Raw genomic sequence first — 110,064 nt, forward strand, 5'->3', positions numbered from 1 at the left:
GATATAGCGCGCGGGGAAGCCCATCACGCGCGCCACGGCGGTGAAGATGTGGCTGTGATCCTGGCAGACACCGGCCTTGAGCGTTAGCGCTTCTTCCGCCGGCGTCACGGCGCTGGTCGTCCCGGGCTTATAGGCGACGCGCTCCCGGATCGCGCCCATCAGCTTGTGCAGCCTGTCGATATCCGTCCCCTCCCCGACCGAAGCGGCCAGGTCGCGAATGCCGTCGCCGACGGTCGTAAGCGGCGTTTGCTGGCTGAAAAGCCAGAGCGGCGCGAAACCATGATGCACACCGGACACACCGGCAGTGTCGCGCGTCGTCACCTCGCCCGCCGCCTCGACTATGATGGTGTGCTGGCCGCCCTCGGCGCTCACCAGCCGCGTGTCATTGCCGAAATGGTCCGTGAAGCGAACCTCCTCTCGCGCGCCGTCGATCTTGATCACCCAGGACGCAACCGTCTGAGTCGATCCGCTGACCGGCATCAGGCGCAGTCGCTGCAACAGGTACTGCACCGGTGCATCGTAGCGGTACTCGGTCCGGTGTGTGATCTTGAGCCGCATGGCGCCTGTCTCTCCAGCGCTCAGTAGAACCGGTAGTCCAGGGCGATCTCATCCCCCAGCCTAGTGTTGTCACGAATGAATTCCGCCAGGAACTCATGCAGGCCGTGGTCGAAAATATCCTTGATCGACCCCTTCTTCAGCATCGTCTGAATTTTCTCGGCGGTGGCGTGGCAGGCATGGCGCTCGCCATAGTCGTCGGCGAGGAATCTCAAATGCTCGCCGAGGAAGCGATAGCAGAAGGTCAGCGAGCGCGGCATACGGACATTGAGGATCAGATAGTCGGCGATGTTGGTCGGCTTGTAGTCCGCGTCATACACCCACCGGTAGGAGCGGTGCGCCGACACCGAGCGCAAGATCGATTCCCATTGATAATTGTCGAGTGTCGAGCCCACCCAGGAGATCGACGGCAAGAGCACATAGTATTTCACGTCGAGGATGCGGGCCGTGTTGTCGGCGCGCTCCACATAGGTGCCGAGCTGCGAGAAGTCGAAGATCTCGTTGCGCAGCATCGTGCCGTAGAACGAGCCGCGGATCAGCGCCGTCTCGCGCTTGATCGCATCGAGCACCGTCGGCAGATCGCGCTCGTCGATCGGCCGTGCCAGCATCCGCTTCAGCGACATCCAGGCCTCGTTGATGCTCTCCCAGGTCTCGCGCGTCAGCGCCGTGCGCACCATGCGCGCATTGTTGCGCGCCGTCTCGATCGAGGCCATCGTGCTCGACGGGTTCGAAGTGTCGCGCAGCAGGAAATCCGAGACGTTGGCGACAGTGTAGTCCTGGTATTTCTGCGAGAAGGCCAGGTCGGAGCCGGCGCTGAGCAGCACGGAGTTCCATTCCTCCGACGCGTTCTGCGTCCGCGTCAGCGCCATGCGCAGGCCGGCATCGACCAAGCGCGCCATGTTTTCGGCCCGCTCTATATAGCGGTTCATCCAGTAGAGACCGTTGGCGGTGCGGCCGAGAAGCATGTCAGCTTGCTCCGGTGTCGAGCGAATAGCGAATAGTGAGTAGCGAGTAGCGAAAAAAAGATTTCATGATCTCTGTTGAAGGCTCCTGATCATCGATCGCAGCATTTTTCCGATTTCGTCAGCTTGGCCACCTTCCAAACAATTAGGTCCCTGTAAGAATTGATTGCGTCGGATCCCCCTCTTTCCCTATTCGCTATTCGCTATTCGCTATTCGCTCTTTAATCATCCAACACCCACGTATCCTTCGTCCCACCGCCTTGCGAGGAGTTGACCACAAGCGACCCCTCCTTGAGCGCGACGCGAGTCAGGCCGCCCGGGACGATCTGGATACGATCCGAAACCAGCACATAAGGCCTGAGATCGACATGGCGCGGCGAGAGCCCCTTCTCGGTCAGGATCGGGCATGTCGACAGCGCGAGCGTCGGCTGGGCGATGTAGTTGCCGGGTTTGGCCTGCAGCTTCTTGGCGAACGCCTCGCATTCCTTCTTGGTCGCCGCGGGGCCGACCAGCATGCCGTAGCCGCCGGAGCCGTGCACTTCCTTGATGACAAGCTCGCCGATGTGCTCCAGCACATATTTCAGGCTGTCGGGTTCCGAGCAGCGCCAGGTCGGGATGTTGCCGAGGATCGCCTTGCGGCCTGTGTAGAACTCGACGATCTCGGGCATGTAGGAATAGATCGCCTTGTCGTCGGCGATGCCGGTGCCCGGCGCGTTAGCGATGGTGATGTTGCCGGCCCGATAGACATCCATGATGCCCGGCACGCCGAGCGCGGAATCCGGCCGGAAGGTCAGCGGATCGAGGAAGGCGTCGTCCACGCGCCGGTAAAGCACGTCGATCTGCTTGTAGCCCTCGGTGGTGCGCATCGTGACATGGCCGTCGACCACGCGCAGATCCTGTCCTTCGACCAGTTGCACGCCCATCTGGTCGGCGAGGAAGGCGTGCTCGAAATAGGCGGAGTTGTAGCTGCCCGGCGTCAGCACCGCGATGGTCGGCGCGCCCTTTGCGCTCTGCGGCCGCACCGCCGCCAGCGACTGGCGCAGCAGTTGCGGATAGTTCTCCACCGGCCGCACCTTGATCTGCTGGAACAGCTCCGGGAAGAGCTGCATCATCGTCTCGCGGTTCTCCAGCATGTAGGAGACGCCCGACGGCGTGCGGGCATTGTCCTCGAGCACGTAGAATTCATTCTCGCTGATGCGCACGATGTCGACGCCGATGATGTGGGTGTAGACGCCGGCCGGCGGTCTCACACCGATCATCTCCGGCAGGAACGCTTCATTCTTCGCCACCAGCTCCTTGGGAACGCGCCCGGCGCGCAGGATTTCCTGGCGGTGGTAGATATCGTCGAGAAAGGCGTTGAGCGCCTGCACGCGCTGCTCGATGCCCTGCGTCAGCCGGCGCCATTCCTGGCCGGAAATGATGCGCGGGACGATGTCGAAGGGGATCAGCCGTTCGGAAGCTTCCTGCTCGCCATAGACGGCGAAGGTGATGCCGGTCTTGCGGAAGACGCGTTCGGCGTCCTCCATTTTCTGGGTGAGCCTGGCCGGGTCCTGTTCCTTCAGCCAGCGATCATAAGCCTGGTATGGTCTTCTCAATCCGGAGACTTCCGGAAGCATTTCGTCGAACGCTGCCAATCGCGTACTCCCCTCTGAAGCCATTTCACTGGCCCGGCTGGAGAAAATCAAGCGCAATCGATGATTTGGGCGGCGCTGGCGGCCGTCCTATGCAAATTGCCTACGATTAGGGCAGCGGGAGCGACGCCGGGTCAGTTCATGCCCGGTGAGCGGCCATCAAACGGCAAATCAGAACGCCCGGAAAGTGACGATGGTGAAGGTGTCCTTGATTCCAGGCAGGATCTGCACCCGTTCATTGATGAAGTGGCCGATGTCTTCCTCGTCGTCGACATAGAATTTTGCGAGCAGGTCGTAATTGCCGGCGGTCGAATAGATTTCGGAGGCGATCTCGGCATCGGCGAGCGCGCTGGCGACCTCATAGGCTTTGCCCAGATCGCACTTTATCTGCACGAAAAATGCCTTCATTTCCCGGTCCTGCCAGTCTTCGCGAATGAGCGGCCCTTGTGGCAGACTGGCGACGGGCTTTCAAGCATCAGGCTGCACGCGCCTTGGCGGCCGCTTGCCGCAACTCCGCGATCGGCATGCCACACCGGCCCGGGGACGCCACCAAGGACAGTTCGGGAACACCTCAGGTCAGGTCCTAGCGGAGGCATCCATGCAGGCAAGAAATCTGCGAAACGGTGAAACCACGGCACGCCGGCCAGCGTATGATAGTTGTTCCACGCGAATTCTGGAGACAGGCCATGCGCCGCGTATTGTTCGCACTCGCTCTCGTTCCGATGGTTCTTGCATCCATGGCCTTCGCCGGTGACGCCGAGATCAAAGCGGCGCAAACAGTCATCGACAGCCAGCTCAAGGCCTTTCTCGCCGATGACGGCGCCACCGCCTACAGCTTCGCCGCGCCAAATGTGAAGCGGATCTTCCCGACCGTCGACACCTTCATGAACATGGTGACCAACGGCTATGCGCCGGTGCGCAGGCCGCAGAACTATTCCTTCGGCAAGGTGGAGCAGACCGGGCCGGCCTCGATCGTCCAGCAGGTGCTGATCGTCGGGCCCGATGGCAAGGACTATGAGGCGGTGTACACGCTCGAACAGCAGCCCGACGGCAGCTTTAAGATCACCGGCTGCAGCCTGCGCGCCGCGACTTCGGTGAGCACATAAAAGCGCTCATGGCGCCGGCAGATCGCCCCTCGCCCAGTATTCCGAAATCGCGGCAGCGCGCGTCTCGAAGGCTTTTGCCTCGATCGCGGCGCGGATGTCCTGCATCAGCTTCTGGTAGTAGGACAGGTTGTTCCAGGTGAGCAGCATTGCGCCGAGCGACTCCTGCGAGCGCACGAGATGATGGAGATAGGCGCGCGAATAGTCGCGCGCGGCCGGGCAGTCGCTTTCCTCGTCCAGCGGACGCGGATCGTCGGCATGGCGGGCGTTGCGCAGGTTGATCTTGCCGCGGCGCGTATAGGCCAGACCATGGCGGCCGGCGCGCGTCGGCATCACGCAGTCGAACATGTCGATGCCGCGTGCCACGGATTTCAAGATGTCGTCCGGGGTGCCGACGCCCATCAGGTAGCGCGGCCTGTCGGCCGGCAGTTCCGGGCAGGTTATGTCCAGCATCTCCAGCATCACCGCCTGCGGCTCGCCGACCGCCAGCCCACCGACGGCATAGCCTTTGAGGTCCATAGCCGCCAGCGCCTGCGCCGAACGCACGCGCATCACAGCACTGTCGCCGCCCTGCACGATGCCGAACATCGCCTTGCCCGGCTGATCGCCGAACGCCGTCTTGCAGCGTTCGGCCCAGCGCAGCGACAGTTCCATGGCGCGCTCGATTTCCTTCGGCTTGGCGGGAAGCGCCGTACACTCGTCGAGCTGCATCTGGATATCGGAATCGAGCAGCCCCTGGATTTCGATCGACCGCTCCGGCGACATCTCGTAGCGCGCACCGTCGATATGCGAGCGGAAGGTGACGCCCGTTTCGCTAAGCTTCCTCAGCTTCGACAGCGACATTACCTGGAAGCCGCCGCTATCGGTCAGGATCGGGTGCGGCCAGCGCGCGAATTCATGCAGGCCGCCGAGCTTCGCCACACGCTCGGCGCCTGGCCTGAGCATCAAATGATAGGTATTGCCGAGGATGATGTCGGCGCCGACACCGCGCACCTGATCCATATACATGGCCTTGACGGTGCCGCCGGTGCCGACCGGCATGAAGGCCGGCGTGCGGATCTCGCCGCGCGGCATGCTGATGAGGCCTCGCCGCGCCTTGCCGTCGGTGGCGAGCAGCTTGAAAGAGAAAGTCTCAGCCATCGAATTCCTTGTCATGCACCGGGGCGCCGGGTGCCTGCTCGTCGAGCGACTGCCGGTAGCGGATGCAGCCGCGCATGAATTTCGGCCACGGCGGCACGGCGATCGCCGGCTCGGTCTTCTCCGGCAGCAGGTCCCAGAGGTCGGGATGATGCCAGCAGAGATCATGGCCGGTCGCATCGCGATGCGCGCGGATACCGGCGCGCAGCTTTGTCACTTCCGCGATGAGCGCCTCGCGGTCCATTCTCTCTAGATCATCGTCCATCGCTCGTCTCCGCTCGGTAAAGCAGGCTGGAGTCCCCGTAGGAGTAGAACCTGTAGCGGCTCTCGATGGCATGCGCATAGGCCGAACGCATCGCGTCCAGTCCGCTGAAGGCCGAGACCAGCATGAACAGCGTCGAGCGCGGCAGATGGAAATTGGTCATCAGCATGTCAGCTGTCTTGAAGCGGTAGCCGGGGGTGATGAAGATATCGGTCGGCCCGGACCAGGCCTCGATCCTGCCATCCTCAAGCGCAGCACTTTCCAGAAGGCGCAGCGAGGTCGTGCCGACGGCGACAAGCCGCCCTCCCCGCGCTCTTGCAGCGTTGAGCGCGTCTGCCGTTTCTTGGCTCACCAAGCCCGTTTCCGCGTGCATCTTATGGTCGGCGGTGTCGTCGGCCTTAACCGGCAAAAAAGTGCCGGCGCCGACATGCAGCGTGACGAAGCGCCGCTCGATGCCCTTGGCTTCCAGCGCTGCAAACAGCTCCGGCGTGAAATGCAGGCCGGCGGTGGGGGCCGCGACCGCGCCCTCTTCCCTGGCATAGATGGTCTGGTAGTCGCTGCGGTCGCGCTCGTCGTCATCTCGCCTCGAGGCGATGTATGGCGGCAATGGGATGTGGCCTACGGCGTGCATTGCCTCGTCGAGAAAGACGCCCGAGAGGTCGAAGCCGAGCAACACCTCGCCCGCCTCGCCTTTCTCGATCACCGTCGCGTCGAGCTGGCCGAGAAAGCAGGAATTCTGGTCGTGGCCGAAATGAATGCGGTCGCCGACGGCGATGCGCTTGCCGGGCCGCATGAAGGCCCGCCAGCGGTCCGGCGCGAGCCGCATATGCAGCGTGGCCTCGACCTGCGCCATCGCTTCGCCGCGCTTGCGGATGCCTTTCAGCTGGGCCGGAATGACCTTGGTATCGTTGAATACCAGCACGTCGCCTTCTCTCAGCAGCGACGGCAGATCGCTGACGGTGCGGTCGCGCAGCGTTTCGCCCGGTTTGACCACCAATAGCTTGGCGCTGTCACGCGGCTCCGCCGGGCGCAGCGCAATGCGCTCCTCCGGCAGGTCGAAGTCGAAAAGATCGACGCGCATCAGTAGAGCCGGATGAGCAGCGCTCCAACGAGCAGCAGCACGGCGCCGGCCACGCGGCCAAGCGAGACCTCGCGCACGGCAACACCAAGGAAGCCGGCCCGGTCGACCAGCATGCCGGCGATCAGTTGGCCGGCGACCAGGAAGGCCATCAGCGCCGCCGCGCCGATGCGCGGCGTAAGAATGGTGGAGAGCGTGACGTAGAATCCGCCGAGCATGCCGCCGGCGACGAACAGCCAGGGTGCCGGCGCCTTCCAGTCGAGCGAGAGGCCCTGCAGCTTCACCACGGCGATCGCGATGATACCGAGAACGACGGCGCCCGACAGGAACGAGAAAGCGGCGGCCGCGACCGGAAGGCCGAGGCCGCGCGCCAATTGCGAGTTGATCGGCGCCTGGATGGCGATGAAGGCGCCGGACAGGATGCCGAGCAGGGACCAGACTGCGCCCATCATCGTACTATGCCTTACTTGACGTCGGCCGCGACCTTCAGCGACACGATCTTGTCGGGATCCTGCACCGGCTCGCCGCGCTTGATCTTGTCGACATTCTCCATGCCTTCGATGACCTGGCCCCAGACCGTGTACTGGCGATTGAGGAAGGAGGCATCGTCAAAGCAGATGAAGAACTGCGAGTTCGCCGAGTTCGGGTTCTGCGCCCGCGCCATCGAGCAGGTGCCGCGGCCGTGATTGGCGTTGGAGAATTCGGCCTTGAGGTCCGGCTTGTCGGAGCCGCCCATGCCAGCGCGCGACGGGGCGAAGGTCGGCTTCGAGGAGTTGCCGAACTTGACGTCGCCGGTCTGCGCCATGAAGCCGTCGATGACACGGTGGAACACCACGCCGTCATAGGCGCCCTCGCGCGCCAATTCCTTGATGCGCGCGACGTGACCGGGCGCAAGGTCCGGATACATTTCGATGACGACCTCGCCCTTGGTCGTTTCCATGATGAGCGCGTTCTCGCGGTCCTTGATCTCAGCCATGTCAGAAAATCCTTTTGAAAATCGAGCAGTTACTTGCTGTCGGCAGCGATGCGGACTTTGATCATGCGGTCCGGGTCCTTGACCGTGCCGTTGTCCGCCTCATCGCCCTTCTTGATCTTGTCCACCAGATCCATGCCGCTCTCCACCTTGCCGACAATGGTGTACTGCCCGTCGAGGTTCGGCGCGGGCGCGAACATGATGAAGAACTGGGAATTGGCCGAGTTCGGGTCCTGTGAGCGGGCCATGCCGACCACGCCACGGGTGAATTGCTCGGTCTGCGAGAACTCGGCAGGCAGATCGGGAAGGTCGGATCCGCCCGTGCCGACAGCCTCGGGATTAAAACCCTTCTTCATGTTGCCGAACTTGACGTCGCCGGTCTGGGCCATGAAGCCGTCGATGACGCGATGGAAGGCGACATTGTCATAGGCGCCCTCGCGCACCAGCTTCTTGATCTGCGCCACATGCTTCGGCGCCAGATCGGGACGCAGCGCGACGGTCACGTCACCGTCCTTCAGCGTGATGATCATGGTGTTTTCCTTGTCGGCTGCCGAGGCCGGCAAGGACGCCGCCAAAACGCCGGCAAGCACGACAAGCAACGAAGCAAGCTTTTTCAGCTGCATGAGGTTCTCCGAAAGCCTTTGTTTGGGTGCATGTCGTTGCCCCAAAACCGGGATCCACCTTTGGGCGACATGCACTATTTCGCGAATTTGGCAGTGAGGGCGCCTGCGACCGCCGCCGGCACGAACGGGCGGATGTCGCCGCCCATCGACGCAATCTGGCGGACAAGTGTGGCGGTAATGGTGCGCACAGACGGGCTGGCCGGCAGGAAAACCGTCTGCAGCTCCGGCGCCATGGTCTCGTTCATGCCCGCCATCTGCATCTCATAGTCGAGATCGGTGCCGTCGCGCAGGCCGCGGATGATGATCGAGGCGCCATGCTTCCTGGCGGCGTCGATGACCAGCCCATCGAACGAGACGACCTTGATGCGGTCGCTGTCGCGGCCGAATTCCGCCTTGGTCGCGGCCTCGATCAGCTTCACGCGTTCCTCGAAGGAAAACAGCGGCGTCTTGCCGGGATGAATGCCGATTGCAGCGTAGACGGTGTCGGCCACGGCAAGCGAAGCCTTCAACACGTCGAGGTGACCATTGGTCAGCGGGTCGAAGGAGCCGGCGTAAAGGGCGGTGCGTTCGGTCATGGCAGGCTTCTAGCGAGCCTCTCCGACAAAGGCAAATCCCATTGCTGCGCCCGATCGTGAACCTTTTCACGGACGTCAACGACAGACGAATGCGACAATCACGAACGCTTCACACAGCATTCACCAGCTTGCCGCTTCAGGAGATGAAACCAAAGCACCATCTTTATCGTTGTGATCGCAGGAGAACACGCAAATGCTGATCTACATGCTTGCCACTGCAATGACCATCGTGATGCTGATCGCCACCGCATTCGGGTTGCACCAGGAAGCGGCGCGGGTGCGCATCAAGACCAACACCAAGCGGCTCGATGGCTTCGTAGGCCGCAACCTGTACCACCGCCGCTGACTTCCAGCCATGATCGCACCGGCCAAGGGCCGGTGGCGCGCAGTAAGGCTATTCGGGATTTCCCTCGCCCGAATCTTCTGCGGTGTCGGCTTCACCCGAAGGCGCTTGCTCGGCTTCCTCGTCCGACTGCGGCTCCGAAATCCGCTCGACCGACACCACCTTCTCACCTTCGGCGGTGTTGAAGATGGTCACCCCCTTGGTGGCACGGCTGGCGAAGCGGATGCCATCGACGGGCACGCGGATGACGGTCCCGCCATCCGATACCAGCATGATCTGATCGTCGTTGCCGACCGGGAAGGTCGCGACCAGCCGGCCGATCTCGGCCACTTTCGAGACATCCGTGGCGCGGATGCCCTTGCCGCCGCGACCCGTCAGGCGGAAATCATAGGACGAGGAACGCTTGCCGTAGCCGTATTCGGTCACCGTCAGCACAAGCTGCTCGTGCATCTTGAGGAATTCGTAGCGCTCGTCGGAAAGCTCGGCTTCCTCGCCGATCTCCTCATTGGTCAGCGCGATCTCTTCCTCCTCGGCTGCACCGCCGGCGGCAAGCCGACGCTCGGATGCCGCACGCTTGAGATAGGCCGCGCGCTCAGCCGGTGAAGCATCTACATGTTCGATCACCGACATCGAGATCACGCGGTCGGTTTCGGCCATGGCGATGCCGCGCACGCCGACGGAATTGCGGCTCTGGAAGACGCGCACATCGGAGACCGAGAAGCGGATGCACTGGCCGGAATTCGCCGTCAGCAGCACGTCGTCATTGTCCGTGCAGGTCTCGACGCCGAGGATTTCGTCGCCTTCTTCCTCCAGCTTCATGGCGATCTTGCCGTTGCGGTTGACCTGGACGAAGTCGGACAGCTTGTTGCGTCGCACGGTGCCGCGCGTGGTCGCGAACATCACGTCGAGCTCGCCCCAGCTCGTCTCGTCCTCCGGCAGCGGCATGATGGTGGTGATGCGCTCGCCCTGCTCGAGCGGCAGCATGTTGATCAGCGCCTTGCCGCGCGACTGCGGGTTGCCGACCGGCAGGCGCCAGACCTTTTCCTTGTAGACGATGCCGCGCGAGGAGAAGAACAGCACCGGCGTATGCGTGTTGGCGACGAATAGCCGGGTGACGAAATCCTCTTCCTTGGTCGACATGCCGGAGCGGCCCTTGCCGCCGCGGCGCTGCGCCCGGTAGAGCGACAGCGGCACGCGCTTGATGTAGCCGGAATGGCTGACCGTGACGACCATGTCCTCGCGCTGGATCAGGTCTTCGTCTTCCATGTCCGCCCCGCCCTCGGCGAGTTCCGTGCGGCGCGGCGTGCCGAACTCGTCGCGGACGGCGATCAGCTCGTCCTTGACGATCTGCTGGATGCGCGCGCGAGAAGACAGGATGTCAAGGTAATCAAGGATTTCAGCGCCGATCTTGTTTAACTCGTCGGCGATCTCGTCGCGGCCGAGCGCGGTCAGGCGCTGCAGGCGCAGGTCGAGGATGGCGCGGGCCTGCTCCTCGGATAGATTGTAGGTGCCGTCCTCGTTGATGCGGTGGCGCGGATCATCGATCAGCTGGATCAGCGGAGCGACGTCGTGCGATGGCCAGCGCCGTTCCATCAACTGCTCGCGCGCCGTCTGCGGATCTGGCGCGGTGCGGATCAGCTTGATCACCTCATCGATGTTGGCGACGGCGATAGCGAGACCGACCAGCACATGGGCGCGCTCGCGCGCCTTGCGCAGAAGATATTTCGTGCGCCGGCTGATAACCTCGTCGCGGAAGCCGACAAAGGCCTTCAGCATGTCGATCAGCGTCAGCACTTCCGGCTTGCCGCCGTTCAGCGCGACCATATTGGCGCCGAACGAGGTCTGCAGCGGCGTGAAGCGGTAAAGCTGGTTCAAAATGACGTCGGCGACCGCCTCGCGCTTGAGCTCGACGACGACACGGTAGCCCTGGCGGTCGCTCTCGTCGCGGATGTCGGAGATGCCCTCGATGCGCTTCTCGCGCACGAGTTCGGCCATCTTCTCGATCATCGCCGCCTTGTTCACCTGATAGGGAATCTCGGTGATGATGATCGATTCACGGTCGTTGCCGCGCGCCTCGATGTTGACGCGGCCGCGCATGACGATCGAGCCGCGGCCAGTCGAATAGGCATTGTAGATGCCGGAGCGGCCAAGCACGATGCCGCCGGTCGGGAAATCCGGACCGGGCACGATCTCCATCAGCGCAGGCAGGTCGATCGCCGGATTGTCGATGATGGCGATGGCGCCGTTGCAGACTTCGGCCAGATTGTGCGGCGGGATGTTGGTGGCCATGCCGACGGCGATGCCGCCCGAGCCGTTGACGAGCAGGTTCGGGAAGCGGGCCGGCAGCACCTTGGGCTCGGTGGCGGAGGCGTCGTAGGTGTCCTGGAAATCGACGGTTTCCTTGTCGATGTCCTCCAGCAGCTCATGCGCAACCTTGGTCAGCCGGGACTCGGTGTAGCGCATCGCCGCCGGCGGGTCGCCGTCGATCGAGCCGAAATTGCCCTGACCGTCGATCAGGGGCACGCGCAGCGACCAATCCTGGGCCATGCGCACCAGCGCGTCATAGATCGAGGCGTCGCCATGCGGATGGTATTTACCCATCACGTCGGCGACCGGGCGCGCCGACTTCACATATTTGCGGTTCCAGTGATAGCCGCTCTCATGCGAGGCATAGAGGATGCGGCGGTGCACCGGCTTCAGGCCGTCGCGCACGTCGGGCAGCGCCCGACTGACGATCACACTCATGGCGTAATCGAGATAGGAGCGCTGCATCTCCTCGATGATCGAAATCGGCTCGATGCCGGTGGGGCCGCCCTCCGGCCCGCGCGGTGTCTTCTGGTCGGTCAAATCAGGTCACAATCCAGTCGGGAATCATTCGCCGCTTATATAGGAAGCCGGGCTGAAACTCCAATGGCTACGACACTTTTCCAAAGACAATTTCGGCGGCAATTTCAAATGGATACCGCTGATTGCGACGATATGGCCAAAGCCACACTTTGAGCTCGCAGGCCAAGTCGATCCCGAACGGCCTTGGCTAATGCCCGCGTCCGCCCGCCCGTTTGCGGCGGTAGGCGCCGGGCGCTTCTCCCATCTCGCGCCGGAACCTCCGGTTGAAGGTCGAAAGGTCGTTGAAGCCGGCATCGAAAGCAATTGTCGAGATCGCTTCGTTCGACGCGCACAGCCGCACCGCGGCCCGATGCAGCCTGGTCCTCAGCAGGAACTGATAGGGCGTCATGCCGGCGACATGACGGAACGTGCGCAGGAAATGATACGGGCTGGTCGCCGTGCCGTCGGCGAGTTCGGTCAGCGAAAGCGGGCGATCGGCGTTGAGCTCGATCAAACGCACCGCCTCGGCTACGCGTTTCTGGTCGCGGGCGCTGGGTGTCCAGGCAACCTCAGACGAATTGGCCGCAGCCCCGACCACCGCGCAGGCAATGCGCAGACCGAGTTCCTCGAACGCCTCGCCGTCGCCCGTTTGCTGCGCCGCCTCCGCTTGCGCCAGCAACGGCGCCAGCACCGGCAAGGGCGGCAGGCGTGGGTCGGCAAAGCCGAGCCGGCTTGCGCCCGGCACATCGGCGACGACGCGCTCCATATAGGCCGGCGAAAAATGGAAGGAGAGGCAGCGGTCGCCGGCGCCGTGCTCGTGGCCGCACTCGTAGCAGGCGCCCGGATTGCCGAGCAGGATGGCGCCTGGAGCAAGCATTGCGGTGCCTTGGCGCGTCCGGTAGCGGAACGTGCCTCTGGTCACGGCGGCGAGGCAGAAACCGCGATGCTGTTCCTCAAACGGGCGGTCGCCGGCGCGAGCCGTGCAGATCACGTCGGATACCTGCCAGCCATGCCCTGAGGCCAGGTTTTTCTCAGTCGTCGCCATCGCGAAAAAATAGCAATTTTTCCCAAGCCCAGAACCCCGCCATGCCCCTATTGCTCGCCTCTCCTGACAAACGAGGCAGCAACCATGACCGATCCCTTTGCCGAAGCCCTGCACAGCGACGCTCCCAATCCGGATCTCGCCGAGAAGCTCAAACTCTACGGCCGCTTCATCGGCGCCTGGACCTTCGACGCCACGCGCACGCTGGAGGACGGCACCAGGCTCACTGGGCGCGGCGAGGTGCATTTCGGCTGGGTTCTGGAGGGCAAGGCGGTCCAGGACGTCTGGATCCTGCCGGCGCGGAATGCCGGGGTGCAAGCCTCTCTCGGGCCATGGACCTTCTGCGGCTCGACGCTGCGCGTCTACGACCCCGGCGCGGACGCCTGGCATGTCTTCTGGAGCGATCCGCGCAACCAGTATTACAGCCGCCAGCTCGGCCGCGCCGAAGGCGACACGATCGTTCAGATCGGCGCCGACGGCACCGGCTCCTCGGTGCGCTGGAGCTTTTCGCACATCACCGAGAACGCCTTCCGCTGGCTTGGCGAGCGTTCGCATGACGGCGGCAAAACCTGGCGCACCGAGGTCGAGTTCCTGGCGCGGCGCTCGACTCCAGCCCGGCCGATCAACCACCTTAATCATGGAGAAAACGATGCTTGACCATATCTCGATCGGCGTCCGCGACAGCGGCGCCTCGAAGCGCTTCTACGACGCCGCTTTGGAGCCCCTCGGCTACTCGTGCCTCAGCCAGTCACCCGGCTCGCTCGGCTACGGCGCCAGGACCGTAGAACTCTGGGTCAATGAGGCCGGCCGGTCGGTCCCGGCCGACGCGGACTCCGGCCTGCACTTCTGCTTTGCCGCACCGACACGCGCCGGCGTCGACGCTTTCCATGCGGCGGCCTTGCTTGCGGGTGGCAAGGACAATGGCCGGCCCGGCCCGCGCGCCGCCTATAGCGACAACTACTACGCCGCCTTCGTAATCGACCCTGACGGCTACCGGCTCGAGGCTTATTGCAGCAAAGCTGAATAGCCGGCTGAAATCCTCCGTCCTGTTCCCACCGCTCCCCCTTTGCTCTACGAATGCAGGGCTTGGGCTTCGCCAGGCGGGAGGGGACCAGCGATGCCGAGCTTCGACACCCTGTTCAACGCCTTCGTCACCATCCTGGTGACCATCGATCCGCCCGGGCTGGCACCGCTCTTCCTCGCCGTCACGCGTGGCATGAACCGGGACGAGCGCCAGCAGGTCTCGGTGCGAGCTTCGTTGATCGGCTTTCTGGTGATGGCGTTGTTCGCCGTCGCCGGCGCGTCGATCCTGTCGGTGTTCGGCATCACGCTGCCGGCCTTCCGCGTCGCCCGCGGCTTCCTGCTTTTCTTCATCGCCTTCGAAATGGTGTTCGAGCGCCGTCAGGACCGCAAGGAGAAGATCGGCGACGTTGCCATCACCAAGGACATGATCCACAACATCGCCGCCTTTCCGCTGGCGATCCCGCTGATCGCCGGTCCCGGCGCGATATCGGCGACAGTGCTGCTGTCAGGACACTTCGAGGGCCTTGCCGCGCAAGCGGCGCTGGTCGGCATCATCGCGATCTGTCTTGTGCTCACCTTTCTGGTGTTCGTGCTGGCAGAGCGCATCGACCGCATCCTCGGCCAGACCGGCCGCTCGATCCTGACGAGGCTGCTCGGCGTTATCCTGGCGGCGCTTGCGGTGCAGTTCGTCGCCGACGGCGTCAGGGCGCTGATGGCTGCCTGAGCAGCATCCCTACTGCCTTATTTCACTGCTGTATCGACCACCTCGAAATCATGCGTGACGGCCGCCGTCTTGGCCATCATCGCGGTGGCCGAGCAGTATTTCTCGATCGACAGGTCGATCGCCCTTTTCACCTTGTCGTGCGACATCGCGCGACCCTTGACGATGAAATGCATGTGGATGCGGGTGAAGACGCGCGGTTCCGTCTCGGCACGATCCGCGTCCAGCTCGACCACGCAGTCCTCGACCGCCTCGCGACCTTTTTCGAGGATATGGACCACGTCATAGGCCGAGCAGCCGCCGGTGCCGATCAGCACCAGCTCCATTGGGCTCGGCCCTGGCGTCCGGCCTTCCGGCCCACGCGCCGTGCCCAGCACGACTTTGTGACCGCTGCCGGACTCGCCGACAAAGGTGCGTTCCTCAACCCATTTGACGCGTGCTTTCACGATGATCTTCCTCAGACGCTGCTTTGCAAGCGGACTATCGCCGCAACTATCAACTATAGGCAATTCCGGACGGAAACCGCGACGCACTTTCGCTCGAAATTGTTTATTGGCCGAATACGACCGTGTGCATGATGCGGCCGGGCACCAACGTGAAGATGCCGGCGCCGATCAGCGCAAATAGGTAGAGCTTGATCATGGCGCTGCGATGCGCGGCCACTTTATGGGTGTGCGCATACCAGACCGCCAGCGGGGCGGTGACAATCACCAGGATCGACAGGATGTGGATCGGGCTGAACGGCCCGATCAGGCGTATCTGCTGGATCCAGAAGCTCGAGACGGCGACGCCCAGCATCAGCGCGGCCCAGGCATAGCCCAAGACGCGGTGGCGTGTCGTGCCTTTCGGCAATGCCAGTTGCGCCCCGCCTATCGCCAGCGCGGCGAAGGCGGCGAACGCGTGCCATGGAATGGGAGGAGGCGCTGTCAGCAACGGTCCGAGCGACATCGCGCCTTCCCCTCAAACGACGATTGCGAGACCTTCAGAACGGAATCTCGTCATCCAGCTCGCGCGACGAACCACCGCCACCGCCCCTGGAACCGCCACCGCCGCCACGGCTGAAGCCTTCGTTCGGGCCCGACTGGCCGAAATCGGAACCCCGGCTGTTGCCGCCGCCGGCATAACTGCCGACCTGGCCGCCGCCTTCGCCGCGCGCGTCGAGCATCTGCAGCTCGCCACGGAATTTCTGCAGTACGACCTCGGTCGTGTAGCGATCGTTGCCGGTCTGGTCCTGCCATTTGCGCGTCTGCAGCTGGCCCTCGACATAGACCTTCATGCCCTTCTTCAAATACTGCTCCGCCACCTTGGCGAGCTGGTCGTTGAAGATGACGACATTGTGCCACTCCGTCTTTTCCTTGCGCTCCCCGGAATTCTTGTCGCGCCAGCTTTCCGACGTGGCGATGCGGATGTTGACGACCGGGTCGCCCGAATTCAGGCGGCGGATTTCAGGGTCCGCCCCGAGATTGCCGACCAGAATGACCTTGTTGACGCTACCCGCCATCATACTTCTCCGCGCTCATCCGAAACAAATTTTAAGTCGCTCACCTTACAGCCTGCGGTTCGCCCATGCCCGCGAAGGCTGGCTTTTCCCACAAGGTTTTTGTTCTCTGTTCGTTCTAGTCTTGACCGCTGTTTCTGTCAAGGAATGTCAGCAACAGGTAGTATTCCTGGGCAGGAAACAAGGGGGATATCGGAATGAACGTTGTTTCGCATGAGGATCAGCCGCGCGAAACGTGGCGCGCCGGGGTCGAAACCCGCATGCATGTTGCCGCCGCCAATGGCGCGGCGGGCCTTTGCATATTCGAGCAGTGGGTCGGACCGGGTAGCGGCGCACCAACGCATGCGCATATGGTCGAGGAAGTACTGACGGTGATTGCCGGCGAAGCCGAAATGTGGGTCGACGACCGACGGGCCGTGCTTGCCGCCGGGCAGTCCCTGATCATTCCCGCGCACCGCAAACATGGCTTTCGAAACGTGGCTTCCGGCACGCTTCACATCCATGCCGTGCTCGCATCGCCAATCTTCGAGGCAAGCTTCGACGGAGCGGCGGAGCCGGTGAGACGCTGGACGGCCTAAAACGGCGCTTGCCAAACCAATAAGTATCGACTTATGCTTTGCGCATGATCGAAGCAGAGATTTTCCGGGCCCTGGCCGATCCGACACGCCGCGCCGTCTACGAGCGGCTCGCGGCCGGCGAATTGACGGTGTCCGAGCTGCGCGCCGGCGTCAGCGTGTCGCAGCCGGCCGTCTCGCAGCATCTTGCCGTGCTGCGCGGCGCCGGACTGGTGATCGAGCGGCGCGCCGGCCGCAACGCCTATTACCGCGCCGACCCTCAAGGGCTCGATCCCTTGCTCGGCTGGATCGAACGCTACCGCGCCTTCTGGCCGGAGCGCATCGAGCGTTTGAAGAGGGTTCTGAAGGAAATGGACCAATGACGATTACCAAACACCCAGCAGCGGCCAACGCGCCGCTCAGCTTCGAATGCGAGCTTGCCGATCCGCCGGAAAAAGTCTGGCGGGCGCTCACCGAGCCGGAATTGCTCGCCGCTTGGCCGATGCCCAACGACATCAAGCCAGCGATCGGTGAGCGCTTTGCCTTTGCCGGACCAAACGCGCCGATCGAGTGCGAAGTGCTCGAGGCCGAGCCCGGCAAGCTGCTGCGCTATTCCTGGCGCGAGCGACCGGGCGTGGACACTGCCGACCGGCTACCGGCATTCGACCGTGCCATCTTCGAAAGCATTGTCACCTTCACGCTCGCGCGCACGGTTTCCGGCGGCACGCATCTCAGAATCGTCCATGATGGTTTCGCGACGGTCGCGCAACCTGTCGTCGCCGTTTCCGGCGCCGGCTGCGGGATTTCGCTCCACGCGCGCAAGAGCCCAGCTGCCGCCAACGCGCCAAGCATGATGCTGCGCGCGGCTTGACCAAAGAACCGAGGAGATCTGCGATGAGCGCCTTTGCCAATCTCGTGCCGATGGTGATCGAGCAGTCGAGCCGCGGCGAGCGCGCCTTCGACATTTTCTCGCGGCTGCTGCGCGAACGCATCGTCTTCATCAACGGCGAGATCAATGACGGCGTGTCGGCGCTGGTCTGCGCGCAGCTCCTGTCGCTGGAATCGGACCATCCCGACAAGGAGATATCGATCTACATCAACTCGCCGGGCGGCGTGGTGACCAGCGGCTTCGCCATCTACGACACCATGCAGTACATCTCCTGCCCGGTGTCGACGGTGTGCATGGGCTTTGCCGCCTCGATGGGCTCATTCCTGTTGATGGCAGGCTCGCCCGGTCGGCGCATCGCGCTGCCCAACACCAGGATCGTGCTGCATCAGCCGCTGGGCGGCTTCCAGGGCCAGGCCTCCGACATCCAGCGCCACGCCGAGGACATCCTGCGCACCAAGCGCCACATGACGGAGCTGTACGCCAAGCATTGCGGCCGGACCTATGACGAGGTCGAGCGCACGCTCGACCGCGACTATTTCATGACCGCCGAGGAAGCGAAGGCCTGGGGCCTCGTCGACCATGTCTACGACACGCGCAAGAAGGCGGCCTGACCGCGCGGCAAATTGATTGCGGCGCATCTGGCCTCGCCTTCGGCGCGCCTCTATAGTTCGCGCATGATCCGAGCGCGTTCCTTGACGAATCTGGGTTTTGCCGTTGTCGCAGTCGCCGGCGTGCTTGCGGTCGGCACCGCCGCTTTTGCCGACGACAATTCGACACAAAAACTGCCCGGCGTGAGCAGCGACTACCGTATCGCCAAGCCCGCGCCGCAGCCCGAGCCTGACGACTCACTGCCAGCCGGCAGCAACGGCACGTTCAAGATCGGCGACACCGATGTCAGGATTTCGGGTAGCATAACCATCGACATGGCAACGGGCGCCATCAGGCCTCCCAACCACTGAAGCTTACCCCGCATTGCGGACGCCGGCGACGGACCTTCGACTCGCAAAATGCAAGCCCCGCCACTGCTTCCGCAGGTGGACGGGGCTTTCATGGATCTGAAACCCAATTTTAGCCGGGAGTGGACTGCCGGCGTTCTGTTTCGGATGCAACGCGGCTTTCAGCCGACGATCCGACTATGGTCTCTGATTGTAGGAATCGGCAGGTCACGTTTTTCGGGTGGCGCTCACGCCTACCCTGGCACTATGCCCGCCGCGGCTCCATCGCTTCGTGGAGCCTCAAGGGACTGTCCGGTGGCGTCATGCTCCGCTCCTGGTCCGTTGTGGCAATGTCGTCCGAAGCGCAAATCGCTGAAGCCTGCGGCGTCTCGCAGGCCACCTCTGGGTGACGAGGCCATCGACAGACGGCCGGCTTCGTTGACGCCTTTGAGACTGCCCCCATGGGTCCGAGACGTCAACCGTTGAAGAGCCGGTTACAGAAAAATGTGATCGATCGGAGGTTACGTCCAGGTAAGTCGAATGCCTTCGACTGATCGGTCGCGACGGTTTTTGCAGCCGCTGTTTCCACAGCGCTTTGTCAGGAGGGTGTTCGGCCTTTGTTCTTTCCGCTTGCCCGCTCGCGCGAAAGGCGGTTAAACGCTTTGGTCGAGATTGTGGCGTCTCTCGACGCGGCGACGAGATTACCTACATAGGGGATGGCCGGGACAAACCCGCCAATCCAGCAAATTCCAGACCTGAGGCGGCGACCGGCGATGGCCGACCAAAAATATCTTTCCATTCGCGGCGCGCGCGAACACAATCTCAAGAACGTCGATCTCGACCTGCCGCGCGACAGCCTGATCGTCATGACCGGCCTGTCGGGATCCGGCAAGTCGTCGCTTGCCTTCGACACCATCTATGCCGAGGGTCAGCGTCGCTATGTCGAAAGCCTTTCGGCCTATGCCCGCCAGTTCCTGGAAATGATGCAGAAGCCGGACGTCGACCAGATCGACGGCTTGTCTCCCGCCATCTCGATCGAGCAGAAGACGACGTCGCGCAACCCGCGCTCGACAGTCGGCACCGTCACCGAAATCTACGACTATATGCGCCTGCTCTTCGCCCGCGTCGGCATTCCCTATTCGCCGGCCACCGGCCTGCCGATCGAAAGCCAGACGGTCAGCCAGATGGTTGACCGCGTGCTGGCGCTGGACGAGGGCACGCGTCTCTACCTGCTGGCGCCGATCGTGCGCGGCCGCAAGGGCGAATACCGCAAGGAACTTCTGGAGCTGCAGAAGAAGGGGTTCCAGCGCGTCAAGGTCGACGGCGTCTTCTACGAGATCGCCGACGTGCCGGCGCTGGACAAGAAATACAAGCACGACATCGACGTGGTCGTCGACCGCATCGTAGTTCGCGGCGATCTGGCGACGCGGCTTGCGGATTCGATGGAGACGGCGCTGAAGCTCGCCGACGGGCTTGCGGTGGCCGAGTTCGCCGACAAGCCGCTCGACGCCAGCCGGACGGGCGAGGACTCGGTCAACAAGTCGAAGAACGAGACGCATGAGCGCATCATGTTCTCGGAAAAATTCGCCTGCCCGGTGTCCGGCTTCACCATTCCCGAGATCGAGCCCAGGCTGTTCTCCTTCAACAATCCGTTCGGCGCCTGCCCGACCTGCGACGGCCTCGGCAGCCAGCGCGCCATCGACGCCAACCTCATTGTGCCGGACGAGAATGTCTCGCTGCGCGACGGCGCCATCAGCCCGTGGGCGAAATCGACCTCGCCCTATTACGCGCAGACGCTTGAGGCCTTGGGCAAGGCCTATGGCTTCAAGCTCGGCGACAAGTTCAAGGATCTGAGCGCCGAGGCGCAGCAGGCCGTGCTGCACGGCACGGGCGAGCGCGAGATCACCTTCCAGTATGACGACGGCCTGCGCTCCTACAAAACGACCAAGACCTTCGAGGGCGTCATCCCCAACCTCGACCGGCGCTGGAAAGAAACGGAATCGGCCTGGATGCGCGAGGAGATCGAGCGCTTCATGTCGGCCACCCCCTGCCCCGCCTGCAACGGCTACCGGCTGAAGCCGGAAGCGCTCTCAGTCAAGATCGCCGGCAGGCACATCGGCGAGGTCACGGAGCTGTCGATCCGCAAGGCCGACCGGTGGTTCACCGATCTGCCGGCGCAGCTCAACGAGAAGCAGAATGAGATCGCCGTCCGGGTGCTGAAGGAAATCCGCGAGCGCCTGCGTTTCTTGAACGATGTCGGCCTCGACTATCTGACGTTGTCGCGCAATTCCGGCACGCTGTCGGGCGGCGAGAGCCAGCGCATTCGTTTGGCTTCGCAGATCGGCTCCGGCTTGACGGGCGTGCTCTACGTGCTGGACGAGCCGTCTATCGGTCTGCACCAGCGCGACAACGCGCGCCTGCTCGATACGTTGAAGCACCTGCGCGACATCGGCAACACGGTGATCGTCGTCGAGCATGACGAGGACGCCATCCTGCATGCCGATTATGTCGTCGATATCGGCCCGGCCGCCGGCATCCATGGCGGTGAGATCATCGCGCAAGGCACGCCGCAGCAGATCATGGCGACGCCCGCCTCGATCACCGGGAAATATTTGTCGGGCGAGCTCGAGGTCGCGACGCCGGCGGTGCGCCGCGAGGCGAAAAAGAACCGGCGTATCAAGGTTATCGGCGCGCGCGGCAACAATTTGAAGAACGTCACGGCGGAGATCCCGCTCGGCACTTTCACCTGCGTCACCGGCGTCTCCGGCGGCGGCAAGTCGACCTTCCTGATCGAGACGCTGTTCAAGGCGGCCTCACGCCGCATCATGGGCTCGCGCGAGCATCCGGCCGAGCATGATCGCATCGAGGGCCTGGAGTTCCTCGACAAGGTCATCGATATCGACCAGTCGCCGATTGGCCGCACGCCCCGCTCCAACCCCGCCACTTATACCGGCGCCTTCACGCCGATCCGCGATTGGTTCGCCGGTCTGCCGGAGGCCAAGGCCCGCGGCTATCAGCCGGGCCGTTTCTCCTTCAACGTCAAGGGCGGCCGCTGCGAGGCGTGCCAGGGCGACGGCGTCATCAAGATCGAGATGCACTTCCTGCCCGACGTCTACGTCACCTGCGACGTCTGCCATGGCAAGCGCTACAACCGCGAGACGCTGGACGTGCTTTTCAAGGGCAAGTCGATCGCCGACGTGCTCGACATGACGGTCGAGGAAGGCGTCGAGTTCTTCTCGGCGGTGCCCGGCGTGCGCGACAAGCTCGAGACGCTGAAGCAGGTCGGGCTCGGCTACATCCATATCGGCCAGCAGGCGACGACGCTCTCCGGCGGCGAGGCGCAACGCATCAAGCTGGCCAAGGAACTGTCGCGCAAGGCGACCGGCAAGACGCTCTACATCCTGGATGAGCCGACCACCGGCCTGCATTTCCACGACGTCGCCAAGCTGCTCGAAGTGCTGCATGAGCTGGTCGACCAGGGCAACACGGTGGTGGTGATCGAGCACAATCTCGAAGTCATCAAGACCGCCGACTGGGTGCTCGACCTCGGCCCCGAGGGCGGCGACGGTGGCGGCGAGCTGGTCGCCTCCGGCACCCCGGAAGCGATCGTGCGCGAAAAGCGCAGCTACACCGGCCAGTTCCTGAAGGAGCTTCTGGAGCGGCGCCCCGGGGGCAAGCGCGAAGCGGCCGAGTGAGCGAGTGGGTCGGCAAGCGTTTGGAACAGTCTCGAATGAAGATCAGGCAAGCGCTTGCAGGTGATCTCCAAGCTGTCGTCGCGATAACCACGGACGCCTACGCCCCCTACACCGCCCTGTTCGGCGCGCCACCGATCCCGGTGACCGAGGACTATGCGCCCCGCATTGCGCGCGGCGAGGTCTGGCTGCTGGAGGATGGTTCCGATCTGGCCGGGCTGCTTGTCCTCGAGCGGCACGACGATCATGCCATGATCTTCAGCGTTGCCGTTTCGCCGGCCTTCCAGGGCAGGAAACTCGGCATCGCGCTGCTCGACTTCGCCGACGAGCAGGCGCGGTCATGGGGCGTGCCGGAGGTGCGGCTCTACACCAATTCGCGCATGGAGCGGAACATCGCGCTCTATTCGGCTTACGGCTATCGGGAAACGGGTCGCCGCGCCAACCCTTACCGGCCAGGATGGATATTGGTCGACATGGCCAAGCCGGTCGACAAAGCAGCCTGAGCCGCATTCAAAACTCGGAGGAGGAAGACTATGAGCCAAGGAAAGATCCGCTCCGGCATGGGCGGCTGGACCTTCGAGCCCTGGGACACCTCCTTCTATCCGGAGAAGCTCGCCAAGGCCAAGCAGTTGCACTATGCCAGCCGCCAGGTGCCGAGCATCGAGGTCAACGGCACCTACTATTCCAGCTTCAAGGAGCCGACCTTCGTCAAGTGGGCGAACGATACGCCGGACGGCTTCGTCTTTTCGCTCAAGGGCAACCGTTTCGTCACCAACCGCCGCGTGCTCGGCGAGGCCGGGGAATCGATAATGCGCTTCCTCGGCTCGGGTATTGTCGCGCTCGGCGACAAACTGGGACCGATCCTGTGGCAGTTCGCGCCGACGAAGAAGTTCGATGCGGACGATCTCGAGGCCTTCCTGAAGCTGCTGCCCGACAAGCAGGACGGCGTGCCGCTGCGCCATGCGCTCGAAGTGCGGCATGACAGCTTCATTGTCCCGGAATTTCCGGCTCTGGCGCGCAAATACAATGCCGCCATCGTCTATGCCGACCACGCCAAATATCCGGCGATCGCCGACGTCACCGGCGATTTCGTCTATGCCCGCCTGCAAACCGGCAGCGACGACAATCCCGATTGCTACACGCCGAAAGGGCTCGACGAATGGGCGGGCCGCATCAAGACCTGGGCGGAAGGCAGGCAGCCGGCCGACCTGCCGCGCGCCGATCCCAAGACCGACGCGCCGGTCAAGCCGCGCGACGTGTTCGCCTATTTCATAAGCGAGGGCAAGGTGCGTGCGCCCTTCGGTGCCATGGCGCTGATGAAGCGGGTGGCGGCCTAAACTGGCGCGGCTCTTTGTTGGAACGCCGGAAGTTTGCCCGGCGCGGCACGCCGTCGGCAGTTGGCTTGTCGGAACCTGCCGGCCATGTTGACCGTTCTGTCCCAGCCGATCGCGAGGTCGGCGGAGGGTTATCTCGCCGAAAGATCGGTACGGCGACCTCGCGAAACGCTCGACACATCCCGCAGCGTCGGAAAGGAGCGAGGGAAGATGACCGTCATCCTCGGTGCGTTGCTTACCATCGCAGGCGTCGTCTACATGGCAGGCGCCACTTTGAGGCGCGGACGCCTGAGTGACCCGGCATCTACAGCGCCGGACCGTCCGGCGCCGAACCTGGCAACACCAGGCCCCACACTGGAGCCGCGGCGACGCGGACTCCGTTTCCTCGGCCTGTCTCAGAATTGGCCAGGTCTGGTGATGATGGCAGTCGGCATCATACTGCTGTTGTCGGTGTTCGTCCTCTGACCTTACGGAATGTCGGAGTCTTCGCTCGCAGCCGGGTGCTCGACATCCACCGCTGCGCTTGAAGCTCAGAGCAATTCCGGAACGGTTGAAGTCTTGCGGCTCAAGCCGTCAGTGGTGCCCGATTACTTCGTTATAGGCGTCGAGGTCGACGTAAAAAACCTTGGTTATTTCGCCGAGCAGATCATCCTCGTCGTAGCCCTGCGACATCAGGATGTTGATCGCCGTCATGATATCGACGCGCTCGGTCAGTCGCCGCTTCTGATAGTCCTCGACAAAACGTTCCATCGCCTTCCCCTGGCAAGCTTTTGTTGGACGCATCGACCGACCATCACTGCGGGGAAAGCTAGTCGAGCTTGCTTGCGCGGACCTTGCGGGCGGAGCCCGCGCCATCCCCCTTCATCTCGACTGATACGGAAAGAGCCCGACTCACCAAGGCCATGCAAAGACTAGCATGCGCTATTGGCCACACCAGAGCCGTCGAACACTTCGTCATCCTTCCGCGTAACGACGCGAACCGGAGCGAAGACCCAAGGATCCATTCCGTTACTTGGAAGCGTCATTAATGGTGCATAATCCGCAATGATCTAGGCGTCCGCACGAGGAATCTATTCTGCATCGCGAGACCGGCGACGGCGTGCGCAGCTTCGGCCGCATCACCAGCGCCCGCCCGAGTGGCGAGTTGCCGCTGGTCACCGCACAGGTCGCCGCCGCGCCGCGAAGGCATCTGCCTCAGCACCGCAAACACCTCGAAGACATGCGAAGGAATGTTGCGGTCGCCGCGCTGAAGCGGCGCGAAGCCGGACTTCAGATTTTCGAGGACCGTGAGCAGCGGAGAGATCTCCCTGCCCTGCGGCACCATGCGATGCCCGACCGGGCGCGGTCATACGCCGCGCTCCGGTCGAGCGCCTTCCCCTCGAAGGCAACCCTTCCGCTCGTCAACCGGTGATGGTTGACGATCCGATCTCATCAAACTTGGTTGCAAGCGACGTGCCAAACGCGGACGCAGGCGGGGATCAGGAGAAATAGTCATAAATACAAACGTTTAGCGCTTGAGAAGCGAATAAAACGACTCCGATCAAGCACCCTGGGTTTGAGAAAACGTTGCGCAGCTCTGCCTAGATTTTGCCCAAATCATAAAATGCCCAATGCTTAATCTCGTCTCCGTGCCGGCACTCGCCGGCCAGTTGCGGGGCAGCGGCAAAATGGGGCAAGGTCGCCGCCGAAATGAGCGACCGCATGGCCTTCCCGATTCGCATTCTTCTGAGCTTGCTGCTTCTTGCGTCGGCCGTGGGCAAGGCCGGCGCGGACTTCGCCGAAGGCAAGCTTCCGGACGGCGTCTATCATTGCGAGGTCTATCTGCTCGGCCTCTTCATCAATCTCGGCGACATCACCATCAAGGGCAATGTCTATAGCGGCCCAGTGACCTTCGGCACGTCGGGAACCTACAACTACCAGATGGACGCCAATGGCGAGATCAGCTGGCTCGGCCCGCTCGGCGGCTATACGAGCGGCGGCAACTCGATCTCGCTGACACAGGCGACGCTCGACGATCCAGGCGCTCCCTCCTTCGACATCATCATGAAGCAGCAGGACGGCGCCTTTACCGCCTCCACCTGCACGAAACATTGATCGAACAAGGAACTTCGCTTCGATGCTGCGCACAACCTACCGCTTTATCTGCGGGTCGCCGGCCGACAGCCGAGGGGCAGTTGAAGCGGAAACCGCCTAAGCAGTGACCGCGACTTCCAGCGCCAGGCGGGTCATGTCGGTGAACAGCGCCTGGCGTTCGGAATACTCGGTCTGCTCGTCGGCGGCGACGTGGTCGACCACGGTCAGCAGCGATAGGGCGCGCGCGCCGAACTGCGCCGAGATGCGGTAGAGCGCGCTGGTTTCCATGTCGACCGCCAGCGCGCCGAGCGCCCTGGGCTCGTCGAAGCGGGCGCGGCCATCGGGATGATGGAAGATGTCGCTGCAGACGGTCAGGCCGGCGCTGCAGGCAATGCCGAGATCGGCGGCCCGCTGCAGCGCCAGCGCATGGAGCGCCTCATCGGGGCCCGCCGGCTGGTAAAGTCCGAACACCTGCCCGCTGATCGGGCCCTCGGCGCGCACGGCGCTTGAAACGACCAAGCCCCGCAGCGGAACGTCGTCCGACAATGCGCCGCATGTTCCTGTGCGGATCAGCGTCTTCACGCCATGATAGTCCAGCAACTCATGGGCATAGATCAGGAAAGAAGAGACGCCGATGCCGGTTGCCTGGATGCTGACCGGCTTGCCGCGGAAACGGCCAGTGAAGCCGAGGGCGCCCCGACGGAGATTGATGCAGCGCGGCGCCTCCAGAAAAGTTTGCGCCATCCACTGCGCGCGCTCGGGGTCGCCCGGCAGCAGCACCGTTTCGGCATAATCTCCCCTGCCCGCCTCGATGTGCGGCGTCACGCGCTATCACCCCCATGACAGGACCCATCCGATCGCCATCATGGCAGGCTGGCTGCAATGTGCAAGCGATAGCTGTTTAAGACATATCGCCTAAAAGGGCGCAGCGCTTTTGGGGAAACGACCTGCATCAAGCAATGATCTGAAGCGCGTCCCCTGATCTGCTTCACCGATGCGCTTTAAGATTCCAGCACGTCTTTGACGATCGTCGCCAGTTGCTTGAGCGAGAATGGTTTGGGCAGGAAGCCGAAATGCGCGTCGGCCGGCAGGTTTTTGGCAAAGGCGTCCTCGGCATAGCCGGAAACGAAGACGAATTTTATGTCCGGCTGGCGCTTGCGCAATTCGCCGAGCAGCGTCGGCCCGTCCATTTCCGGCATCACCACATCGGACACCACGATGTCGACCTTGCCGCCGAGTGCCTCGAAGACCTCCAGCGCCTCGACGCCGGAGGAAGCCTCGTGAACGGTGTAGCCGCGCGAAGTCAGCGCCCTCACGCCGCCCATGCGAACGGCGTCCTCGTCCTCGACCAGAAGCACGGTCGCCGAACCTGAGAGGTCCTTCGTCGTGTCGGCCGGCTTGGCTGGAGCTGCCGCCGCCGCAGTGTCGGCAGATTCGCTCGCCTTCTTCACCTCCGTCACGTGACGCGGCAGGAAGATGCGGAACACCGTGCCCTTGCCGACTTCGGAATCGCAGTAGATGAAGCCGCCGGTCTGCTTGATGATGCCATACACCATCGAGAGGCCAAGGCCCGTTCCCTTGCCGACCTCCTTTGTGGTGAAGAACGGCTCGAATATCTTCTTCAGCACCTTTGGCGCGATGCCGCTGCCCGTGTCCTCGACCTCGACCAGCACATAATCGGCCGGGATAAGCTCGCGATACGGGAACGATTTGCACTCCTCGGCCATGACGTTGCGGGTGCGCACGGTAAGATCGCCGCCGGTGGGCATCGCATCGCGCGCGTTGACGGCGAGATTAACCACCACCTGCTCGAATTGGCCGATGTCGACCTTGACCGGCCACAGATCGCGCCCGTGGTCGATCTTCAGCCTGATATCGTTGCCCACCAGGCGGGCAAGCAGCATGCGCAGATCGGCAAGCACATCGGTCAGGTTGAGAACTTCCGGCCGCAGGGTCTGCTTGCGCGAGAAGGCCAGCAACTGCCTAACAAGCGACGCCGCCCGGTTGGCGTTCTGCTTGATGTTCATGATGTCGGGGAAGGACGGGTCCGACGGCCGGTGGTTGGTGAGCAGGAGGTCCGACGCCATGATGATGGCGGTGAGCACGTTGTTGAAGTCGTGCGCGATGCCGCCGGCAAGCTGGCCGACCGCCTGCATCTTCTGGCTCTGCGCCATCTGGCCCTCGAGCGCCTTCTGCTCGGTAGTCTCGACGGCGTAGACGATGGCCGATTCCTCCGCACCCTCGCTACCGGCGCCGTCGGCGACGGCATTCACGTAGAAGCGGATGTGGCGCTCCTCATGCCCAGGCAGCAACGAGTCGATCGGCTCGATATTGGCCTGCCGCTGCCGCGCCTTCTCGAAGGCGGCGGCGAAGGCCGGCCGGTCGCGTTCATGCACCACGCTCTCAAAACGCACACGCCGGTCGACAGCGTCCCGGTCGACGACGGACGAAAACAGCGACAGGAACGGCGCATTGGTGCGCAGGATGCGCCCGCCGGCATCGACGCCGGCTATCGCCATCGGCGTCGAGTTGAAGAAACGCGTGAAGCGCACCTCCGAGGCGCGCAGGTCGGCGGACGCGTCCTCACCCTGGGTGCGGTTGAGCACGATGGTGCGCGTCGGCCCGTTCACTCCTTCGCGGCTCGCCGAAACGCGGTGCATGAAGCGGACGGGCAGTGCCTGGCCGCTCATTGTCGTCAGATCAAGGTCGATGACGGCGTTGCGCGTGGCGCCGGGATCAGCCTTGACCGAGCGGACGAGCGCCATGCCGTCGCCGGCAACGATCTCCGGCAGCGTGACCGCGCCCGGGGTGAAGCTGGCAAGGTCGATGCCCAGCCATTCGGCAAGCGTCGCATTGATATAGGTGACGCGGCCTTCCTGGTCGGCCGAGAAGAAGCCTGCGGGCGCGTGGTCGAGATGGTCTATCGCCTTTTGCAGGTCGAGGAAGAAACGCTCCTGTTCCGCCCGCTCCTGCGAAATGTCTGCGATCTGCCAGGCAAGCAGCGGCAGCCGCTGGCCCGGCACATTGAAGGCGCGCGCGCGGACGCGGTACCAGCGCGCGCCCGGCTCGGCCCCAGGCTTGATCGACTGCGCCAGGCGGAATTCACCGTCGCCCGCCTGGCCGTCGCGCAGGCCGGACGCCAGCCGGTAGATGGTCATCGAGGCCTCGGGGACGTCCGAAAGCAGCCCCTCGACCGTCTTGAGGTCCGCCGCCGAAGCGGCCCCCGTCATCTCGGCATAGGCCCGGTTGGCGTAGATTACGCGACCCTTGGTGTCGGTGACCAGGAGGCCTTGCGACATTGAATCGACGAACGCTTTGGACAGCTCGTCGCCGGTTGAACGCGGGGCGATCTGCACGAAGCCGATCGCCGTCGCGAACAGAAAGCCGACGCCGATCATGGCGAGCACGCCAAGCATGCCGAGCAGGAACGGATCGCCGAGGCGCTCGCGGAACAACCCGAAAACGACCGCCGCGCCGGTCAAAACGACGATGAAGATGATGAGCCTGGCGATGGCGCCCGGACGCGTGTTTTGGTCGACGATCGGTACCGGATAGAAATCGCCGCGCGTTTCCTTGGCCATGTGCCCCCTGCTCGTGATTCCGATGCCCCGACACCCGCGAACGGCCGGTTGAATCACATTCTCCTGTAGCGGAAAAGGCCCGGACGGCAAATGTCCGATAAAATCAACGATTCATGTTTCAAACTGTTCACGATGGGTGATGTCGCCTTGCGGAGGCTAGTCCCTAAGGTCTAGTGTCGCGTCACTTCAAAGGCGATTGGGTGCACCGATGCTGCAGTGGCTGGATAGCGTAGCGGGGCCGGGTTACGTCGCTGCAATTCTATGGACGTTCGCGGCCCTTGTTCTGCTGGTCGTGGTCCTGCTCGTCATCAAGGTAGTCCGCAACCTGACTTTCGGCACCTTCGTTGCCGGAGGCCGGAATCGCAAGACACGGCTCGCCGTCATGGACGCCACCGCTGTCGACAGCCACCGCCGGCTGGTGCTGGTGCGGCGCGACGATATCGAACACCTCATCCTGATCGGCGGCCCGACTGATGTCGTGGTCGAACGCGACATAAGGCTGGCAGCACCTCGCCGTCCGGCGCTGACCGGAGACAGCGGCCAGCAGCAGGCCGCCGCGCCGCGCCCGCGGGCGCCTCAGCCCGCACCCGCCCCGGCCAGGCAGCCGACCGCACCGGCGCCGGCTCCCGTGAGCGAGCCCGTGTCGCGCCCGCGCGCGGCGCCCCCTCCGGCAAAGCCGCCGGTACCGCCTCCCCCGGCCGCGAAAGTCATGCCGCTCCCTGCGTATGGGACGAATGGTACCAGCCGGCAGGCCCCGCCGCAGCCCTCCAACGACTCGATCGACGACACACTGATGCACGAGCTCGAGGCATCGTTGGAGGAGTCCCATTCCAAACCGGCAAGCAAGCCGGCGGCGAAGCCCTCGCTCGATGACGAGATGACCAAGCTTCTCGGCGAGCTGGCCAGCCACAAACGCTGACCCCCAAAGGATTGCCGCTCAAAAAGAAAATGGCCGGAAAGATCCGGCCATTTTCGCAAAACATGCGTCTGTCCCAACCCGCGTCAGTCGTCGCGGTAGACCTTCTCGCGGCGTTCGTGGCGCTCCTGCGCCTCGATCGACAGCGTCGCGATCGGGCGGGCGTCGAGCCGCTTCAGCGCGATCGGCTCGCCGGTTTCCTCGCAATAGCCATAGGTGCCTTCGTCGATCCGCTGCAGCGCGGAGTCGATTTTCGAGATCAGCTTGCGCTGGCGATCGCGGGCGCGCAGTTCGATGGCTCGGTCGGTTTCGGAAGAGGCGCGGTCGGCTAGGTCGGGATGGTTGGCGTTTTCTTGCTGGAGGATTTCGAGTGTTTCACGCGCTTCGCGAAGGATGTCATTCTTCCATGTGATAAGCTTCTGGCGGAAGTATGATTTCTGCCGTTCGTTCATGAACGGCTCGTCTTCGGAGGGTACGTAATCGGCGGTAACGATGTCGTTCATTCGACTCACCCAACAACCCCAAATTTGGCGCCTATATATTCGCGGACAAGGGGCTGCACAAGCGGAAACAATAACAGTTTCACGCATTTGTTAGTCTTCGCAGCAGCAGGCATTCGCGGCGGCCATTTCTCAACGGTCGGGATCGAAATCATCAGCGATTCGGCGCGGTTGCGCGTCCTATGCCATTGTGCACGACACCGTTCTGGTGACTAATCGCCAAAACGCTCAGCGTATTCAACATAAAGGGGGAGCCGGTTGAGCAGACTTTATCTGTTGAGGCATGCCAAAGCCGGATGGGCGCTGCCCGGTATTCGTGACTTCGATCGTCCGCTCGACGAATCGGGCATGGCCGACGCTGAGGCGATGGGTGACGCCATGCGGGCCCGCGACTACGTGCCGGATGTCACGCTCTGCTCCAACGCCAAGCGAGCACGGCAGACCCTGGAAGGCCTTGCGGGCCGCACCGACACCGGCCGGGTGCTGTTCTTCGACACACTCTACAGCGAAGATGCCGCCGGTTATCTCGAAATCATTCGTAAGAACAGCGGGGCCGGCTCATTGCTGGTGATCGGCCACAATCCGATGACCGAGGACCTGGCCATGGCGGTGTCGGGCGACGGCGATGAGACCGCGCGAGGCATGCTCAACCACGGCTTTCCCACTTCCGGACTCGCCGTCGTGCGTTTTCCCGGCAATCTCGGTGAAGCAGGCCAAGGCCGTGGTTATCTCGAGGCCTTTCTCAGTCCCGCCGATCTCTGACACCATTTCAAACGCCTTGCCCAAGGCCTATATCGGGCCCTGACGGGCGACCCAGAGGCAGATTTGGCATCATCGCTGACCACTTTCACCGACGAGGCGAGGATTGCGCTCGACACGTTGTCGGGCCGGGCCGCCGGGCTCTTCTCCCCATCCCTGCGACTGGGCGTCACCGGCCTCTCCCGCGCCGGCAAGACGGTGTTCATTTCCGCTCTCGTCCATAACCTTATCCATGGCGGGCGGCTGCCGCTGTTCGAAGCGCAAAAATCGGGCCGCATCGCCCGCGCCTTGCTCGAGGAGCAGCCGGACGACGCCGTCCCGCGCTTCCAGTACGAGGACCATGTCGCGGCCCTGGTCGACGACCGTGTCTGGCCGGATTCGACGCGCGCGATTTCAGAGCTGAGGCTGACCATCGAATACGAGTCGGCCTCCGGCTGGAACCGGCTGTTTTCGGCCGGAAAGCTGTCGATCGACATCGTCGATTATCCCGGCGAATGGCTGCTTGACCTGCCGCTGCTCGGTAAATCTTTCGCCGATTTTTCGCGCGAGGCGGTGGAGCTGGCCGCCCTGCCGGTCCGCTCCGACCTGTCACGGGCGTGGCAGGAGCTGGCCTCCTCGGTCGATCCGGATGCCGACGCGGACGAGATGACGGCGCGCCGTCTCGCCGAAAGCTTCGCCGCCTATCTCACGGCCTGCAAGCTCGACGAACGTGCGCTGTCGACGCTGCCGCCGGGTCGTTTCCTGATGCCGGGCGATCTCGAAGGCTCGCCGGCGCTGACCTTCGCGCCGCTGATGAAATTGTCGGAACGGCGCCGCCCCGGATCGCTGCAGGCGATGATGGAGCGCCGCTACGAAGCCTACAAGACCCATGTCGTAAAACCGTTCTTTCGCGAGCATATCACCCGTCTCGACCGCCAGATCGTGCTGATAGACGCCATGCAGGCGCTCAACGCCGGCCCGGCCGCCATGGCCGACCTCGAACGGGCCGTCACCGAAATCCTCTCCTGCTTCCGACCCGGGCGGGGCAATTTCGTCACCGACCTGTTTTCGAGGCGCATCGACCGCATCCTGGTGGCGGCGACCAAAGCCGACCAGTTGCACCACGAAAGCCATGACCGGCTGCAGGCGATCGTGCGCCGCCTGGCCGACCGGGCGGTGGCGCGGGCCAATTTCAGCGGCGCCGATGTCGATGTGGTCGCCATGGCGGCGGTGCGCTCGACCCGCGAGGGCACCGTGAAGCAAGGCCGCGAGACATTGCCGGTGATCATCGGCACGCCCTTGAAAGGCGAGAAGATCAACGGCGAGACATTCGACGGCAAAGCCGAAACAGCCATATTTCCCGGTGACTTGCCGGAAAAGGTCGATCCCGTGTTCGACGTTTCCGGGCAGCAGGCGGAAAACAATGCGATCCGTTTCGTGCGCTTTCGTCCGCCGAAGCTCGAGCGGACGGCCGAAGGCGTCACGCTGTCTTTGCCGCATATTCGCCTCGACCGCGCGCTTCAGTTCCTGATCGGAGATCGTTTGGCATGAATCCGCCCCGCAAACCGGCGGCCTTCCGCATCGAGCCCGAGCCCGCGCCAAGGCACGAGGCGCCGCAGAAGCGTGGCGCCGAACAGCCCGTGCGCAGGCCACGCGCCGCCAGGGCCGATGTCGCCGTGGTCATTCCCTCGGAGATCGACGTTTTCGACCAGCCGGATATCGAGCAGGCCCCGCCGCCACCGGCGACCGCTCCAAGGAGGCGCTCGCTGCTGGCACGCCTGTTTTTCGGAGCTTTCGGCGTGCTTGTCTCGCTCGCGGTGGGCCTGTGGACGGATCAGCTCATCCGTGATCTTTTCGCGCGCGCCGAATGGCTGGGCTGGCTGGCGGCCGGCATGGCGGCCATCGCGCTTTTGTCGCTGCTGATCGTCCTGATCCGCGAGTTCCTCGCCATCGCACGCCTCGCTGAGGTCGAGAAACTACAGCGACGGGCCGTGGATGCGGTGGCGCGCGACGACCCCAAGGCCGCGCGCGCTCTGGTCGACGAGCTTTCCGCCTTCGTCGCGGCAAAACCGGAGACCGCGGCCGGCCGCCGCTCGCTCGCCGAATTGCGCGGCGAGATTATTGATGGCGCCAATCTGGTGCGGCTCGCCGAGACCGAGATTCTGTCGCCGCTCGATGCCCGCGCCAAGATGATGATCCTGGAGGCCGCGAAGCGCGTCTCGCTGGTGACGGCGGTCAGCCCGCGCGCGTTGGTCGACGTCGCCTATGTCGTGTTCGAAGCCGGCAGGTTGATCCGGCGCCTGTCGGAACTTTATGGCGGCCGTCCCGGCACGCTGGGCTTCTTCCGCCTGGCGCGCGGTGTGCTTGCCCATCTCGCGGTGACCGGCTCGATCGCCGTCGGCGACAGTTTCGTGCAGCAGATCGTCGGCCACGGCCTTGCCGTGAAGCTCTCGGCAAAGCTTGGTGAAGGCGTCGTCAACGGCATGATGACGGCGCGCATCGGCATCGCGGCGATGGAAACGACGCGCCCGCTGCCGTTCATTGCGGTAAAGCGACCGGGGCTAGGCGATTTCCTCTCGGCATTGACCTCGTTCGCGACGCGAAAGGATGGCCGAAGCGAGCAGTAAGGTAAATGCAGAAACGGTCGCCAGTGACGAAGCATTAACCAATCTTCTTCATGGTCACTCTGGTTCCAACAGCAGACTCGTTCGTGCCGGGTGTTGTCAATGAGAAGCGTAATCTTGTCCTGCGTCATGACCGCAACGGTTGCGGCCGCCGTACCGCTCGGCCTCGTCGAAAGGGCCTTTGGAGCAGAGGCTGACAAGCAGTTTTTCCGCTCGGTCGAAGGCAAATGGGTCGGCCCTGGCGAAATCATCGCCGGCAAATACAAGGGCACGAAATTCACCTGCAATTTCAACGGTTCCACGCCGGACGGCAAGGTCGGCATGACGCTAGACGGCGACTGCCGGGTCGGCGTCTTCACCCAGAAGATGTCGGCGACGGTCGAACGCCGGGGCCGGGATGGTTATAAAGGCACTTTCATGGGCGGCTCGACCGGCAACGGCATGGACATTGTCGGCGGCAATGTCGTCGATCCCCAAAAGGTCGTCTTCACCATTAACCGCAATCAGTTGAACGGCGTCATGCAGGCGCGCGTTCCCGACGACAATTCGATGACCGTGACGGTCGCCGTGCGCGTCGACAAGCAGCTGGTGCCGGTCATCGGCATGAGCCTAAAGCGGGTCGACACGGTCGAAGTCGGCTCGATCGCGAAGAACTGAGCAAAGGCGATCGAGGAAGACAAAAGGCGGCAGCCAATGGCCACCGCCTTCTTTCGTTTTGACTTGGCTCAACCCTTGATGGCGGCAGTCACTTCGTCATATGCCTTGCAGACTTCGTCCAGCGTCGTGGCATTCTGATATTTCGTCGTCACGGCCTGCACCTTGGCCGTCAGATCAGCCGCCTTGCTCGGATCCTTGGTGATTGCTTCCTGAAGCGCGGCAGCCATGTCCTGCGCCTTCTTGGCGGCGATCTCCTGTGTGCACTCCGGTCCCTTCGAACAGGCCGAAACGGCCAGCGCCGCAACGCCAACGGCAACGAGCAAAAAATTCTTCATGTCAGTCATCTCCTCAAAAAAAGGCAGCGGCCCATCGCCGCTGCCCTCCAATGGCTGAAGCTCCATAGCCAAAGCCTACCGGCCTTAACCTTTGATTGTGGCGGCGCGCAACGACCGGGCTCCGTAAACTTGTGTACGAAGCTGCAGCGGGAGTTTGCCTGACGGCACACGCTCGTTTTCGGGCCGACACCCCTGCTCTTCCTGCCAGGCCCCCTGCCCTTGCCTCGCACTCCCGCTGCATGCAAGGAGTGCTGAAACGAAAGGACGGTAGTCATGGCGGCTGAAGCATCGGGCAGCGATCTCGTACAGGTAGTGGCGCTGCTCGCTGCCGGCGTGATCGCCGTGCCGATCTTCAAGCGCATCGGGCTGGGCTCCATCCTCGGCTATCTCGCTGCCGGTGTGGTCATCGGGCCGTTCGGCCTCCGCATTTTTTCCGAATCGGAAGCCATCCTTCACGTCGCCGAGCTTGGCGTCGTCATGTTCCTGTTCATCATCGGCCTGGAAATGCAGCCGTCGCGACTCTGGGGCCTGCGCCGGGAAATCTTTGGTCTCGGCGCGCTGCAGGTTGGCGTCTGCGCCGTTCTGTTGACGCTTGTCGGCCTGGCCGGAGGCTTTCCGATCGCGCAATCCTTCGTCGCCGGCGCCGGCTTCGTGCTGACCTCGACCGCGATCGTCATGCAACTGCTCGAGGAGCGCGGCGAGATCGCCGCGCCCAAAGGGCAGCGCATCGTCTCGATCCTTCTGCTCGAAGACCTGATGATCGTGCCACTTCTGGCGCTGGTGGCGTTCCTGGCGCCGGGAGGCGCGGAGACCAGCCTGTCTGAGCGCTTGACCGAAGTGGGGATCGGGATCGCGGCGATCGTCGGCCTCGTCGTGGCCGGTCGCTATCTGCTCAACCCGCTCTTCCGCATCCTGGCCGATGCCCGCGCCCGCGAAGTGATGACGGCCGCCGCCCTGCTGGTGGTGCTTGGGTCGGCGCTAGCCATGCAGCTTTCCGGTTTGTCGATGGCGATGGGTGCGTTCCTCGCCGGCGTGCTGCTCTCCGAATCGACCTTCCGCCACCAGCTCGAAGCCGATATCGAGCCGTTTCGCGGCATCCTGCTCGGCCTGTTCTTTCTTGCCGTCGGCATGTCGCTCGACCTTGGCGTCGTCGCCCAGAACTGGCGCCTAGTCGCCATTTATGTCGTCGCCTATATGGTCATGAAGGGGCTCGGCATCTATCTGGTCGCGCGTATGCTCAAGAGCGGCCATCGCGAGGCGCTCGAGCGCGCCGTCGTCATGGCCCAGGGCGGCGAATTCGCCTTTGTGCTCTATTCCTCGGCCGCCGTCGTCGGCATCATCGACGGTCAGGCCAATTCCACGCTGACCGCCATCGTCATCATCTCCATGGTGCTGACGCCCGTGGCTATCTTGGCTCTGCGCTACCTCACCCCGCGCGACGAGCAATCGCTGGAAGGCGTCGACATCGCCGACGGGCTAACCGGCAGCGTGCTGATCATCGGCTTCGGCCGCTTCGGCCAGATCGCCAGCCAGCCGCTGCTTTTGCGCGGCCTCGACGTCTCGATCATCGACAATGAGGTCGAGATGATCCAGGCGGCGGCCGATTTCGGCTTCAAGGTCTATTACGGCGACGGCACGCGGCTCGACATCCTGCGTGCGGCGGGCGCTGGCCGCGCGCGCGCCGTGCTGATCTGCGTCGACAAACCGGACGTGGCCGTGCGCATCGCGCAATTGATGAAGGCGGAATTCCCGCTGGTTACTATCTTGGCGCGCGCCTTCGACCGCGGCACCGCGCTGCAACTCATCCGCGCCGGCGTCGACTATCAGTTGCGCGAGACCTTTGAATCGGCGCTGGTCTTCGGCGGCTCGGCCCTGGAAGCGCTGGGCGTCGATCCGGAGGAGGTAGCCGAGGTGATCGAGGACGTTCGCCGCCGCGACACAGCTCGCATCGAGACACAGCTCGCCGAAGGTATCCGCGCCGGCCAGCGCTTTCTCAAAGGCAATATCGGCACGCCGATCCCGACCCCGCTCGCGCAGCCGCGCCGCGCCGGCCGGGCGCTGAACGAAGAGACGGCCGGCGTGCTGAACAAGGCAGAGACGAAGAGCTGAGGAGCAACGCATGGCAGAACTCGACCCTCGGGCGCTTGCCGTCACCAAATTCTGGCGCGATGCCGGCGAGGACGCCTGGTTCGAAAAGAACGACGCGTTCGACTCGGGTTTCCGCGACTGCTTCCTCGAGCTGCACCACGCCGCCGCCCGGCGCGAATGCGACGCCTGGAGCGAGCATGCCGAAGGATCGCTGGCGTTGATGATCCTGCTCGACCAGTTTCCGCGCAACTGCTTCCGCGGCACCGGACATATGTACGCGACCGATCCGCTGGCCAGGCATTTCGCCGACCTGGCGATCGCCGCCGGTCAGGATCTCGAGCTCGAAGAAGCGCTTCGTGTCTTCCTCTATCTCCCCTTCGAGCATTCGGAGTCGCTCGCGGATCAGGAACGCTCGCTCGAACTCACAGCAGCCAGGGCGCCGGATTATCTCAAATACGCCAAGGAGCACCTGGAGATCATCCAGCGCTTCGGGCGCTTCCCGCATCGAAACAAAATGCTCGGCCGCGAGACGACGCCCGAGGAAAAGACGTTTCTCGAGGGCGGCGGTTTCTCCGGCTGATAGCCGGACCAATTCCAGAAGTGTAGCGGTTTTCCGCCCAGAAAATTGCTTGAAAACAAACGGCTCAGCCGAGCCACCACTCGCGGCCGGACGGCAGCCGCTCGATCCCCGAAATATCGACGGCGCCGAGCCGCTCCGACACGCTTTTGTTGCCGACCACAAGATCGGGCGCGATCTCGGCCAGCGGCGCCAGCACGAAGGCCCGCTCCAGCATGCGCGGGTGGGGAACCTCAAGACCCGTCTCGTGGATCACCCGGTCACCGAACACCAGAATGTCGATGTCGATCAGGCGCGGCCCCCAACGTTCCTCGCGCACCCGCTTCAGGCGCCTCTCGACATCCAGGCAGAGATCGAGCAGGTCGCGTGGCGAGCGCGCGGTTTCGATGCCGGCCGAGGCATTAAGAAAATCCGGCTGGTCGAGCTTGCCCCACGGCGGCGTCCGGTACAGCGAGGAAACAGCGGTGACGCGCGTCTTGTCGTCGCCGTCCAGCATGCGCAGCGCCGCGGCCATGGATTTCGCCGGATCGCCGAGATTCCCGCCGAGGCTAAGGTAGACGGCGCTATTGGGGCCAGACAACTGTCACCTCGACATGATCGAGCACGCCCGGAACCGGGGCGTTCGGCTTGCGCACCGTAATTTCCGCTTTCCTGATCTGCGGAAAGCGCGCCGCCAGCGCCTTCGCCACTTCCAGCGCCAGCGCCTCGATCAGGAAGCGCCGGTGCCCGGTGACGATCTTCTCGATGACCGCGAAGGCGATGCCGTAATTGACGGTATCCTCGATCGAATCGTCCTCCAGCGGCCGGCTGGGCTCGACGGTGAGTTCGGCGTCGACATAAAAACGCTGGCCGAGCGTCTCCTCCTCGTCCAGCACGCCGTGCCGGGCAAAGAAGGCGCAGTTCTTCATGCGGATGACATACATCGTCAGCGTCCGGGAGAAAGTTTTTCGCGCGTCAGCATAGCATCGGCCATCGCCAGCGCATCCACGTTGATTGCGACATCGTGGACGCGAAAAAGATCGGCTCCCTTGAGCCGCAGAATGACGCTCGTGGCCGCGGTGCCGACAGCACGCTCAGCAGGCTCGCGACCCGTGACGCCGCCGATAAAACGCTTTCGCGACGTTCCCGCCATCAGCGGAAAGCCGAGCGCCTGAAGCTCGGAGAACCGCGCCATCAGATCGAGATTTTCCTCCGTCGTCTCCTTGGCAAAGCCGAAACCGGCGTCGAGCACGATCTGGTCCTCGGCAACATTGCTGGCGCGCGCGATCTCCAGCGATTTGCTGAGGAACAGAAGCTGGTCCTCGATCACGTCCGGCAGCTTCTGGCGTTCACGGCCGGTATGCATAATGATGAGGCCGGCGCCGGTCTCGGCCGCGACTCTCGCGATGCCGGGCTCGCGCTGCAGTCCCCAGACATCGTTGACGATATGCGCCCCCGCAGCGACGGCCCGCCGCGCGGTGTCCTCGCGATAGGTGTCGACCGAAATCAGCGCCTCGCCCGATGCCGCGAGCGCCTCGATGACCGGCAGCACCCGCGTCTGCTCTTCTTCGGCGCTGATCGGGGCAAAACCGGGCCGCGTCGATTCCCCGCCGATGTCGATGATGGCCGCGCCCTCTTCCGCCATGCGGCGCGCCTGGGCTATCGCCTTCTCCGGCGCGATGAACAATCCCCCGTCGGAAAAACTATCCGGCGTGACGTTGAGGATGCCGACCACGACCGACTTGGGGCCGAGGTCGAGATGGCGTCCATGCGCGAGCTGCCACCGCCTTGTCGTCATTGTCCATCAACCATGCGTGATCCGCGCGAAATCAATTTCGTTGCGCCGGCAACGGCCGTAAAGCAAGGTGCGTGAAGAGGCAACATGATGAACCGTTCCCTGCTCTGCGCCCTGATGCTCACGCTGGCCGCCACGCCGGCCGCCGCGGCGAATCTGGTGAAGACCTACAGCTATTTCAGCGTCGGCGGCCGCACGCTGGACGACATCGAAAAACAGCTGACGAAAAACGGACCGGAAGTGAAGAGCACCGGCTCCCGGCATCCGGGCGCAACGCAGATGGCCTTCACCACCCGCGTCAGCTACGCGCAGACCGCGAATTCCTGCCGGATCGCGAACGCGCAGGTGACCGTGAAGGTCAAGGTGATCCTCCCGGAATGGCGGCGCCCGCGCAAGGCGGATCCGCAGGTCAGGCTGTTCTGGGATACGCTGTCGGCCGACATCAAGCGCCACGAAGAGCGCCATGTCGAGATCGCCAAGAACCACGCGCGCGAACTCGAGGACGCGCTGAAGGCGACTTATCCGCAAAGGACCTGCGAAGCCGCGAAGGCCCAGGCCGCCCAGATCTCGGCCGCCATCCTCGCCAAGCACGATCGCGCCCAGGTGCAGTTCGACCGCGTCGAAAGCGTCAATTTCGAGAGCCGAATCATCCGGCTCCTGCGCTACCGGATGCAGCGCACCCAAAGCGGGCGGTTGCCGCCGGCTTGACCATTTGACCGGTGGTGCCGGCGAAAGCCAACACCGCCGAAACAATGGTGCCAGATTCCAGAAAACTTTCGAGCATCGGTCGAAAACGGCCTATATCGACCGACATATATCGGGTTTGCCGTCCGGCGGACTTTGGAAACCGAGATACGAATGACGGGCGCAGGACGCCCCGCACCGGCTGCTTCTTGCCGACGGCGCACCGACCTTGAAAGAGTGACGCATGGACCAGACCGTCGACAATCGCACGACGATGAGGACAACGGCCTCGCCGTCGATCAGCGAGAGCGAGAAAAACGCCATCATCGGCGGCGTGCTCTTGTCGATGCTTCTGGCGGCGCTTGACCAGACCATTGTGTCGCCTGCCTTGCCGACCATCGCGCGCGCGCTCGGCCACGCCGAATACCTGCCCTGGATCGTGACCGGCTATCTGCTGACGGCCACCGCGATGGCGCCGCTCTACGGCAAGATTTCCGACGTCTACGGCCGCCGGCCGGTCATCTACGCCGCCATCCTGATCTTTCTTTTGGGATCGCTGGTCAGCGCCCTGGCCCCCAACATGCTGGTGCTGGTCATCGGCCGGGCGATCCAGGGGGCCGGCGGCGGCGGCCTTTTCGCGCTGACGCAAACCGTCATCGGCGATCTGGTGCCGCCACGCGAGCGGGCCCGCTACGCCGCATGGATCTCCGGCACCTGGGCGGTGGCCAGCGTCGCCGGCCCGCTGCTTGGCGGTGTCTTCGCAGAGCATCTCCACTGGTCGTTGATCTTCTGGATCAACCTGCCGATCGGCTTCCTGGCGATGGCCATCATCAACAATCCGCTGAAGAAGTTGCCGATCGCGGCCAAGCATCACCGCATCGACGGGCTGGGCGCAGTGCTCTTGGTGATCGCCACGGCGCTGCTGCTTCTGGCGCTCAACTGGGGTGGCAGCACCTATCCATGGTTCTCGCCGGAAATCCTTGGGCTGGTGGCCTGCTCGGCCGCGTTCTGGGCATTGTTCGCGCTGCGGCTGCTGAGGGCCAGTGAGCCTTTGATCTCGCTCGAGGTGCTGGGCAACCGGATCGTGCTCGCCGGCACGTTGTCGATGTTCCTGCTGCAGGCGGCAAATATCGGGGCGTCGGTTTACCTGCCGGTCTATCTGCAATCGGTCGTCGGGCTCTCGGTCAGCGAATCCGGCATCGCCATGCTGGGTCTGCTGCTCGGCACCGTTGCCGGTGCCACTTTCAGCGGCCGCATGATCCCGCGCTTCGTCCACTACAAGCGCATTGCCATGGTCGGCGTCAGTTTGGCGATCGCGTGCATCGGGGTGCTGAGTGCCATTGCGACACACGCGTCGCTGCTCGAAGTCGAAATCCTGACGACCCTCATTGGCCTCGGCAGTGGCACGACCTTCCCGGTCAGCACCGTCTCGGTACAGAACGCGGTCGATCGCGCCCATCTCGGTGTCGCGACCGGCGTCCTGACCTTCCTGCGCACACTGGGCGGCGCGCTTGGCGTCGCCCTGCTCGGCGCCGTCGCGCTCGGCTACGGCCTGCCGCTCGCCGCCGAGGGCTCGCAGACGCATATCGAGCTGACATCGGCAATGCCGTTCGTGATGATCTTCCTCACCGCCGGCATCACTCTTGTTCTTGCATTGATCGCGCTGGCGCTGATGCCGGAAAAGCCGCTGCGCGGCAAGGACGAGCACGCAGCGCCCGTGCTCGCCGAATGATCACGTCAATCGTGGACGCCGAGCTTTTTTTGCAGGCTGGTCGACGAGGTCGTGTACTGGAAGACGATGCGCTCGCCCGGGCTGACGATGCGTTTTGCGGCCTGCGCCATCAGGGCGACCTCATGGAAACCTGAGAGGATCAGCTTCAGCTTGCCCGGATACCAGTTGATGTCGCCGATGGCGAAGATGCCGGGAACCGACGTCTGGAATTTCTCGGTGTCGACCGGGATGAGGTTCTCATGCAGGTTCAGCCCCCATTCGGCGATCGGCCCGAGTTTCATGGTGAGGCCGAAGAACGGCAGCATGCGCGTACATGGCACCTCGATGTCGCCATCCGGGCCACCCTTGATGGTGGCGGACGAGAGCTGGCCGTCGGCGCCTGCGAGCCCGCTCACCTGACCGACCAGGAATTCCAGCTCTTTCATCTCCTGCATGGCGTACATCTTGTTGACGCTGTCGGGCGCAGCCCGGAATTCCGGACGCCGGTGGACAAGTGTCACGCTTTTGGCGATCGGCTGCAGGTTGAGCGTCCAGTCGAGCGCCGAATCGCCGCCTCCGACGATGACGAGATCGTGGCCGCGGAAATCTTCCATGCGCCGGACCGAATAGAACACGCTCTTGCCTTCGTAGCTCTCGATGCCCGGGATGGGCGGTCGCTTGGGCTGGAATGAGCCGCCGCCGGCGGCGATCACCACCACCTTGGCTTCGAACACCTCAGCCTCGTCCGTGGTGACGCGGAAGCTGCCGTCCTCGAGCTTTTCGAGGCTTGAGACCATCCGGTTGAAAGTGAAGTCCGGCTTGAAGGGATGGATCTGTTCGAGCAGCTTGTCGACCAGACCCTGCGCAGTGATCATCGGCCAGCCGGGAATGTCGTAGATCGGCTTTTCCGGATAGAGTTCGGCGCATTGCCCGCCGGGACGGTCGAGGATGTCGATGAGATGGCACTTCATGTCGAAGAGCCCGAGTTCGAACACGGCGAATAGGCCGACCGGCCCTGCCCCGACAATGAGTACGTCCGTCTTGATCGTGTCCGTCATCAGCTCCGCCCCATTTTGGGAATGCTGGCGACAGTGCATGAGCATTGGCCCGCTGCCAAGCAGCCACGGCAAAATTGGAAATGGAGACTTGGTTCAGCCCTGCCGTTCGGGAACGCGCACGACCAGCCCGTCGAGCGCGTCGCGCACCTTGATCTGGCAGGACAGGCGCGAGTTGGGCCGGACGTCGTAGGCGAAGTCCAGCATGTCCTCCTCCATCGCTTCCGGCTCGCCGACCTCACCCGTCCAGGCCTCGTCGACATAGACATGACAGGTCGCGCAGGCGCAGGCGCCGCCGCATTCGGCCTCGATGCCGGGCACCGCGTTGCGGATCGCGTTTTCCATGACGGTCGAGCCGTTCTCGGCCTCCACGTCGAATTGAGTACCGTCATTGGCGATGTAAGTCAGCTTGGCCATTTGTCACCTGAGGAGTCGCAGCCGAGATAATCACTCCGCCGGACAAGTCAACTGCGGCGCGAAAGCGCCACCGCATGACGTTTTTTCTGGATGTGCTCCCTGGAGGACTACCGGCTGATGGCGGCGATGAAGTCCCGCACTTCATCGATCAGCACGCCCAGCTTCCTCAGGATGCGACCATCCTCAGGCTGCTTTTCAATGGCTGCAGCGCATTCGGCGACGGCAAAGGCGCCGATGCCGCGGGCCGAGCCTTTCAGGCCGTGTGCAAGGAGCACCCGTTCCTTGGCATCGGCATCGACGATCTTGTCGCGCACCGAAAGCGCCTGCTGCACGAACAGCGCCAGCACCTCCTGTTCGAGCGCGCGATCATCCATCGTCTGCCGCGCAAGGTGGGCCATATCCACAGGTCGCGAACCTGCCGTCCCCGACACGTCCCCGCCGGGCATGGAAAACGCAATACCAATCTCGCCACGCATACGCACTGCTACTCCAAGAAAGGGCGGCCGGCGGCCCGAAAATAGGCGGATTCCCGTCGCCAACGGGTTAACGATTGCCGGGGAAAAATGTTGTCACGGAGGCAGCCAAATCACGCTCTCGTTAACCTTATATTTAAAGTTTTACGTATCGCCGGGAATGCATGTTTTCTTTACCCGTGTGTGTCATTACGATACGAACGTCCATTTTCAGCCTCCTGTCTGGGACCAGACAAGCCAGAATCAGGCCAAAATCATAAGTCCCGCGGCAGCTAGTACAGGGTAGCGAAGGCATGGCTAAGAAACCGACGACGACCAAATCTCTCGAGAGCGACGTGGCCGCGGAACTGGAAAAGGCGCTTGACCTTGACCTGAACGGCGACGAAGGCGGGCTCGACATGGCGGCGTCGATGGAAGATCTCGAGGCCCAGATTTCGGCGGCCGCGGATGAACTGGCGCGCGAAGGCCGCAGCCATAGAATCGAGCCGGCAAATGAGCCTCAGGCCGCGAAGGCGGCGCCCCAGCCGAAGCCGGCGGAACTGCGCCCGCTCGAATCGCGCGCCTCGCAACCGAACGGTTTTACGCCGGCTCCTGCCGGTTTCACGCCGGCCAATGACGATCGCCAAAAGGATTACCGGACGCTTCTGCATGGCCTCAACCGGCGCGCTTCGAGCACCGTTTACTGGGTGATCGCGTTCATTTCACTCGCCTGGATCGCGGGCGCCGGCGGCCTCGCCAACCTGCTGTTCGGGCCGAGCATCTGGCAGATCCGCACTCTCGACCAGTTCTTCGCCCGCCCCGAGCTGATCGGCCTGGCGGTCGCGGCGATCATCCCAGTCATCCTGTTCTGGGCCTTCGCCGCCATGATCCGGCGCGCGCAGGAAATGCGCATCGCCGCGCAATCCATGACCGAAGTGGCCTTCCGCCTCGCCGAGCCGGAAAACCTTGCCCAAGACCGCGTCATGATGATCGGTCAGGCCGTTCGCCGCGAGGTCGCCGCCATGGGTGAAGGCATCGAACGCACTTTGGCCCGCGCCGTCGAGCTCGAAACCCTCGTCCACAGCGAAGTCAACCAGATCGAGCGCTCCTATTCCGAGAACGAAGCGCGTATCCGCTCGCTGGTCGACGGGCTGGGCAGCGAGCGCGAAGCTGTCGTTAGCCATGCCGAGCGCGTGCGCGCTTCGATCCACGGCGCGCACGAGACGCTGCGCGACGAGATCGGTGCCGCCAGCGATATCATCCGCGATTCGATCCTCAATGCCTCGACCAAGCTGTCGATGACGATCAACAATTCGGGCGACACGCTGATCGATCGCATCAACGAGAGCTCGCTGTCGATCTTCGATTCGGTGGAAACCCGGCTCGACACGATCACTGACCGCCTGTCGACCTCGGGCGAGGCCTTCGCCAGCCTGCTCGACACCCGCATCGCCAAGCTGACCGACACCACGGACGGCCTTACCCGTTCGCTGACCGATCTTCTTGACGATCGCACCAACGGCATGGTTTCGCTGCTCGGCGGCGCCGCCCGCACACTGAACTCCGAGTTCGAAGCAAGCCTCAGCGGCATCGAGCGGACGCTGGCCGAGCGCGGCCAGGCGCTGATCAGCGAGTTCCAGACCCGCGCCGAAGCACTCGACACCGGCACCCAGAAGCTCAATGCCGCGCTCGAAGCGCGTGCCCGCCAGATCAACGAAACTCTGGTCGAACGTGCGCGCGAGATCGCCAACACCTTCGCCGAGAGCAAGGACCAGCTGTCGTCGATGATCGATCAGGGCAAGACCCAGATCGGTGCCGACATGGCCGACATCATCTCGTCGACCTCTTCCATGCTCGAAGCCCGCGCCACGGATTTCGCCGGACGCATGGAGGCGGCCCGCCATGTCGTGTCGCGCGCCTTCGACTCCGACATCCAGCGCCTCGCCGATGCTCGCGCCGGCATTGACGAAGCCATCGAAGACCACAGCCGGAAGCTCTCCGACAGCAGCAACCGTATGGCCGCCGCCATGCAGGAGGACCTCGCGAAATTCGCCGAGAGTCGCGCCGGCATCGATGAGGCCGTGGCCAGTCAGGTCCAAAAACTGGCCGAGGGCCGCAGCCTTATCTCTCGCGCGCTGGAAGAGGACCTGCGCAAGGTCAACGAGTCCCACGCGGCCATCGACGCCTCGCTCGGCGCCCATCTCGAGCAGCTCCAAGAGAGTCGCAACCGCCTCTCCCAGGCGCTGAACGAAGACTCCGGCAAACTCGTGCAAGCCCGCACCATAATTGACGAAATGGTCGCTGGACATGTCGGCAAGCTGGCCGAGGGCCGCAACATTCTGGCGCGCGCGCTGGAAGCCGATCTCGGCAAACTGGCGGACAGCCGCGCCTCGATCGACGGCCTGGTCGCCGGCCAGGTCGAGAAGATCGCCGAGGGCCGCGCCGTGCTCGCCAAGGCGCTGGAGACCGACATCGCCGGGATAAGGGACCTGATCGAGACCCATTCGGCCAAGCTCGCGGAGGACAGGGGTGAACTCAGCCGCGCGCTGGAGGGAGACCTGAGCGGAATCCGAAGCCTGATCGACAGCCACGCCGGCAGGCTCGTCGAGGACCGCAGCCTGCTGTCCCAGACGCTCGAATCCGATCTCGCCAAGTTGGCCGAGAGCCGCGCCTCGATCGACGGCCTGGTCGCCGGCCAGGTCGAGAAGCTCGCCGAAGGCCGCGATATCTTGAAGCGTGCCCTGGAAGCCGACATCAACACCATCAGGGGTGCCATTGCGGGACACTCCGAGAAGGTGCAGGAGGAACGCGCTCAGCTGTCGCAGGCCCTGGAGGCCGACCTGCAGACCGTCGGCGGCGCAATCTCCGATCACCAGAACAGGCTCGTCCAGGACCGCGCCGTGCTGTCGAAGTCGCTCGAGGACGATCTGGCCAAGCTGGCCGAGAGCCGTTCCAGCATCGATGGCTTGGTGGCCGGCCAGGTCGAGAAGCTTGCCGAGGGCCGCGATATCCTCAAACGCGCGCTGGAAGCGGACCTCAACACCATCCAGAGCGCCATCGTCGATCATTCGCAGAAGATCGCCGACCATCGCGCCGAGCTGTCGCGCGTCCTGGATGCCGACATGGCCAATGCCAGCGGCCTCATGCAGACCCACGCCGACAGGCTGGTCCAGGACCGCTCGACCCTGTCCAAGGCCTTGGAGGACGATCTCGCCAAGCTGGCCGAAAGCCGGTCCTCGATCGATGGTCTGGTCGCTGGCCAGGTGGAGAAGCTGGCCGAAGGCCGCGATATCCTCAAGCGTGCGCTCGAAGCGGACCTCGCCAAGCTCGCCGAAAGCCGCGCCTCGATCGACGGCCTCGTTGCCGCCCAGGTGGACAAGCTCGCGGAAGGCCGCGATGTCCTCACGCGCGCCCTCGAGGCCGACCTGGCCAAGCTCGCCGAGAGCCGCGCCGGCATCGACGGGCTGGTCTCCGGCCAGGTGGAAAAGCTCGCCGAGGGTCGCGACATCCTCAAGCGGGCGCTTGAATCCGATCTGCAGAAGCTGGCGGAAAGCCGCTCCGAGATCGACGGCGTCATCGCCGGTCACATCGGCAAGCTGTCCGAAGGCCGCGACATGCTGGCCCGCGCGCTGGAAGATGACCTCGTCAAGCTCGCCGAAGCGCGCAAGGACGTCGACCGTTCGGTGTCCGGCCATATCGACCAGATCGCGGCCAAGAGCAGCGACATCTCGGCGGCGATCGCTGCCGATGTCGAGAAGATCGAGCAGGCCTTCAGCCGCCAGACCGGCATCATCGAAGAACGCGCCGGCACCATGGAGCGTGCGCTTTCGGCCGGCGTCGAAAATGTCCGCGGCGTCCTCGAAAAGACCGCCGTCTTCGTTGCCGGCGCGCTGCGCGACAAGGTGATGGAAATCACCAGCACGCTGCACGAGCAGGCGGGCGCTGCCTTCAGCGACGCCGATCGCAAGATCGCCGAACGCGCCGAACAGACTTCGGCTGCGCTGCTCGCCAGGGCCGAAGAGATTGCCAACGCCTTCGAGCAGGCCGACCGCCGCCTGCACGAGCGCGCGCAGGACACCTCGAGTATGCTGATGGCCCGCGCCGATGACGCGTCCAACGCGCTCATGGCCCGTGCCGAGGAAACCGCCGACAAGCTCGCCGCCCGCGCCGGCGAGATCGCCGGCACCTTCGACGCCGCCGACCAGAAACTGGTCGCCCGCGCGGTCGAAACGGCGCAGTCGCTCGCAGCCCGCGCAGGCGACATCCTGCGCAACTTCGAGGGCGCGGACGAGCGCCTCAGCATGCGCATCACCGAATCGGCCGAAGCGCTGGCCGCCCGCGCTTCGGATCTCGGCCGCATCTTCGACGCCGCCGACCAGCATCTGATCTCGCGCATTGCCGAAGGTTCGGAGGCGCTGTCGTCGCGGGCGTCTGAAATTGCCCGCATCTTCGACGACGCCGACAACCGTTTGGTGTCGCGCATCGCCAGCAGCACCTCGACCATCGGCGAACATGCCGACACCATTGTCGGCGCATTCGCCGCCACCGAGCAGCGCGTCGCCGACCGTGCCCGCCAGACCGGCCAGGAACTCGCCGTCCACGCCCGTGAGATCGAGCAGGCGCTCGCCGGTGCCGACGAACGCCTGGCCTCGAGCGCCGCTGCGGCCGCGGCCCGTGTCGAGGAGCAGGTTGCGAGCGTCGAGAACCGGCTCGCCTATGGCGCCGAAACGATGGGTCAGAAGCTCAACGAGCAGGTCTCCAGCGCCGAGGCGCAGCTCATCTCGCGCGCCAACGTCATTGCCGAAACCTTCACCGCGGTCGGCCAGCATATCGGCCAGAGCACCAACGAGGCGGCAAAGACCATCGGCGCCAACACCCGCGAGCTCAACACCATGCTTGCGGCGCGCTCCGCCGAAATGTCGAAGATTCTCGACGAGACGGCGCGTCCGCTGGTCGAGCGCTTCGCCCAGGGCGGCTCCGAGCTGCAAAAGAGGATGGAAGAGGTCACCGAACAGGCGACCGAGAAGCTGCGCAGCGAAAACGCGGCCCTCGTCAATGCGCTCGCCAACCGTACCGCGGAGACGCTCTCGGCGGTCGAGGGCGCCCGCTCGACGCTGGCCGACAGCGTTGCCGACCTTATCGGCCGCATGACCACCTCCAGCGCGCAGCTCAGTCAGCTGATCGACCAGGCGGCCGTCAATCTCGGCCAGGTCGAGGAGCGCCTGAGCGGCAGCACGCAGAGCTTCGCGGCGACCACCGAGAAGGCGGCCCAGACCTTTGCCAGCTCGGCGCGCCTCGTTGATTCCAACACGACGCGGCTCACCGATCTGTCGTCGGCGACGTTGCGCGAGGTCGCCTCGATCGCGACCAAGTTCGACGAGCACAGCCGCCTGCTGTCGAGCGCCTCGGACCTGCTGAGCTCCGCGCAGAGCAATCTCGAGCACACGCTGGAGCGGCAGTCGTCGCTGGAAGACCTCGCCGTCGGTCTGGTCAAGAAGTCGGAAGACCTCGAGAAAGTCATGCGCTCCTTCGAGACTCTTGTGGGCCAGACGATGCAGAATGCCGAGGGCCGGACGATGGAATCGGCGGAGAAGATTCGCACCGCCATCGCCGAGGTCGTCGATTCGGCGACGCGCCGCTTCGCCGACGCGACCGAGGAGATGCGGCGCACTGCGGGCTCCATCAAGAGCGAGCTGGACCTCACCCGCGCCGAGCTCAAGAAAGGCGTCATCGAGATGCCGGAGGAGGCCAAGGAATCGACCTCGGCCATCCGCCGCGCCGTCGCCGAGCAGATTAACGCGCTCAAGGAACTGTCGGATATCGTTGCGAAATCCGGCCGCAGCGGCAGCAGCGAGACCGGCGAGCCGCGCGCCCTGCGCCCCGCGCCGCAGTCGCCCGCCCGCCCCGCCGAGCAGCCGCTGCGCCGCCCGCCGGCGCCGCAGCAGCCTCAGCCGGAGCGCCCGGCGCCGCAGGCACCGCTCGGCGAGACGACGCTGCGCGGCACCCTCGATCTCGAGCGCCCGGCGGAAGCGCCGCGCCGCGATCCGAACGGCCGCACGCAGCAGGGCGGCTGGGTGCGCGATCTCCTGACCAACGCCTCGCGCGAGGAAGAGCTGAAGCCGGCGACGCCCGCGGAAGCACCGCGCGCGACCCCTGCCCAGCGTTCGCCGCTGCATGTCATGGAATCGCTCAATTCGCTGTCCGTCGACATCGCCCGCGCCATCGACCATGACGCCTCGATCGAGCTGTGGAACCGCTACCGCCGCGGCGAGCGCGACGTGTTCACGCGCCGGCTCTACACGCTGAAGGGCCAGCAGACCTTCGACGAGATCCGCCGCAAGTATCAGGCCGAGGCCGAGTTCCGCGCCGCCGTCGACCGCTACTGCGACGATTTCGAGAAGCTGCTCAAGGATGTGTCGCGCAACGACCGCGACAACATCATGGCGCAAACCTATCTCACGTCGGACACCGGCAAGGTCTACACGATGCTGGCCCACGCCAGCGGCCGCCTGCACTGAGCGGGGCACATATCAGACACTGAAGCGGGGCCATTGCTCCGCTTCTTCATTTTAGAATCTACTTCCAGTTTGACGCAGGTCCCATCTTCGAATTGGCGGGAAGGCCTTGAAGACAGCGATAATCTTCGACTGCGAATTTCTTTGCCTCCAAGGCTCGCAACGCAGATTTTGGTGCGCGGCTCATGGTCCCGATCCGGTCATAGCCCAGGTCGGCGCAGTAAAGCTCGGACTTGAGGGGGAGTTTCCCCTATTAGGCACGCACCGCGCCTATGTGCAACCGATTGACCGATTCGGCCGGGGATACGCGCTCGATCCGTTTTTCACCCAGCTCACCGGCATCACTGAAGAAACCCTGGAGACCGAGGGAGTCGGATTGGCAGAAGCTCTTGCCGACATCGACCGCTTCTCCGACGGTGCGCGCTTTTGGTCCTGGGGCAAGGACGAGCTGAACATGGTCGCGATCAGTTGTTATGTCGCCGGCATTCCCGTTTCCATACCAGCCAACCGGTTCGACAATGCAGTCAAGCTGCTGCTAGCGGCAGGGATGCCGATCGAAGATTTGGCGAGGACACCCAGCAACAAGCTGGCGGACTACTATGGCGTCGACCACGCTCCGTTGCGGGCACACGACGCTGTCGACGATGCGCTATCGCTGACCTACACCCTGCAACATCTGTTGAAATCCGAAAAATTGCAGGCAGACGTCTTCGAGTGTTTGTAGCTTGCGCGGCACCGCACAGGCACGCGCATTCGTTCAGATCACCGAATCCGTCCAGCGGACGATGTCCCTCGCCGCTTGGCCGAACGCGTTGTCCAGGGCACCGACATAAGCGGCATTTCCGCCGCCCGAGACCGGTGCGCTGGCCGTGAAGTCCTTCGAGGCGCGCACCTCGCCATTGCGATCGTTGAGGATGCGCACGAACAGCTCGACATCGGCATGTTCGCCGCCATTGACCCGGACTTCGAAGGACCGCACCTCGACGATGATCTGGTAGTCGATCGCCAAACCCTCGCCCGGCTTGCCGACACCGGCAAAGCTGCCGGAGCGCTGAAAAGTCTCGGCGAGCCTTGCCTGCACGATCAGCGGCAGGCGGTCCGCCCATTGCGCGCCCTTGAGGAACTGGATCGACTGGTCGGACGGCCTGATCACGATGTTCTGGCTGTCCAGCGCCTTCAGCGCCGAGGGTTGGGCGATCAGGATCTGGCGGCGGCTGTGGCCTCGCATGTCGAGCGAAGGCGCGGAAAGCTCGAACGTGTCGAGCGGCGCCGGCCTGCCCCCCAGTACCGCGCAGCCTGCAAGCGTGAACACGAGCGTCGCGGCAGCAACGGACTTCAACCCTCTCACTAACTTCACGCGCGATCCCCACTGTCCCCGGATCTGACGATCAACTTACAGCTGCAATCCATGTTCTTGGCGTTCGCAGCAGCGGAAGTCAACGCCGTGCCCTGCCGTCAAACTGACGGACCTCCCCCTCGCCGCCCGTCAGTATGCGCTGCGGGTTTCGGCTGAGATCTGTCACCGCTTCCTCGATTCGGCTGATCGAGCGCCGGCTGGCCTGGACCAGCGCCTCGACATCCTGCAGGCCCTGGCCGGAGAAGCGCGACAGATTGTCGACGATGGTGCCCAGCCGAGAGTTCAGCGTATCGGCAACCTGCTTGAAGGACTTCAGCGTCGCCCGAGCATCGGCCATTACGCCATTGGCTTCACCGGACCCGAGAAGCTTGTCGACCTTCTCGAGAATTCCGTCGACGCGCACGGAGGCGTCGTTGAGGCGTTGCGCAAGCTGGCGGGCATTCTTGATCGTATCGTTGATGTCGTCGGAGCGGTTGGCGATCTTGTCGGTGACCTTGGCGATGTCGGCGGCCGCCTTGTTGGCGCTGTCGCTTGCCTTCTGGATGTTGGCGAGCGCCGTACGGACATTCGCCGGATCTATCCCATCGAGAACGCCGTTGACCTTGGCGAGCGTCCCTTGCGTCTGCTTGGCGAAGTCGTTGACCGACCCCACCGCGGCATCGACGTTCTTCAGCACGCCGTCCAACTGCCCGCTGGTTTCCTTGAGGTTCGCGGTGACCGTGTCGACATTGGCGACGATGCTGTTGATCCGGTCCTTGTCGACCGAATTGAGCAGGCCCTCGGCCGCCTTCAGCGTGCTGTCGAGTCGGCCCGACACATTTTGCAATTGCTCCGAAAGCGAGCTCACGGCGGACAGGAATTTATCGATGCCGTCCGAATTCTTGGCCAGCGCGTTGGAGAAGGTCTCGACGTTCTTGACTGTCTGCGTCAGCGGTCCGCGAACATCCTTGGTGAAGCCTTCCAGCTCGGAAAGCACCTTGTCGGCACGGGTGAAGATGTTCTGCGCCGTCTGCAGCAGGTTGGTCACGGCCGACGGATTGGCGACGATCTCCGGAACCCTGCCTTCTTTCTCGGCCTGGTCGAGCAGCTTCACTTCCTTGGGATCGGCGCCTTTCAGCTCGATATTGGCCTGGCCGGTGAGGCCGGCGAGCCCGATATCGGCCTGCGTCGACTTGGTGATCGGCGTCATGCGGTCGATCTCGGTATCGGCGATGGCGACCGTCGGGTTGTCGACATCGATATAGACCCGTTTGACGTCGCCCACCTTGACGCCGTTGAACAGCACGAAGCTGCCGCGGCCAAGGCCCGAAGCCGAGCCCGGGATGCGCACGCGCAACAGCGTCGTCTCGCCACGCTCGCCGATCGCGGCCGTCCAGTAGACGAAGGCGAAGGCCGCGAGGATCGCGGCCAGCGTGAAAATGCCGACAATGACGTAGTTGGCTCTGGTTTCCATTACCTCACTTATGGCTATGCGCGAGCCGCAAGATCAAGTTGCCGGGCGCGTTTTCCGCGGAAATAGGATTTTACCCACGGCTCCTCGCTTTTCAGCATGTCGTCGATCGTGCCTTCGACCAGCACCCTCTTCTTACCGAGCACCGCCACGTGGTCGCAGGCGGTGAACAGCGTGTCGAGGTCGTGCGTGACCATGTAGACCGTCAAATCCATCGTATCGCGCAGCTTGACGACCAATTCGTCGAATTCGGCCGCGCTGATCGGATCGAGGCCCGAGGTCGGCTCGTCGAGGAAGACGATGTCCGGATCGAGCGCCAGCGCGCGAGCCAACGCCGCGCGCTTGATCATGCCGCCCGACAGCTCGGAAGGGAATTTCTGCGCTGCGTCCGGCGGCAGCCCGACCAGCTCGACCTTGAGCATGGCGAGCTCGTCCATCAGCTTCTTCGGCAGGTCGAGATACTCGCGCATCGGCACCTGCACGTTTTCCAGCACTGTCAGCGCCGAAAACAGCGCGCCGTGCTGGAACAGGACGCCGAGCCGCATGTCGATGCGCAGGCGCTCGATCTCGCTTGCCTTGTCGACGTCGACGCCGAACAGCCTGATGGTTCCCGATTGCTTCGGCATAAGCCCGAGGATGGTGCGCAGCAACACCGACTTGCCGGCGCCCGAGGCGCCGACGAAGCCCAGGATCTCGCCGCGCTCGATATCGAGCGAAAGCTTATCGAGGATCAGCTTGTCTTCGATGGCAACGGTGACGTCACGGACCGAAAGCACGATCTCGCTCTGGTCCGCGTTCTGCGCCGTTTTGACCCCGTTGCCGCTTGCAACCGCCATCTCAAAACCCGATCGATGCGTAAAACATGGCGAAAAGCCCGTCGAGGATGATGACGACGAAGATCGACTTCACCACCGACGCGGTCACGTGCTGGCCGAGCGATTCGGCGCTGCCGCCGACCTTCATGCCCTCGACCGAAGCGATGGTGCCGATGATCATGGCCATGAACGGCGCCTTGATCAGCCCGGCAAAAATGGTGCTGAGGTCGATGGCGACCCGCAGCCGATCGATGAATGCCGCCGGTGGAATGTCGGAATAGAGCCAGGCGGCGATGATGCCGCCGCCGAGCGCGGCGAAATTCGCGATGATCGTCAAGCACGGCAGCGCAATCACCAAGGCGACGAGCCGCGGAAACACCAGCACGCCGATCGGGTTCAACCCGATCACCTTCAGCGCGTCGACCTCCTCGCGCATCTTCATCGAGCCGATCTCGGCGGTGATGGCGCTGCCCGAGCGGCCGGCCAGCATGATCGCGGTCATCAGCACGCCAAGCTCGCGCAGGATCAGCACGCCGACGAGGTCGACGACGAAAATGTCGGCACCGAAATAGCTGAGCTGATAAGCGCCTTGCTGGGCGACGATGGCGCCGACGATGGCCGACATCAGCACCACCACCGGAATGGCGCCGACGCCCATACGATCGATCTGGTTGAAGATTGCTGCCGGATTGACGGCATGGCCGCGGCCGAGCTTCATCTGCGCGCCGCGGATGGTGGCGCCGAGGATGTTCATCGAGGCCAGAAAATCGTCGCGCATCTCGTAGACGCGGCGGCCGACCAGCTCCAGCGCGCGCAGGATGATGTTGGGCGGTCCGGCCGGCCCCGATTCGGGTTCGCGTCGCACCGCGTCGCCGACCGCGCCGAGCAGGATTGAGGCGATCTCGCTCTGCCCCTGCACATGGACTTCAACGCCTTTCTTCTCGAAAGCGCTCGCCAGCCGATCGATCAGCCAGGCGCCGGCCGTGTCCATCTTCTCGATCTGCGAAAGGTCGAGCATCAGCTTCTTGGCGCTGTTGCGGTTTTCGATCTTGCGCATCTCCGCATCGACCGATGCCACGGTCCGCGTCGTCCAGACACCCGAGAAAGCGCAGCCGAGCACGTCGCCTTCCTCGCCGACGATAATGCGCGGCTGGTGATTGGCATCACCGGCGGGCGTGCGGCTTGCGTCGCGTTTGCGGATGGTCAACATGGCGTCCTGTTTAGCGTGACGGGACTGGCGTGTCCATTTGCCGGGAGACCGGGTTGCTCAGCCGGAGAAGAAAAATATGCCGCGTGTCATTTCGGTCGAGGCGGAGCGATTCCCCATCGCGGGCACCTTCACCATATCGCGCGGATCGAAAACCGAGGCCGAAGTCATCACCGTGACGATCGCCGACAACGGACATGTCGGGCGCGGCGAATGCGTGCCCTACAGGCGCTACGGCGAGACGATGGAAGGCGTGCGCGCCGCAATCGAGGCGATGCGCGGCCAGATCATCGATGGCATCGGCCGCACCGCCTTGCTCGCGGCCATGCCGGCCGGAGCGGCCCGCAATGCCATCGACTGCGCCTTGTGGGATCTCGAAGCCAAGCTGGGCGCCAGGCCGGTGGCGGACGCGATCGGGGTCGTTTCGCCTAAGGCGCTTGAAACCGCCTACACGCTGTCGCTCGCCGAACCTGAGGCGATGGCGGCGCAGGCCCGCGCCGCTGCCTCGCGGCCGCTGCTCAAGGTCAAGATCGGCGGCCACAACGACGCGGCAAGGATTCGCGCCGTGACGCAAGCCGCCCCGCAAAGCCGCATCATACTCGATGCCAACGAGGGCTGGACCGATAACAACATCGTCGAGAATCTCGCATTCGCAGCCGAGCACGGCATAGTGCTGATCGAGCAGCCGCTGCCGGCCGGCCGTGATGGCATCTTGCGCGAAATCGCGCATCCCGTGCCGATCTGCGCCGACGAAAGCGTGCACGAGGCGAAGAACCTCGAAGCGCTGGTCGGCCTTTATGACGTCGTCAACATCAAGCTCGACAAAACTGGCGGAATGACCGAAGCGCTGATCCTTCGCGACCGTGCCCGCGACCTGGGTTTCGGCATCATGGTCGGCTGCATGGTCGGCACGTCGCTCGCCATGGCGCCGGCAGTGCTCTTGGCTCAAGGCGCCGATTTCGTCGACCTCGACGGGCCGCTGCTCTTGGCGCACGACCGCGAACCGGGTCTCGTCTACCAGGGCTCGCTGGTCTCACCGCCTCAGCCGGCGCTGTGGGGCTGACCGCGCGGCAAGCCCGATCAGCGCGAGGCCGATGATCGCGATCGGGATCATCGCCAGGAACCCGTCGACGCCAAGATGATCGTAGAGCGGGCCGGAGACCAGGGTGACCGCGGCCATGAAGAAGCCGTTGAAGAAATAGGCGATGCCTTGCGCGGCGCCCGTGCGCTCTTCGGAAACCGTTTCGCCGATCATCTTCTGCAGGCCGATCAGCACCATCGCCACCGAAACCGCATGCAGCGTCTGGACGCCGAAGAAGCCGACGACACCGAGCCCCAGCGGCCAGACCAGCGGAAAGGCGGCCCATCGCAGGATCGAGCCGATGCCGGCGATCACCATCACCCTGACGACGGAAACGGAGGCGAAAATGCGGTTGAAGAACAAGAACATGCAGACCTCGGCAACCACGCCCCAGGCCCACAGCAGGCCCACGACGGAATCGCTGATGCCGATCGACTTCCAGTAGATCGACACGAAGCCGTAAAGAAAGGCGTGGCTGGCGGTGATGATGCCGACACCCAGCGTGAAATAGAGGAAATAGGCGTTGAAGAGGCTTGGCGCCGAATGCTGAATGTCGGTCGCCGATAATGGCGACGCCTTGCGAGGCTTGCCCATCCGCGGCGCCCACAAACCCGCGGCAAGCGCTGCGGCAAGGGCCACAAAGATGATCGCCGGAACTGCTTGCGGGCCGGTGGCCGCCAGGATGAAGCCGCCGACTATATTGGCGCAGAAATAGGAGATCGAACCCCATTTGCGCATGGCGGTGTAGTTGGAGCCGAAGCGGCGGACGCCCGACAGAGCCAGCGAATCGGCCATCGGCGAATGCGGCGTCCAAGGGATCGAAAGCAACAGCGAGATGGCCAGCACGCCCGCATAGGTGGCCGGCAGGAAATAGCCGGCCGAAATGATCATCGTCGCCGCGACCAGCGTGATATAGACATTGGCGCGGTCCTTCGCCCGGTCGGCAAACGCGGTGAGCATCGGGGTCGTCACGACGCGCAGGAACATCGGCGCCGCCAGGATGACGGCGATCTGTTCGGCGTGGAAGCCTTTCGCCTCCAGCCAGAGCGGAAAATAGGGCAGATGGGTCCCCTGCGACACGCACAATGTCGCGAAGATCAGGCTCATGCGCAGTTCGAAATGGGCGGGCTTGACGAGTTGCTCAGGCGAAAGTGGCGGCAGCGACATGAATCGATCCAATTACGCTGCATTCCACGACCGCAACGCGTTTCGATCCCTATCACGCGGCAAGGAGCGGCGGAACCGCCTGGACCAGTCGATCTGGCCAAAGCTGTTGAAAGACAAGCAACCTCGGAGCCGGAAAGGCGCTCAGGCAGCCTTGACCGCCCTGCCCTTGAGATCGATGAGATCGACGCGCACCGGCGCGTCCTTGCCGGCCGGAACTTCGGGCAGCACATGCGCCCAGGTCAGGATCTCCATGCGGCCGTCGAAATGCTCGACCACCGCGGTGCAGCTTTCCACCCAGTCGCCGGTGTTGATGTATTGCACGTCGCCATAACGTTCGATCGCGGCGTGATGGATGTGGCCGCAGATCACGCCGTCGACATGCGAGCGCCGCGCTTCCTCGGAGAGCACCGTCTGGAACGATCCGATGAAGTTCACCGCCTTCTTCACCTTGACCTTCGCCCAGGAAGAGAACGACCAGTAAGGCAGGCTGAGCAGGTGGCGCAGTCTCGTCACGAGGCGATTGACCAGCATTGCCGTGTCATAGGCGTAGTCGCCGAGGTAAGCGAGCCAGCGCTGATTGTGCACCACAGTGTCGAACTGGTCGCCATGAATGACGAGAAGCCGCCTGCCGTCGGCGGTCTCATGAATGGCGCGGTCGGCAACGACGATGCCGCCGAAATGCACGCCCTGGAACTGGCGGGCGAACTCGTCGTGGTTGCCGGCGATGTAGGTGATCGAGGCGCCTTTGCGCGCCTTGCGCAGCAATTTCTGCACCACGTCGTTATGGCTCTGCGGCCAATGCCAGCTGCGCCGCAGGCGCCAGCCGTCGACGATGTCGCCGACCAGGTAGATGGTATCGGCGTCATGGTGGCGCAGGAAATCGATCAGGAAATCGGCCTTGGCCGCTTTCGAGCCGAGATGCACGTCGGAAATGAACATGGTGCGAAAAGTGCGGGGCTCTGGACCGGACATCGCGATTTCCACCTTTCTTTGGCGTGCTATGCCTCGATTCATGCAACAACCGTATGACGGTTGCGGTTGGTCCAGCCCAGGCGCTAGCTTGCCGCCCTCGAAAAAGGAGAAATCACCATGGATCTCGGCATTCGCGGCAAGAAGGCCATCGTCTGCGCCTCGAGCAAGGGACTGGGGCGCGGCTGCGCGATTGCGCTGGCCGAAGCCGGCGTCGACCTTGTCGTCAACGGCCGCAACGCCGAGCTGTTGGCGAAGACGGCGCAGGAAATCCGCGAAAAATTCGGCGTCGAGGTGATCGAGATCGCGGGCGACGTCTCGAAGCCGGAAGTGCAGAAGGCATTGCTTGCCGCCTGCCCCGCCCCCGACCTCCTGGTCAACAACAATGGCGGCCCGCCGCTTCGCGATTTCCGCGAGCTCGACCGCGCGAAAATCCTCGAAGGCGTGACGCAGAACATGGTGACGCCGATCGAGCTGATTCAGGCGGTCATCGACGGTATGGCCAAACGCGGCTTCGGCCGCATCGTCAACATCACATCGCTGTCGGTCTATGTGCCGATCCCGGGCCTCGACCTGTCGTCGGGCGCCCGCGCCGGCCTGACCTCGTTCCTTGCCGGCGTGGCCCGCACGGTGATCGACCGAAACGTCACCATCAACAGCCTGTTGCCCGGCAAGCTCGACACCGACCGGTTGCGTGGCCCGCACGAAGCCGGCACGCCGGAAGACCCCGCAGCGGCCGCCGCGCGCAAGGCCCGCATCAGCGCCGACGTACCGGCAAAGCGCCTCGGCACGCCGGAAGAGTTCGGCCAGATCTGCGCCTTCCTGTGCTCGGTTCATGCCGGCTATCTCACTGGACAGAACATCCCGGTCGACGGCGGCCTCTACGTCAGTGCGTTCTGACGAGCTTCGTCGATCCGCCGCAAGTTTCCGAGCCAACAGGCTGAAATGGATTGATTATCTTCGCCTCGGCATCGTGAATGCCAGGGCCGACATTTGGCGTCGCGAAGAATCGCCGCTGCATGCTAAAAGGCTCGAAAGCAAGAAGCGCAGGAGGGCCGCGAATGGACGGCGAGAGCAAGAAAACGGCCCGATCGGACCTCGATGAGGCCGCGCTCTTCTTCCACAAGCACCCCACCCCGGGAAAGCTCGAGATCCAGGCGACCAAGCCGCTGGGCAACCAGCGCGACCTCGCGCTTGCCTATTCGCCGGGCGTTGCCGCTCCTTGTCTCGAGATCCGGGACGATCCCGCGGCCGCCGCCGACTACACGGCGCGCGCCAACCTCGTCGGCGTTGTCTCCAACGGCTCGGCGGTGCTTGGGCTGGGCAATATCGGCCCGCTCGCCTCCAAGCCGGTGATGGAAGGCAAGGCGGTGCTGTTCAAGAAATTCGCCGGCATCGACGTCTTCGACATCGAGATCGATGCTCCCGAGATCGAGCGCATGGTCGAGACGGTGGCCGCGCTCGAGCCGACCTTCGGCGGCATCAATCTCGAGGACATCAAGGCGCCTGAATGCTTCGAGGTCGAGGAGCGGCTGAAGGCCCGCATGGGCATTCCGGTTTTCCATGACGACCAGCATGGCACGGCAATCATCGTCGCCGCCGCGGTGCTCAACGGGCTGGAATTCGCCGGCAAATCGATCTCCGACATCAAGATCGTCACGTCCGGCGCGGGCGCTGCGGCGCTCGCCTGCCTCAACCTTTTGGTCTCGCTCGGGGCCAAGGTCGAAAACATCTGGGTCACCGATCGTTTCGGCGTCGCCTACAAAGGCCGAGTCGAGGAGATGGACCGCTGGAAAGACCCTTATGTGAAGGACACCCAGGCGCGCACGCTGACCGATGTCATCCCCGGCGCCGACGTCTTTCTCGGCCTCTCCGCCGCCGGCGTGCTGAAGCCAGAACTCCTGCAGCACATGGCGCCGAAGCCGCTGATCCTGGCGCTCGCCAATCCGACGCCGGAGATCATGCCTGAGGTGGCGCGCGCGGCACGGCCCGACGCCATGATCTGCACCGGGCGCTCCGATTTTCCCAATCAAGTCAATAACGTGCTCTGCTTTCCTTACATCTTCCGCGGCGCGCTGGATTGCGGGGCGAGCGCCATCAACGAGGAGATGAAGATGGCCGCGGTCAGAGCGATCGCGGCGCTGGCCCGCGAGGAGCCATCGGACGTCGCCGCCCGCGCCTATTCCGGCGAGACGCCGGTCTTCGGCCCGGACTTCCTGATCCCCTCGCCCTTCGATCCGCGTCTCATCCTGCGCATCGCGCCGGCGGTGGCGAAAGCCGCCTGCGACACCGGTGTGGCGACGCGGCCGATCTCCGATTTCGCGGCCTATGTCGACAAGCTCAACCGCTTCGTCTTCCGCTCTGGCCTGGTGATGAAACCGGTGTTCTCCTCGGCCAAGGCCGCCAGCGCCAAGCGCGTCATCTACGCCGACGGCGAGGACGAGCGCGTGCTGCGGGCGGCACAGGTGGTCCTGGAGGAAGGCATCGCCGAGCCGATCCTGATCGGCCGTCCGCATGTCGTGGAAGTCAGGCTGAAGCGCTACGGCCTGCGCATCCGGCCGGGCGTCGATTTCGGGTTGATCAACCCGGAGGACGATCCGCGCTACCGGCACTATGTCGATCTCCTGATCGAGCTCGCCGGGCGCCGCGGTATAACGACGGAAGCCGCCCGCACCATGGTGCGCACCAACAACACGGTGATCGCCGCGCTTGCGTTGAAGCGCGGCGATGCGGATGCGATGATTTGCGGGCTTGAAGGCCGCTTCGAGCGACATCTGCGCAATGTCACGCTGATCATCGGGCCGCGTCCCGGCATCAAGGACCGCGATCTCTCGACGCTGTCGATGCTGATCTCGCAGCGCGGCATCATCTTCCTCACTGACACCCATGTCTCCGTCGATCCGACGGCGGAGGAGATCGCCGAGATGACGGTGCTGGCGGCGGAAGAAATCCAGCGCTTCGGCATCGAGCCGAAGGCAGCATTGCTGTCGCATTCGGATTTCGGCTCGCGCGATTCGCCCGGCGCGCTCAAGATGCGCGAGGCCGCTGCCATCCTCGCCCGCATCGCGCCGGAGCTGCAGTGCGATGGCGAGATGCATGCCGACTCGGCTCTTTCCGAGCATCTGCGCCAGCGCGTCTACCCGCATTCGCGGCTGAAAGGGGAAGCCAATCTGCTGGTGTTCCCGAACCTCGATTCGGCCAACATCACGCTGACGGCGCTGCGTGCCATGATGGACGCGCTGCATGTCGGGCCGATCCTGCTCGGCACCGACAAGCCCGCGCACATCCTGACCCCTTCTGTGACGTCGCGCGGCGTGGTCAACATGACGGCACTGGCGGTGGTCGAGGCGGCGCACAAGGCGCAGGCGCTCGCCCCGATCTGAGTTCAGGGTGAGCTCTGGGTTGTGCGAGCTCGCGCCAGCGGAATTGTGTTTGGCTAGTAAGCTAGGGAACAGTTAAGCACGAACGCGGTAGCCTTCCACAGGCAATCGGGATTCCAGGCGGATGAAGGGGTTGAAGCTGACGCACCTTGCTGCGCTGCTTGCAGTGTTGGCGGCGTCGGCTGTCGCTGTGACGGAGCCGCAGGCCGCTTCTCGCACCTGCCGCCAGCTCGAAGCGGAGCTTGCAGCCACGCGCGGCGGTGGCGGCGGTCCGGGACTGATCCGCAAATATGACGACGCGATCGCCCGCCAGCGCGAGCAGCTGGCCAAGGCGCGCGGCCGCGCCGGTGATGCCAATTGCGGCTTCGCGCTGTTTTCGCGCAATGCCGGCCAATGCGCGGCGATCAATGCCTCGATAGAGCGTATGAACGCCAATCTCGACATCTTGCAGGCCAAGCGCCAGCGGCTGGCCGGCGGCGGCACGCGGCGCGACCGCAGCCGCATTCTTGCGGCGCTCGACGCCAATGGCTGCCGCGATGATGAAGTCGAGCCGCCTCGCGCCCCGATCCAGGACGCCGCCCGCAACAATGGTGGCGGCAATCTGTTCGAGCAGCTCTTCGGCCGTGGCGACGAGGAGATCGATACGCTCGACACGCCTGAAGCGCTTCCGCCAGACGATCCCAGCGCGCGCAACATCCGCCGGGTGATCAACCAACCCGACGGCATGGACCTGCCGAGGGTGAACGGCGAGTTCCGCACCGTCTGCATGCGCACCTGCGACGGCTATTTCTTCCCGATGTCGAACGCCGCCTCTGTTGGCGATTTCGAGCGCGATCAGAAGAATTGCGAATCGAGCTGCCCCGGCACCGAGATGCAGGTCTTCTACACGCGCGGCATGGACGATGACGCCGGCAACATGACGTCCTCGGCGACCGGCCGTCCTTACAGCGAGCTGCCGACGGCCTATCTCTACAAGCAGGCCAACTACTCGCGGCCGCCGCAATGCGGCTGCGACGCCCAGGCCGAAAACTTCTCGATCATAGGCGGTAATCCGCCCAATCCGGAGCAGCCGCAGCCGGACAGCGGGGTGACGACCCTCGTGCCGGCGCCGGCGGCCAAGCTCGATGCTGGCGCCGATCCCGAAACGCTCGCCAACGCTGCAGGTGGGCTCGACCGCGCGGCTATCAAGCAGCTGACCGCCAAGGTGCCGGAGTCACCGGTTTCGGCCCTGCCGCCGGAACAGCGCAAGGTCAGGGTCGTCGGGCCAGCGTTCCTTCCCGACCCATCAGCGGCAATAGATCTGCAAGCTCCGGCCCCGAAGACCGCCCGGTAAGGGCAAGCCGCAGCGGCATGAACAGCGGCTTGCCCTTGCGGCCCGTCGCTTCCCTGATCTTGCCGGTCCAATCCTTCCAGACCGTGCCGTTCCAAGGCTCTTCCGGCAACAGGTCGAACGCCTGGTGGAGGAAGTCACGGTCCTCGCCGGAAAATTCCGCCGGCTCCTGCGGCCCGTCGCTCAGGATTCGCCACCAGGCGACAGCGTCGGACAAACGGTCGATGTTGCCGCGCACCGCGAGCCAGAAGGGCTCGGCCCTGTCGCCGGAAATGCCAAGCACAATCAGCCGGTCGCGCGCCTCCTCGAACGGCATTTGGTGCATCAGCGTGCGATTGAGCACGAAAAGCTCGTCGGGATCGAACTTGGCGGCAGACTTGGATGTCGCGGCCGGGTCGAAATGGCTGGCGAGCTCGTTGAGATCGTGCGCTGCCGTGACATTTTCCGATGTGCCGACGAGCACGGCAAGCGAGGCGACAGCCATCGGCTCGATGCCGTCCTCCCGCAGGCTTTCTATCGACAGCGCGCCGGTGCGCTTCGACAGCCCCTCACCCGACACGGTGGTCAAGAGATTGTGGTGCCCGAACACCGGCGGCTCAGCGCCCAGCGCCTGGAACAAGGCGATCTGCACGCCGGTGTTGGTGACGTGGTCGTCGCCGCGTATGACATGGGTGACGCCCATCTCGATGTCGTCGACTACCGAAGGCAGTGTGTAGAGATAAGTGCCGTCCTCACGCACCAGGACCGGGTCCGACAGTGAGGCGAGATCGACGGTCTCCTCGCCGCGCACAAGGTCGTTCCAGTGCACCTCGGTCCGCTCCGGCTGCAGCGGGTCGCCGGCGAAGTTCGGCAAAAGAAAGCGCCAATGCGGCCGGCGCCCGTCGGATTCGTATTCGGCCACCTGCTCCGGCGTCAGCGTCAACGCCTCGCGGCCATAGACCGGCGGCAGGCCGCGCGTGCGGCGCACCTTGCGGCGCAGGTCGAGCTCCTCCGGCGTTTCGTAGCAGGCATAAAGCACGCGCGCCGCCTTCAGCCGCTCCACCGCGGCGTCATAGACTTCAAAGCGACGCGACTGGTATTCGGTAACGTCGGGAAAAATGCCGAGCCAATGCAGGTCATAGAGAATTGAATCGGCGAATTCCTGCGTCGAACGGGCAACGTCTGTATCGTCGAAGCGCTGGATGTAGCGGCCCTTGTTGTTCATGGCGAAAAGCCAGTTGAACAGCGCGGTGCGGGCATTGCCGATGTGGATGCGGCCGGTCGGCGACGGGGCGAAACGAACGGTAACTGTCATGAGCGGGGCGTAGCGAATGCTTCCAGGCTTGACAAGACACGCCCCCGCGCAGGGCAACAGATAGTGCAAGCCAGCTAAAATGAAAAGCCGCCCGTCGGGCCGGGCTCCGGGCAACCCGACGAACCGTCCGCAAGGACCGTCAAATAAAGGCTTTTCGATGCGCCTTTCTGTCCCCGTTATCCACATATGTGACACACAACATGTTGGGGTCACAAAACCTATAAAAACGAATCCTTGACGGGTCAGAACGAGTCGCTTTTTATAGGCCATGCGCTCCTGTTGCGGGCGTGACCGGAGAGTTCAGAGGCCGGTCTTTTTTCCCGGATATTGTGCGTTTTGCCCACATTTCCGCCCGTTCACGAGGCCGGCGGAAGCGTTGGGAATGATGGGGCTTGGGTGGGCGAAAGGGAGAATTGTCGGGCTGGAAAAAATGATCTGCAAACACTATATTTAGTGTTTGCAGGCAGGCTCGACCCTAGATAGTGTGAACCTCCCTCTTCCGAGGGAATCGACAAAAGTTTCAGTTTTGAGGGACCCGCGGGTCGGCCTGCAGCCTGGGTGAGCGCCTGGAAGGGCGTTTGCTTGTCTGCACGGTGTTGCCCGCGACGAGGAGAATGCCGGCGTCGCCTGCGATGCCGGCAAACGGCGGACCGTGCTTTTCGCCTGGCGGGGCAGCAATCCCTAGGGAAAAGCGCTATATGTAGACAAAAGGGACCGGACCAATGCGCATCGAGCGTCGCTTCACCAAGCCAGACCAAGCAGGTCAAGAAGGGGTAGCTTACGCGGAGATCGAATTCCGCAAGGCTCTGTCGGAGATCAAGAATCCCGACGGCTCGGTGGTGTTCCGCCTCGACAACATCGATGTGCCGGCGCAGTTCAGCCAGGTCGCGGCCGACATCCTGGCCCAAAAATATTTCCGCAAGGCCGGCGTCCCGGCGCGCCTGAAGAAGGTCGAGGAGAACGACGTCCCCTCCTTCCTGTGGCGTTCGGTTGCCGACGAGGCCGAACTCGCCAAGCTCCCCGAGGCCGAGCGCTATGGTTCGGAAACCGATGCTCGCCAGGTCTTCGACCGGCTGTCCGGCACCTGGACCTATTGGGGCTGGAAGGGCGGCTACTTCAAGTCCGAAGAAGATGCCCGCGCTTTCCGCGACGAGCTTGCCTATATGCTGGCCACTCAGCGCGTGGCGCCGAACTCGCCGCAATGGTTCAACACCGGCCTGCACTGGGCCTATGGCATCGACGGGCCGAGCCAGGGTCACTTCTATGTCGACCCCTTCACCGGCAGGCTGACCAAGTCGAAGTCGGCTTACGAGCATCCGCAGCCGCATGCCTGCTTCATCCAGAGCGTTCAGGACGACCTCGTCAACGAGGGCGGCATCATGGACCTGTGGGTGCGTGAGGCGCGCCTGTTCAAATACGGCTCCGGCACCGGCTCGAACTTCTCGATGCTGCGCGGCGAAGGCGAGAAGCTGTCCGGCGGCGGCCGCTCGTCCGGCCTGATGAGCTTCCTCAAGATCGGTGACCGCGCGGCCGGCGCCATCAAGTCAGGCGGCACGACGCGCCGCGCCGCCAAGATGGTCATCGTCGACGCCGACCATCCCGACATCGAGGACTTCATCGACTGGAAGGTCAATGAAGAGCAGAAGGTCGCCTCGCTGGTGACCGGCTCGAAGATCGTCAAGAAGCACCTCGAAGCGATCATGAAGGCCTGCGTCAATTGCGAAGGCAATGGCGACGACTGCTTCGATCCGGCCCTCAACACCGCGCTGAAGCGCGAGATCAAGGCGGCCAAGAAGGACGCCGTGCCGGAGAACTACATCTATCGCGTCATCCAGTTCGCCCGCCAGGGCTACACCTCGATGTCGTTCAAGACCTACGACACCGACTGGGACTCTGACGCCTATCTCACTGTTTCCGGCCAGAACTCCAACAACTCGGTGTCGCTGAAGGACAATTTCCTGCGCGCCGTCGAGGCCGACGGCGACTGGCAGCTCACCGCCCGCAAGGACGGCAAGGTGCTGAAGACGCTTAAGGCGCGGGATCTCTGGGAAAAGATCGGTTATGCCGCCTGGGCGTCCGCCGATCCCGGCCTGCATTTCAACACGACGATGAACGACTGGCACACCTGCGCCTCCGCCGGTGCGATCCGGGCCTCCAACCCGTGCTCGGAATACATGTTCCTCGACGACACGGCCTGCAACCTCGCCTCGATCAACCTCCTGCCCTACCGCAAGGAAGACGGCACGATCGACATCGCCGCCTACGAGCACACCGTTCGGCTGTGGACCGTCGTGCTCGAGATCTCGGTGATGATGGCGCAGTTCCCGTCGAAGGAGATCGCCAAGCTCTCCTACGACTACCGCACGCTCGGCCTTGGCTACGCCAATATCGGCGGCCTGTTGATGACGTCCGGCATTCCCTACGACTCCGACGAGGGCCGCGCGATCTGCGCCGCGCTCACCGCCATCATGACCGGAACCGCCTATGCGACCTCGGCCGAAATGGCCTCCGAGCTCGGCGCCTTCCCGGACTATGACCGCAACGCCCAGAACATGCTGCGCGTCATGCGCAACCACCGCCGCGCCGCCTATGGCGACAAGGACGGCTACGAGAGGCTCGCCGTCAATCCGGTGCCACTGGTCGCCTCCGACCTGAAGCAGCAGGCACTGGCCGAGCATGCCCGCGCCGCCTGGGACCGCGCCATCGAGCTCGGCGAGGAGCATGGCTATCGCAACGCGCAGGCGACCGTCATCGCGCCGACCGGCACGATCGGCCTGGTCATGGACTGTGACACCACCGGCATCGAACCCGACTTCGCGCTGGTGAAGTTCAAGAAGCTCGCCGGCGGCGGCTACTTCAAGATCATCAACCGCGCGGTGCCGGAAGCACTGCGCACGCTCGGCTATTCCGAAAGCCAGATCGCCGAGATCGAGGCCTATGCCGTCGGCCATGGCAACCTCAACCAGGCGCCCGGCATCAACCCGTCTTCGCTGAAGGCCAAGGGCTTCACCGATGACAAGATCGCGGCGCTGAATGCGGCGCTGAAGTCGGCCTTCGACATCAAGTTCGTGTTCAACCAGTGGACGCTCGGCGCCGATTGGGTGAAAGAGACGCTCGGCTTCACCGACGAGCAGCTTTCCGACTTCTCCTTCGAGATGCTGCCGGCGCTGGGCTTCTCCAAGAAGGACATCGACGCCGCCAACATCCATGTCTGCGGTGCGATGACGCTCGAAGGGGCACCGTTCCTCAAGGCCGAGCACCTGCCGGTGTTCGACTGCGCCAGCCCCTGCGGCAAGATCGGCAAGCGCTCGCTGTCGATCCAGAGCCACATCCTGATGATGGCGGCGGCGCAGCCCTTCATCTCGGGCGCCATTTCCAAGACCATCAACATGCCGAACGAGGCGACGGTCGAGGACGCCAAGAACGCCTACATGCTGTCCTGGAAGCTGGCGCTGAAGGCCAACGCGCTCTATCGCGACGGCTCGAAGCTGTCGCAGCCGCTCAATGCCTCGCTGCTCGCCGACGGCGAGGAGGACGAGGACGAGGCGGTCGAGCAGCTGATTGCGGCGCCCGCCGCGCAGCGCGCCGTGCAGGTGACGGAAAAGATCGTCGAGCGCGTCATCGAGCGTCTCTACCGCGACCGCGAGAAGCTGCCGAACCGCCGCAAGGGCTACACGCAGAAGGCGGTCGTCGGCGGCCACAAGGTGTATCTCAGGACCGGCGAGTTCGACGACGGCCGCCTCGGCGAGATCTTCATCGACATGCACAAGGAAGGTGCTGCCTTCCGCGCCATGATGAACAACTTCGCCATCGCCATCTCGCTCGGCCTGCAATATGGCGTGCCGCTCGACGAATATGTCGAGGCCTTCACCTTCACCAAGTTCGAGCCGGCCGGCATGGTGCAGGGCAACGACGCGATCAAGAACGCGACGTCGATCCTCGACTACGTGTTCCGCGAGCTTGCCGTCTCCTATCTCGGCCGCCACGACCTCGCGCATGTCGATCAGTCGGACTTCGACAAGACGGCGCTCGGCCGCGGCATCACCGAAGGCAAGGCGACGCCGTTCTCCAAGGGCCTCTATCGCGGTGCCTCGCCGGTGAAGCTGGTGTCGGCTGCCGGTTCAGACCCCAAGGGTTTTGGCGGCTCAGCCCCGACGACGGCCCCTGCCCGCGCAGCGCCCACCGCCTTCGCCGGCTCCAACGTGCTGGCGTTGAAGCCTGCAAGCGACGAGGCCCTTGCCTACAAGCGCGACTATGAGGAGCGCGCCAGGGAACTGGCCGAGGAGATGGTGGAAGAGGAAGCCGAGGCCGCCGGCGGCGCCGAGGCGCTCTTCACCGACGCCGCCGCCAACGAGGCCGCCGAGGCCAAGAAGCTAGCCGCCACCCGTCGCCAGCAGTCCTTGCTCCAGGGTTACACCGGCAACGAATGTTCGGAGTGCCACAACTTCACCATGGTGCGGAACGGCACCTGCGAGAAGTGCGACACGTGCGGTGCGACGAGCGGGTGCAGCTGAGGCCCGATGCCGCCAAGGCTGACAGTCGGCGAAGTTATTCGCAAGCTGGTGGCCGATGGCTGATCTGGTTGCAACCAAAGGCAGCCATCGCCAATATAGATCAAAGCCGGCCGCGTCACCGTGGCCGGCCGCACTGGCCTGATTGTCCAAGAGCTTCTATGATCGACCACATCACCATCGAAGTGAGCGACCTCGCGAAGAGCAAGCTCTTCTATGAACAGGCTTTCGCGCCCTTGGGCTATCGCCTCTCCTTCGGTAAGGAAGGCGTGTTCTGGGCCTTCGATGTCGGCAATGGCTGCCTGTTCGAGATCCAGAGCACGGGCGAGACGCCGCCGCTCACCCATCTGCACGTCGCCTTCAGGGTGAAGAGCAAGGTGGAGGTCGATACGTTCTACCGCGCGGCGCTTGAGGCGGGTGCTGCGGACCACGGCGCGCCCGGGCCGCGTCCGCATTATGCCGAGAACTACTACGCCTGCTTCGTGCTTGATCCCGACGGTTACAACATCGAGGCGATGATCAACGAGGCGTGACGGGCGATGCCCTTCGGCTTCGTCATTCTAGGGCGGAGCAAGGAGCGAAGCGACGCAGCGCAGACCCTAGAATCCATGCCGTTACATCAAGGCGCTGCGGCGTTTCAGAATTCTGCACGCTGCGCCCTACGGCAATGGTCACGGCATGGGTCCTCGGGTCAAGCCCGAGGACGACGAAAGCGCGATGGACGGCCTCTCCTCAGCTCTTGTGGGGAGAAGGGAGCGCCGCCTTCAATCCTTGAACGTGATCCCGTATTTCGCGGCCTGTTCCTTCGGCATGTCGGCCAGCGCCCGGCGTACCGTGTAGCCACCATAGACGTCGCTGCCGTTGCGGATCATCCAGTCTTCGACATCGGCCTCGGCAACCGTCATGCGGTCGCCCATCTTGTACTGGTTGCCGTTGACGGGCTTGTCGGCCAGCAATCCGACGAAGCGGCCGTCGCTGAAAGCCACAAGCTGCATCCAGATATGCTCGGTGGCGCCGTTCTGGGTCAGCGGGAACTTGACCGTATAGGTGCCAGGCGTGCGGGCGGCCATCAACTCATGGAAGCGGGGTAGCGTCGAGTGGCCCTTGGCCTTAGCGCCCTGCATCGCCTCGTCGGTGGTTGAATAGGCGACCACATTGGCGTTGGGCGTATTGCTGCGCAGGTGCGAATTGAAAAATCCGTAGCCGACGGCGGCCACCACAGCGGCAGTGACAATCAGTTTGCGCATAGACCCCTCCAAGACGCGATCACGAACACGTTACCGGAAGGCCGTTGCCGCGCCGCTAAGGGAGACGGTGAGTCGATGGTTAGAGAAATCCTGAAATTACCGTCGATCGCCGCCCCGCGCCGGGTGAAGCATACGGCCTCAATTCGCGTCGGCTACCACCTCGCCGCCGCCCAGCCACCTGCGCCACTGCCGCTCGTCGCCGTGGAAGACATTGAGGTCGATGCGGCCGCTCACGCCATGCGACAGGCCGGAGCCCGAATATTGCCAGAACAGCCAGTTGCGGCCCGGATAGACCTTTGACGGATGGGCGGCCACCGCGCGCAGCCAGAACGGATAGTCGAGAAATGCACCACGCAGATTGTCGCGATAAAAATCCGGCGACGTGTAGATGATGGGCCGCTGGCCGTAGTGGCGCTCCAGCTTGTCCATGAACACCTGCATCTTCTCCAGCACCTTCTGGCGCGAAGGCCGGCGCTTGCAGGAGGACTCGCCGTTCCACTCGACATCGATGACCGGCGGCAGCGCGCCCTGGACTCGCGGCACGTTGCGGATGAACCAGTCGGCCTGCTCGCCGGCGGTGCGGCACCAGTAGAAGAAATGATAGGCGCCGCGCTTCAGCCCGGCGGCATCGGCGCCGCGCCAGTTTTTCATGAACATCGGATCGAGATGGTCGCCGCCGTCGGTCGCCTTGATGTAGGCGAAGTTGGCGCCCTGGGCGCGCAGCTTTTGCCAGTTGATATTGCCCTGCCAGCGCGACACGTCGACGCCATGGACGGCAAGGTGCCTGGGCGAGGCGCGGCCGAAATTGATCGGCTTGGCATCGCGAAAGGCATAGCGGGTAACAGGGCCAGCCAGCATCGCGGGCGCTGCGCGGGACAGCCGCTTCGGCGGCGAGACGAGTGCTGCGGCCTCGACCGGAGGCTCGACCGTATCCGGCAGGTCCGGCGCCGGGAATGCCACCGTCTCTTCCTCGGCCAAGCCAAAGGGACGCGAATTCTCGACGTCAAGACGCGAGTTCTCGCCCCCTGGACGCGCGTTGTCCTCGTCAACACGAGCATTCTGGTCGCCAGGCAGCGATGCCGGCGGCCTGATGCGCGCGGCGCCCGCCATGGAAACGGTCTCCACCGTCATCGCAGCGTCGGCGGTCTTCACTGCCTTCGTTACCGGCGCGCTCGGCCGCACGACCGAACTGGTCGTCTCGTTCGACGGCATCTGCAAGGCATCAACGCCCGAGGTAGACGAGCAGCCGGCAAGGCAAAGCCCTGCAAGCACGAAACTGACGACGCCAAAAATCCGCATCTTGACCTGTACGCAAAACAAAACAGACCGAGGGCCGAAACAGCGCCGCCGGAAGCCCCATTCCTAATGAGAAATTACCAACAAAGTTTGAATCAAAATTTACCTTTGGTTCGGCGGGGCGATTCGCCAGGCAAGCCGACAATAAAAGCTCCGCCTTTGTTTCCACGCAATTTCCGAACGGCACACCGCTTCTCGGTTTTCCTCGAATTGCTCAGCGCCTGAACACGCCGATCATCGGCCCGAGATTCCAGAAATCGTCGTTGCGGCCAATAGCCGGCGCATAGAGGCTGGAGATCGACCCGTCGAGGAAGAGCGCGTTGGGACAGTCGAGCTCGTCGCGGAACAGGCGCGCGAATTCGTGGAAAGTCACCACGTCGTTCGAGATGGCGAAGACGACGACGCCGTCGCCACGCACGCCGACGCCATCGCGGATTTTTCGCGAAGGGCTGTCGGCCTGGAATTTCGGATGCAGCTTTCCGTCGATCACCAGCATCGGCCCGGACTGGGTGGCATAGTCCACCTTCGGGGAACGCTTCAGATAATCCTTCGTCGCGCGAACGCCGGCCTTGCCGTCGCTAAGATAGAAGACGCCGTTGGGCTGCATCGAGAAATTGCCGGAGCCGGCCCCGGTCTTCGCCGACGCGATCTGCTGCCCGCGCTCGACATAGAGACCGACAGGCGCGAGATTGGGATGGTACATGCCGGCATTGATGCCGAAGAGCATGGTGCGTCCGGCCGCCTGCTGCGCGCTTCGAAGATTGTGCAGCGACTGGTAGAGCTTGCCGTCGGGATCCTTCCAGAACAGCTCGATCGAGTAATGCTTCGGGTCCGTCTCGCAGACGAGATAGGTCGCGGTCTCGAAGGTGTGATTGCGGCACGGCGGCAGCGCTGCGACCCATTGGCTGAGCCCCAGGCCCGCACCGACTACTGCCGGCACCGCCGATTTCACCAGCGCTGCCAGCAACGGCAGCGATTGCAGCAGCGTTGCAATGTCCATAGCGCACCCGAAGCAAGGTTCAGGTGCCGGTATAGCGGATTCGGTGAAAGCCTCTAGCTCAGCCAGCCGACGGCGACGCCGATCAGCAGCACGACGCCGAGCAGGCCGCGATAGATGACGAAGGGCCAGGCGGAAAAGCGCTCGAGCACGCGCATCAGTCCCCATATGGCGAAGAAGGCGGAAATCGAAGCGACGACGAGGCCGACCGCCAGGACCGACCAGCCATAAGCGCCGAGGTGAATCTTGTGCAGTTCCCAAAGCTCCTTCAGGCCTGCCAACGCGATGGCCGGCAGGCCGAGCAGGAAGGAAAGCCGCGCCGCCTCCGGGCGGGCATAGCCAAGACCCAGCGCCGCCGTCAGCGTCGATCCCGAGCGCGACACGCCGGGAATGAGCGCGCCGACCTGGGCCACGCCGACGAGCAAGGCGTCGAGCACGGACACCTTGTCCAGGGTCAGCCTGTGGCGGGCATAGATTTCCGACAGCGCAAGCAGCACGGCCATGGCGATGCAGGCCCAGCCGATCACGGCCAGCCCGCGCAACGGCGAGTTGCAGGCATTGAGCACGCTGGATAGCGCGAGGCCGGCGATGACGATCGGAACGGTGGCAAGCACGATGCCGATCGCCAGGCGGAAATAGCGGTTGGCATAGTCGCGGCGCGTGAGCGCCGCCAGCGACCCCACCGCGACTTCCCTGACGTCGCTCCAGAAATAGCTGATCACCGCGGCAAGGGCCGCGAGTTGCATAGCCGCAGAAAAGGCCGAGCCCGGGTCCTGCCAGCCAAGCACGGCGGGCACGACGCGCATATGCGCCGTCGAAGAGATCGGCAGCAGTTCGGTGATGCCTTGCACGATGCCGAGAAACGCCACCTTGGCGTAGCCCAGGCTGACAAAGCCGGTGTCCAATCCCTGCGTGCAGACGTCCGTCATCCCTGTCCTTTCCCCGGCGAAAAATGAATTGTTATGCGCAAAGCCCCTCAAGGGCAGGCTTAGCCTCATGGTACGGCGAAGCCAATTCACGGATTTGTAAGGTGCCGCTTATCCTGCTTGACAACAGGCGCTTCCATATTATCATGCGCTAATCTTACACTGTAAGGCAGATCGGAGGAGGACTAGCATGTCGACTGCCGCCCTCTCGGAACTGCAGCCGGTCGTCCCGCCGGTGTCGCACCATCCGGAAATCGGGATCGAGGAGGTCTCGCGTGATTTGAGCCGCGCCATCGAGCGCGCAGAGGTCAATGCCTGGCTCGATCTCTACGATGCCGCGCCCACGGAATTCGCCGCGCGGCACGGCTTGTCGCTCGCCCGCGACGGCGACCTCGTCTGGACCACCTGCACGACGATCCCGTTCATCCATTTCAACTGCGTGAAGAACATCGGCGTCGACGGCCCGGCCACGGAAGATCAGCTCGATTCGCTGCTGGCGCATTACCGCGCTGCCGGCATCTTGCGGCCGTGGTTCTGCACAAGCCCGCACACCGAGCCTTCCCGGCTGCGCTGCTGGCTGGAAGCGCGCGGGCTCCAGCATCAGAGCGGCTGGGAACGAATTTTTCGCGACGCAACGCCGCTGCCTGCCGAGCCGCTGTTCCCGGCAGACGATCTGTCGGTCGAAGAGGTTACGTCCAAGACCGCTCCCGAATGGGCCTCCTTCATCGATGCGAAGTACAGGCTGCCCACCTCGCCCTGGCTCATGGCGCTGGTCGGCCGCGAGGGTTGGCGTCACTACATGCTGAAACGCGATGGCGCCGTGGCTGCCGTGCGTTCAATGTTCATCTCGGATGGCGCCGCCTGGAGCGGGATCGACGCCCCGGTGCCTGGCATCATGGAGCCGAGCTTCGACCTCGACGCCATGCTTGGCGAAAGGCTGGTCCGCGACGGCATAGCCGCCGGCGCAAGACTGTTCGTCGCCGACATCGAGGCGCCGCGCCCCGAACGCGACGGTCCGGCCTACCGCAACTACGCCCGGCTCGGCTACAAAATCGCCTATCTCCGCAGTCATTACAGCTATTTGCCGGCGTATTCGAGCTGATCGGAAAGATCTAAAGCGCGTCAGTTCGGCGCGACGCGCTTTAGCGGTACAGCCATTGCTTCAGGCAGCTTCTGGCCACGATATGCGCCGGCGGCAGCACCGGCTGGTCGAAGCGGGAATCGTCGGCAGCCCTGTCGCGAGCCTTTTCCAAGAGCAGGCGAAGCTCGGCCGGGCGCACGCGGTCTCGCTCCATCACGAGTTGGATCATCGGGTCGTTCAAAAGCTCGTCCAGGGGGTTGCTGCTCTCGCTCATCCGTCGCCTCCTCGATGCCTTCCCGCGTGGCGCTTTAGATAGGCAGCCAATGATGGCCCGCCAATGACGCTTTGCCGGCTATCTCGTGAATCGAAGATGAAATTTTTGTGCAGGCATTCTTCCTTCTCCCATTGTTGTGGGAGAACGGAAACTCTATGCCGGCGGTGCCCCCTCATATTGCGGCAGGCCGTCATCCAGCCGCACCCAAGGCTGCTTCGAAGCGGTCCAGAAATGCATGTTGGGCTTGAACGCGGACGGATCGTCGAGCGAGCCGGATGTGACGCCGAGAATGCCCCTGGAGTCACGTCGCGAAAAGATCGTCGTGCCGCAAGCCGGGCAGAAGCCACGCTTGAGGTCCGGCGAGGAATTGACCGTCGCCACCGGCCCCTCGATCGTGACATCATCGATGCGAAACAGGAGCCGCGCATTGAAGGCGGCGCCGATCGCCTTCTGGCACAGCCGGCAATGGCAGACGCGCTCGTTGATTGGTTCGGCCTCGGCGCGATCGCGCACTGCGCCGCACAGGCATCCGCCCTGGTATTTCGCCATTTCCAAGTACCCGATTGACAGGAAGGCCGGCACGGTAGCGGCGAACATCGCAGCGTCAATTAAAAAGCATTGATAGGACGCGATCGCTCACGGTGATGCAGGGGCCGACACGGCAACCGATAGGGAATGGCGTCAGTGGCGGCGCGCCTGGACGAGATAGGCGTCGATCTCGGTTTCGCCGAGCCATTTGGCGGCTTCCAGCCGGTGCAGCCCCTCGATCAGGACATGGCGCTTGCCGTCGTGGCGCACCTGGATCGGGGTCTTCATGCCGTTCTCGAGGATATCCTCGGCAAGATGGCGCACCGTCTCCGGATGCAGCGTCTTGCGCCTCGCCATCGGCACATAGATGTCGTCGACCTTGACCCTTTGCACGCGCAGCATCTTGGCTCCCGGCGTTCAAACATCGCCTGAAGATCAAATAAGCCGTTTGCCGGATAAGGCCAAGCGCCTGCTGGCCCGATCGTTTCCATTTGACGCTTGGCCGTCCTACGGTCTCAATGGCGACCTCTTGGTTTCGGTTTTTCCATGACGCAACGGCCCGCCGACTTTCCCGATTTCGGACTGACGCCCGAGCAGCGCCGGGAGGCGGTGCGCGGGCATTATTACGAGTGGCCCGGCATGGATGGCTCGAGCGGCGAGATCTGGTGCTACAGCGACCGCTTTTCCTATCGTCCGGGCGAGACGGTGACGATTTTCGTCAGCTCGACGGCCCCGCAATTCAGGATTGTCATCGTCCGCGACGGCGGCGATGAAACCAAGGTCTTCGATGGGTCGGGACTGTCGGCGCGCTGGCAGGAAACGCCCGAGCAATGTTCGGTCGACGGCTGCGGCTGGGAAGCCTCGTTCGAATTCCGCATCGGCGATGACTGGCCGTCGGGAGCTTACCGTGTCAGGCTTTCGGCTGAAGGGCCGGACGGCACGCCGATCGAGAGCCACCACCTCTTCATCGTCGCGCCCCTGCCCGGCCGCAAGCCTGGTCGCCTGCTGCAGATCGCCGCGACCGGCACCTGGCTCGCCTATAACACCTGGGGCGGCTCCAACCACTATCAGGGCATCACCGGCCCGAACCGCGACCGATATGCCACGATGGTCTCCACGCAGCGCCCTTGGTGCCGCGGCTTCGTCGTGCTGCCCAAGGATGCACCGCGCGTGCCCCTGGAAGTCGCTGTGCCGCCGAAGACCGTGCCGCGTTATCCGCATATGGAATGGGCCTTTGCCACGGGACATTCGAAGAAATACGCGTCTTCCGGCTGGGCAAGCTACGACAGCCATTTCTTCCGCTTTGCCGAACGCGCCGGATATCAGGTCGACCTCGCCAGCCAGCACGAGCTGCACTTCTCGCCGGAAATCCTCGACGGCTATGATTGCGTCGTCTTCGTCGGCCACGACGAATACTGGACCTGGGAGATGCGCGACGCGGTGGACGCTTATGTCGAGCGCGGTGGCCACGCGGCGCGCTTCGCCGGCAATTTCATGTGGCAGACCAGGCTGGAGGACGAGGGCCGACGCCAGGTTTGCTACAAATACCGGGCGCGGGCCGAAGACCCGGCCTATCGCGGCGGCGACATCACCCGCGCCACCAATTCCTGGGAAGCGCCGGAGATCGGCCGTCCGGGCAGCGCTACCTTCGGCCTCAACGCGACGCGTGGCGTCTATGCCGGCTGGGGCGGCTGCGTGCCGCGCGGTGTGCGCGGCTTCCCGGTCTACCGCCCCGAGCACTGGGCCTTCGCCGGCACCGGCATCTATTATGGCGACCTGCTTGGCGCCGATAGCCATGTCTATGGCTATGAGGTCGACGGGCTCGATTTCGAAATACGCGGCGGCCTGCCGTACCCGACTGAAGAGAGCGGCGCGCCGGACGGCTTGCAGGTGCTGGCCGTCGGCCTAGCGAGTCAGGTCGAGGAAAGCGCCGACATTCCGATCGAAGACCAGTTCCTCACCGACGAGGACGGCCGCTTCACCGCCGAGACTTTGTTCGGCGAGGCCAGCGACGCCAATCTCGATAAGGTCAAGCGCGGCAACGGCATGATCGTCAATTTCCCGCGCGGCAAGGGCGAAGTCTTCCACGCCGGAAGCTGCGAATGGGTCGCCGGCCTGCTAAGGCAGGACGCGATGGTCGAACGCGTCACCAAGAATGTTCTCGACCGCTATCTCGGAAAGTCCTGACATGCCGACACCGGAAGTGCAGCCCTCGCCTGAAGCCGAAGCGCGGCCGCCGTCGCATTTGTTCTATCTCTCCAGCCTGCGCCGGCCACTCGTCGACCGCGCCGAGGGCATCTATTTCTGGACCAAGGACGGCCGCCGCTTCATCGACGGTTCAAGCGGACCGATGGTCGCCAATATCGGCCATTCCAACCGCAACGTGCTCGACGCCATGAAGCGGCAGATGGACAAGACCACCTTCGCCTATCGGCTTCATTTCGAGAACGAACCGGCGGAAGAACTGGCGCGGGCACTGGCTCACAAGCTGCCCGAAGGCATGGACCGCATCTTCTTCGTCTCGGGCGGCTCGGAAGCGACCGAATCCTGCATCAAACTCGCCCGGCAATGGGCGGTCGCCACCGGGCAGCCGAAGCGCTGGAAGGTGATCACCCGCTTCCCGTCCTATCACGGTGGCACGCTGGGTTCGCTCGCCATCACCGGCGACGACGCGCTTGCCGAGACTTTTACGCCGTTGATGCGGGTGATGCCGACGGTGCCGGCGCCGGCTGCCTGGCGCGATCGCGACAACCTCTCGATGGAGCAGCGCGGCATCCGTTATGCCGACATGCTCGAAGACAAGATACAGGCCGAGGGCCCGGAAAGCGTGCTCGCCTTCATCATGGAGCCCGTCGGCGGCGCGGCAACGGCAGCCCTTGTCGCGCCCGACAGCTACTATGCGCGCATCCGCGAGATATGCGACCGCTACGGCATCCTGCTCATCCATGACGAGGTGATGAGCGGTGCCGGCCGCACCGGTAAATTTTTGGGCGGCGACCATTGGAACTGCAAGCCGGACATCGTCGCGCTGTCAAAAGGGCTGGGCTCCGGCTATGCGCCGCTCGGCGCGCTGGCGGCTCCCATGCGGCTCGTCGAGCCGCTGCTCGCCTCGGGCGGCTTCCAGCACGGCCACACCTACGCCGGCAATCCGCTTGCCTGTGCGGCCGGCCTTGCGGTGCTGAGCGAAATGGACCGGCTCGATCTCATCGCCAACGCCGCGACCATGGGCGATGTGCTGATCGCAGAGTTGAAGGCGTTGCAGAAGCGTTTCCCTTTCATCGCCGACGTGCGCGGCAAGGGCTTGCTGCTCGGCGCCGAGATGGTCGCCGATCCGGAGGCGCTGACGCCGATCGCGCCGGCGAAAAAGGCAACGCAGCGCCTGCTCGACCACGCCTATGCGCGCGGCCTGATCATCTATGGCCGCAAGGTCAAGGGGGGCGTCGACGGCGACAATTTCATGGTGGCGCCGCCGATGATCATCACGCGCGAGCAGATCGGCGAGATGATCGCCATCATCGGCGACTCGCTCGAGGCGCTGGCGGAAGAACTCGACCTGCCGGTGGCAGGCTGAGGGTGAAATGGCGCTTTGAGACGTCCTGAGATGTTCGCGATCCTTCGCACCCGCCTCTGGCCTGCCGGCCATCTCCCCCGCAAGGGGAGAGATCCGATGTCCCTGTCGCTTTCGCCAATCGCCGACGTTGCAGGAACCGCGCCGTCGGTGCACCTGCTGATCTCCCCCGTTGCGGGGGAGATGTCCGGCGGGACAGAGGGGGGTGCCCGGGCGCCATACTTGTCGTGAGCACAATTATCCTCCGCCCCGGCCAAATCGAGGATGCCGAAACCATCCATGCCGCCTTGCTGCGCCTCGGTACCCACATCGGCGCGCATCAAGAGATCACCTCGACACCGGATGACCTCCGCCGCTACGGCTTCGGCGCAAAGCCCGCCTTTTCGACCTTGATCGCCGAGGTCGACGGCGAGTTCGCCGGGCTCTGCCTGCACTTCCCGATCTTTTCGACCTGGATGGGCCGGCCCGGGGTCTTTGTGCAGGACCTCTATGTCGAGGACCGCTTTCGCGGCCGCCGCATCGGTGAGAAGCTGTTGCGGCGCGTGGCCAAGGAGTGTCGCGCTGCACGCGGCGTCTATCTCAGGCTCTCCGTCGACACCGATAACGAAACCGCGAAGACCTTCTATGAAAAGCTCGGCATCGGCTGGTCGAGCTACGAGCAGGTGCACAAGATTGTCGGCGAGGCCTTTTTTGCCTTTGCCGACGCGCCGGAGGACGAACGATGAAAGCCTTCTATGCCGAGGAACAGAAGCGCCATGACCCGAAGGCCTTCCTTTCCAGCGGCGCGCCGCAGCCCAATCCGGAAAAGCCGGAACGGGTCGAGAGATTGCTAGCCGGCGCAAGATCGGCCGGTGTGACGATCGAACGGCCCAACGACCATGGCCTTGGGCCGATCGCCGCCGTGCATACGCCCGAATATCTCGACTTTCTCGAGCACATCTTCGCGCGCTGGCAACGCATCGATGGCGCCTCGGCGGAGGTCATCCCGAACATCCATCCAATCGGCCGCGGCGGCTCCTATCCGGCCTCGGCGGTCGGCCAGGCCGGCTATCATATGGCCGACACAGCCTGCCCGATCTCGGCAGAGACCTGGAACAGTGCGCTCTGGAGCGCCTGGAGCGCAGTGGAAGCCGCCGAAGCCGTGATGGCCGGCGCGACGGCGGCTTACGCGCTCTGCCGCCCGCCTGGCCATCACGCCTTTGCCGACGTGGCGGGCGGCTTCTGCTTCATCAACAATTCGGCGGTCGCCGCGCAGGTGCTGAGAAAGGACGCGGGACGCGTCGCCATACTCGATGTCGACCTGCATCACGGCAACGGCACGCAGGGAATCTTTTACGCCCGGCCGGATGTTCTGACCGTCTCGCTGCATGCCGATCCGGTGCGCTTCTATCCCTTCTTCTGGGGCAATGCCAACGAGCGCGGCGAAGGGGCGGGCCTCGGCTACAACCTCAACCTGCCGCTGCCGCGCAAATCCGGCGACGCGGCCTATCTGGAAGGGTTGGAAACAGCCTTCCGGCGCATCCGCGCCTTCGCGCCGGAAGCGCTGGTTGTCGCGCTCGGGCTCGACGCATTCGAAGGCGATCCGTTCGGAGGCCTTTCGGTGACGACGCCCGGCTTCGCGCGCATCGGCGAGGCGATCGCCGGCCTTGGCCTGCCGACGGTCATCGTCCAGGAGGGCGGCTACCTCTGCGATGCGCTCGGCGACAACCTCACCGCTTTCCTGACCGGCTTTGGCGGGAAGAAAGGATAGTTCAGGCGCGCTCCTGCCTCAGCATTGCAATGACGCGATGTACGCTTTCCAGCGTCTCGTCGATCTCTGCGGCTGTGTTGTAATGCGCGATGCCGATGCGCACGACGCCCTGCTCCGGCGGAATGCCGAGTTGGTGGACGATCTCCCATGCATAGTTGTGGCCGGACCACAGGAAGATGTTCTCGGCATTCATCTGTCGCACGATCGTTTCCGGCGCGATGCCCTCTACCGTGAAGGAAATTGTCGGCACGCGATCGCCGAAACGTTCCGGGTCGGTGATGCCGCGGATGGTCAATCCCTCGATGTTCGACAGGCCCTCGATCAACTGCCGGGCGAGCGTATTCTCGTAAGCGATCGACACTTCGAAGGCTCTCGCTATCCGCTGCCGCCGCGAACCGCCCTCGCCGGCTGCGGCGCCGAGATCGGCGAAGTAGTCGACCGCTGCGGTCAACCCAGCCATCAGCTCGATCTGCGGCGTGCCGAGCTCGAACCTTTCCGGCAGGTGGTTGGACGAGCAGCGGCATTTGTAGGGTTTCAGCGCATCGATGACGTCGCGGCGGCCCCACAATATACCCATATGCGGCCCGAAGAATTTTTATAGGCCGAGCAGACCAGGAAATCGCAGCCCAGCGCCTGAAGGTCGATCAGCCCGTGCGGCGCGAATTGCACCGCGTCGACACAGACCAGCGCCCCGGCCTGCTTGGCGAGTGCCGTCAGCTCGCTCACGCGGTTGATCGAGCCGGTGAGGTTCGAGGCATAGTTCAGCGCCACAAGCCGCGTCCTTTCCGAAAGCAGCGCCTTCAGCCGCGCTTCCTCGACCTGCCAGCTCTTGTCGTCGAAGGGCAGGAAACGCACGACAAGGCCGAGATCCTCTGCAAGCTGCAGCCAGGGCGAGACATTGCCCTCGTGGTCCATGCGCGTGAGGATGATCTCGTCGCCCGGCTTCATCGTCCGGCCGAGTGTGCGCGACATGTGGTAGGTCAGCGTCGTCATATTGGCGCCGATGATGATTTCCTCGACGCTTGCCGCACCGAGAAAATCGGCCATCGCCGCATGCGCATCATCGACCACCTGCTGCGCCGCGACCGTCGTTTCGAAGAAGCCGCCGAGGTTGGCGTTTGTCGTTAGCAGGCAGCGCGAGACCGCATCCGCCACCGCCTGCGGCACCTGGGTTCCGGCGGGATTGTCGAGATAGATGCGACGGCGGCCCTTGTCGGTCAGCGAAAGTGCTGGAAACCGTCCGCGCACGAGCTCTATCGGAAAATCTGCCATCGCCTCCATCCCTTCGTCCTTCTCAATGATTTCCAGTCACGGGCAAGGGTTGCCGACGCGCTGGTGGATGGCATCGACCGCCTTCTGCATCTCCTCCGTCCAGCGGACCTCGACCGAAGACAGCGCCATGTCGAGCTGCGCGACGCTGGTGGCGCCGACGATATTCGCGGTCACAAAAGGCCGGCTCGTCACATAGGCGTTGGCGAAGAGCGCCGGCTCCATGCCGAAAGAGCGCGCCAGCTCGCTGTATTGGAGCAGCACTTCCGCCGCATTCGGCGTCTCGTAGCGCTGGCCGCGATTGAAGAGCTGCGTGCGAGAGCCTTGCGGCCGCGCGCCGTGATCATATTTGCCGGTGAGGTAGCCCTGCGCCAGCGGAGAATAAGGTAGAAACGCGATCTCTTCGCGTTGGCAGACTTCGGCCAGGTTCACCTCGAAGGTGCGGTTGACGAGATTGTAGGCGTTCTGCAGCGAGGCGACGCGCGGGCCGACGCCCTTGTCGGACTCGGCCAGGAAACGCATGACGCCCCACGAGCTTTCGTTCGACAGGCCTAAATGGCGTATTTTTCCCGCCTTCACCAGTTCCTCGAAGACAGCTAGCGTCTCGGCGATCGGCGTCTCGTCCGCCGGCGCTCCGACAGCATCGGCCCGCCGCGCTACCGCCCCGACCCGCGTCGGGTTCGAACCCCACGGAATGTCCCGGTCCGGCCAATGAATCTGGTAGAGATCGATGTATTCGGTGCGGAGCTTGGCGAGCGACTTCTCGACCGCATCGAAAATGTCGGCGCGCACAAGCTTCGATGGCCGGTCGCCGCGAAACCAGGCGTTGGCCGTGCGGCCGACCACTTTCGAGGCGATGATGACCTTGTCGCGGTTGCCCATGGTCTTCATCCAACTGCCGATGATCCTCTCGGTCCACCCTTGCGTCTCGGCTTTGGGCGGGATCGGGTAAAGCTCGGCGGTGTCGATGAAATTTACGCCGCGCGAGAAGGCCAGATCCATCTGCGCATGGCCTTCGGCCTCGGTGTTCTGCTGGCCCCACGTCATCGAACCGAGGCAGATTTGCGAAACAAGGAGGTCTGTCCGACCGAGGCGGCGTTTTTGCATGAAATGTCTCCGGCGGGAGGTGGCGCGCGGCTGCGCGGGGAGGAATTCAAGCATAAGGCATAGGCCGGATTTTCTCCAAGCCGGTCCTGGCGACTTTTGCGTGAATTCGGAAACCGGTTAGCGTCGTGCCGCGGCCAGCGCGCGCCGCTTGGCCTCGTCGATCAGCATATTGGCCACTTGCATGCGGATCATGGCGCGCTGACGCAGATGCGGGGCGACACGGTCCGGATGGTTGGCGAAGGCGAAGTTGCGTCGAATGCGGCCGAAATCGGTATCCTTCGCAGGGCGATCGAGGCCGAGCTCGCCGGCAATCGATTCAGGGTCGATCGGCGCCAGCTCTTCCTCAGGGCGATCCTCTTCCTCAGCGAGAGCCAGCTTGGCCTGGTCGAGAAGCGCGGCGAACTCGGCGGCAAGGTCGGCGCCCGCTTCGCGGTACTCGGCGGCAACGCTTTCGCCGGCGACCTTGATGCGGCCGGAGTGAAGCTCGTCCGCCACCGACAGATAGTCGAATGGAATAGAGGGCCGGGCGCCCCCGTCTTCGCCCTTCTCGGAAGCGATGATGAGGTCGTCGAGCAACGAAGCGAAATCCAGCTTGTTCCCGGTGCCGATCTCAGCCTCCTCCTGTCGCAACGGCATTCATTGTTGCCGTCGACCATAGATCGCTGTCGTTAAAAATGAATGCCGACAACATGAACGATTGCGGGTGTTGCAGCTGCAGACGCCGGCCGGAAAGATCAAAGCGGCGCTGCATTTGATACAGACCGGCAGGTCGCCAGAGTGGCGAGGAAAAGCCCGCCTGGGGGCCAGGACCGTGGCGTACGGTCGAGTTTCCGCAAAAGTTTCAGAAGAGAAGCGATTTTGGCGGAAAAAATTCACCAGGCATGGCTGCCATGCACTTGCTGCACTGCACAATTGTAACAAATCACCTATACTCTCGGCGTGTGGAGGACAAACAAGGGGCTGGAATATGGGGTTCTTCACCGAAATGTTCGCGCGGCCGCGGCCGCAGGAACAACAGCGTTACCGATCGGCGCTCGCGCTGCTGAACGCGATGAGCAACGCCGACCGCGCCGATATCGGCATCAAGCCGGCCGACTTTCCGCGTATCGCCCGCGAGATGTCGATACGCTGATTCAACGATGAAAAGAGGGTTCTCGGCCGCGCCGGGAAACCTCTCCGTGTTCAGCGTCCCAGGAAAATCGACTTGCCCAGCGGCACGCCATTGTGCCGCAGGATGTCGTATGCCGTGGTGATGTGGAAGTAGAAGTTCGGCATGGCTGCGTCGAGCAGATATTGCAGTCCGGCCATCGAGACCTCGCGTCCGGCAAGCCTCAATTCGATCGTCCGCTCCTCCGACCCGTCCAGATCGGCGGCCGAGAATGTCGCCAGATGATCGAGCGTCTTGGCGATTCGGGCGTGCAGCTCTGTGAAACTGGACTCGTTGTCCTCGTATTTCGGCACTTCGCGGCCGGCGAGCCGCGAGGGCGCGCCCTTGGCATGATCGGTGGCGATCTGCACCTGCCGGGTCAGCGCGAACATGTCGGGCGCCAGCCTCGCGGTCAGAAACACCTGCGGGTCGATCTTGCGGTCGGCGGCGTTCTGTTCGGCCAGTGACAGCACGCTGGCCAGCGCCTTCAGCCGGGCCGAAAAGACGGCCACCGAAATATCGTACATGGATATGGTCACGTGAGTTATCTCCCCAGGCGGCGTCAGCGCCGCGGGCCGTGAGCTAGCGCTTCCCGGCTCGATTCTTCAAGCAGCCCTGCGCCCCCGTCACCGCCTCGCCGCAATCGCGGTGGTAGTATTTTCGTTATCGAGCGGAGATTCCCGATGAGACCTGCCATTATCGCAGCGACTGCCTTGTTCTCCCTTGCGGGCATCGGCCGGTCGGCGCTTGCAGCCGAAGCCCCTTATATCGACGACCGGTCCAGTGCCGAGGCTGTTGTCCGTTCGCTCTACAGCGCGATCAACCGGCATGAATTCGCCCGCGCCTGGGGTTATTTCGGCGACACCAAGCCGGCAAGAGATTTCGACGCCTTCGTTAAAGGCTACGACAGCACCGACACGGTCGAGGTCAAGACCGGCGCGGTATCGGACGAAGGTGCTGCCGGCAGCATCTACTACAGCGTCCCTGTCGCCATCCAGGCCACCGACAAGAAGGGCGAAGCCAAGATCTTTGCCGGCTGCTACACGCTTCGCCAGGTCAACGCGCAGATCCAGGAACCGCCGTTCCAGCCGATCTTTATCGACAAGGGCGCCCTGAAGCCGTCGGCTTCGGATTTCCAGGATGCCGTGCCGACAAGCTGCGGCGACGGCCCGCCGCCGCCCAAGAAGGACGAGGCGCTGGAACAGGCCAGGAAGGCGTTCCTCGCCGCCTATGGCGAGCAGTGCGACAAGGAGAACCCGGAAGGCAAGCCGGCCGGCGAGCCGGACGCCTACTCGATCCATCACAAGGACAAGGACGCCGGAGCCGACGAGCCGGAGCGCGAGACGCGGCTCTTCCGCTTCTTCTGCTCGATGGCCGCCTACAATGAAAGCGCGGTCTATTACATCTATGACGATGTATCCGGCGTCCGGCAGTTGCAGTTCGCCGCGCCGGAACTCGACATCCGTTACGAGAACAACAACAGCGAAGGCAAGGTCGAGGGCATCCACATCATCGGCTTCCAGACCGACGACCAACTGGTCAATTCCGAATATGACGACAAGACCCAGACGATCACCTCGATGAACAAATGGCGCGGCGTCGGCGACGCTTCATCGACCGGCACCTATCTGTTCCGCCACGGCAATTTCTCGCTGGTGCAGTATGATGTCGATGCGTCCTACGACGGCGAGATCAATCCCGAGACCGTCCTGGACTACAACACGCCGCCTTGATCAGGGCGCTTTCGTCAGCATCCAGTTCAGTGTGCCGCGCCAATCGACCATGCGGATCGGCGTCCCATGCGTGCCGGTCTCGAACCGCACGAAGCGGGCCGGATAGGTCTTCGATTTGGCGAGAATCGAGCGGAAGAAGGCTTCCTGCTTCTCAACCTGGAAAACCACGTCACGGCTGCCCTGGCCGAAGAACACCGGCACGCGGCGCTTGAACGCCGGGCTGGTCAAGAAGCTTTCGTCCCAGAGCGAGCCGAGCAGCAGGAGCCCACTGACGCGGGCGCCAATATCCTTGCGGTCGGCCAGCTTCCAGCAGAGAATGCCGCCCATCGAGCCGCAGGCGACGAAGATTTTCGCGCCGGGCGATGTCTCTGCATAGTGGTCGATCAAAGCCGCGACTTGGGCGGCGCCCTTGTCGCCGAAATCGGGAAAGTCCGGCGAAAGATAAAGACCGCCATTTTCGGCCATCAGATTCTTCAGGCGGTTGAAATTGCCGCCAAAGGTGAAGTCGTCGACGCCCTGCTTGCGGCTGCCGCCCTGCCCGTGCAGGTAAAGGACGATGATGGCGGCACCTTGCGTCTTGCCGACTGCGACATGCCGGACATCGCCGACATCGGTCTTCAGCATCAAGTCCTGCTGCATCTTGCGCACGCCGGGGTCGATATATTGGGCATGCACACGCCTTTCAGGCACCTCGTCGCGCTGATTGATGTCGCGCATCTCGCGATAGTCGAGCACCGTATAGGCACCGTTGTCGCCGCTCGACAGCGTCGCCGGGTAGGCGAAAAGCTCGTCCTTGAAGGGTTTCAGCGACAACGTCTGGCCCTCGGCGGCAGAGAGCGAAAAAGCTGTTGCGGCGAGCAAAGTGAGGAAAGTTCGGCAGCGCAAAGACATTGCGAAGCCATGCGAAATTCGGCTTCGGTTTGTCAATCCTGCAGCACGCCGCCCGCGCCTTCCAGCGCCTCGCGCGTATCGACGTCGATCGAAGCGCCCTGCCCGATTTCGACATCGATGACGTCGAGCCCTTCGGCCTCGACCAGATGGCGCGCGCCTGTATCGCCTTCGAGCTGCGCGACGGCGGCAAAGAGCGACCGCGGCAGCAGCACCGGGTTGCCGCGTTTGCCGTGATGCGCCGCGCGCACCACGGCGCGGCCCCCGGATCGGCGGAACGCATCGATCAGGCTATCGAGATCCTTAGACGAGATACCAGGCATGTCGCCGAGCACGATCATGGCGCCGGCCGCGTCGAGCGCGACCCGCGCGATGCCCGCCTTAAGCGACGAGGCCAACCCGTCGGCGAAGTCCGGATTGTGGGCAAGCGTGATATCGAGACCTGAGAGCGCCGAGCGCACCCGCTCGCGCTGATGGCCGGTGACGACGATGGCGTTGGCCGCCTTCGATCCCAGCGCCCGCTCGGCGGTGCGCCGCACCAGCGGCTTGCCGTCGAACAGCGCCAGCAGTTTGTTCGGCCCGCCCATGCGGCTGGAGCGCCCGGCGGCGAGAAGCACGATGTCGACCCTCGGCTCCGCTTTTGCCGACCGCGACGGCAGCGGCTCGCGCGGCTGCGGCCTGGACGGGATTTCCATCAACAGGCCTCCGACGCCCATGCCGGCAATGTCGCTCGCCGTCACGTCAAGCCCGGCGACCAGCCGGTCCAGCACCCAGTCGAAACCGTTTTCCTTCGGGCTGCGGGCACAGCCGGGCGCGCCGATGACGCGCTTGCCGTCGAGCGTTCCGAGCACCAGCAGATTGCCGGGATCGACCGGCATGCCGGCTCGAATGACTTTGCCGCCCGCCTTCTCGATTGCGGCAGGGATGACATCGGCGAAATCGGCCAGCGCCGAGGCGCCGAAGATCACCACCATGTCGTTGTCGCGCGCCAGCGCGCTTGCTGCTTCCGCAACAAGCGTCACGTCATGCGGCGTGCGCCGCTCCGCCTTCAGCCGGCCGCCGGAGCGCGCCAGCCGCGCCTCGGTGACCCGCAGCGTCTTGTCGAGCACGCTCGGCTTCAAGCCGGGCAGCGTCGTCTGGATGACGCCGACATTGACCGGGCGATAGGCGTTGACGGCGAAGATTTCGCCGCCGGCGCAAATCCTGGCCACCGCATCGACCAGGCTCGCAGCGACGGCAAACGGAATGATCTTCACCGTCGCCACCATCTGGCCCGCCTCGACAGGCGCGTGCTGCGCCAGGGTAGCGATGGTGATCGCCGGGTCGATGGCATTGATGGCGTCGATCATCTTGGCGTCGACGGTGAAGACGCCTGCGGTTTCGGCATGCAGGTTCACGCGTCCCGTTGCAGCGGGCTTCGTCTCCACGTTGCGATGGGACATGCTCAACGCGATCTTTTCGGCTGCGGCATCCTCGCCGAGGTCATCGGGAGCCAGAACGGCCACGACGACTTCGCTGATGCCGGCCGCCTTCAGCGCAGCAACGTCCTCGCCGTTCAGCCGATGCGCCTTGCGGAATCGCCGCTCGCCGGCAGTGGTCGCATGCGCCAGCACCGCGCCTTCGGCCTCATAGATCGCGATCGGACCGAATTTCACGCCACCGCGCCTTTGCTTTCCAGGCCGCGCGAGCGGAAGGCGTGGATGGTCTGTGCCAGCACCGCGACGGCGATCTCGGCCGGGCTCGCGGCGCCGATGTCCAGCCCGATCGGCGCATGGATGCGGGCGATCTGGTCGGCGCTCGCGCCGAGCGCCAGCAGACGCTCGACCCGCTTGGCGTGAGTCTTCCTGCTGCCAAGCGCGCCGACATAGAAGCACCTGGCGTCGAGCGCCGCCTTCAGCGCGAAATCGTCGATTTTCGGATCGTGGGTGACGGCGGCCAGCGCGGTGTAGCTGTCGAGCGGCTCGCGCTTCAGCACATCTTCCGGCCATTCGGCATGCAGTGCCACATTGTGGAAGCGCTCCGGCGTGGCGAAGGCGGTGCGCGGATCGATGATCTCGACCGGATAGCCGGCGATTCTGGCCATCGGCGCCAGCGCCTGGCTGATATGCACCGCGCCGATCACCACCAGGCGCGGGCGCGGCAGATGCGCATTGAGAAAGAAAGTCCGCCCTTCCGCTTCCACCGATCGAGAGATGCCGGTGCGGAACGCACTGGCGATCGCCGCGCCGAGCTCGCCCGCGACGCGGTCGCCTTCACGCACGATGCGGTCGCGGCCGTCACCGAGGTCGGTGACCAGCACCGCGGCGCGCCTGGCGCGGCGCTCTTCGTTCAATGTTTTCAGAACATACGGATCCATCCGCAGTCAACCCAGCCGCTCGACATAGACCTTGATGCGGCCGCCGCAGGACAGCCCCACCTGCCAGGCGGTTTCGTCGGCAACGCCGAACTCCAGCATCCTCGGCTTGCCCGAGCCGATGACGTCGATCGCTTCGGCCACCACCGCGCCCTCGACACAGCCGCCCGACACCGAGCCGTGGAAATTGCCTTCGGCGTCGATGACCAGATGGCTGCCGATCGGGCGGGGGGCCGAACCCCAGGTTTCGACCACGGTCGCGATGGCGACATTCTTACCGTTCTTCATCCAGCCTTCCGCGATGATCAGGGGATCGCGGAGCTCATCGAGATAAATGCTCTCGTCCATCGTCGCTTCTCACAAAGTCTGTTTTCTCGGGGAACGTCCCAGAGGAATATATCGCTGCGAAACATATGGCTACGCGGCCCGCCTGTCGCCAGTTCCCAGCCAGCGCCGCAGGTCCACAGCTGCGGCCGGCCGCTGGGCGAGCGGGGCGCAAGGATCGGCCAGCGCGTCCGAGATTGTGCACGGCGCGGAACTCGTCGCCACGCGGCAGCATCGCCTTCACGCCACGGGGGCGCGCCTCGAACCATCAAAGCGCAAGAGCGGTTTTCACAGAACGTGGTAGTCGCGGTTGTGGTAGATCAGCGGCCGCAAATTATCGCCGATGCGCAGGCCTGTCACCTTGCCAAAAAGCACACGGTGGGTGGCCAAATCCTTGGTATCGATGATCTGACAATCGAAGACGGCGAGCGCGCCTTTCAGCGTCGGCGCGCCGGTCGAGATCACGTCCCATTCGCCGAGCGCGAAGCGCTCCTCGGACGGCAGGCCGGTGATGCCGGAAAAGCCGACCGACAGCGCCTCCTGGTCCGAGGCGAGCGTGTTCAGCGCGAAATTGCCGTTCCGGATGAAGGCCTCGTTCTTGGGATTTTCGCGGTTGAGGCAGACAAGCACGGCGGGCGGCGTATCCGAGACCGAGCAGGCGGCAATCACCGTTGCGCCTCGTCTCCCGGCCGGGCCGTCCGTGGTCACCACATGCACATGGCCGGCAAAATGCGCCATCGCATCGCGATAGGCTTGCGGCCCGATGTCATTAATCTTCAGCACCCGATGATCCACCTGCCAAAACGGAAGCTCGTTATATATGGCTGCATATTGTATGACACAAGCGAAGTGCTTGAGCGCAATCCTGAATTCGCGTGTTGCACCGGGATTAGGCAGCCTTTAGGTCTTTGCTGGAATAGTGCCGGAACAATACTCCCGGCACGGAGGACCTCTTCGCCCGAATGCGCCTTCTCACGACGACTTTAGCCGCGCTGCTTTGGCTGGCCGCGAGCGTCCATGCCGAGACGCTGGTTGGCGTCGCCGCACCGCTGTCGGGGCCGTCGGCGATCCTCGGCAAGCAGATCGAGGCGGGGACCGCGCTGGCGGCGGACACCGAAGGCGTGGCGGTCCGAACCGTTGACGACGCCTGCACGGCCGACGGCGGTGCAGCGGCTGCCAGGCAGTTCGTGGATGCAAAGGTCAACATCGTTGTCGGTTTTCTGTGCACCGAAGCGATCGAGGCGGCGCTGCCGATCCTGAAGGATGCCAACATTCCGGTCATCGCGATCGGCGTGCGCACCGAGAGCCTGACCGACCGCCGCGCCAAGACCGGCTGGCCGGTCTACCGGCTTGGCCCGCGCGGCGACGACGAACGCAATGCGGTGGCCACGATCCTCACTCGGCTCTGGCAGAACGAATTGTTCGCCGTTATCGATGACGGCACCATCTATGGCCGAGAGATCGCGGAGACTTTCCGCGCGGCCGCCGAGCAGGCGGCGCTGAAACCGGTCTTCGTCGACACGTTCCGGCCGCAGCTCGACAACCAGATTGGGCTGATCGGCCGCCTGAAGAAAGCGGGGGCTACGAAAGTGTTTGCCGGCGGCGACGGCGACGACATCGCCATCATGGGGCGCGACGCTGCCTCGCTCAATGCTGGCATCACCTTCGCCGGCGGCGAGACGCTGCGCACGCCACCCGGCGATGTGCCCTATGCGGCCGGCACACTGATGATCGCGTTGCCGGAGTGGTCAGAAGTCGCGGACCCCAAGGTCGTGCAGGCCTTTGGCGAAAGGAAGATCGTGACCGACGGCTACACGCTGCCGGCTTATGCCGCGGTGGAGATCGCCAAGGCGGCAGCGGTCGACGCAGAAAGCTCCGGCAAGCCGCTCGCCAAGACGCTGACCGACCATGATTTCGCGACCGCTATCGGTACCGTCCGCTTCGACGAAAAGGGTGATCTCAGCCAAAACCCATTCCGCGCCTTCCGTTTCGACGGCTCCCATTTCGTGCCGCTGGAGGAAAACTGATGTTCCGCACCGGTCCACGCAACCTGATCACCGACGTCGCCGGACTCACCGTCGGCAATGCTGCTGACGCCAGGCTGAAGTCCGGCGTCACGGTAGTGCTTTGCGAGGAGCCGGCGGTGGCCGGAGTCCAGGTGCTGGGTGGCGCACCGGGCACGCGTGAGACCGACCTGCTCGAGCCGCAAAACTCGATCGCGACCATTCACGCAGTCGTGCTGTCCGGCGGCTCGGCCTTCGGCCTCGATGCCGCTTCCGGCGTCCAGGCGGCGCTGCGGGAGAAAAACATCGGCGTCGAGGTGGGTGGTTTTCGCGTGCCGATCGTGCCGGCCGCGATCCTCTTCGACCTGCGCAATGGCGGCGACAAGGATTGGGGCCGCTATCCGCCCTATCGCGAGCTTGGCTACGAGGCGGCTCAGGCGACAACGACCGATTTCCCGCTCGGTACGGTCGGCGCCGGTACCGGCGCGCTGACTTCCGGTCTGAAGGGCGGGCTGGGTTCGGCCTCGACGATGCTCGACAGCGGCGTCAGCATCGGCGCGCTCGCCGCCGTCAACCCGACCGGTTCGGTGACGGTCGGACGCAGCCGCCATTTCTGGGCCGCTCCCTTCGAGATCGGCGATGAATTCGGCGGCTTGGGTTATCCCGACCCGATACCGGAAGACGCCAGGAAGATACTCTTGAAGTACCGCGACAGGCGCGCAGGGGAACAGCCAGAGGGCGCCAGCACGACGATTGCCGTCATTGCCACCGATGCCGTGCTTTCCAAGTCGGCCGCCAAACGGCTGGCGATTTCGGCGCATGACGGATTTGCCCGCGCCATCTGGCCGACGCACACACCGGCCGACGGCGATCTCGTCTTTGCGCTCGCGACCGGCAGGAGCGGCATCGAACTCAGCGCCGATGCAGCGATCGATCTCTATGCCGCAGCGGGGTCTACGATGGCCCGCGCCATCAGCCGCGGCGTCCACGCGGCGACGCCGGCCGACGGCGATCTCTTTCCGGTCTGGTCGTCCCGCTAGAGTTCTGGACGCCGGTCAGGTCGGGTCGGACTTCTCTTCCTCGAACGTCACCGCGACTTCCGAATTCGCCGAGAGCCAGACCTTCTTTCCTTCGATCTCCGCGACCAGAGCCAGCGGAACATAATGGTGGTGGCCTTTGTGCGAGCCCATGCCGCTGTCGGCCTTGGTTAGCTTGATGCGCTGCCCCTCGACCTTGTCGACGGTACCGACATGGACGCCATCGGCGCCGACTACTTCCATATGCTCGCGTATCTTACTAAGATCGACGGTCATGCTGGTCCCTCCGGTGGGTGGCCGCGCGTCCCTGTCGGCCGCCCACAATAACAAACGGCCGCCGGATTGGATGCATCGAGCGGCATGTCTTGTTCACCATGGCGTGATAGCCATGATGCCAATGAGACATGGAGCATTGCCAACACCACGCAAGGCGAACCGCTTTTCGCCGCGGAACGTGGCCCAGTGACCGTAACGTCGCTGCAGCCGGCCTCCTTGCGTCTGCGCCTGGCAAACCGCCTGCGCGACGCTCTGCCATCGGCAAGCACGGCAATTGTCGGCGCCCTGCTGTGGGGGCTTGCGATGGCGGCGAGCATTTCCTCAATCTGTATTATTGGGAGACGCCGGACAGCGCCCGCTTCGTCGTGCTGCTTTATGCGCTCGGCGGCGCGCTTGCTTTTTCGGTCGGGCTGACGTTCGCCGCACTGGTATCGCGCGGCCGCCACTGGGAAACCGCGCTCGCCGCAGCTTTCGTATGCCTGCTTGGCGCGACGCTCGCTTTCACCGGCGGGCTGTTTGCCCTGCAATACCGTTCTTACTACGCCGAGTGGCACGCGCCGGCCTTCACGCGGACCTGGGCGTCTGAGTTCGTGTTCACGGTCCTCGCCGCGCTCTACCAGTTCGTCGTCCTGGGCGTCCGGCTCTATTTTCCGTTCGGCTTTGCCGTACTTGCCGCCGCCAGCATCTGGTTTGCACGCCGGCGGCGTTGAGCATTGAGCCGGCCTCTGTTAGGACGCGGCCAAAGCTTCTCCCAGCAGGACTAAGAAACCATGATCCCTCGCTATTCCCGGCCGGAAATGGTCGCCATCTGGTCGCCCGAAACCCGGTTCCGCATCTGGTTCGAGATCGAGGCTTATGCCTGCGATGCGCTGGCCGAGCTCGGCGTCATCCCGAAGGAAGCCGCGAAGACGATTTGGGAGAAGGGCGGCGCGGCCAAATTCGACGTTGGCAAAATTGACGAGATCGAGCGCGTCACCAAGCATGACGTGATTGCATTCCTGACCCATCTCGCCGAATTCGTCGGACCGGACGCCCGCTTCATTCACCAGGGCATGACCTCGTCGGACGTTCTCGACACGTGTCTTGCGGTGCAATTGACACGCGCCAGCGACATTCTGCTTGCCGACATTGACGCGCTGCTTGTGGCCCTGAAGCGCCGCGCCTTCGAGCACAAGGATACCATCACCATCGGCCGCAGCCACGGCATCCATGCCGAGCCGACCACCTTCGGCGTCAAGCTGGCGCTGGCCTATGCCGAATTTTCGCGTTGCCGCGAGCGGTTGCTGCACGCGCGCGAAGACATCGCCACCTGCGCCATCTCGGGCGCGGTCGGCACCTTCGCCAACATCGATCCCTGCGTCGAAGAGCATGTGGCGAAGAAACTCGGCCTGAAGCCGGAACCGGTCTCGACTCAGGTCATCCCGCGAGACCGCCATGCGATGTTCTTCGCTACGCTCGGCGTGATCGCCTCGTCGGTCGAGCGCCTGGCCGTCGAGATCCGGCATCTGCAGCGCACCGAGGTGCTGGAAGCGGAAGAATATTTCTCGCCGGGACAAAAGGGCTCGTCGGCGATGCCGCACAAGCGCAACCCGGTGTTGACCGAGAATCTCACCGGCCTTGCCCGCATGGTCCGCTCCTACGCCATGCCGGCCATGGAGGATGTGGCGCTGTGGCACGAGCGCGATATCTCGCACTCCTCGGTGGAGCGCATGATCGGACCGGACGCGACGGTGACGCTCGACTTCGCCTTGGCACGCCTGACCGGTGTCGTCGATAAGCTGCTCGTTTACCCCGAGAACATGGAGAAGAACCTCAACAAGTTCCGCGGCCTGGTGCATTCGCAGCGCGTGCTGCTGGCGTTGACCCAGGCTGGCGTGTCACGCGAGGATGCCTATCGCCTGGTGCAGCGCAATGCCATGAAGGTATGGGAGCAAGGTGCTGATTTTCTTGAGGAACTGCTTGCCGACAAGGACGTGACAGCGGCACTGCCCGAGGCCGAGATCCGCGAGAAGTTCGACCTCGGCTATCACACCAAGCATGTCGACACGATCTTCAAGCGGGTGTTTGGACAGGCCTGAGTCCGGGGGAAGGCCCGCTAGCGTGGCGCAGCCTAATCAGGCCTTGCCAGGCACCGTCCTGATCACCGTGCCCCAGGGATCTTCATGCGTCGTCTCGGCCTTCACGTTATCCGAGCGCATTTCGACCCAGGCGAGGCCCGAGCGGGAGGGATCGCGGCGGCCGGCGCCGGCGCTGCGCCAGGAATTGGCACCGATATGGTGGTGGTAGTGGCCGGAGGACAGGAACACCGCCTGACCGCCATATTTGGCGACCGTGTCGAAGCCGAATTCGTCATGCCACCACGCTTCGGCGTCTTCCGGACGCCCGACGCGCAGGTGGACATGGCCGACAATGGTGTTTTCCGGCGCTCCCTGCCAGCCGGCGTCACCGACGGGCACGCTGGCGACGACCGCGGGGAGATTCAGCCGCTCGGTCGACATTGCGATCTTGTCGCCGTTCCATTTCCAATCCTGCGGACGGCGATCGGCGTAGATCTCGATGCCGTTGCCTTCAGGGTCGGTGAGGTAGAGCGCCTCGCTGACCAGATGGTCCGAGGCGCCTTCGATGCCGATCCGGTTGGCGGCGGCATGGCTGATCCACCGGCCGAGATCGGCGCGCGATGGCAGCAGGAACGCAGTATGGAACAGGCCGGCGCTGCGCGGGTCGTCAGGCTTGGCCGAGGCATCCTGCTCCAGCACCAGCAGCGGGCGGCCCGCGGCGCCGAGGGTGATCGCGCCATCGGCGCGGCTCAACTCCTGCAGGCCGACGACGGCACGATAATAGGCGGCAAGGTTTTCGGCATCGCGCGCCTTCAACCCGACACGCGCGACGCTGACCGGGGTGGTCGCGGCAAAAGGCAGTTCGCTCATCACACTCTCCGTTCGGGCGCCGATCTCACGATGGGCAGTCGCTCCGACGTTTATTAGTCATTCCTGTTCCCTCTCCAGATCGTTCATCATCATCGTTCACACAAGGTTGAAAGAATCGAACACGTTGTTCACCTTTGTGATGCCACTGCATTCCACCGGCCGGTTGCATCAGACAGGGGCGCTCGCTACATCGGCGCCATGAAAGTCAAGGACGCCGATATTCTCATCATACCGGGCTACACCAATTCCGGGCCCGAACACTGGCAGACCCGGTGGCAATCGAAATTGTCGACGGCACGCAGGGTCGAACAGGCCGAGTGGACGAAACCCGTGCGCGAGGACTGGACGGCAAGTGTAGCGAAAGCTGTCAACGAGGCCGAGCGGCCGGTAGTCATCGTCGCGCATTCGCTGGGTGTGGCGGCGGCGGTGCAGGCGATCCCGCAATTCCAGAAGCCGGTCGCGGGCGCCTTCTTCGTGGCGCCCCCTGATGTCGCCAATCCGGAGATCAGGCCGAGGCACCTGATGACCTTCGGACCCTATTCGCGCGAGCCCCTGCCCTTTCCGTCGATCGTGATCGCCAGCCGCAACGACCCGTTCTGCGCCTTTGAGGTTGCCGAGGACATCGCCGCCGCCTGGGGTTCGCTGTTCATCGACGCCGGCGACGCCGGCCATCTCAACCAGGACGCGGGCTTCGGCCCCTGGCCGGAGGGATCGATGACTTTCGCCAAGTTCCTGACGGAATTGAAGGAGCCTTGAAACGCCGGCGCCTCAGGCGCCGATCGAATCCCGCATGCTCTTCAGCAGCGTCCTGGCTCCGAGCGAGATCAGCGTGTGGTCAGAACCCATGGCGAGCAGCCGATAGCCCATCGACACGACGCGGCCGGCCACGGCCGGCTCGATGACATAGATCGCGGCGTGCTTGCCTGCCTTGCGCGTCCGCTCGGCGATCGAGGCGACCGTCTCCATCATGCTTTCCAGCGTCGAATTGACGGTGGTGCCGTTCGACCAGGCGATCGAGAAATCCGACGGCCCGACGAAGATGCCATCGATGCCGGGCGTCTCGAGGATGCCGTCCAGCGCCTCGAACGCCGCACGCGTCTCGACCATGGCAAAGGCCATGGTGCGCTGGTTCGAGTCGCGCAGCCACTCGGCATGGTCGCCCTTCCCATGGCGCGGGAAGGCATAGGTCGGGCCCCAAGAACGCTCGCCCATCGGCGGATACTTCATCGCTGCGGCGAACTGCCTGGCGTCGTCTACGGAATTGACCATCGGCGCGATCACCGCCTCGGCGCCGAAATCGAGCGCCCGGCTCGCCATGTCGAAGCGCCCGACCGGGATGCGCACCAGCGCCGGCTTGTTGGCGGCAAGCACCGGCACCAGGCCGCGTAGAACGCTGTCCTCGTGGTGGCCGCCATGCTGCATGTCGAGGGTAACGGCATCAAAGCCCTGCTTGGCGATGATCTCTACCGTCAGCGCGTCCGGCACGCCGGACCAGGCGGTGAACAGCGTTTCGTCGGCGGCCAGGCGGGACTTGAGCGACATCGGAACTTCCTTGGTAACGATCCGCAGTCTCAGCCGGAAACGGCGGCAAGGCTAAGAAAACCGCCCGGCTGAGCCGGGCGGTCGATTGGTCCAACGATTTTTACGTGTTCTTGACCTGCTCGATCGCCTGCGCCATCAGCTCGTCCATGGTGCGGCGGATCTGATGGTCCGACTGGTTGACGCCCGCGGCGTCGAAGTCCTCGCGGATTTTGCGGAAGACGTCATGGTCGCCAGCCTCCTCGATGTCGGAGACGACTACCGCTTTGGCATAGGCCTCGGCATCGGCTCCGCTCTTGCCCAGCTTTTCGGCGGCCCACAGGCCGAGCGCTCTGTTGCGGCGCGCCGAGGCTTTGAAGCGGAGCTCCTCGTCGAAGACGAATTTGCGCTCGAAGCCCTCTTCGCGGTCTTTCATGCTGCTCATGCGTCCCTCCGATCAAATCGATTCGCTTGGCTATGAATATGTGTGCTTACCCAGCACAAACCAAAAGGTCGCGGGCCGGTCAATATGCAACGTCCCATGCTGCGCTGCGGCATTTCGGTTCCGAAAGCGGTTGATCGGCTGGATTTGCCGATTGAGCAAACATTACGATTGCTATAGACACCGGCATTGAACGCACCCGTCGCCACAACTAATTTAGGCAGACGGACAGGAACTGGTCGCTTGCCGCCTGCCCGCCAATCCAGAGAAAAAATCAGATGAAAAATCGCCGCCGCATTTACGAAGGCAAGGCCAAGATCCTCTATGAAGGACCTGAGCCCGGGACGCTGATCCAGTTCTTCAAGGATGACGCCACCGCCTTCAACAAGAAGAAACATGAGGTGGTCGACGGCAAGGGCGTGCTCAACAACCGCATCTCCGAGCACATTTTCAATCACCTCAATCGTATGGGCATCCCGACCCATTTCATCCGCCGGCTGAACATGCGCGAGCAGCTGATCAAGGAAGTCGAGATCATCCCGCTCGAGGTGGTGGTGCGCAACGTCGCCGCCGGCTCGCTGGCAAAGCGCCTGGGCATCGAGGAAGGCACGGTTCTGCCGCGCTCGATCATCGAATTCTACTACAAGGCCGATGCGCTGGACGACCCGATGGTGTCGGAAGAGCACATCACCGCCTTCGGCTGGGCCAGCCCGCAGGAGATCGATGACATCATGGCGCTGGCTATCCGCGTCAATGACTTCCTCTCCGGCCTGTTCCTGGGCGTCGGCATCCAGCTTGTCGACTTCAAGATCGAGTGCGGCCGCCTGTTCGAGGGCGACATGATGCGCATCGTTGTGGCCGACGAGATCTCGCCGGATTCCTGCCGGCTGTGGGACGTCGCCACTCAGGACAAGCTCGACAAGGACCGCTTTCGCCGCGACATGGGCGGGCTGGTCGAGGCCTACCAGGAAGTGGCCCGCCGCCTCGGCATCATGAACGAGAACGAGCCGCCGCGCCCGACAGGCCCGGTGCTCGTTGCCTCTTCCGAGCCCTCGAAGAGCACGAAGCACTGACTTCCAGCGCGGGCCTGCCGGAAACGGCGTGCCCGCCCTCCGCACTACCGATCACTCAGGAGTATCGATGAAAGCCCGCGTCACCGTCACCCTCAAGAACGGAGTTCTCGACCCGCAGGGCAAGGCGATCGAGCACGCGCTCTCAGGACTGGGCTTCGACGGCGTCGGCCAGGTGCGGCAGGGCAAGGTCTTCGACATCGAGCTCACCGGAACCGACAAAGCCAAGGCCGAAGCCGACCTCAAGGCGATGTGCGACAAGCTTCTGGCGAACACGGTGATTGAGAATTATAGTGTGGCTATTACCTGAAGTTGTGCCGGAGGCATTATGCCGGAAGCCACGAATGAGCTGATGTTCGGGCTTTTGAAGTGTGTGCACCATGAACTGGTGAGCTTCGCCAGGATGTCTCCGAGACGAAGCGCGAGTTGAATGTGATACGGGGTCATTTGGTGGCTACGCAAAGCGACATCCATAATATTTATGGGATTTTGGCGCGCCAGGATGATCGGCTCGATCGTATAGAAAAGCTTGGAACTTCGCGAACTCGCCGAAGCTCAAAGGCCTTTTGAACTTTGGTGGCATGTGGGACTATCTTCAGCATGCCGAACGATATCCAAATCTCGAAGTTCATGAGCCTCGTTCTGCGGCATGCGCCGCAGGAGGCAGGGCTCGCCCTCGATGACAGCGGCTGGGCCGATCTCGCCGCGCTCTGCGCGGTCATTGCGCAGAAGTTCGGCGCCTCGGCGGCCGATGTCGAGCGCATTGTTACGGAAAATCCGAAGAAGCGGTTCGCAATCGACGGTAATCGCATTCGCGCCGTCCAGGGTCACAGCGTCGACATCGATCTCGGACTTGCGCCCAGCGCTCCGCCCGCGCTGCTCTATCATGGCACCAAGGAAGAGTATCTTCGCGCGATCCTGCGCGAAGGCCTGACCAGCCAATCGCGCCAGCATGTGCATCTATCGAAGGATATCGGAACGGCCCGGATCGTGGCGCGCCGCCGCAAGGGAAAGGATGCTATCCTGCGCATCGACTCGGCAGCCATGACTGGGGATGGAATGACTTTCTTTCTATCCGACAATGGCGTCTGGTTGACCAATCACGTCCCACCCCGGTATCTGCATCAGATCAGCGAACGGGAACTGCAATGAAATCAGCCGTCGTACTCCTCCCCGGTCTCAACCGTGACCGCGACATGATCGCGGCTCTGACCAAGATTTCCGGTCAGGCGCCGGCGACCGTCTGGCAGACCGATACCGAAATCCCGGATGTCGACCTGATCGCCATTCCCGGCGGCTTTTCCTTCGGCGACTATCTGCGCTGCGGGGCGATCGCCGCGCGCATGCCGGTGATGCGGGCAGTGGCCGAAAAGGCGGCCAAGGGTGTCATGGTCATCGGCGTCTGCAACGGCTTCCAGATCCTGGTCGAGGCGGGGCTGCTCCCCGGCGCCCTGATGCGCAACGCCTCGCTGAAATTCGTCTGCCGACACGTGAAGCTCGAGATCGCTAACGCGAACACGATGTTCACCCGCGGCTATCAGCCCGGCCAGATCATTCGCTCACCGGTCGCGCATCACGACGGCAACTATTTCGCCGACGCCGAAACGCTGGCCCGCCTCGAAGGCGAAGGCCAGGTGGTGTTCCGCTATGCCGAAGGCACCAATCCCAACGGCTCGATCAACGACATCGCCGGCATCGTCAGCGAGAAGGGCAATGTGCTCGGTCTGATGCCGCACCCGGAGAACCTGATCGAGGCGGCACACGGCGGCAGCGACGGCCGGGCGCTGTTCGAAGGCGCGCTTGGCGTCGCCGCTTGATCCTTTCAGACGATTCCTTCAGACCATTCTTTCAGACGAACGGGGCGGCCTGACCATGAGACTGACGATTACTCGCCTTGCTCTCCTGGCCGCCGCCGGATTTGCGCTCGCCTCTTGCCAGTCCGGCTCGAAGACCACGCCGCCCTCCTCTGGCAAGAGCGCTTCCCTGCTTGCCATGGAGCAGGTCGCCATCGCCGCTCACAAGTGCTGGATCGCCAGCAAGGACCCGGCCTTCAGGCCCTATCAGATGGCCAACGAGCTCAACTCCTACAGCGGCACGCCGCGCTTCCTGCTGGTGCCCGCCAAGCACTATGGCGGCAAGCCGCTGCTGGTCGTGCAAGCACAAGGCAATTCCCGCAAAGTGGACGTGTTCGGGCCGTTGATGGCCGAACCGCTGGGCGCGCGCATAGGCTCCGACATCGCGCGCTGGCAGGCCGGCAATTCATCCTGCGCCGCTGCCGCGTGACTCGGCCGTAGCCCACTTCCTGCAAATGCAGGATTGACGGTCGGCTTTTCGCGCTCGTCAATCAACATACCATCGAAGCTCTGTTCGCGGTCGGTGTATGCCCAAACCGCGCAGCGATTTGACATGCATCGCAACAATCAAGGGCGTCGCGACGCGCTTAGTCCCAGAACGGCCTGATACCTTCGCGATGGGCGTCGCAGCGCGAAATGCCGATGTCCTTGAGCTGCTCGTCGGTCATCTCCAAGAGCGCAAGGCGTCCGCGACGGCGTTCCAGCATTCGGTCGATTTGCCTGGCGATGGCACGAAGCACGAATACGACCCGGTCAACGAACCCGCGGCGCCCCGACGGGCGGCCGTGCAACCCGGCGCTGTCATAACGGAATGTATCAATTGTATTCATCTTGCGATCAACCAATTCTATCAATTGTACTCTAGTTACCTGCGTTCTCATATCGATTGACTCGTCTCGCGATGCAATATAAAAAATTGTCACCATGACAAATTGGCTCCCAGACCTCGCTTCCGGTTCCGGCCCTCTCTATCAGCGCCTTGCTGACAGCATTGAGTCAGATATCGACAAGGGCGTCATCGATGCGGGTGCAAAACTGCCGCCGCAGCGCGACCTCGCCTACGACATTGGCACTACGGTCGGCACGGTCGGCCGGGCCTATCAGTTGCTGCGCGAGCGCGGGCTGGTGAGTGGGGAGGTCGGGCGCGGCACCTATGTGCTCGCGCAACGCGCGGAGAGCCCCAAGCCCGAGCTGCAGCCCGCCGCGCTCGGAACGCGGCTCATCGATGCGCCGAGCGGCAAGTTGCGCTTCGACAGCACCGCCGCCCCCGATGTCGGACAAGGCGCATTGATTGCCGAACTGCTGGCGCGGACGGCGGAGGAGCACCCCCACGACATTTCAAGCTATACCAGGGATTTCCCGGATCGCTGGTTCGAGGCCGGCGGCCTTTGGCTCAAGCGCAATTCCTTTCACCCCTCGCCCGATTCGATCGTGCCGACGCTTGGCACCCATGCGGCGGTGATGGCGGCGATCGCGGCGCTCACCACGCCTGGCGACACGATCGTCTTCGAGCATCTCACCTATTCGCAGATCTCGCGCAGCGCAGGTCTGATCGGGCGCCGTACCGCGCTGGTCTCGGCGGACGATGAAGGTCTCGATCCCGACGATTTCGAACGCGTCTGCGCGCAGAAACACCCGAAGATGATGTTCGTGATGCCGACGGCGAAGAACCCGACGCTGGTTACGCTGTCGGCGGAGCGGCGCCAGGCGATCGCGCGTATAGCGCGCGAGTACAATGTCGTCCTGATCGAGGATGATCTTTATGGCGAATTGACCGACGATCCGACGCCACTGCTCGCCGAATACGCCCCTGAGCGCACGATCGTAGCCGGCGGCCTGTCGAAGTCGGTCGCGGCCGGCGTGCGCGGCGGCTGGCTGTCCTGCCCGCCCGCCTACCGCCACCGCATCCGCGTGGCGCACAAGATGATGACCGGCGGGCTGCCCTTTCTGCTGGCGGAGGTCGGAACAAGGCTGGTGATGTCCGGCCAGGCCAGCGATATCCGCAAGCGCTGCATTGCCGAGATCCAAGCTCGTCTCCATGTCGTGCGCGAGACGCTGGCTGGCTTTGACTTCAAGGCGCGGGACAATGTGCCCTTCGTCTGGCTCACCTTGCCGGATCCTTGGCTCTCAGGCACCTTCAAGAATGCCTGCCTGGCGCAGGGCTTGCTCATCGACGACGAGGACGAGTTCAAGGCCGGTCGTTCCGAGCAAGTCTTCCACGGCGTCCGCTTCGGTGTTTCGCAACCCCGGCAAAGTAAGGACGTCGCCGGTGGCGTCGCGGTCATCCGCCGCCTGCTCGACGAGGGCCGCGCCGGCTACGACAGTTTTTCCTGACCAGTCCTTTCCCAAGCGCCTCGCGCTACCGGCCGGTGCCGGCGCAGCGGTTTTGCGGCGTTTTCGTCGTGCTTTGGGGGTGTATCGCTCGAAAGCTTGCGATAAGAGGAGACTCAGAAAAGCCCCCTCTCCCACGGATACCAATCGCCGCTCATGACCATATCCAATTCCGTGCCGATCACCCCCGAGCTCGTCGCCGCGCATGGGCTGAAGCCCGACGAATACCAGCGCATCCTCGATCTGGTTGGCCGCGAGCCGAGCTTCACCGAGCTCGGCATCTTCTCGGCGATGTGGAACGAGCACTGCTCCTACAAGTCTTCCAAGAAATGGCTGCGCACGCTGCCCACCAGCGGCCCGCGGGTTATCCAGGGGCCGGGCGAGAATGCCGGCGTAGTCGACATTGGCGACGGCGACTGCGTCGTCTTCAAGATGGAGAGCCACAACCACCCCTCCTATATCGAGCCCTATCAGGGAGCCGCGACCGGCGTCGGCGGCATCCTGCGCGATGTCTTCACCATGGGCGCGCGACCGGTTGCGGCGATGAACGCATTGCGCTTCGGCGCGCCTGACCATCCCAAGACCCGGCACCTGGTTGCTGGAGTCGTTTCCGGTGTCGGCGGCTACGGCAATTCGTTCGGCGTGCCGACCGTCGGCGGCGAGGTCAATTTCGACGCCCGCTACAACGGCAACATCTTGGTCAACGCCTTCGCGGCCGGCCTCGCCAAAACCAACGCCATCTTTCTGTCGCAGGCCAAGGGCGTCGGCCTGCCGGTCGTCTATCTCGGCGCCAAGACCGGGCGCGACGGCGTCGGCGGCGCCACCATGGCCTCGGCCGAGTTCGACGACAAGATCGAGGAGAAGCGGCCGACCGTACAGGTTGGCGACCCCTTCACCGAAAAGTGCCTGCTGGAGGCCTGCCTCGAGCTGATGGCGTCGGGCGCGGTCATCGCCATCCAGGACATGGGCGCCGCCGGCCTGACCTGCTCGGCGGTCGAGATGGGCGCCAAGGGCGATCTCGGCATCGAGCTCGACCTCGACAAGGTGCCGGTGCGCGAGGAGCGCATGAGCGCCTACGAGATGATGCTGTCGGAAAGCCAGGAGCGCATGTTGATGGTGCTGCGCCCCGAGAAAGAGGAGGAAGCCGAGGCGATCTTCCGCAAATGGGGCCTCGACTTCGCCATCGTCGGCAAGACCACCGACGACCTGCGCTTCCGCGTGCTGCACCATGGCGACGAGGTCGCCAACCTGCCGATCAAGGAACTGGGCGACCAGGCGCCGGAATATGATCGCCCCTGGGTCGAAACGAAGAAGCCGGCGTCGCTTGCAGCGAACGACGCGCCCAAGGCCGACGTCGCTGACGCGTTGCTCACGATGCTGGGCGGACCGGACCTCTCTTCGCGCCGCTGGGTGTGGGAGCAGTATGACACGCTGATCCAGGGCAATTCGCTGCAGCTCCCAGGCGGCGATGCCGGCGTGGTGCGCGTCGAAGGCCATCCAACCAAGGCGCTCGCCTTCTCTTCCGACGTCACGCCGCGCTATTGCGAGGCCGACCCGTATGAGGGCGGCAAGCAGGCCGTCGCCGAATGCTGGCGCAACCTGACGGCAACGGGCGCCCTGCCGCTTGCCGCCACCGACAATCTTAATTTCGGCAATCCGGAGCGGCCGGAGATCATGGGCCAGTTTGTCGGAGCGGTTAAGGGTATCGGCGACGCCTGTCGCGCGCTCGGCTTCCCGATCGTCTCCGGCAATGTCTCGCTCTACAACGAAACCAATGGCCGCGGCATCCTGCCGACGCCGACCATCGGCGGCGTCGGGCTGATCGCAGATTGGTCGAAGATGGCCCGCGTCGGCTTTGCCGCCGAGGGCCAGATGATCGTGCTGGTCGGCGCGCCGCCGACATGGGGCAGCCATCTCGGCCAATCGGTCTATATGCGCGACATCCACGGCCGCGCCGACGGTTCGCCGCCGCCCGTCGACCTCGAACATGAAAAGCGCGTCGGCGACCATGTGCGCGCGCTGATCGCTTCCGGCATCGTGACTGCCGCGCACGATGTCTCCGACGGCGGCCTTGCCGTGGCGCTGGCCGAAATGGCGATGGCATCCGGCATCGGCGCCACCATTCCCGGTCTCACCGGGACCGATCCGATCCCGGTCTGGTTCGGCGAGGACCAAGGACGTTATCTCCTGACCTTGTCGATCGACCCGCAAAGCGGCGAATGGGACAGGATCCGCGCGGAGCAGGGCAAGCTCGGCATCTTCGCGCCGTGGATCGGCACGACCGGTGGCGACATGCTGAAGCTCGGCGAGGCGCGTGCCGTTCCGGTCAGCGAATTGACCGCCGCCCATGAGGGCTGGTTCCCGCGCTTCATGGATCAGGCCATTTGACCAGGCTGGCGGTCCGGGCGCTGCTTGCAGCGGTTTTCTGGCCGTCGCTGTTCTTTTTCTGGTTCCTCGGCCCGTTCGTCTTTCTGCTGCTGTCGACGACCTCGAGCGAGGTCTGTCCAAGGCTCGAAACGCGAGCCGAGTTCCTTGCTGCGGCGAACGGCGCAATCCCGTTGCTGGCCGCTCAGGACCTCGTCTACGCCATTCCTGTTTTGTGCCTGGTGCTGTGGCAGCGCCTTTTGCCGGAGCCGGCTCGGGCAAGGCATATCGTCACTTGCGTCAAGCTCTTCGCCATTGCAACCGCCATCGGAGCGCTTTGGGCGTATGGTTCTTCGCTTATGTGCGATGGCTACGGCCGGCCGTTTTTCTCCCCGGTCTGGCAGTGGACGAGCTACTTGCCGATGGTCGGTATCGCGATAAACGTGCCGCTCTACGTGCTGACCTTCAGCCTCGGTCGCGCCTACTCGACGCGCGAGGATGTGTCCGCCGGCGACGCGGCTCAGCCGGATCGGAATGTCCCGTGAAGCCTCGGTCACGGATGGAACCGCTTCAATCCGGACCGGAAAGGCTCTACGCTTATCCCCGACTCTCATCGCACGGGCTGCGCCCGCTCGAAAACAGGATTTCTGCCATGGCAATGGATGCGCACGACATCGAACGACTGATCAAGGAAGGCATTCCGGACGCCAAGGTGACAATTCGCGATCTGGCTGGTGACGGCGACCACTACGCTGCCGAAGTGGTGGCCGAGAGCTTCCGCGGCAAAAGCCGCGTCCAGCAGCACCAGATGGTCTATGACGCGCTGAAAGGCAATATGGGCGGCGTGCTGCATGCGCTCGCCCTGCAGACCAGCGTTCCGGACTGAGTGTTGACGCCGCGGTTGTTCAGATCTTTACCAGCATCGCCGTGAGGTACATGAAGCCGACCCCGGCTGTAAGCCCGGCCATCGCAGCCGGTGCGAGCAAGGCGCGCGAGCCATCGGGGCGCTGGCGAAGCTGCAGCGAAACCATCTCGACGATCACTTGCAGGATCGCTCCGGCGCCGATCGCCAGCGCCAGCGCCGACCATTGTGGCGCATAGGCGAGGCTGCCGATCCATAGGCCGACGACGGCTGGACCTCCCGCGAGCAGCGTCAACATGGCGAAGGTCCTGAGCGGCGGTTGCTGCTTCAGGATCGGGGCGGCGATGGCGATGCCTTCGGTGATGTTGTGCAAGGTGAAGCCAAGCACCAGGAACGTGCCGAGCCCGGCTGCGCCCGAGACGAAGGCGGCGCCGATCGCCAGCCCTTCGCCGAGATTGTGCAGGCCGATGCCGAGTGCGATGAAGGTGGCAAGCGCCAGCCCGGTCGGTGTCCCGCTGCGCCGGCCTGCCGCCATGAGCAGAAGGAAACTGGCGGTGGCTGCGAGTACGATCATGGTCGACCCCTGGAACAGGGCGGCTGCTTCGCCGGCCAGTTCGAACGCGTCCTCGAGCGTGTCGACGAAAAGGAAGGCGAGCAGACCGACGGTCATCGACAGGAGAAAATCCATGCCGTTCCGCCCGACCCCGCGTAGTGCCGGATAGAACATCAGGCCGATCGCCACGGGCAGGATGCCGACAAAGCCGCCCAGCACCGCTTGCGCGGCAAAGCTAGGTGAACTGCGCGTCGGTGTGGGTACGGCGACGGCGATATCGTGCCCGAATGTTGTCCCGGTACTGGTTACGACATTGATCGCATGCGCCTCCCCCAGCACCCAGGGGTATGGCAGGCTGATCCATGCCGTTGCGCCGCGCGGGATCGGCCCCGGCGGATCCTGCGTGAACTGCCAGTAAGCGTCGTCGACCTGGACCTGTGCGATCGTCATCGGTTCCGACCCACCGGCCCGCACGAGGATTCGAATGCCGTCGTTTCCGATAATTGTCCGCTCGAAGGTCAGGTTCTCGACCGGCGGCGCGCCGTTGCGAAAGCTGGCCAACGGGTCGGAAGAGACCATCCACGCAACCGCGAGCCCGAGCACGGCAAGCGGCAGAACGATCCAGAGCAGAGAGAGCCAGCGCGGCCGACCGGCCTGTGTATCCCGGGAGGTCCGACTGACATCGGTCACGACAAGGCCTCCACGACGTCGAACATGCCCGACCAGCCGAGTTCGGTAAACTCCGACTGGTGGGGATGGAACATGTAGAGGCCTGGCTCGTGCTCCCTGAAATGGAACTCGAGGATACCGCGCTCGGCCTGGCACTGGGTGATCAGATCGACGGTCCTGAGTGTCGGCGTCAGCGTCGTGCCCTGATTGTAGTAGTCGAAGAAATTGGCATGCAGATGGAAGGAGTTGATCGGGTCGAACTCGACCACGTTGACGAGATAGATCCGGACAGGCTTGTCCTTCAGCACCCGTATCGGCTTCTTCGCGTAGGCATGGGCGACGGTGTTGACGGCATAGACCTCGTTCTCGTTGTCGAAATTGGTGTCGAAGGCGTTCATCACCATTACGAATTCCTGCCAGCCGGCATTCTCCGGCGTGCCGAGCAGGCGCGAGCGGGCGACCGCCTCGTGCTCCGGATGCCTGGCAGGATCGGGATCGATGATGAAGGCGCCGTACATACCTTTCTGGATGTGCCGCTTCAGCGGCAGCGCATGGCAATGATAGAGGTGGCAGCCGAACGGCCGGGCGTCGAACTCGTACACGAACTCCTCGCCCGGCCCGATCAGACCGGCGCCGGGAACGCCGTCCATCCGTGCTGCGTGAATGCCGTGGAAATGCATGGAATGCGGATGCGAGCCGTTGTTGCGGAAGACGATCTTCAAGCGATCGCCTTCGGTGGCCCGCAGCGTCGGCCCCGGCACGCGGCCATTGTAGGTCCAGGCGGGGAACAGGATGCCGGGCGCGATCTCGATTTCCTTGTCCTCGGCCGTGACCTCGAAGCTGCGCAGTGTCCGCCCGTCCGGCAGCGTCGACACCGTCCCGGTCTCCCAGTCGCTCAGCAGCTTCACTGGATCGAATCCGTTGCGGCTATCCTCGACCTCGCCGACGGTGATCATCGCCCCATGCGCGGACAGGTGCGCCGGCTGCGGTTCGGCCGCCCCTGGCGTTCCGTGACCGGCGTGGTCGGTCTGCCCGCGCGCCGCGGTCGCCATCACCGCCGTGCCGCCGGCCGCCAGGCCACCGGCCAGAAGCAGCCTTCGATCGAGCTTTTGTTCCAGCAACGATTTCGTTTCGCGCATATCCGCGTTCCTCCAAGGCATCGGCAAGGATAGCGCATGCTTCAAGATTTAGCTATAGCTATAATTCTGGCGCGTGCGCACCTGGGAAACCGGGCAGCGGCACACCGGGACAAGATAATCCGGCCTGCCCGCCCGTTTGTGGGAAGAGTTCCGGCTGGCGGATTTGGCCCAATGGCGGACCAAAGCTTTGCGCCATTTCGGGTGCGTCGCGGCTAACGTCTTGTTTCAGCCAACCTATGGGTTTATTTGATGGACATGCTTCGAGCCTGACTCCCACAGGCGTGAAAGGATTCCCATGAGCGGCATCAACGACTACATCGACAGCGAAGTGAAGAGCAACGACGTCGTGCTCTTCATGAAGGGCACTCCCGGCTTCCCGCAGTGCGGGTTCTCCGGCCAGGTGGTGCAGATCCTCGACTATGTCGGGGTCGACTACAAAGGCGTGAACGTGCTGACCTCGGCCGAGCTGCGCCAGGGCATCAAGGACTATTCCAACTGGCCGACCATTCCGCAGCTCTACGTCAAGGGCGAGTTCGTCGGCGGTTGCGACATCGTGCGCGAGATGTTCCAGGCCGGCGAGCTGCAGGATTTCCTGGTCGAAAAAGGCGTCAGCGTCAAAGGCGCCGCCTGATTTGAGCTCACGCTGGCCGGCCCACCCGGCCGCGCGGTGACATCCGGGGCGGCCCCACCTCGGCACTTTGGGTTTCGAACTCGAGAACGAGACGAATTGATGCGCCGGTCGACCGGCGCATGTTCGTTTGATTGATCGGATTTTGCCGTGGACAATCAGGCACTAGCGCAGCAGTCGGCAAAAAGCTTGCCCATTCCGCGCTGGGAATTCATTGCGCTCTGCGCGGCGCTGATGGCGCTCAATTCGCTCGCCATCGACATCATGCTGCCGGCTCTGCAGCAGATCGGCGCCTCGCTCGGCGTCGAGAATGAAAACCACCGCCAGTATGTGATCACAGCCTACATCCTTGGCTTCGGCACCGGTCAGCTCTTCTTCGGTCCGGTTTCCGATCGTTTCGGCCGCCGTGCGCCGCTGGTCGCCGGCCTGATCATCTACGTGGCGGCGGTAGCGGCCGCTGCTGTTGCACCGACCTTTGCCACCCTTCTCGCCTGCCGTGTCGTGCAAGGCATCGGCGCGGCGGCCACCCGCGTCATCGCCGTCTCCATCGTGCGCGACACCTTCGAGGGCCGCCGCATGGCCGAGGTCATGTCGCTGATCTTCATGGTGTTCATGGCGATACCGGTCGTCGCGCCCGGCATCGGCCAGTTCATCATGCTCTTCGCCACTTGGCACTGGATCTTCGTCACCATGGCCGTCGGCGCGCTCATCGTGTCGGCATGGTCGCTGTTGCGCTTGCCGGAGACGCTGCATCCGGAATACCGGCGGCCCTTAACCGTCAACGCCGTCGTCGGCGGCTTCCGCATCGTGCTCACCAACCGCATCGCGCTTTGCTATGCCTTTGCCAGCACCTTCATCTTCGGCGCCATGTTCGGCTTCATCAATTCCGC

111 protein-coding genes and 3 pseudogenes (2 of these 114 only partly in view) are annotated in these 110,064 nt (G+C 63.8%); 55 read left to right on the forward strand and 59 right to left on the reverse strand.

All coding sequences use genetic code 11. The annotated features are described in order from the left end of the window. The 4 genes from EOD29_RS23050 to EOD29_RS23065 all read right to left on the reverse strand — a co-directional run. On the reverse strand, positions 1-558 hold the 5' portion of the coding sequence (locus EOD29_RS23050) for a transglutaminase family protein (protein WP_127247989.1). 237 nt of this gene lie to the left of the window's left edge; only the first 558 of its 795 coding nucleotides appear in the window; its start codon is at positions 556-558; its stop codon lies beyond the left edge, outside the window. A gap of 20 nt (positions 559-578) precedes the next feature. Then, positions 579-1,520: an alpha-E domain-containing protein gene (locus EOD29_RS23055; RefSeq protein WP_066992511.1), complete on the reverse strand. Its 942-nt coding sequence runs from the start codon at positions 1,518-1,520 to the stop codon at positions 579-581. A 218-nt stretch (positions 1,521-1,738) separates the two neighbouring features. Then, complete coding sequence (locus EOD29_RS23060; protein WP_066992507.1) at positions 1,739-3,151, reverse strand: circularly permuted type 2 ATP-grasp protein; 1,413 nt, start codon at positions 3,149-3,151, stop codon at positions 1,739-1,741. A 168-nt stretch (positions 3,152-3,319) separates the two neighbouring features. Continuing rightward, complete coding sequence (locus tag EOD29_RS23065; protein WP_066992504.1) at positions 3,320-3,556, reverse strand: Lrp/AsnC ligand binding domain-containing protein; 237 nt, start codon at positions 3,554-3,556, stop codon at positions 3,320-3,322. 278 nt (positions 3,557-3,834) lie between these two features. Here EOD29_RS23065 and EOD29_RS23070 point away from each other — a divergent pair, with 278 nt between their 5' ends. Beyond that, the gene (locus EOD29_RS23070; RefSeq protein WP_066992501.1) at positions 3,835-4,254 is read left to right on the forward strand and encodes a DUF4864 domain-containing protein; all 420 of its coding nucleotides are present in this window, start codon (positions 3,835-3,837) and stop codon (positions 4,252-4,254) included. Between the two features lie 6 nt (positions 4,255-4,260). On the opposite strand, the gene tgt is transcribed toward EOD29_RS23070, so the two are convergent. The 7 genes from tgt to coaD all read right to left on the reverse strand — a co-directional run bounded on the left by tgt (position 4,261) and on the right by coaD (position 8,899). Next, positions 4,261-5,391, reverse strand: coding sequence for a tRNA guanosine(34) transglycosylase Tgt (gene tgt / locus EOD29_RS23075; protein WP_127247990.1), 1,131 nt, complete (start codon positions 5,389-5,391; stop codon positions 4,261-4,263). Continuing rightward, positions 5,384-5,653 carry a hypothetical protein gene (locus EOD29_RS23080; RefSeq protein ID WP_095780556.1) on the reverse strand — a complete coding sequence of 90 codons (270 nt, stop codon included), beginning with the start codon at positions 5,651-5,653 and terminating at the stop codon, positions 5,384-5,386. Before EOD29_RS23080 ends, tgt begins: the two co-directional genes overlap by 8 nt. Next, positions 5,643-6,731, reverse strand: a complete 1,089-nt coding sequence (queA, locus tag EOD29_RS23085) for a tRNA preQ1(34) S-adenosylmethionine ribosyltransferase-isomerase QueA (RefSeq protein ID WP_095800791.1) — start codon at positions 6,729-6,731, stop codon at positions 5,643-5,645. The genes EOD29_RS23080 and queA overlap by 11 nt, the downstream gene beginning before the upstream one ends. Beyond that, positions 6,731-7,180, reverse strand: coding sequence for a DMT family transporter (locus EOD29_RS23090; RefSeq protein WP_066992491.1), 450 nt, complete (start codon positions 7,178-7,180; stop codon positions 6,731-6,733). Before EOD29_RS23090 ends, queA begins: the two co-directional genes overlap by 1 nt. 11 nt (positions 7,181-7,191) lie before the next feature. After that, complete coding sequence (locus EOD29_RS23095; protein WP_066992487.1) at positions 7,192-7,704, reverse strand: peptidylprolyl isomerase; 513 nt, start codon at positions 7,702-7,704, stop codon at positions 7,192-7,194. A gap of 29 nt (positions 7,705-7,733) precedes the next feature. Further along, on the reverse strand, positions 7,734-8,231 hold the full coding sequence (locus tag EOD29_RS23100) for a peptidylprolyl isomerase (RefSeq protein ID WP_245307383.1): 498 nt from the start codon (positions 8,229-8,231) through the stop codon (positions 7,734-7,736). 167 nt (positions 8,232-8,398) lie between these two features. After that, the gene (gene coaD / locus EOD29_RS23105) at positions 8,399-8,899 is read right to left on the reverse strand and encodes a pantetheine-phosphate adenylyltransferase (RefSeq protein ID WP_095780560.1); all 501 of its coding nucleotides are present in this window, start codon (positions 8,897-8,899) and stop codon (positions 8,399-8,401) included. Between the two features lie 193 nt (positions 8,900-9,092). Between coaD and EOD29_RS23110 the strand changes: the two genes are divergently transcribed. Then, on the forward strand, positions 9,093-9,245 hold the full coding sequence (locus EOD29_RS23110; protein ID WP_082953674.1) for a hypothetical protein: 153 nt from the start codon (positions 9,093-9,095) through the stop codon (positions 9,243-9,245). Between the two features lie 48 nt (positions 9,246-9,293). On the opposite strand, the gene gyrA is transcribed toward EOD29_RS23110, so the two are convergent. Continuing rightward, positions 9,294-12,089: a DNA gyrase subunit A gene (gene gyrA / locus EOD29_RS23115; protein ID WP_127247991.1), complete on the reverse strand. Its 2,796-nt coding sequence runs from the start codon at positions 12,087-12,089 to the stop codon at positions 9,294-9,296. Positions 12,090-12,276: 187 nt separating this feature from the next. Continuing rightward, a complete protein-coding gene (locus EOD29_RS23120; protein WP_127247992.1) occupies positions 12,277-13,113 on the reverse strand; it encodes an AraC family transcriptional regulator in 837 nt (278 codons plus the stop codon). Positions 13,114-13,197: 84 nt separating this feature from the next. Between EOD29_RS23120 and EOD29_RS23125 the strand changes: the two genes are divergently transcribed. The 3 genes from EOD29_RS23125 (at position 13,198) to EOD29_RS23135 (ending at position 14,857) form a co-directional block, all read left to right on the forward strand. Next, positions 13,198-13,767 (forward strand): hypothetical protein, encoded by a 570-nt coding sequence (locus EOD29_RS23125; protein ID WP_127247993.1) that lies wholly within the window; start codon positions 13,198-13,200, stop codon positions 13,765-13,767. Continuing rightward, on the forward strand, positions 13,760-14,137 hold the full coding sequence (locus tag EOD29_RS23130) for a VOC family protein (RefSeq protein ID WP_127247994.1): 378 nt from the start codon (positions 13,760-13,762) through the stop codon (positions 14,135-14,137). The genes EOD29_RS23125 and EOD29_RS23130 overlap by 8 nt, the downstream gene beginning before the upstream one ends. Before the next feature lie 90 nt (positions 14,138-14,227). Continuing rightward, complete coding sequence (locus tag EOD29_RS23135) at positions 14,228-14,857, forward strand: MarC family protein (RefSeq protein ID WP_127247995.1); 630 nt, start codon at positions 14,228-14,230, stop codon at positions 14,855-14,857. Between the two features lie 17 nt (positions 14,858-14,874). Here the strand turns inward: EOD29_RS23135 and EOD29_RS23140 are convergent, their stop codons facing one another. The 3 genes from EOD29_RS23140 to EOD29_RS23150 all read right to left on the reverse strand — a co-directional run bounded on the left by EOD29_RS23140 (position 14,875) and on the right by EOD29_RS23150 (position 16,355). After that, entirely contained in the window at positions 14,875-15,300 is a 426-nt protein-coding gene (locus EOD29_RS23140) for an OsmC family protein (RefSeq protein WP_067319759.1), read from the reverse strand. A gap of 103 nt (positions 15,301-15,403) precedes the next feature. Beyond that, on the reverse strand, positions 15,404-15,802 hold the full coding sequence (locus tag EOD29_RS23145) for a DUF2306 domain-containing protein (RefSeq protein ID WP_127247996.1): 399 nt from the start codon (positions 15,800-15,802) through the stop codon (positions 15,404-15,406). Positions 15,803-15,836: 34 nt separating this feature from the next. Then, a complete protein-coding gene (locus EOD29_RS23150; RefSeq protein WP_067319755.1) occupies positions 15,837-16,355 on the reverse strand; it encodes a single-stranded DNA-binding protein in 519 nt (172 codons plus the stop codon). Positions 16,356-16,549: 194 nt separating this feature from the next. Here EOD29_RS23150 and EOD29_RS23155 point away from each other — a divergent pair, with 194 nt between their 5' ends. The 9 genes from EOD29_RS23155 (at position 16,550) to EOD29_RS23195 (ending at position 24,221) form a co-directional block, all read left to right on the forward strand. Then, positions 16,550-16,930 carry a cupin domain-containing protein gene (locus EOD29_RS23155; RefSeq protein ID WP_245457297.1) on the forward strand — a complete coding sequence of 127 codons (381 nt, stop codon included), beginning with the start codon at positions 16,550-16,552 and terminating at the stop codon, positions 16,928-16,930. Between the two features lie 44 nt (positions 16,931-16,974). Further along, positions 16,975-17,289: a metalloregulator ArsR/SmtB family transcription factor gene (locus EOD29_RS23160; protein ID WP_067319753.1), complete on the forward strand. Its 315-nt coding sequence runs from the start codon at positions 16,975-16,977 to the stop codon at positions 17,287-17,289. Continuing rightward, positions 17,286-17,777, forward strand: coding sequence for an SRPBCC domain-containing protein (locus EOD29_RS23165; RefSeq protein ID WP_127247997.1), 492 nt, complete (start codon positions 17,286-17,288; stop codon positions 17,775-17,777). Before EOD29_RS23160 ends, EOD29_RS23165 begins: the two co-directional genes overlap by 4 nt. Before the next feature lie 23 nt (positions 17,778-17,800). After that, the gene (locus EOD29_RS23170; RefSeq protein ID WP_066992448.1) at positions 17,801-18,406 is read left to right on the forward strand and encodes an ATP-dependent Clp protease proteolytic subunit; all 606 of its coding nucleotides are present in this window, start codon (positions 17,801-17,803) and stop codon (positions 18,404-18,406) included. Positions 18,407-18,487: 81 nt separating this feature from the next. Next, the gene (locus tag EOD29_RS23175; RefSeq protein WP_245466679.1) at positions 18,488-18,754 is read left to right on the forward strand and encodes a hypothetical protein; all 267 of its coding nucleotides are present in this window, start codon (positions 18,488-18,490) and stop codon (positions 18,752-18,754) included. Between the two features lie 749 nt (positions 18,755-19,503). Then, positions 19,504-22,425 (forward strand): excinuclease ABC subunit UvrA, encoded by a 2,922-nt coding sequence (uvrA, locus tag EOD29_RS23180; RefSeq protein WP_127247999.1) that lies wholly within the window; start codon positions 19,504-19,506, stop codon positions 22,423-22,425. Between the two features lie 35 nt (positions 22,426-22,460). After that, a complete protein-coding gene (locus EOD29_RS23185; protein WP_066992439.1) occupies positions 22,461-22,925 on the forward strand; it encodes a GNAT family N-acetyltransferase in 465 nt (154 codons plus the stop codon). A gap of 30 nt (positions 22,926-22,955) precedes the next feature. After that, positions 22,956-23,759: a DUF72 domain-containing protein gene (locus EOD29_RS23190; protein ID WP_127248000.1), complete on the forward strand. Its 804-nt coding sequence runs from the start codon at positions 22,956-22,958 to the stop codon at positions 23,757-23,759. Between the two features lie 207 nt (positions 23,760-23,966). Beyond that, complete coding sequence (locus tag EOD29_RS23195; protein ID WP_067320133.1) at positions 23,967-24,221, forward strand: hypothetical protein; 255 nt, start codon at positions 23,967-23,969, stop codon at positions 24,219-24,221. A 108-nt stretch (positions 24,222-24,329) separates the two neighbouring features. Here EOD29_RS23195 and EOD29_RS23200 read toward each other — a convergent pair whose 3' ends face one another. After that, entirely contained in the window at positions 24,330-24,506 is a 177-nt protein-coding gene (locus EOD29_RS23200; protein WP_082953673.1) for a hypothetical protein, read from the reverse strand. Between the two features lie 354 nt (positions 24,507-24,860). Then, positions 24,861-25,178, reverse strand: a pseudogene (locus EOD29_RS23205) (ABC transporter ATP-binding protein); the annotation flags it as partial. 279 nt (positions 25,179-25,457) lie between these two features. Between EOD29_RS23205 and EOD29_RS23210 the strand changes: the two are divergent. After that, positions 25,458-25,850, forward strand: a complete 393-nt coding sequence (locus tag EOD29_RS23210; protein WP_095825347.1) for a hypothetical protein — start codon at positions 25,458-25,460, stop codon at positions 25,848-25,850. A gap of 96 nt (positions 25,851-25,946) precedes the next feature. Here the strand turns inward: EOD29_RS23210 and EOD29_RS23215 are convergent, their stop codons facing one another. Beyond that, positions 25,947-26,654 carry a purine-nucleoside phosphorylase gene (locus tag EOD29_RS23215; RefSeq protein ID WP_066992426.1) on the reverse strand — a complete coding sequence of 236 codons (708 nt, stop codon included), beginning with the start codon at positions 26,652-26,654 and terminating at the stop codon, positions 25,947-25,949. Between the two features lie 176 nt (positions 26,655-26,830). Further along, a complete protein-coding gene (locus EOD29_RS23220; protein WP_127248001.1) occupies positions 26,831-29,410 on the reverse strand; it encodes a PAS domain-containing sensor histidine kinase in 2,580 nt (859 codons plus the stop codon). A gap of 208 nt (positions 29,411-29,618) precedes the next feature. Here EOD29_RS23220 and EOD29_RS23225 point away from each other — a divergent pair, with 208 nt between their 5' ends. Further along, the gene (locus EOD29_RS23225; protein WP_127248002.1) at positions 29,619-30,329 is read left to right on the forward strand and encodes a flagellar biosynthetic protein FliO; all 711 of its coding nucleotides are present in this window, start codon (positions 29,619-29,621) and stop codon (positions 30,327-30,329) included. A gap of 83 nt (positions 30,330-30,412) precedes the next feature. Here EOD29_RS23225 and dksA read toward each other — a convergent pair whose 3' ends face one another. Further along, positions 30,413-30,829: an RNA polymerase-binding protein DksA gene (gene dksA / locus EOD29_RS23230; RefSeq protein WP_040972254.1), complete on the reverse strand. Its 417-nt coding sequence runs from the start codon at positions 30,827-30,829 to the stop codon at positions 30,413-30,415. A 255-nt stretch (positions 30,830-31,084) separates the two neighbouring features. On the opposite strand from dksA, the gene EOD29_RS23235 reads away from it, so the two are divergent. The 4 genes from EOD29_RS23235 (at position 31,085) to EOD29_RS23250 (ending at position 34,845) form a co-directional block, all read left to right on the forward strand. Further along, positions 31,085-31,588 (forward strand): histidine phosphatase family protein, encoded by a 504-nt coding sequence (locus EOD29_RS23235; RefSeq protein WP_127248003.1) that lies wholly within the window; start codon positions 31,085-31,087, stop codon positions 31,586-31,588. Between the two features lie 63 nt (positions 31,589-31,651). Then, positions 31,652-33,115, forward strand: a complete 1,464-nt coding sequence (locus EOD29_RS23240) for a YcjX family protein (protein ID WP_127248004.1) — start codon at positions 31,652-31,654, stop codon at positions 33,113-33,115. Further along, entirely contained in the window at positions 33,112-34,191 is a 1,080-nt protein-coding gene (locus EOD29_RS23245; RefSeq protein WP_127241219.1) for a TIGR01620 family protein, read from the forward strand. The genes EOD29_RS23240 and EOD29_RS23245 overlap by 4 nt, the downstream gene beginning before the upstream one ends. Positions 34,192-34,317: 126 nt before the next feature. Next, positions 34,318-34,845 (forward strand): hypothetical protein, encoded by a 528-nt coding sequence (locus EOD29_RS23250; RefSeq protein ID WP_245299552.1) that lies wholly within the window; start codon positions 34,318-34,320, stop codon positions 34,843-34,845. Between the two features lie 68 nt (positions 34,846-34,913). Here the strand turns inward: EOD29_RS23250 and EOD29_RS23255 are convergent, their stop codons facing one another. Next, positions 34,914-35,231: a hypothetical protein gene (locus EOD29_RS23255; RefSeq protein WP_245460732.1), complete on the reverse strand. Its 318-nt coding sequence runs from the start codon at positions 35,229-35,231 to the stop codon at positions 34,914-34,916. 222 nt (positions 35,232-35,453) lie between these two features. On the opposite strand from EOD29_RS23255, the gene EOD29_RS23260 reads away from it, so the two are divergent. Then, a complete protein-coding gene (locus tag EOD29_RS23260) occupies positions 35,454-37,289 on the forward strand; it encodes a monovalent cation:proton antiporter-2 (CPA2) family protein (RefSeq protein WP_127248005.1) in 1,836 nt (611 codons plus the stop codon). A 10-nt stretch (positions 37,290-37,299) separates the two neighbouring features. After that, positions 37,300-37,848 carry a DUF924 family protein gene (locus EOD29_RS23265; protein WP_127216236.1) on the forward strand — a complete coding sequence of 183 codons (549 nt, stop codon included), beginning with the start codon at positions 37,300-37,302 and terminating at the stop codon, positions 37,846-37,848. A 64-nt stretch (positions 37,849-37,912) separates the two neighbouring features. On the opposite strand, the gene folK is transcribed toward EOD29_RS23265, so the two are convergent. From folK to folP, 3 genes are read right to left on the reverse strand one after another with little or no spacing between them, the layout of a single operon-like run. After that, on the reverse strand, positions 37,913-38,425 hold the full coding sequence (gene folK / locus EOD29_RS23270) for a 2-amino-4-hydroxy-6-hydroxymethyldihydropteridine diphosphokinase (protein WP_127216235.1): 513 nt from the start codon (positions 38,423-38,425) through the stop codon (positions 37,913-37,915). Next, positions 38,409-38,768: a dihydroneopterin aldolase gene (folB, locus tag EOD29_RS23275; protein WP_066992392.1), complete on the reverse strand. Its 360-nt coding sequence runs from the start codon at positions 38,766-38,768 to the stop codon at positions 38,409-38,411. The genes folK and folB overlap by 17 nt, the downstream gene beginning before the upstream one ends. 2 nt (positions 38,769-38,770) lie before the next feature. Continuing rightward, complete coding sequence (gene folP, locus EOD29_RS23280) at positions 38,771-39,622, reverse strand: dihydropteroate synthase (RefSeq protein ID WP_127248006.1); 852 nt, start codon at positions 39,620-39,622, stop codon at positions 38,771-38,773. An 84-nt stretch (positions 39,623-39,706) separates the two neighbouring features. On the opposite strand from folP, the gene EOD29_RS23285 reads away from it, so the two are divergent. Together EOD29_RS23285 and EOD29_RS23290 are read left to right on the forward strand one after the other, a co-directional pair. Continuing rightward, the gene (locus EOD29_RS23285) at positions 39,707-40,327 is read left to right on the forward strand and encodes a DUF922 domain-containing protein (RefSeq protein WP_067319718.1); all 621 of its coding nucleotides are present in this window, start codon (positions 39,707-39,709) and stop codon (positions 40,325-40,327) included. 220 nt (positions 40,328-40,547) lie between these two features. Next, the gene (locus EOD29_RS23290; RefSeq protein WP_067319716.1) at positions 40,548-42,035 is read left to right on the forward strand and encodes an MDR family MFS transporter; all 1,488 of its coding nucleotides are present in this window, start codon (positions 40,548-40,550) and stop codon (positions 42,033-42,035) included. A 5-nt stretch (positions 42,036-42,040) separates the two neighbouring features. On the opposite strand, the gene EOD29_RS23295 is transcribed toward EOD29_RS23290, so the two are convergent. From EOD29_RS23295 to EOD29_RS23305, 3 genes are all read right to left on the reverse strand, one after another. Further along, positions 42,041-43,072, reverse strand: a complete 1,032-nt coding sequence (locus EOD29_RS23295; RefSeq protein WP_067319714.1) for an NAD(P)/FAD-dependent oxidoreductase — start codon at positions 43,070-43,072, stop codon at positions 42,041-42,043. A 93-nt stretch (positions 43,073-43,165) separates the two neighbouring features. Next, the gene (locus EOD29_RS23300; protein ID WP_066992377.1) at positions 43,166-43,486 is read right to left on the reverse strand and encodes a 2Fe-2S iron-sulfur cluster-binding protein; all 321 of its coding nucleotides are present in this window, start codon (positions 43,484-43,486) and stop codon (positions 43,166-43,168) included. Positions 43,487-43,593: 107 nt separating this feature from the next. Then, on the reverse strand, positions 43,594-43,962 hold the full coding sequence (locus tag EOD29_RS23305; protein WP_066992375.1) for an Hpt domain-containing protein: 369 nt from the start codon (positions 43,960-43,962) through the stop codon (positions 43,594-43,596). 290 nt (positions 43,963-44,252) lie between these two features. Here EOD29_RS23305 and EOD29_RS23310 point away from each other — a divergent pair, with 290 nt between their 5' ends. Beyond that, positions 44,253-50,456 (forward strand): kinesin, encoded by a 6,204-nt coding sequence (locus EOD29_RS23310; RefSeq protein ID WP_127248007.1) that lies wholly within the window; start codon positions 44,253-44,255, stop codon positions 50,454-50,456. A gap of 106 nt (positions 50,457-50,562) precedes the next feature. Continuing rightward, positions 50,563-51,177: a 3'-5' exonuclease gene (locus EOD29_RS23315; RefSeq protein ID WP_127248008.1), complete on the forward strand. Its 615-nt coding sequence runs from the start codon at positions 50,563-50,565 to the stop codon at positions 51,175-51,177. Positions 51,178-51,210: 33 nt separating this feature from the next. Here EOD29_RS23315 and EOD29_RS23320 read toward each other — a convergent pair whose 3' ends face one another. The 4 genes from EOD29_RS23320 to EOD29_RS23335 form a co-directional block, all read right to left on the reverse strand. After that, positions 51,211-51,801 (reverse strand): ABC-type transport auxiliary lipoprotein family protein, encoded by a 591-nt coding sequence (locus EOD29_RS23320; RefSeq protein WP_127242177.1) that lies wholly within the window; start codon positions 51,799-51,801, stop codon positions 51,211-51,213. 88 nt (positions 51,802-51,889) lie between these two features. Beyond that, positions 51,890-53,263: an MlaD family protein gene (locus EOD29_RS23325; RefSeq protein ID WP_127248009.1), complete on the reverse strand. Its 1,374-nt coding sequence runs from the start codon at positions 53,261-53,263 to the stop codon at positions 51,890-51,892. 14 nt (positions 53,264-53,277) lie between these two features. Next, the gene (locus tag EOD29_RS23330; RefSeq protein WP_127217087.1) at positions 53,278-54,096 is read right to left on the reverse strand and encodes an ABC transporter ATP-binding protein; all 819 of its coding nucleotides are present in this window, start codon (positions 54,094-54,096) and stop codon (positions 53,278-53,280) included. A gap of 1 nt (position 54,097) precedes the next feature. Further along, entirely contained in the window at positions 54,098-55,285 is a 1,188-nt protein-coding gene (locus EOD29_RS23335; RefSeq protein WP_095800815.1) for an ABC transporter permease, read from the reverse strand. 76 nt (positions 55,286-55,361) lie between these two features. On the opposite strand from EOD29_RS23335, the gene dgcA reads away from it, so the two are divergent. Further along, on the forward strand, positions 55,362-56,345 hold the full coding sequence (dgcA, locus tag EOD29_RS23340; RefSeq protein ID WP_127248010.1) for an N-acetyl-D-Glu racemase DgcA: 984 nt from the start codon (positions 55,362-55,364) through the stop codon (positions 56,343-56,345). Here the strand turns inward: dgcA and EOD29_RS23345 are convergent. Further along, positions 56,316-57,530, reverse strand: a complete 1,215-nt coding sequence (locus EOD29_RS23345; protein WP_127248011.1) for an MFS transporter — start codon at positions 57,528-57,530, stop codon at positions 56,316-56,318. The genes dgcA and EOD29_RS23345 overlap by 30 nt on opposite strands. A 141-nt stretch (positions 57,531-57,671) precedes the next feature. Next, the gene (locus EOD29_RS23350) at positions 57,672-58,502 is read right to left on the reverse strand and encodes a UDP-2,3-diacylglucosamine diphosphatase (protein WP_127248012.1); all 831 of its coding nucleotides are present in this window, start codon (positions 58,500-58,502) and stop codon (positions 57,672-57,674) included. A gap of 117 nt (positions 58,503-58,619) precedes the next feature. On the opposite strand from EOD29_RS23350, the gene EOD29_RS23355 reads away from it, so the two are divergent. From EOD29_RS23355 to EOD29_RS23365, 3 genes are all read left to right on the forward strand, one after another. Further along, complete coding sequence (locus tag EOD29_RS23355; RefSeq protein WP_127248013.1) at positions 58,620-59,399, forward strand: SDR family oxidoreductase; 780 nt, start codon at positions 58,620-58,622, stop codon at positions 59,397-59,399. A gap of 161 nt (positions 59,400-59,560) precedes the next feature. Then, positions 59,561-61,882 (forward strand): NADP-dependent malic enzyme, encoded by a 2,322-nt coding sequence (locus tag EOD29_RS23360; RefSeq protein ID WP_127248014.1) that lies wholly within the window; start codon positions 59,561-59,563, stop codon positions 61,880-61,882. A gap of 121 nt (positions 61,883-62,003) precedes the next feature. Beyond that, the gene (locus tag EOD29_RS23365; protein ID WP_127248015.1) at positions 62,004-63,212 is read left to right on the forward strand and encodes a DUF2865 domain-containing protein; all 1,209 of its coding nucleotides are present in this window, start codon (positions 62,004-62,006) and stop codon (positions 63,210-63,212) included. On the opposite strand, the gene gltX is transcribed toward EOD29_RS23365, so the two are convergent. After that, positions 63,130-64,503: a glutamate--tRNA ligase gene (gltX, locus tag EOD29_RS23370; RefSeq protein WP_127248016.1), complete on the reverse strand. Its 1,374-nt coding sequence runs from the start codon at positions 64,501-64,503 to the stop codon at positions 63,130-63,132. The two genes, EOD29_RS23365 and gltX, sit on opposite strands and share 83 nt — an antisense overlap. 722 nt (positions 64,504-65,225) lie before the next feature. On the opposite strand from gltX, the gene EOD29_RS23375 reads away from it, so the two are divergent. Both EOD29_RS23375 and EOD29_RS23380 read left to right on the forward strand, forming a co-directional pair. Further along, a complete protein-coding gene (locus EOD29_RS23375) occupies positions 65,226-69,017 on the forward strand; it encodes a vitamin B12-dependent ribonucleotide reductase (protein ID WP_127248017.1) in 3,792 nt (1,263 codons plus the stop codon). A 158-nt stretch (positions 69,018-69,175) separates the two neighbouring features. Then, positions 69,176-69,547: a VOC family protein gene (locus tag EOD29_RS23380; protein ID WP_127248018.1), complete on the forward strand. Its 372-nt coding sequence runs from the start codon at positions 69,176-69,178 to the stop codon at positions 69,545-69,547. 231 nt (positions 69,548-69,778) lie between these two features. On the opposite strand, the gene EOD29_RS23385 is transcribed toward EOD29_RS23380, so the two are convergent. The 4 genes from EOD29_RS23385 to EOD29_RS23400 form a co-directional block, all read right to left on the reverse strand. Further along, positions 69,779-70,261, reverse strand: coding sequence for a DUF2314 domain-containing protein (locus EOD29_RS23385; protein ID WP_127248019.1), 483 nt, complete (start codon positions 70,259-70,261; stop codon positions 69,779-69,781). A gap of 138 nt (positions 70,262-70,399) precedes the next feature. After that, entirely contained in the window at positions 70,400-71,560 is a 1,161-nt protein-coding gene (locus EOD29_RS23390) for a GH25 family lysozyme (RefSeq protein ID WP_127217051.1), read from the reverse strand. Positions 71,561-71,771: 211 nt separating this feature from the next. Continuing rightward, on the reverse strand, positions 71,772-72,557 hold the full coding sequence (locus EOD29_RS23395) for a phosphodiester glycosidase family protein (RefSeq protein ID WP_095800824.1): 786 nt from the start codon (positions 72,555-72,557) through the stop codon (positions 71,772-71,774). A 53-nt stretch (positions 72,558-72,610) separates the two neighbouring features. Next, positions 72,611-73,483: an undecaprenyl-diphosphate phosphatase gene (locus EOD29_RS23400; RefSeq protein WP_066995237.1), complete on the reverse strand. Its 873-nt coding sequence runs from the start codon at positions 73,481-73,483 to the stop codon at positions 72,611-72,613. Between the two features lie 187 nt (positions 73,484-73,670). On the opposite strand from EOD29_RS23400, the gene EOD29_RS23405 reads away from it, so the two are divergent. After that, positions 73,671-74,582: a hypothetical protein gene (locus EOD29_RS23405; protein WP_127217050.1), complete on the forward strand. Its 912-nt coding sequence runs from the start codon at positions 73,671-73,673 to the stop codon at positions 74,580-74,582. 40 nt (positions 74,583-74,622) lie between these two features. On the opposite strand, the gene EOD29_RS23410 is transcribed toward EOD29_RS23405, so the two are convergent. From EOD29_RS23410 to EOD29_RS23420, 3 genes are all read right to left on the reverse strand, one after another. After that, positions 74,623-74,835, reverse strand: coding sequence for a hypothetical protein (locus EOD29_RS23410; protein WP_067328366.1), 213 nt, complete (start codon positions 74,833-74,835; stop codon positions 74,623-74,625). A 153-nt stretch (positions 74,836-74,988) separates the two neighbouring features. After that, positions 74,989-75,384, reverse strand: coding sequence for a GFA family protein (locus EOD29_RS23415; protein ID WP_127248045.1), 396 nt, complete (start codon positions 75,382-75,384; stop codon positions 74,989-74,991). Between the two features lie 132 nt (positions 75,385-75,516). Continuing rightward, on the reverse strand, positions 75,517-75,765 hold the full coding sequence (locus EOD29_RS23420) for a ParB N-terminal domain-containing protein (protein WP_095800826.1): 249 nt from the start codon (positions 75,763-75,765) through the stop codon (positions 75,517-75,519). Between the two features lie 144 nt (positions 75,766-75,909). Here EOD29_RS23420 and EOD29_RS23425 point away from each other — a divergent pair, with 144 nt between their 5' ends. The 4 genes from EOD29_RS23425 to EOD29_RS23445 all read left to right on the forward strand — a co-directional run bounded on the left by EOD29_RS23425 (position 75,910) and on the right by EOD29_RS23445 (position 80,681). Next, positions 75,910-77,550, forward strand: coding sequence for a N,N-dimethylformamidase beta subunit family domain-containing protein (locus tag EOD29_RS23425; protein WP_127248020.1), 1,641 nt, complete (start codon positions 75,910-75,912; stop codon positions 77,548-77,550). A 1-nt stretch (position 77,551) separates the two neighbouring features. Beyond that, positions 77,552-78,934: an aspartate aminotransferase family protein gene (locus tag EOD29_RS23430; protein ID WP_127248021.1), complete on the forward strand. Its 1,383-nt coding sequence runs from the start codon at positions 77,552-77,554 to the stop codon at positions 78,932-78,934. Positions 78,935-79,158: 224 nt separating this feature from the next. Further along, positions 79,159-79,656: a GNAT family N-acetyltransferase gene (locus EOD29_RS23440; protein WP_164763813.1), complete on the forward strand. Its 498-nt coding sequence runs from the start codon at positions 79,159-79,161 to the stop codon at positions 79,654-79,656. Beyond that, positions 79,653-80,681 (forward strand): histone deacetylase family protein, encoded by a 1,029-nt coding sequence (locus EOD29_RS23445; RefSeq protein WP_127248022.1) that lies wholly within the window; start codon positions 79,653-79,655, stop codon positions 80,679-80,681. Before EOD29_RS23440 ends, EOD29_RS23445 begins: the two co-directional genes overlap by 4 nt. A 1-nt stretch (position 80,682) precedes the next feature. Here the strand turns inward: EOD29_RS23445 and EOD29_RS23450 are convergent. From EOD29_RS23450 to EOD29_RS23460, 3 genes and pseudogenes are all read right to left on the reverse strand, one after another. Then, a pseudogene (locus EOD29_RS23450) lies at positions 80,683-81,953 on the reverse strand (cysteine desulfurase-like protein). A gap of 36 nt (positions 81,954-81,989) precedes the next feature. Continuing rightward, positions 81,990-83,057: an aldo/keto reductase gene (locus EOD29_RS23455; protein WP_127248023.1), complete on the reverse strand. Its 1,068-nt coding sequence runs from the start codon at positions 83,055-83,057 to the stop codon at positions 81,990-81,992. A gap of 117 nt (positions 83,058-83,174) precedes the next feature. Further along, the gene (locus tag EOD29_RS23460) at positions 83,175-83,693 is read right to left on the reverse strand and encodes a hypothetical protein (RefSeq protein ID WP_164748480.1); all 519 of its coding nucleotides are present in this window, start codon (positions 83,691-83,693) and stop codon (positions 83,175-83,177) included. A gap of 331 nt (positions 83,694-84,024) precedes the next feature. Here EOD29_RS23460 and EOD29_RS23465 point away from each other — a divergent pair, with 331 nt between their 5' ends. Continuing rightward, positions 84,025-84,189, forward strand: coding sequence for a DUF1127 domain-containing protein (locus tag EOD29_RS23465; RefSeq protein ID WP_082954041.1), 165 nt, complete (start codon positions 84,025-84,027; stop codon positions 84,187-84,189). Positions 84,190-84,239: 50 nt separating this feature from the next. Here EOD29_RS23465 and EOD29_RS23470 read toward each other — a convergent pair whose 3' ends face one another. Beyond that, positions 84,240-84,743 carry a DUF1993 family protein gene (locus EOD29_RS23470; RefSeq protein WP_095825283.1) on the reverse strand — a complete coding sequence of 168 codons (504 nt, stop codon included), beginning with the start codon at positions 84,741-84,743 and terminating at the stop codon, positions 84,240-84,242. A gap of 144 nt (positions 84,744-84,887) precedes the next feature. Between EOD29_RS23470 and EOD29_RS23475 the strand changes: the two genes are divergently transcribed. After that, on the forward strand, positions 84,888-85,937 hold the full coding sequence (locus EOD29_RS23475) for a DUF1176 domain-containing protein (RefSeq protein WP_127248024.1): 1,050 nt from the start codon (positions 84,888-84,890) through the stop codon (positions 85,935-85,937). Here the strand turns inward: EOD29_RS23475 and EOD29_RS23480 are convergent, their stop codons facing one another. The 6 genes and pseudogenes from EOD29_RS23480 to EOD29_RS23505 all read right to left on the reverse strand — a co-directional run bounded on the left by EOD29_RS23480 (position 85,938) and on the right by EOD29_RS23505 (position 90,285). Then, positions 85,938-86,828, reverse strand: a complete 891-nt coding sequence (locus EOD29_RS23480; RefSeq protein WP_127248025.1) for an alpha/beta fold hydrolase — start codon at positions 86,826-86,828, stop codon at positions 85,938-85,940. Positions 86,829-86,860: 32 nt separating this feature from the next. Further along, positions 86,861-88,480: a molybdopterin-binding/glycosyltransferase family 2 protein gene (locus tag EOD29_RS23485; protein ID WP_127248026.1), complete on the reverse strand. Its 1,620-nt coding sequence runs from the start codon at positions 88,478-88,480 to the stop codon at positions 86,861-86,863. Continuing rightward, positions 88,477-89,181 carry an XdhC family protein gene (locus tag EOD29_RS23490; protein WP_127248027.1) on the reverse strand — a complete coding sequence of 235 codons (705 nt, stop codon included), beginning with the start codon at positions 89,179-89,181 and terminating at the stop codon, positions 88,477-88,479. Before EOD29_RS23490 ends, EOD29_RS23485 begins: the two co-directional genes overlap by 4 nt. 6 nt (positions 89,182-89,187) lie before the next feature. Then, on the reverse strand, positions 89,188-89,526 hold the full coding sequence (locus tag EOD29_RS23495) for an XdhC family protein (RefSeq protein WP_067328341.1): 339 nt from the start codon (positions 89,524-89,526) through the stop codon (positions 89,188-89,190). Between the two features lie 69 nt (positions 89,527-89,595). Beyond that, a pseudogene (locus tag EOD29_RS37190) lies at positions 89,596-89,787 on the reverse strand (VWA domain-containing protein); the annotation flags it as partial. 3 nt (positions 89,788-89,790) lie between these two features. Beyond that, entirely contained in the window at positions 89,791-90,285 is a 495-nt protein-coding gene (locus EOD29_RS23505; RefSeq protein WP_067328468.1) for a flavin reductase, read from the reverse strand. Positions 90,286-90,464: 179 nt separating this feature from the next. Here EOD29_RS23505 and EOD29_RS23510 point away from each other — a divergent pair, with 179 nt between their 5' ends. Further along, complete coding sequence (locus EOD29_RS23510) at positions 90,465-91,529, forward strand: branched-chain amino acid ABC transporter substrate-binding protein (protein ID WP_127248028.1); 1,065 nt, start codon at positions 90,465-90,467, stop codon at positions 91,527-91,529. After that, entirely contained in the window at positions 91,529-92,545 is a 1,017-nt protein-coding gene (locus tag EOD29_RS23515) for a P1 family peptidase (protein WP_127248029.1), read from the forward strand. The genes EOD29_RS23510 and EOD29_RS23515 overlap by 1 nt, the downstream gene beginning before the upstream one ends. A 15-nt stretch (positions 92,546-92,560) precedes the next feature. On the opposite strand, the gene EOD29_RS23520 is transcribed toward EOD29_RS23515, so the two are convergent. Further along, complete coding sequence (locus EOD29_RS23520) at positions 92,561-92,818, reverse strand: DUF2171 domain-containing protein (RefSeq protein WP_095800838.1); 258 nt, start codon at positions 92,816-92,818, stop codon at positions 92,561-92,563. A gap of 290 nt (positions 92,819-93,108) precedes the next feature. Here EOD29_RS23520 and EOD29_RS23525 point away from each other — a divergent pair, with 290 nt between their 5' ends. Both EOD29_RS23525 and purB read left to right on the forward strand, forming a co-directional pair. Further along, the gene (locus EOD29_RS23525) at positions 93,109-93,528 is read left to right on the forward strand and encodes a hypothetical protein (protein WP_348630434.1); all 420 of its coding nucleotides are present in this window, start codon (positions 93,109-93,111) and stop codon (positions 93,526-93,528) included. Positions 93,529-93,588: 60 nt separating this feature from the next. Beyond that, entirely contained in the window at positions 93,589-94,896 is a 1,308-nt protein-coding gene (gene purB / locus EOD29_RS23530; RefSeq protein ID WP_127248030.1) for an adenylosuccinate lyase, read from the forward strand. A 36-nt stretch (positions 94,897-94,932) separates the two neighbouring features. Here the strand turns inward: purB and EOD29_RS23535 are convergent, their stop codons facing one another. After that, positions 94,933-95,745 carry a VOC family protein gene (locus EOD29_RS23535; protein WP_127248031.1) on the reverse strand — a complete coding sequence of 271 codons (813 nt, stop codon included), beginning with the start codon at positions 95,743-95,745 and terminating at the stop codon, positions 94,933-94,935. Positions 95,746-95,943: 198 nt separating this feature from the next. Here EOD29_RS23535 and EOD29_RS23540 point away from each other — a divergent pair, with 198 nt between their 5' ends. Continuing rightward, positions 95,944-96,501, forward strand: a complete 558-nt coding sequence (locus EOD29_RS23540; RefSeq protein ID WP_066995180.1) for an alpha/beta hydrolase — start codon at positions 95,944-95,946, stop codon at positions 96,499-96,501. Between the two features lie 12 nt (positions 96,502-96,513). Here the strand turns inward: EOD29_RS23540 and EOD29_RS23545 are convergent, their stop codons facing one another. Next, positions 96,514-97,287 carry an HpcH/HpaI aldolase/citrate lyase family protein gene (locus EOD29_RS23545; RefSeq protein WP_095779612.1) on the reverse strand — a complete coding sequence of 258 codons (774 nt, stop codon included), beginning with the start codon at positions 97,285-97,287 and terminating at the stop codon, positions 96,514-96,516. Positions 97,288-97,387: 100 nt separating this feature from the next. Continuing rightward, a complete protein-coding gene (locus EOD29_RS23550) occupies positions 97,388-97,708 on the reverse strand; it encodes a DUF1476 domain-containing protein (RefSeq protein WP_066995175.1) in 321 nt (106 codons plus the stop codon). A gap of 275 nt (positions 97,709-97,983) precedes the next feature. Here EOD29_RS23550 and purC point away from each other — a divergent pair, with 275 nt between their 5' ends. The 5 genes from purC (at position 97,984) to EOD29_RS23580 (ending at position 101,058) form a co-directional block, all read left to right on the forward strand. After that, positions 97,984-98,778, forward strand: coding sequence for a phosphoribosylaminoimidazolesuccinocarboxamide synthase (gene purC / locus EOD29_RS23555; RefSeq protein ID WP_040969563.1), 795 nt, complete (start codon positions 97,984-97,986; stop codon positions 98,776-98,778). Positions 98,779-98,845: 67 nt separating this feature from the next. After that, the gene (purS, locus tag EOD29_RS23560; RefSeq protein WP_066995172.1) at positions 98,846-99,085 is read left to right on the forward strand and encodes a phosphoribosylformylglycinamidine synthase subunit PurS; all 240 of its coding nucleotides are present in this window, start codon (positions 98,846-98,848) and stop codon (positions 99,083-99,085) included. A gap of 290 nt (positions 99,086-99,375) precedes the next feature. Further along, positions 99,376-99,927 carry an RNA 2'-phosphotransferase gene (locus tag EOD29_RS23570; protein WP_127248032.1) on the forward strand — a complete coding sequence of 184 codons (552 nt, stop codon included), beginning with the start codon at positions 99,376-99,378 and terminating at the stop codon, positions 99,925-99,927. Further along, a complete protein-coding gene (gene purQ, locus EOD29_RS23575; RefSeq protein WP_127248033.1) occupies positions 99,924-100,592 on the forward strand; it encodes a phosphoribosylformylglycinamidine synthase subunit PurQ in 669 nt (222 codons plus the stop codon). Before EOD29_RS23570 ends, purQ begins: the two co-directional genes overlap by 4 nt. 55 nt (positions 100,593-100,647) lie before the next feature. Then, entirely contained in the window at positions 100,648-101,058 is a 411-nt protein-coding gene (locus EOD29_RS23580) for a hypothetical protein (RefSeq protein WP_127248034.1), read from the forward strand. Positions 101,059-101,215: 157 nt separating this feature from the next. On the opposite strand, the gene EOD29_RS23585 is transcribed toward EOD29_RS23580, so the two are convergent. Then, a complete protein-coding gene (locus EOD29_RS23585; RefSeq protein ID WP_127248047.1) occupies positions 101,216-101,458 on the reverse strand; it encodes a DUF1127 domain-containing protein in 243 nt (80 codons plus the stop codon). Positions 101,459-101,552: 94 nt separating this feature from the next. On the opposite strand from EOD29_RS23585, the gene EOD29_RS23590 reads away from it, so the two are divergent. From EOD29_RS23590 to EOD29_RS23605, 4 genes are all read left to right on the forward strand, one after another. After that, positions 101,553-102,962 carry a PLP-dependent aminotransferase family protein gene (locus tag EOD29_RS23590; RefSeq protein WP_127248035.1) on the forward strand — a complete coding sequence of 470 codons (1,410 nt, stop codon included), beginning with the start codon at positions 101,553-101,555 and terminating at the stop codon, positions 102,960-102,962. Between the two features lie 153 nt (positions 102,963-103,115). Beyond that, positions 103,116-105,347 (forward strand): phosphoribosylformylglycinamidine synthase subunit PurL, encoded by a 2,232-nt coding sequence (purL, locus tag EOD29_RS23595; RefSeq protein ID WP_095800845.1) that lies wholly within the window; start codon positions 103,116-103,118, stop codon positions 105,345-105,347. Then, the gene (locus EOD29_RS23600; protein WP_067328318.1) at positions 105,344-105,868 is read left to right on the forward strand and encodes a hypothetical protein; all 525 of its coding nucleotides are present in this window, start codon (positions 105,344-105,346) and stop codon (positions 105,866-105,868) included. Before purL ends, EOD29_RS23600 begins: the two co-directional genes overlap by 4 nt. 107 nt (positions 105,869-105,975) lie before the next feature. Continuing rightward, positions 105,976-106,209: a BolA family transcriptional regulator gene (locus EOD29_RS23605; protein ID WP_023674714.1), complete on the forward strand. Its 234-nt coding sequence runs from the start codon at positions 105,976-105,978 to the stop codon at positions 106,207-106,209. A 19-nt stretch (positions 106,210-106,228) separates the two neighbouring features. Here the strand turns inward: EOD29_RS23605 and EOD29_RS23610 are convergent, their stop codons facing one another. Beyond that, positions 106,229-107,428: a ZIP family metal transporter gene (locus EOD29_RS23610; protein WP_127248036.1), complete on the reverse strand. Its 1,200-nt coding sequence runs from the start codon at positions 107,426-107,428 to the stop codon at positions 106,229-106,231. Then, positions 107,425-108,546 carry a multicopper oxidase domain-containing protein gene (locus tag EOD29_RS23615; RefSeq protein WP_066995151.1) on the reverse strand — a complete coding sequence of 374 codons (1,122 nt, stop codon included), beginning with the start codon at positions 108,544-108,546 and terminating at the stop codon, positions 107,425-107,427. Before EOD29_RS23615 ends, EOD29_RS23610 begins: the two co-directional genes overlap by 4 nt. 295 nt (positions 108,547-108,841) lie before the next feature. Between EOD29_RS23615 and grxD the strand changes: the two genes are divergently transcribed. Continuing rightward, positions 108,842-109,177 (forward strand): Grx4 family monothiol glutaredoxin, encoded by a 336-nt coding sequence (grxD, locus tag EOD29_RS23620; protein ID WP_066995148.1) that lies wholly within the window; start codon positions 108,842-108,844, stop codon positions 109,175-109,177. Positions 109,178-109,369: 192 nt separating this feature from the next. Continuing rightward, a protein-coding gene (locus EOD29_RS23625; protein ID WP_066995308.1) for a multidrug effflux MFS transporter crosses the window boundary here: on the forward strand, positions 109,370-110,064 show its 5' portion. Its footprint extends 505 nt past the window's final position; 695 of the gene's 1,200 nt are visible here — the first part of the coding sequence; it begins with the start codon at positions 109,370-109,372; its stop codon lies beyond the right edge, outside the window.

Origin of the sequence: Mesorhizobium sp. M1A.T.Ca.IN.004.03.1.1, assembly GCF_003997555.1 — a bacterium.
In the GTDB taxonomy this organism is placed as follows: Bacteria; Pseudomonadota; Alphaproteobacteria; order Rhizobiales; family Rhizobiaceae; genus Mesorhizobium.

What these genes read in the sequence shown, in the direction of transcription:
- EOD29_RS23055 (WP_066992511.1), bottom strand. Translation starts at nt 1,520, where the DNA reads ATGCTTCTCGGCCGCACCGCCAACGGTCTCTACTGGATGAACCGCTAT.
- EOD29_RS23065 (WP_066992504.1), bottom strand. Translation starts at nt 3,556, where the DNA reads ATGAAGGCATTTTTCGTGCAGATAAAGTGCGATCTGGGCAAAGCCTAT.
- EOD29_RS23070 (WP_066992501.1), top strand. Translation starts at nt 3,835, where the DNA reads ATGCGCCGCGTATTGTTCGCACTCGCTCTCGTTCCGATGGTTCTTGCA.
- tgt (WP_127247990.1), bottom strand. Translation starts at nt 5,391, where the DNA reads ATGGCTGAGACTTTCTCTTTCAAGCTGCTCGCCACCGACGGCAAGGCG.
- EOD29_RS23080 (WP_095780556.1), bottom strand. Translation starts at nt 5,653, where the DNA reads ATGGACGATGATCTAGAGAGAATGGACCGCGAGGCGCTCATCGCGGAA.
- queA (WP_095800791.1), bottom strand. Translation starts at nt 6,731, where the DNA reads ATGCGCGTCGATCTTTTCGACTTCGACCTGCCGGAGGAGCGCATTGCG.
- EOD29_RS23090 (WP_066992491.1), bottom strand. Translation starts at nt 7,180, where the DNA reads ATGATGGGCGCAGTCTGGTCCCTGCTCGGCATCCTGTCCGGCGCCTTC.
- EOD29_RS23095 (WP_066992487.1), bottom strand. Translation starts at nt 7,704, where the DNA reads ATGGCTGAGATCAAGGACCGCGAGAACGCGCTCATCATGGAAACGACC.
- EOD29_RS23100 (WP_245307383.1), bottom strand. Translation starts at nt 8,231, where the DNA reads ATGATCATCACGCTGAAGGACGGTGACGTGACCGTCGCGCTGCGTCCC.
- coaD (WP_095780560.1), bottom strand. Translation starts at nt 8,899, where the DNA reads ATGACCGAACGCACCGCCCTTTACGCCGGCTCCTTCGACCCGCTGACC.
- EOD29_RS23110 (WP_082953674.1), top strand. Translation starts at nt 9,093, where the DNA reads ATGCTGATCTACATGCTTGCCACTGCAATGACCATCGTGATGCTGATC.
- EOD29_RS23120 (WP_127247992.1), bottom strand. Translation starts at nt 13,113, where the DNA reads ATGGCGACGACTGAGAAAAACCTGGCCTCAGGGCATGGCTGGCAGGTA.
- EOD29_RS23125 (WP_127247993.1), top strand. Translation starts at nt 13,198, where the DNA reads ATGACCGATCCCTTTGCCGAAGCCCTGCACAGCGACGCTCCCAATCCG.
- EOD29_RS23130 (WP_127247994.1), top strand. Translation starts at nt 13,760, where the DNA reads ATGCTTGACCATATCTCGATCGGCGTCCGCGACAGCGGCGCCTCGAAG.
- EOD29_RS23135 (WP_127247995.1), top strand. Translation starts at nt 14,228, where the DNA reads ATGCCGAGCTTCGACACCCTGTTCAACGCCTTCGTCACCATCCTGGTG.
- EOD29_RS23145 (WP_127247996.1), bottom strand. Translation starts at nt 15,802, where the DNA reads ATGTCGCTCGGACCGTTGCTGACAGCGCCTCCTCCCATTCCATGGCAC.
- EOD29_RS23150 (WP_067319755.1), bottom strand. Translation starts at nt 16,355, where the DNA reads ATGGCGGGTAGCGTCAACAAGGTCATTCTGGTCGGCAATCTCGGGGCG.
- EOD29_RS23155 (WP_245457297.1), top strand. Translation starts at nt 16,550, where the DNA reads ATGAACGTTGTTTCGCATGAGGATCAGCCGCGCGAAACGTGGCGCGCC.
- EOD29_RS23160 (WP_067319753.1), top strand. Translation starts at nt 16,975, where the DNA reads ATGATCGAAGCAGAGATTTTCCGGGCCCTGGCCGATCCGACACGCCGC.
- EOD29_RS23165 (WP_127247997.1), top strand. Translation starts at nt 17,286, where the DNA reads ATGACGATTACCAAACACCCAGCAGCGGCCAACGCGCCGCTCAGCTTC.
- EOD29_RS23170 (WP_066992448.1), top strand. Translation starts at nt 17,801, where the DNA reads ATGAGCGCCTTTGCCAATCTCGTGCCGATGGTGATCGAGCAGTCGAGC.
- uvrA (WP_127247999.1), top strand. Translation starts at nt 19,504, where the DNA reads ATGGCCGACCAAAAATATCTTTCCATTCGCGGCGCGCGCGAACACAAT.
- EOD29_RS23185 (WP_066992439.1), top strand. Translation starts at nt 22,461, where the DNA reads ATGAAGATCAGGCAAGCGCTTGCAGGTGATCTCCAAGCTGTCGTCGCG.
- EOD29_RS23190 (WP_127248000.1), top strand. Translation starts at nt 22,956, where the DNA reads ATGAGCCAAGGAAAGATCCGCTCCGGCATGGGCGGCTGGACCTTCGAG.
- EOD29_RS23195 (WP_067320133.1), top strand. Translation starts at nt 23,967, where the DNA reads ATGACCGTCATCCTCGGTGCGTTGCTTACCATCGCAGGCGTCGTCTAC.
- EOD29_RS23200 (WP_082953673.1), bottom strand. Translation starts at nt 24,506, where the DNA reads ATGGAACGTTTTGTCGAGGACTATCAGAAGCGGCGACTGACCGAGCGC.
- EOD29_RS23210 (WP_095825347.1), top strand. Translation starts at nt 25,458, where the DNA reads ATGGCCTTCCCGATTCGCATTCTTCTGAGCTTGCTGCTTCTTGCGTCG.
- EOD29_RS23220 (WP_127248001.1), bottom strand. Translation starts at nt 29,410, where the DNA reads ATGGCCAAGGAAACGCGCGGCGATTTCTATCCGGTACCGATCGTCGAC.
- EOD29_RS23225 (WP_127248002.1), top strand. Translation starts at nt 29,619, where the DNA reads ATGCTGCAGTGGCTGGATAGCGTAGCGGGGCCGGGTTACGTCGCTGCA.
- dksA (WP_040972254.1), bottom strand. Translation starts at nt 30,829, where the DNA reads ATGAACGACATCGTTACCGCCGATTACGTACCCTCCGAAGACGAGCCG.
- EOD29_RS23245 (WP_127241219.1), top strand. Translation starts at nt 33,112, where the DNA reads ATGAATCCGCCCCGCAAACCGGCGGCCTTCCGCATCGAGCCCGAGCCC.
- EOD29_RS23250 (WP_245299552.1), top strand. Translation starts at nt 34,318, where the DNA reads ATGACCGCAACGGTTGCGGCCGCCGTACCGCTCGGCCTCGTCGAAAGG.
- EOD29_RS23260 (WP_127248005.1), top strand. Translation starts at nt 35,454, where the DNA reads ATGGCGGCTGAAGCATCGGGCAGCGATCTCGTACAGGTAGTGGCGCTG.
- EOD29_RS23265 (WP_127216236.1), top strand. Translation starts at nt 37,300, where the DNA reads ATGGCAGAACTCGACCCTCGGGCGCTTGCCGTCACCAAATTCTGGCGC.
- folB (WP_066992392.1), bottom strand. Translation starts at nt 38,768, where the DNA reads ATGTATGTCATCCGCATGAAGAACTGCGCCTTCTTTGCCCGGCACGGC.
- folP (WP_127248006.1), bottom strand. Translation starts at nt 39,622, where the DNA reads ATGACGACAAGGCGGTGGCAGCTCGCGCATGGACGCCATCTCGACCTC.
- EOD29_RS23285 (WP_067319718.1), top strand. Translation starts at nt 39,707, where the DNA reads ATGATGAACCGTTCCCTGCTCTGCGCCCTGATGCTCACGCTGGCCGCC.
- EOD29_RS23290 (WP_067319716.1), top strand. Translation starts at nt 40,548, where the DNA reads ATGGACCAGACCGTCGACAATCGCACGACGATGAGGACAACGGCCTCG.
- EOD29_RS23295 (WP_067319714.1), bottom strand. Translation starts at nt 43,072, where the DNA reads ATGACGGACACGATCAAGACGGACGTACTCATTGTCGGGGCAGGGCCG.
- EOD29_RS23300 (WP_066992377.1), bottom strand. Translation starts at nt 43,486, where the DNA reads ATGGCCAAGCTGACTTACATCGCCAATGACGGTACTCAATTCGACGTG.
- EOD29_RS23305 (WP_066992375.1), bottom strand. Translation starts at nt 43,962, where the DNA reads ATGCGTGGCGAGATTGGTATTGCGTTTTCCATGCCCGGCGGGGACGTG.
- EOD29_RS23310 (WP_127248007.1), top strand. Translation starts at nt 44,253, where the DNA reads ATGGCTAAGAAACCGACGACGACCAAATCTCTCGAGAGCGACGTGGCC.
- EOD29_RS23325 (WP_127248009.1), bottom strand. Translation starts at nt 53,263, where the DNA reads ATGGAAACCAGAGCCAACTACGTCATTGTCGGCATTTTCACGCTGGCC.
- EOD29_RS23330 (WP_127217087.1), bottom strand. Translation starts at nt 54,096, where the DNA reads ATGGCGGTTGCAAGCGGCAACGGGGTCAAAACGGCGCAGAACGCGGAC.
- EOD29_RS23335 (WP_095800815.1), bottom strand. Translation starts at nt 55,285, where the DNA reads ATGTTGACCATCCGCAAACGCGACGCAAGCCGCACGCCCGCCGGTGAT.
- dgcA (WP_127248010.1), top strand. Translation starts at nt 55,362, where the DNA reads ATGCCGCGTGTCATTTCGGTCGAGGCGGAGCGATTCCCCATCGCGGGC.
- EOD29_RS23345 (WP_127248011.1), bottom strand. Translation starts at nt 57,530, where the DNA reads ATGTCGCTGCCGCCACTTTCGCCTGAGCAACTCGTCAAGCCCGCCCAT.
- EOD29_RS23350 (WP_127248012.1), bottom strand. Translation starts at nt 58,502, where the DNA reads ATGTCCGGTCCAGAGCCCCGCACTTTTCGCACCATGTTCATTTCCGAC.
- EOD29_RS23355 (WP_127248013.1), top strand. Translation starts at nt 58,620, where the DNA reads ATGGATCTCGGCATTCGCGGCAAGAAGGCCATCGTCTGCGCCTCGAGC.
- EOD29_RS23360 (WP_127248014.1), top strand. Translation starts at nt 59,561, where the DNA reads ATGGACGGCGAGAGCAAGAAAACGGCCCGATCGGACCTCGATGAGGCC.
- EOD29_RS23365 (WP_127248015.1), top strand. Translation starts at nt 62,004, where the DNA reads ATGAAGGGGTTGAAGCTGACGCACCTTGCTGCGCTGCTTGCAGTGTTG.
- gltX (WP_127248016.1), bottom strand. Translation starts at nt 64,503, where the DNA reads ATGACAGTTACCGTTCGTTTCGCCCCGTCGCCGACCGGCCGCATCCAC.
- EOD29_RS23375 (WP_127248017.1), top strand. Translation starts at nt 65,226, where the DNA reads ATGCGCATCGAGCGTCGCTTCACCAAGCCAGACCAAGCAGGTCAAGAA.
- EOD29_RS23380 (WP_127248018.1), top strand. Translation starts at nt 69,176, where the DNA reads ATGATCGACCACATCACCATCGAAGTGAGCGACCTCGCGAAGAGCAAG.
- EOD29_RS23385 (WP_127248019.1), bottom strand. Translation starts at nt 70,261, where the DNA reads ATGCGCAAACTGATTGTCACTGCCGCTGTGGTGGCCGCCGTCGGCTAC.
- EOD29_RS23390 (WP_127217051.1), bottom strand. Translation starts at nt 71,560, where the DNA reads ATGCGGATTTTTGGCGTCGTCAGTTTCGTGCTTGCAGGGCTTTGCCTT.
- EOD29_RS23395 (WP_095800824.1), bottom strand. Translation starts at nt 72,557, where the DNA reads ATGGACATTGCAACGCTGCTGCAATCGCTGCCGTTGCTGGCAGCGCTG.
- EOD29_RS23400 (WP_066995237.1), bottom strand. Translation starts at nt 73,483, where the DNA reads ATGACGGACGTCTGCACGCAGGGATTGGACACCGGCTTTGTCAGCCTG.
- EOD29_RS23405 (WP_127217050.1), top strand. Translation starts at nt 73,671, where the DNA reads ATGTCGACTGCCGCCCTCTCGGAACTGCAGCCGGTCGTCCCGCCGGTG.
- EOD29_RS23410 (WP_067328366.1), bottom strand. Translation starts at nt 74,835, where the DNA reads ATGAGCGAGAGCAGCAACCCCCTGGACGAGCTTTTGAACGACCCGATG.
- EOD29_RS23415 (WP_127248045.1), bottom strand. Translation starts at nt 75,384, where the DNA reads ATGGCGAAATACCAGGGCGGATGCCTGTGCGGCGCAGTGCGCGATCGC.
- EOD29_RS23420 (WP_095800826.1), bottom strand. Translation starts at nt 75,765, where the DNA reads ATGCTGCGCGTGCAAAGGGTCAAGGTCGACGACATCTATGTGCCGATG.
- EOD29_RS23425 (WP_127248020.1), top strand. Translation starts at nt 75,910, where the DNA reads ATGACGCAACGGCCCGCCGACTTTCCCGATTTCGGACTGACGCCCGAG.
- EOD29_RS23430 (WP_127248021.1), top strand. Translation starts at nt 77,552, where the DNA reads ATGCCGACACCGGAAGTGCAGCCCTCGCCTGAAGCCGAAGCGCGGCCG.
- EOD29_RS23445 (WP_127248022.1), top strand. Translation starts at nt 79,653, where the DNA reads ATGAAAGCCTTCTATGCCGAGGAACAGAAGCGCCATGACCCGAAGGCC.
- EOD29_RS23455 (WP_127248023.1), bottom strand. Translation starts at nt 83,057, where the DNA reads ATGCAAAAACGCCGCCTCGGTCGGACAGACCTCCTTGTTTCGCAAATC.
- EOD29_RS23460 (WP_164748480.1), bottom strand. Translation starts at nt 83,693, where the DNA reads ATGCCGTTGCGACAGGAGGAGGCTGAGATCGGCACCGGGAACAAGCTG.
- EOD29_RS23465 (WP_082954041.1), top strand. Translation starts at nt 84,025, where the DNA reads ATGGGGTTCTTCACCGAAATGTTCGCGCGGCCGCGGCCGCAGGAACAA.
- EOD29_RS23475 (WP_127248024.1), top strand. Translation starts at nt 84,888, where the DNA reads ATGAGACCTGCCATTATCGCAGCGACTGCCTTGTTCTCCCTTGCGGGC.
- EOD29_RS23480 (WP_127248025.1), bottom strand. Translation starts at nt 86,828, where the DNA reads ATGTCTTTGCGCTGCCGAACTTTCCTCACTTTGCTCGCCGCAACAGCT.
- EOD29_RS23490 (WP_127248027.1), bottom strand. Translation starts at nt 89,181, where the DNA reads ATGGATCCGTATGTTCTGAAAACATTGAACGAAGAGCGCCGCGCCAGG.
- EOD29_RS23495 (WP_067328341.1), bottom strand. Translation starts at nt 89,526, where the DNA reads ATGGACGAGAGCATTTATCTCGATGAGCTCCGCGATCCCCTGATCATC.
- EOD29_RS23510 (WP_127248028.1), top strand. Translation starts at nt 90,465, where the DNA reads ATGCGCCTTCTCACGACGACTTTAGCCGCGCTGCTTTGGCTGGCCGCG.
- EOD29_RS23515 (WP_127248029.1), top strand. Translation starts at nt 91,529, where the DNA reads ATGTTCCGCACCGGTCCACGCAACCTGATCACCGACGTCGCCGGACTC.
- EOD29_RS23520 (WP_095800838.1), bottom strand. Translation starts at nt 92,818, where the DNA reads ATGACCGTCGATCTTAGTAAGATACGCGAGCATATGGAAGTAGTCGGC.
- purB (WP_127248030.1), top strand. Translation starts at nt 93,589, where the DNA reads ATGATCCCTCGCTATTCCCGGCCGGAAATGGTCGCCATCTGGTCGCCC.
- EOD29_RS23535 (WP_127248031.1), bottom strand. Translation starts at nt 95,745, where the DNA reads ATGAGCGAACTGCCTTTTGCCGCGACCACCCCGGTCAGCGTCGCGCGT.
- EOD29_RS23540 (WP_066995180.1), top strand. Translation starts at nt 95,944, where the DNA reads ATGAAAGTCAAGGACGCCGATATTCTCATCATACCGGGCTACACCAAT.
- EOD29_RS23545 (WP_095779612.1), bottom strand. Translation starts at nt 97,287, where the DNA reads ATGTCGCTCAAGTCCCGCCTGGCCGCCGACGAAACGCTGTTCACCGCC.
- EOD29_RS23550 (WP_066995175.1), bottom strand. Translation starts at nt 97,708, where the DNA reads ATGAGCAGCATGAAAGACCGCGAAGAGGGCTTCGAGCGCAAATTCGTC.
- purC (WP_040969563.1), top strand. Translation starts at nt 97,984, where the DNA reads ATGAAAAATCGCCGCCGCATTTACGAAGGCAAGGCCAAGATCCTCTAT.
- purS (WP_066995172.1), top strand. Translation starts at nt 98,846, where the DNA reads ATGAAAGCCCGCGTCACCGTCACCCTCAAGAACGGAGTTCTCGACCCG.
- EOD29_RS23570 (WP_127248032.1), top strand. Translation starts at nt 99,376, where the DNA reads ATGCCGAACGATATCCAAATCTCGAAGTTCATGAGCCTCGTTCTGCGG.
- purQ (WP_127248033.1), top strand. Translation starts at nt 99,924, where the DNA reads ATGAAATCAGCCGTCGTACTCCTCCCCGGTCTCAACCGTGACCGCGAC.
- EOD29_RS23580 (WP_127248034.1), top strand. Translation starts at nt 100,648, where the DNA reads ATGAGACTGACGATTACTCGCCTTGCTCTCCTGGCCGCCGCCGGATTT.
- EOD29_RS23585 (WP_127248047.1), bottom strand. Translation starts at nt 101,458, where the DNA reads ATGAATACAATTGATACATTCCGTTATGACAGCGCCGGGTTGCACGGC.
- EOD29_RS23590 (WP_127248035.1), top strand. Translation starts at nt 101,553, where the DNA reads ATGACAAATTGGCTCCCAGACCTCGCTTCCGGTTCCGGCCCTCTCTAT.
- purL (WP_095800845.1), top strand. Translation starts at nt 103,116, where the DNA reads ATGACCATATCCAATTCCGTGCCGATCACCCCCGAGCTCGTCGCCGCG.
- EOD29_RS23605 (WP_023674714.1), top strand. Translation starts at nt 105,976, where the DNA reads ATGGCAATGGATGCGCACGACATCGAACGACTGATCAAGGAAGGCATT.
- EOD29_RS23615 (WP_066995151.1), bottom strand. Translation starts at nt 108,546, where the DNA reads ATGCGCGAAACGAAATCGTTGCTGGAACAAAAGCTCGATCGAAGGCTG.
- grxD (WP_066995148.1), top strand. Translation starts at nt 108,842, where the DNA reads ATGAGCGGCATCAACGACTACATCGACAGCGAAGTGAAGAGCAACGAC.